The organism is Mycolicibacterium alvei, from assembly GCF_010727325.1.
Taxonomy (GTDB): Bacteria; Actinomycetota; Actinomycetes; order Mycobacteriales; family Mycobacteriaceae; genus Mycobacterium; species Mycobacterium alvei.
Window position 1 is genome coordinate 165781 of record NZ_AP022566.1, and the last position, 115343, is coordinate 281123.

The following is a 115343-nucleotide window of genomic DNA, read 5'->3' on the forward strand; positions in this document are numbered from 1 at the left end:
ACCACCAGGAGGCCGGCGATGAAAACGCGTCCGCCTGTCGAGGTGGCTGCCCACCATTCACGAACGTTGTAGAAGCGGTTTTCAGAGGAACTCACCCGGATCCTTCTTTCTGGCGGTTCGACACACGCGCCGCGGGTGGTGTCACCACCGCACGGCCCGGATTGACGATAGCCAAGTCCTTGTGCCGTCGGTGTTGAATTGCTGGCTGGGTCCCCTGGCCCACCGCGCGATGGAGGTCGTTGTTTTCTAGGCGAAGTTTGTGTTGGTCCCGAACGGGCCGCCGACGACGAGTCGGTCGTAGAGGTAGTGCGCGAAGACCGTTGCCAGCAGTAGCTGTGGATGGTTGGTGGGTCGTGAACACTGCAGCGTGTAGTCGTAAAACGTGACGCTGGTGTCGACGTACCTCCATTGTCTTTGCACTGTGGCAACCACACCACCTGACGTGTCGACGATCGGTTCGTTGATCGGGGCGAAACGCGCCCGCGGAGATACCGAAACCCGGGTTTGGCCAACGATTTGTTGCCCGGTGTCCAACGTTATGTCGATCGCCGATGAGCGGATTCGCTGCCAATAGTTGTTCGTCCGGCACAGCCGCCCGACGGGGCGATGGGACGCATCGCTGACATCAATATTGCCGCGTACTCCTGAGCCGCTGCCGCGGGTGAAGAAACCCAGGGCCATTTCGTGCTGGCTGAGTAACACATAGTGGCGGTTCGATATCGGGCGGATCTGCGCGATCTGCTGCCGATGCGCATTCTCGATCGAGCACGCAACGTCGATATCGGCACGCTGTGGCAGGGCCCGCACGTGGAGGATGCATTGGCCCAGTGGAAACCCTTGTCCCTCGGTGGACCCCGGCTGGCCAAGGTCGTGTTCGGCCGGGGTCTCGGGGCGCGGCGTTACGGTGGTGGTCCATTCGCGGCCATCGAAGTAGCGCAGTTGGTCCGGATTCCACGGGTCGGTGTGCCAGGCTGGTTGGTTTGCGGGGCTGTTGGGGCTGCTGATGGCACGCCTCCCTATTTCAGGTGAGCGAACAGACTTTTTGTGGCCAGGGCCGGTGGTCCGGAGCTGCCCTCGTCGCCGCGACGGCGTGGCAGTGCCGGTGGCTCATTCTCCCCCACCGGTGGGGCGGGTCGGGAGGTGTCATTGGCGCGACCTCAGGCTCACGGTGGGCCGAAGATCGCGAATCGCCATGCGTTGGTTTCCGGCCATGGGACGGGTTCGGCTGCCGTGGGGGCCCGATTTGCTGCTCGATCCGGATGGTCATGTGGATAGTGCGACGAGATCGAGTTTGGGCCTGCATTATCGTTCTGCTGAGAATTTGAGTGAGGGGCGGATATGGCTCAGTTGTTCCAGGCGTCGACGAAGGTCATCGAGGCGCGCGTCAACGGCAGCAGCATTCGGGCGTTGAGCGGGTCGATGGTGGCTTACGAGGGCAATGTGTCGTTCAAATCGGCCGGATTCGGTGGTGGATCGGGAGTCCTTGCCGGCCTCAAGCAGCGCGCCACGGGGGAGGCGTTGTCGCTGATGGAGTGCCAGGGCAATGGCCGGATCTTTCTGGCCGTCAATGCCCAGCACGTGTGCGTGATCGAGTTGAACAACGAGCAGCTGCGGGTCGAATCGCGGCAGCTGCTGGCGTTGGCCGGCAATCTGCAGACCGATGTGACGTTCGCCGGGTTGCGCGGCGCCAGCACGGGGCAGGGGTTGTTCACCACGGTGGTCTCCGGTGTTGGGCAGGTGGCGTTGTTGTCCGCGGGTGGGCCGCTGATCCATTTGGAAGTGTCACCGCAGTATCCGTTGGTGGTCGATCCGGACGCATTCGTGTGCGCCAAGGGCAATCTTCAGCAGTCGTTTGTCACGGACGTGTCGTGGCGCACCGTCGTCGGGCAGGGCAGCGGGGAGGCATTCTCGTTGCGCTGGGACGGTGTGGGTTTGGTGTCTATTCAGCCGGCAGAACGGTAGGCGTCGATCGATGGTGTTCACCAAGGTCAACTCGAAGGTCGTCAAGGTCAACGTGGGCCAGGCCGGCGGCGTCGTCGCCCGGACCGGTGCGATGTTGTTTTACACCGGTGATGTCGCCTTCTCTCCGCATCAAGTACCCGGGGCTGCTCAGATGGGTGGTGCGGGCGGGTTGATGCGCATGGCAGGGCGGATGATGCAGGGCGAACATGAGCGGACCATGCTCGCCCAGGGCTACGGCGACGTGCATTACGGATACGCCGGGCTGGAGGTCCACGTCGTCGATCTCGCCCCGGGTGCTGTACTGCGCGTGGAGGCTTCGCGCATGCTGGCCCACACTGCGGGGCTGCAGAGTTCGGTGGTCTCGGTGGCTGCGAGCTCCGGTGGCGGTGGTGGCGGCGGCATGATGGGGATGTTGCGCGGGGCCGCCACGGGCGCGTTGACCGGGCAAGGCATGTTCACCACCCAGTTGTCGGGCCAGGGTGGGGCGGTACTACTCGCCCATGGCGGGGTGCTGGAGTTGCAGGTCGGCGGGCCCGCGCCGGTCGTGGTCGATCCGCAGGCATTCGTGGCCGCTTACGGCAATGTGTCCACCGAGCTGAAGTCGGCGCTGAGTTGGCGTGATGCGGTGGGCCGCGGCTCCGGTGAGGCGATGCAATTGCATTGCGTGGGACAGGGTGTGGTGTACGTGCAGGCTTCGGAGGAGAAACTATGACCCAGCCGCTGAATCCGTCGACGCTGCCGGCTGATGACAATGTGCCCGGCAACAACTACGCGTTCAACATCGCCATGACCAAGCCGTGGTTCATGCGCAAGGGCGCCATGATCGCCTATTACGGGCAGGTCGAGTTCCGGGCGTTGACGCAGGGCCTGCAGGGTCATCTTCTGCATATGGTGGCTCAACAGTTTTCTGCGCCACTGTACTTGGGTGACTATGTGGTGGCCGAGGGCCACGGCAGCCTGGTGATTGGCGATCGCGGGTACGACATCAATGCCTACGATCTGGATGCCGGGAACCTGACGGTTCGTGCGGCGAATCTGCTGGCGTTCGAGCCGGGGCTGTCGATGAATCAGTCGATCGTTCCGGGGTTTGTCACGCTCATCGGGACCGGGAAGTTTCTGGCGTCATCCAATGGTCCGGTGATGTTCGTCGAACCGCCGGCGCGGGTGGATCCTGAAGCATTGGTCGGGTGGGCGGATTGCCCGTCGCCCAGCCATCACTTCGATCAGCGTTGGATCAGTGGCTTCATGGCCGCTGGGGCGGCGCGGATGGGGTTCAACTCCGGGGAAGAGCGCCAGTTCGACTTCACCGGTGCGGGAACGATTTTGGTGCAGTCCAGCGAGAAGGTGATGAGTGATTCGGCGATCGTGCGCACGATTGAATCACAGTTGCATGGCCTGACATTCTCTGGCTTGCAGCACCTGAATTCGGTGATTACCTCGCAGATGTCGGCCCAGCAGCGCTGAGCCGACCTCCGCGATTCGATTTCGGTTCGGTTGTCGAGCGGGGAGCTACTTTCGTCCGGCCTTCCAGCTCATCCCCCACTGGTATGCCCTGTCCAGGTCGGACTGGCTTCCGTTGATGTAGTTGACTTCCCGGTTGACGTGCAGCGCACCCTCGGCGTAGTAGACCTGGGCGATCGCGCAGATCCTGGCGCCGTTGACCGGTGAGTCCAGGCGGACCTCGATTGGCGGGCCCGAGGTGGGATACATGGTGACAACGCCGTCCACCGACGCCCAGTTCGCCGCGCCCGAGTAGATCATGGCGAAGATCAGGATGCGGCGGAAGCGATCTGGCTGAGCCAGGTTGATGCGCATCGTCTCGCCGGCGGCGTTGTTGCCGGAGCGGTCGTCACCGTCCAGAGCGATGAACGGCTTGGACTGCTCGGAACCGAAGCTGTTACCAAGGGCCTGCACGACGCCTTTGCTGCCGTCGGCTAGCTCATAGAGGCAGCCCAGATCCAGGTCGACGGCTTTGGAGCCGCCGAACAGGCTGCGCTTGCCGGCGTTCCAGTTCAGGTTGACCCGCATCACGCCTTGCTGCTCACCCTGTTTGGTCAGGCTGACCGTTGGCGAGGCCTTGGTCAGGCTGATCTTGGACAGGTTGACACCACCGGATGCCGGGGCTGCGGGAGTCGACTGCTGAGGACGTTTGCCGTAGTCGATAGCCATGGGATTCCTTTCAGACTGAAGGTTGGGCGTTTAGGTGGCCAGCGCCGGGGTTTGATCGTCCGTGTCCGTGTCCGTGCCGGTGGCTGGCTCGCCGGCGCGGCGGTTGCGGATGATGCTGGAAATGAAGGCCGCGGCGATGAGCACGACACCGATGAGGCCGGTGAAGATCTCGTCGACGTGCATACCCAGGGACACCAGCAGGACGACAGCGAGTGCGCCGATGGCCCAGTGCGCGCCGTGCTCCAGATAGACGTAGTCCGACAGGGTTCCCTTGCGCACCAGGAAGATGGTGATGGAGCGGACGAACATGGCTCCGATGAATCCCAGGCCCAGCGCGATGATGATCGGGTCGGTGGTGATGGCGAAGGCGCCGATGACTCCGTCGAAGGAGAACGAGGCGTCGAGCACTTCGAGGTAGAGGAACAGGAAGAACCCGGCCTTGCCGGCTTGCTTGGCCAGCTGGGATGGTTCGGATCCGGCGGTGCTGCCTTCTTCGACCTCATCGCCCTCCGTCTCGAACATGGAGCCCAGTCCGTCGACCACGATGTAGGTGATCAGGCCGAGGGATCCGGCGATGAGCACGGTGAGTTGATCCTGGGCGGGGGCCAGGACGTCGGAGGCGATCACCAGGGCGCCCAGGGCGACGACGACGGCGAGCTGATCGAGCTTGCCGGCCCGGCCGAGGGGACGTTCAAGCCAACTGAGCCAGGTGATTTCGCGTTCGCTGAAGATGAAGTTGAGGAACAGCATCAACAGGAACATGCCGCCGAACGCGGCGATCTGCGGGTGGGCGGCGGTCAGGGCCGTCTGGTAGCTCGGCGAGCCGTCGGCGAAGTGGGTCGCGCCGTCGGCTGGCGGGTTCAGTGCGATCTTGAGCGCGTGGGCCGGGTCGAGTCCGGCGGTGATCCACACGACGGCCAGCGGGAACACCAGCCGCATGCCGAACACTGCGATGAGGACACCGACGGTGAGGAACATCTTCTGCCAGAATTCGCTCATTCGTTGCAGCACAGTGGCGTTGATGACGGCGTTGTCGAAAGATAGTGATACCTCGAAGACGCCGAGGATGGCGGTAAGAATCAGGGCCTCGACACCGCCGTAGAGGAACGCCGCGATCAACGCCGCGACGGTCACCACCATCGAGAAACCGAATGTGCGAACTAGCATTTTGCCCCCAAGTTTTTTCTTTTGAGTAGGCGGTGGCCGCCGGCGCATGGCGCCGACGGCCACTTCCGATGAACGTGATGTGTTAGACGGACACGCCGTAGTCGCGGGCGATGCCGGCCAGGCCCGAGGCGTAGCCCTGGCCGATGGCGCGGAACTTCCACTCAGCACCGTTGCGGTAGAGCTCACCGAACACCATGGCCGTCTCGGTCGAGGCGTCCTCGGACAGGTCGTAGCGGGCGAGTTCCTTGCCGTTGGAGCGATCCACGACTCGGATGAACGCGTTCTGCACCTGGCCGAAGCTCTGCTGACGTCCGTCGGCGTCGTAGATCGACACCGGGAAGTAGATGTTGGTGATGTTGGGCGGGGTGGCCGCCAGGTCGACGTTGATGACTTCGTCGTCGCCTTCGCCCTCACCGGTGAGGTTGTCGCCGGTGTGCTCGATGGATCCCTCCGGCGAGCGCAGGTTGTTGAAGAAAACGAAGTGCTGATCCGAGAGAACCTTCTTGTCCTCACCGCACGCGATGGCGCTGGCGTCGAGGTCGAACTCAGTTCCGGTCGTGGTGCGGACATCCCATCCCAGGCCCACGGCGACCGCAGTCAGGTTCGGCGCCTCCTTGGTCAGCGATACGTTGCCGCCCTTGCTCAGACTGACACCCATTTACAAAACCTTTCATCAAATGGTTGAACCAAACGGCGAAGATCCGCGTGGTGGCTGTCCCACCATCCGGCGCGACGCTTCGTACCGTAATGCATATGATGCCGCCTCCGAGAGGGGTCCCAACACACTTTTTTCGGGCATTTGCGTAGACCGAAATTTGTGCGTTTTTGAGTCGGTGGTGGCCGGTACGATCCAGACGTGCCCAGTCGTTGGCTGCGGCGGTCCCGCAGTCACTCTGAGGACCGCCTACCCGCAGTCTCTCCCGAGCTGACCGGTGTGTTCCTTGAATTGGACCACCGGCAGTCAGCCGTGCAATCCGCAGTTCAAACACTTGTCTCACTCAAACCCAATTCGCCAATAGTGAGCGAGTGGGAATCTGTTCAACAGGGTTGCTATGCCGCCACAGCGGCCTATATTTCGGCCACCAGCCCCACCCGCCCCACCGGTCTCACAGACGCCGGCCCGCGGCCCACTGCCGCCGAGGTGCAGCGCCAACTCGATGAGGCCCGCTCGGCGCTGGAATCCTTCTACACCCGTCACCAACGCGCACTCGACAATGCCGTTGCTGCGGCCACGGCAGCAACGGCTCGGGCCACCACCTTGCTCGCCAACGCCCAGTCCATGCAGTCGCGGCTGGCCGGCGTCGACGGCCAGTGGCTGCAGTACCCGTCGGTGCAGACCGCCCACGACGCGATGCAGACCGCCACACGCGAACTGCAGTTGGCCCGAGAACGCGCCGACCTCGTCGCCACCCGCGATGCCGCCGAACGTCTCGATACTGCGATCACGACCCTGGCCGCAGCGCTCGACAGCGCACCAGGTGTGGCCGATCAAGCGCGACGGACCACGTCCTCGGTGCGCACCCGACTGGAAGCCGTGCGCACCCGCGCCGCCGACATCAAGGTGAACCTGTCGACACTGCTGAGGGAATTTCACGCGAACTGCTCAGCGGATCTGGTGGACAACGAACGCCTCAGCCGCGCTGATCTCGACAGCGCAGATGCGCTCCTGCAGCAGGCGGTTCTGGCCAGCAGGCAAGGGCGACCCGAGGCGGCGCTGGACTTGGCCAAGCAAGCACGCGCGGCCATCGCCGCAGCCGAGGACCTTGTGGATGCGCCGCTAGACCGCCTGGCACTGATGCGGGCACTGCGGGACAACCCCGGTGAGCGTGAACGGGCGGTGCGGTTTCGGTTGCGTGATGCGCAGCGGCTGGCCGTGGACCGCGGTGCAGTCGTCGAGTGGGGGTCTGCGCTGGATGCGCAGGTCGAACGTATTGATCGGATCGTTGGCGCACTCCAGGGGCGCCATCCGGACTATTGGGGGTATCACCTTGCACTGGAAGAAGTTTCCGAGTTCGTGGCGGGCATTGTGACGCGCATCCGTCAGCGATCAGCGCAGTGAGCGCCCTCAGCATGACCGGCCCTGCGCGGCTGGTCGAACATTTCCATCACCTCAGCGAAGCTGACCGCGCGCATCTGTTCTTCGCGGTCCCACAGCCGCTGGACTTGACTGCTGAGCGCGAGACGGTGGCCGCCGCGCTGGGTGCGACGCTCTACATGCCGGCTGATCGCGACGATCTGGCCGCCACCGTGGCTCGGCGCGCCGGCGAAGGTATCTGCTCAATGGTGCTCGATCTCGAAGATGCCATCGATGAGGCCAACGTGGAGGCCGCCGCGCTCAACGCGGTCAACGCGCTCGACGAGTTGGCCGCCGAAGGTCTGGCAGCGACCGCGATGGTGTTCGTACGGGTGCGCAGTGAGGCCTGCATCGAGCGGATCGTGGGGAAGCTGTCGGTGGGGGCCCAGGCCCTGGCCGGTTTCGTGGTTCCGAAGTTCTCGGCCGCCACCGGTGAACGGTATCTGCGCCAGATCGTCGAAGCGGCAGAGACGTTGGGCAAGCATCTGTACTGCATGCCGGTGCTGGAGTCACCGCAGATTCTCTACCGCGAGAGCCGTGATCATGAGCTCGCCGCGATCGCCGAGATTCTGAACCGCTACCGCGAGACCGTGTTGGCCGTGCGCGTCGGAGCGACTGACATGTGCGGGATGTATGGCATTCGGCGCGACCGCGACCACACCATCTACGACGTGAAGACGGTCGCCGACACGATTGCCGACATCGTCAACCGGTTGGCCCGCAACGACGGGACAGGGTTTGTGGTCACCGCCCCGGTGTGGGAGTACTTCGCCGATCACGAACGGCTGTTTCGCCCGCTGTTGCGCACCACCCCGTTCGCCGAGCATGACGCCGTGCGGTTTAGGTCCAGCCTGGTCAGCCGTGATCTCGATGGGCTGCTGCGTGAGATCAGCCTGGACCGGGTCAACGGGCTGCTTGGAAAGACGGTGATTCACCCGACGCACGTGGCTGCGGTGCACGCCTTGTCGGTGGTGACGCACGAGGAGTATCGCGACGCCACCGACGTGATGGCCGCGGCCGAGGGTGGGGTCCGCCGATCGGAGTATCGCAACAAGATGAATGAGCCGCGTCCGCACCGTATTTGGGCTGAGCAGGTGCTGCGTCGCGCCCGGGTGTTCGGTGTGGCCAACGAAGGTGTGACGTTCGTGGATTTCCTGACGGCGCTGGTCAGCCGATGACGATGACGTATCAGCCGTGGGCCACCGAACGATTCGGCCTGCAGATCCATCATCATGATGGCGCCGAGCTCGTGACCGATCTGGTGCTGCCGGGCCTTCGCCGCAATCCGCGCCGCGCGCACCTGCTCGTGTCCACGGTGTTGGGCAAGCACATCGCGGTGGCGCCGCACACGGTTATCGGCGCCGGCCGGCGCCTTGGCAGAGTGATCGCACAGCGCGGTGTAGGCGAGGTCGATGTGCTCGGGATGGCCGAGACAGCGACCAGCTTGGGCCACTGTGTGGCCGACGAACTCGACGCGGCGGTGTATCTGCACACCACCCGCCGCCCCGCAGATGAGCGGTCGATCTATGCACAGTTTCAGGAAGGGCATTCGCACGCCACTGATCACGCACTGCAACCCAGCGCTGCCGAGGTGTTCGACGGGCAGCGCACGCTGGTGCTCGTCGACGATGAGATCTCCACTGGCAAGACCGCGTTGGCCACTATCGAGGCGCTGCAGCGCGTCCTGCCGCGCCGGCGCTACGTCGTAGCTTCCCTGGTCGACGTCCGGTCGGCCGACGATCAGGCCCTGGTCGAGGATGCATGCTGCGCGCTGGGCACCCAGATCGAGTTCGTCAGTCTGGCCCAGGGGCACGTGAGCTTGCCTGCAGGGCTGGTCGATTCCGTGTGTGCATTGCAGGCACCGGTGCTCAACGAATCAGCCGTGACACCTGGGGTGGGCGCGGTGCGTGAGGTGACGCTGGGCTGGCCCGCGGAGGTTCCTGAAGGCGGCCGGCACGGATTCTTGCGCAGCGATCGACCTGGTTTTGACGCCGCGGTGACCGATTCGGCGCATGCGCTGGCCGGCGACCTCGATGCGGGGCGGCCGGTGTTGGTGGTGGGGCACGAGGAGTTGATGTATCTGCCGTTGCGGTTGGCTGAAGCACTCGGGCACAACGGATTTGATACTCGTTTTCAGTCCACCACCCGCTCGCCGGCCTATGTGTACGACGATGAGGGTTACCCGCTGCGGGCAGGCTGGACGTTCCGGGCCTGCGAGGCCGGCGACGAGGCACCTCGGTTCTTGTATAACGCTTGGCGCGCTTGCGATGACAGTCAGCCTGTGCAGCTGGTGCTGGTGATGGATGCGGTCGCTGCGGCCGGGGACCGTCACGTCGTTGAGGTGCTCGCCGCGGCGGGCTTCGAGGTCACCGTAGTGACCGTCGCGGGCCCTGACCTGCACACGCTGGCTTCCCACCGCGGGAGTCACCGATGACTACACCACTGCTGGGGCCGACCTTTGGTAGCTACGCAGCCGACGAGGTGAGTTGGCTGCTGACTGACCTGTCACACGTAGCGCTGGAAGCAGACACCGCGCAGCGGGAACGTGAGATCCAAAGCGGTCGGGCACATTATGCCGAGTCCCTGCCGGTCGAGTATCAGCCTGATCAGGCCTATCGGCGGCTGTTCGCCGAGGTGCTGGACCAGACCGCCGCACGGCTTGCCACCGCGGTGGGTGTGGTCACTGAGTTGGTGCTGGCCGAACGGGGCCGCGACATCGTGTTGGTGTCGCTGGCGCGGGCCGGCACCCCAATCGGCATCCTGATGCGGCGCTGGGCGATGCAGCGGCACGGGTTGGCGTTGCCGCACTACGCGGTGTCGATTGTGCGGGGGCGAGGTATCGACGCTGCGGCGTTGGACTTCCTTGCCACCCACCATGATCCGGCCACCGTGGTGTTCGTGGACGGCTGGACCGGTAAGGGCGCGATCACCCGCGAGCTGACCGCCGCCCTGGCCGCCTACGCCGAATCGTCGGGGGTGGTGTTCAATCCCGATCTGGCGGTGCTGGCCGACCCGGGCCACTGTGTGCGCACGTTCGGCACCCGCGACGACTTCCTGATCGCCTCGGCCTGCCTGAATTCCACGGTCTCAGGTCTGGTCTCGCGCACCGTCCTCAATCCGCGGCTGACCGGTCCCGACGATTTCCACGGCGCCAAGTTCTATCGGGAACTGCGCGCCGACGATCAGTCCGGCGCCTTCTTGGACGCGGTCACCGCGTGCTTCGGCGACGTCGGGGTGCAGGTCAAGGCACAGTTGGAAGCCTTGCAGGGCACCGATCGCACACCGACGTGGTCAGGGATGGCGACTGTGGCGCGAATCCAGCAGCAGTATGGAGTCGACACCAGCAATTTCGTCAAGCCTGGTATCGGTGAAACCACCCGAGTGTTGCTGCGTCGGTTGCCGTGGAAGATCGTGCTGCGCGATCCAGATGCTGACGAACATAGACACATTCGGCTGCTCGCCCAGTCCCGCGGCGTGCCCATCGTGACCGATCCGGAGTTGGCCTACGCCTGCGTCGGCCTGATCAAGGACATCTCTTCGTGACCGCTACTGCCCTCGTTTCCAGCGATCTGGACCGCACGCTGATCTATTCACGCCGGTTCCTCGATCCGGAGGCCGATGGCGCGGTGTGCGTGGAAACTCTTGACGGCGAGCAGATCTCCTTCATGACGGCGGGCGCGATCAATGCCCTGGAGCAGCTGGCTTCGCGGCAGGTCGTCGTCCCGGCCACCACCCGCACGGTCGCGCAGTACCAACGCATCGCGCTGCCCGGCGGGCCCTACCGGTTCGCAGTCACGAGCAACGGCGGCACCATCCTGGTCGACGGCCAGCCAGATCCGGTGTGGAGCGCGTCGGTGGCCGCGGCGGTGGCGGCCGGTGGCATCACACTCGAGGAGGTCCTGGGCGCCCTGCACGAGCGGATCAGCCAGACCTGGGTGCGCTCGGTCAAGACCGCCGAAGGCCTGTTCTGCTATCTGGTGGTCGATGAAGCTGCGATGCCGGCGGACTTCGTTTCGACCTGGCAAGCCTGGTGTGCGCCGCGGGGTTGGAAGGTGTCCCAACAGGGCCGCAAGGTCTACACCGTGCCGCGATCACTGTGCAAATCCCATGCCGTCGACGAGGTCCGACGGCGCCTGACGACCACCGGCGAGCTGGCGGCCGACGCCCCGGTACTCGCCGCCGGCGATGGCGCACTGGACGCCGAACTTCTGCTGGCGGCCGACGCCGCGATCCGCCCATCCCACGGCGAACTTCACGCCATGGGATGGCAGGCAGAAGGCCTCACGGTCACCACGGCGTGCGGGGCCACGGCCGCTGAGGAGATCTTGGCGTGGTTTCACGCCCGCGCAAGTGCTCAGAACGCACAGGCGTTCTGACGAGCTGTTCTACAGTGTGACGACTTCGACACGTACGAGGAAGGACCTGGTTTGACCACCCAACTGAGCAAAGGTCAGAACGGGCCGTTGACGGCAACGGATCTGGTGATATCGGTGCAGCTTTCGGCGCCGGCCGACTTGTCGGCGCTGTTGGTGACCGAGAACGGCAAGGTCCGCTCCGACGCTGACTTTGTGTTCTTCAACCAGCCCACCGGCCCGGGTGTGCGGTTGCAGCCCGGCGCCCAGGGCCAACCCGCCAGCCTCGGCGTGACGTTGGGGGCGGTGCCCGCCGATATTGCCCGGGTACGCGCGGTGATCACCCTGGATAACCCCAACACCACCTTCGGAGCGTCCGCGGCGCCGATGGCATGGGTCAGCGATACCGCCGGCCGCCCGCTCTACGAGTACCGCATCGACGGTCTGACAACCGAGTCGATCGTCATCGCGATTGAGCTGTATCGCCGCAACGGCGAGTGGAAGGTGCGTGCTGTCGGGCAGGGCTACGCCGGCGGCTTCGCCGCACTGGTGACCGATCACGGCGTGACTGTCGATGACGCGCCTGCCCCTGTGACGACACCTGCGCCGGCGTTCACTCCCCCACCGCCCCCGCCGCCTCCGGCCTACACTCCGCCGCCGCCCCCGCCGGCACCTGCCTACACTCCCCCGCCACCCCCGCCTGGGCCCACGTACGCGCCGCCGCCCCCGGCCGCAACAGCGCCTGCCCCGGCCGCCAATGGAGAGGTCAGCCTGGTCAAGGGCCGCACCGTCAACCTGTCCAAGGGCCAACGGGTTTCGCTGAAGAAAGATGGTGGGGTGGCGCTCACCCAGGTCCGGATGGGCTTGGGGTGGGATCCCATCAAGCAGCGGGGAATGTTCGGCAACCGCACCCCCGACATCGATCTGGACGCCTCGGCTGTGCTGTTTGCAGACGCTCAGCTCGTCGACGTGTGCTACTTCGGCCAACTGGCCTCCAAGGACGGATCGATCCGCCACACCGGTGACAACCTGACGGGCGAAGGCGAGGGCGACGACGAGGTGATCAACGTCGACCTCACCCGCATCCCGGCATACGTGACCACGGTGATGTTCATCGTCACCTCTTACAAGGGCCACACTTTCGACCAGCTGAGCAACGCGTTCTGCCGCCTCGTCGACGCTACGACCAACGCCGAGCTGGCGCGCTACACCCTGCAGGGCGCCAACATGCGGTACACCGCGATGGTGATGGCCAAGTTCTTCCGGGCCGGTAACGAATGGAAGCTGCAGGCCATCGGTGATGGCATGCAGGCCAAGCACCCCGGGGAAGCTGCACCGCAGCTGCCCCGCTTCCTGTAGGACATGACAGTGGACACGCTCGTGGCGGGCCAGAATTGCGCACTGTCACAACGCACTGTGCGATTCGAAGTCGACGGCCAAAACGGTGGAGTTGCCGCATTACTGCTCGATGAGCGCGGCCGCGCGACGACGCCCGATCACTTCGTGTCCACTGTCCATGTGGTGCGCCCGGCCGGTGTGACCCTGGCGCACACCGGCGCGGTCGACATCCGCATCGCCGCTCTCGATGACGAGGTCGCGCGGGTGTTGTGCATCGCTACCGACCCGCCCACGCACGCCGATCTGACGTGCCGGTTGACCGGTGAAGCCGACAACATCGTGTTTCCCATCGCGGCCCAGATTCATCCGGCCATGGTCTGTTTCGAGCTCTATCGGCGCGACGGGCGATGGAAGGTCCGCGCGGTCGGACAGGGCTACGGCGGCGGACTGCGCGAGCTGCTGGGCGCTCACCATCTCGATCTGCCCCTCACCGCGCAGCTTTCGGCTCCTGCCGTGCCGGCGGCGCCGCCGGCTCCTGCCGCGTCCGCGGCACCAGCGGCGGCGGGGGCCCTCTCAGCTGCCCCTGCGGCCTCACCCATGCACGCGCCGATACAGCCGCTCGGGGACAGCAACCCGCTCGAACGCCTCGCGATGATCCATGAAGACGCCGCGCGCATCACCGCGGCGCTGTTGACTGCCCGCAACTTCGCCGAGGATCGCCGCGACACCGAAATGTCGGCGGCCGTTGCAGATCCGGCCACCCGTAACACCATGGCATCGCAGGATGCGCTGGCCGCCGCTCAACGGCGCCACGACGAGCTCGTGGCCCGCGCTCAAGGTGACTATCAGCGCGACGCTGCCCATCTGATCGCCGAGTTGGCTGCGCTCGACGGTGAGCTCCCCACAGCTCTTGCCCCATGGGAAGCCCCGTCCTGGAACCAGGCGGTGCGTGCGCCGGGCAACGGGATCCGGGTGGGGACGGTCACGGTGTCTGACGTGGGTGCGCTCACCGTGCCGTTCTGCGTGTCAGCACCACTGCGTCGCCCGATTTGGCTGGACAGCACCGAGTCTTCGGCCGCCGCGCCCGTAGCGGCATCAGTGGTGCTGCGGCTGCTGGCCGCCGTGACTCATGCCGCTCCTACGCTCGACATCATCGATATTTCCGGTGGTCTGCAGCCACTGTGGCAGCCGTTGGCCGCACACATGCCCCGCCCGGTGGTGACCGCACCTTCTGAGGTCGTGGCACGGTTGCAGCACCTGATCGAGCAGGCCGACCTCGCGACGCTGCGCCGCCAGACCGGTGAGGCAACGCCTGCTGGTGGCGTGCTGGTCATCTCTGATTTCGGCTACGCGATGCCCGAGCAGACCTACTCCGCGGTAGTGCGTCTGATCAACATGGCCGAGGGCGCCAACGTGTCACTGGTGTTCACCGGTGACCCACAGTGGGACACACTGGCGCCCACGCCGATTCTTCGCGAGATCGCCGAACATTGCCTGCACCTTCCGGTTGACGCGTTCGGCGCCTCACTGTGCGATCCGTGGACCCACACTGCCTGGCAGTTCACGCCATGCGCCCTGCCGATCGATCAGCGGGTCGGTCAGATCAGCGCGGCATTGGCTCAGACGTTTCGCTGACCGCGACGAGTAATACCAACGGAGGAGGCGCTCATGGGGTTCGGGTTGAGCTTCAGGGTCGCTCCGGGCGTGCGGATCCGCGCGTCAAGTCGAGGGGTGCGGGCCAGTCTCGGTCCCCGCGCCGCGCGCATCCATCTCGGCGGCGGCCGCACCGCGATTTCCAGCGGTGCCGGACCGTTGACCGTGTTCACTACCGTCGGCGGAGCAGCAGCGCGCCCTCGCGGGGGTGGTCAGAGTCGCGCGAGCTTGGATGCTCTGCAGCGCCGTTCGGCCGCGGCCGCGGCACGCGAGGACGAGATCCGCGCCGTCATGGCGATCGAGCACTCGCTGCTCACTGCTCACCACGAGGAGTTCGAAGTGGCGACGCGGCCCGTTCTGCCGCAGCCCGCGCCGCCCGACGTCGACGCTCTGATCGAGGAACGCAAACAGCAAGCCCTGCAAGGGGTGTCGTTCTTTGACCGGGACGCGCGCCGCAATGCCACCCAGTGGGCCCAAGACACCGGCCGCCGCGACGCCGAGCAGCAGTGGCAGCAGAGCCTGGCACTGCACGCCGAGCAACAGCAGGCATTGGCTGAGCACTGGAACCGACTCATTGCCCACGACGCCGACGTCGTGCACGACGTCCTCGAGGATGCTTTCGAAGACAACCAGTCCCCCGCCGCCTGCCTGGACGTCGGCAAGGACCTCAGCAGTGCAGCCGGCATTCGCTTCGCGACGGTCTTGGTCTTGTTCGGTCCGGTCGATCAGATCCCTGAGCGTCAACCCGCCCTCACGGCGGCCGGCCAACCCACGTTACGCAAGCGCACCAAGACCGAGCGCAACGATTTCTACGTAAAGGCACTGGGGGCAACGGTGTTGGCCACGGTCAAGGAGGGCTTCGCCGTCACACCCAGTGTCAACGAATTCCGTCTCGTCGTGCTGCGCAAAGACCCGCAAGCCTCCAGCCCGGAAACGTATGTGGAATGGATCTATGCCGCACGCTTTCCGCGGCAGTGGACCATGTCGCTGCCGTGGCAGACTCTCGACACCGGCGAGGTGCTCTTGCAAGCCCCTGAGGCGCAGCTGCGCCGGCACGGCGCCGCAGGCAACGTGGTGGGCCTGCCATTGGACGACGAACCAGGCATGGCCGACATCGTCAATCAGGTGCGCGCGGCGCTGTAGCTCCCAGATCGGCTATCGCTGCGTCTCATACGCGATAGAACCGGCCGGTTCGAATCCCGCTGGGCAGCAGAGCATCCCAGGTCGATTGCTTCGCCGGCGGCTCGCGGTTAGCTCATCGCCGAGTCATCGGACATGCACATTTTCCATTCGCCGCCTTCCTTGCGGAAATGGACAGTGTCGGATTGGCCATCAGCTGTCACTGTGGCGGTGGCCTTGTCGCCGTCGACCTTGACATCGGTGATCTCAACCGAACCCGTGGGCTTCGTGGTGGGCTCGGGAACGTCGATGCCGAGCTCTTCGAGGACCTTTGGGTCGACGGCTTTCATGTATTTCTGGTCGGCGGCGCAGAAGAACTTTTTGGTCGCAGACAGCGAACCGTCGGTTTCGGCCATGTCTTTGAAGAGCCGTTCGATGGCGCGCTGGTCGCTGGACCCGCCGATGCCCCCGATGCCGCCGGTGAAGAACATGATGCCCACGACACCGAGGATGATCACGCCGCCGATAGCGGCGAGGAGCACGATGGGGCGCTTGCTGTTGGTCGGGGGTTGCGGGGGTGTCCCGTAGCCGTAGGGCGAGGGCGCACCATAGGGCGAAGGGCTTCCGTAAGGCTGCTGCGCACCGTAGGGCTGGGGCGCTCCGTACGGTTGCTGGCCGAAGGGCGGTTGCGTTCCGTACGGTTGCTGGCCGAAGGGCGGTTGCGTTCCGTAGGGTTGCTGGGCCCCGTACGGTTGCTGCCCACCGTATGGCTGCTGCGGCGCCCCGTACTGCTTCGGATCACCGGGTTGCTGTGGTGGCCATTGGCCCTGCGGTCCCTGCGGGAACGTCATGAAATCTCCTCGAAAAGTGCTGTGTTGATCAGCACCCTAGCGCCCTGGGCGCCTGCCAACCCGCACCAATCCCGCGATCGCCAACGCTGTTCGCGGCGCCCAGGAGCGCCGCCGCGGCTAACGGTGCGATCGGGCGTGGTCGGCGAGCACACCGGTGTCTGACGTCAGGGCGCAGTGTCCGCCCTGGCCAGGGTGTTTCTCGTCCCCCAAGTCGAGATTCGCAGCGGAGTGCGCGGCACGACAGGTTCGACCCGAAAATGCAGTCGCCGGCCGGGTTCAGAGGACCAGAATTGTCCCAAGGTCGCCGCAACACTGCAGGCCGCAGCCATGCCACCGACATCGGGCCGCAAGTCCAAACCAGGAAGAGGTCAGCCATGACGATTGGAATCGAAGAGTTCGTCCGCCGCGGGATCGCTGCCCAGGATGCTGCGGACCGGGCCGCTGGCCGGCCCACCGCTGCCGACCTTGACCGCGACTACGACATCGAGCGGCTGCGTGCGCGTCTGCAGACTGAGCTGACCGCGGCGCTCGGCGCCGTGGCGCAGGCGGCGCGCACCGTGGCGGAACTGAGTAGTGGCTCTGTCTATGACGTTGAGTTCTCCGAGAGCGACACAGGTAGGGACATCACGTATTTCATCGATTCGGCACGGCGCGGCCTTGTCGCGGCGCTTAGCCAGATCCCAGTCTGAACATCGACTTCTGAGCTGGCCATCCTCCGGTGCGGGTTGATGTGCCCTACTTCGAGGGTGCGGCAGGTCTGTGTGGATGCCCAGCGCCTCACCGACGTCTGCGGGCCCCGTGCGGCCGGTGACCCCTCAATCGGCTTGCCGTCGGTGTGCCGACGGCCGTCCATGCTGGTAGCCAGTCCGGCATTCACATGCACAATCAATCGCACTAATGTTCGATTCATGGGTGAGCTTCAGGCGATCGGGTACGGCGGGCAGCCGGTGCGCGATGTCTTTCGCCCGGTGCGTCCGGCTGAGCGTGTGTTGGTGGATTTGCGGGTGCTGTTTCCTCGGCAGCCGCATGCAACGGGCCGCTACCACCCGCACGGGCTGCAGATGACCAAGGTGGTCGAGGGTGAGCTGAGCTGCTGGGCGTTGTGTGAGCAAGGAGTTTGGTGGGGTCTAGTCACCTATCCGGTGGCCTTCGGCCCGCGGGTCAAGTCGGTGACGCACTGGGTGCCGGCGTGGACGCTGCAACCGGTTCGAGGCGCCGATGACGGCCGATAGGGAGTTCACATTGCCTGGGGTGTTCCACCGTGGTCTGACGGTGTCAGCCGTTCTCGTAAGACCCTTCGTCGGTGTAGTCGGTCACGTCGAGATTCCATGCTTGCCATGTGCCCGCCAGCAACATCAGCACGTGGTCCCGCTCGCAGTCCGGGCAGCGGAAGGCCGCGATGTTGGCTACCAGGTGTCGGCCGTTGTGCAGCCGGGCGCGGCCGATCGCCCGGGGTGCGTTGGCTGGGTCAGTCCAGATTCGTCCTAGGTTCATCCGGGGTGGGCGCGTACTGCGGCAGTGTTCGCACGGCTCGGGTTTCGGGGGCGGGCAGATGAAGATGTCAGCCGTGTCTGACCATTGGCCCCATTCAACGGGAAGCCCATCCCAGCGCGGCGGCAAGTCATGCTGACGTGGCCATAGGTCCAGTTCCAATGTTGCTACCGTTCTTCGCGTTTCGTGGACGTTGCCTTCTGTGGGAGGTGCCAGAAGGTTCACTACGCCTGGCTCGGGGCAGTGGCGCGTGTCTGCGAGCTGGTCAGAATTCGACGAGGGCGATGTGGCGGTCGTGACCGCTGGGGTGGTCGTCCCAGGTCCTGCCGTCGATCGTGCGGACAACTTGGTGCGCCTCGACGCGCCGGGTGCCCCACCAGTGCCCGGAGCTGATGTGCCACAGGTCATGGTCGGTGGCCCGGCGTCCTGTTTCGCGCTCGACGAAGGCGGTGGCGTCGTCGTCACCGGGCCGTTGGGTGGGTTCCCACCGGCCCCAGCCGGTGAAATTGAAAGCGATGCCGGCCGCGGTGGCGTGGTCGCGCAGAGTGCGGATCCAGTCGGGGTGCATCGGTCGACGGCCGCCGGCGGCGACGATCCAGTGCAAGACTTCGCCGGCCGGCAGGCGGTGTTGGTCGGGCGCCGTGGAGGGCGTCCACCTCTTCAGGGCCTCGGGCAGATCGATTGGCGTGGACAGTCCTTGGATGTTGAGCCAGCGCACAGTGGCGACGGTGTCGAGCAGTGTCGGGAGCGCAGCGTTGGCCTCGTCTTGAGTGCTGATGGTGGCGCCGAGCCAGACGTTGGGTAGAGGCCATTGCCACCGGGCGCCGGTCAGGATGTCTGGTTGGCGTTCCCTCACCAGTGTGCGCACCTCGGCGCGGAATTCGGTGCTGTTGACCACTGTGCGCATCCGTCGGTGGCGGGTCGTGCTCACCTTGTAGGCCAGCCGGGGGGTCAGTGCCATTTCGGTGAACACTCGGACGAGGTCGCGATCGCTGACGCGCCGGTGAAACAGGTCGTCGACTGATTCTGTGGGCCGGGTTGCGGGTGTGGTGTCGTTGGGCGCCATGGTGATTCAGTCTGCGTGGTGCGCAGTGCTCGGCGTCCGGATTTTGGAGGCCAATTAGCGTGGGTCGTGGAGGTGGCGACGGTAGTAGTCGCGATTGATCAGTTTGACCATCCCGAACATTGCGATGATGAGCACCACGAAGGCGCCGATGCCGATATAGATCAAGCTCGATGATGCGGTGCTGGGCCTGGCCAGGTAGAGGTCGTTGAGGTCAGCAGGGTTGGCACTGGCATCGGTGCAGTTGACCGTCAGCGGGCCTTTGTCGGTGGGCAATTCAGCCACGGCCCAGTACTTGGTGCTCGAACTTCGCGAGCCGCGGGAAATGGTGTTGTGGTCGCTGGGCGCCACCGACACCTTCTCGCCGTCGCGGGTGGCGGTGCAGTGGACATCGCTGGCCGACCTGCCGGCGAGGTCTCGATCTTTGACGTACACGGTGTAGTTGTCGGCGTTCGGGGTGACTTGAGCCCCGTTGGCGAAGTAGTGGCCGCCCATGCCGTCGTTGACCAGGTAGGCCATTCCGCCGCCGACGAGTGCCATGTAGCCGACGACGATGGCGATGAACACCGCGAGCATGCGGGGATTGGCACGGCCATAGTTCGGATCGTTCGAAGGAGGCGGGTACGGACTAGGTGTGCCCGCATACGGAGCGGGCTGTGTGTACGGGGTTGCGGCGGTGTAGCCGTAGGGCTGTTGGCCGTAGGGCTGCTGAGGCGGCTGGTACTGCTGCGGGTAGGGCCGCTGCGGGAACTGACCGTGGGCCGGCGGCCCGTATCCATGGCCGGGCGGGTAGGGATTGTGCACCTGCGTCCTCTTGTTCCAGTTGCCTCGTTGCGGTTTCTGCGATCCTAAGGCCTGTCCGACACTCGCCCGGACACCGAATTTCTGCTGACACGAGCCGTGCTACCGCAACGCTGATCTGCTCTTTCCTCGTCCCTCAAGCGATGTGGGGCCCGACCCACCCCTGTCAGACAGGAGTCGGATCCGGCAGGTCTTCGCCCGCCGTCTCCCCTGCCGACTCCTTGGCACCGGCAGCCGGTGGCGGTGTGGCGGCCGCCTTGCGCGCTTCCAGGTGGGGTTCGGTCGGTTCGTCGAAGAAGTGGCGGGTGTGGCGGCCCTGGGCTTTGGCGGTGTACATCGCGAGGTCGGCGTGGCGCAGCATTTCGGTGACGTCGCGCCGTTTGTCGAGGTCAGTGGCGACGATGCCGATGCTTGCGCTGATGCGCAGGGCGGCACCGGCCACCACCATCACCGCTCCGACCGATTCCAGGATTCGATCGGCGATGGCCTGCAGTTCGCGACGGCTGAGTTCGCCGGTCAGCAAGACGATGAACTCGTCGCCGCCGAGTCGTCCCACGATGTCAACGTCACGCACGGCGCCGCGCAGGCGTTGGGCGGTGATCCGGATCGCGTTGTCGCCTGCTTCATGGCCCAGGGAGTCGTTGATCTTCTTGAAATCGTCGAGGTCGATGAAGAGCACCGCCGCCGGCGACTCCCCCGCCTGTTGCAGCCTGGCGATCCGTTCTTCGATGTGTGTTCGGTTGGGCAGCTCGGTGAGGGGGTCGTGGGCGGCTTGGTAGGCCAATCGTTCTGTGGCTGAACGTTGTTCGGTGACGTCGCTGAAGGAGATGAGAATGGCCCGGTCGGCGGGGTCGAGCGGGTTGAGTAGTCGGCAGTTGACCGAGAGCCAGATGCGCTGGCGGTCTGGGATGTCTACTCCGATGATGTGGCCAGTGATTGGTTGGCCGGTGCGCAAGGTCTCGGTGATGAGAAATTGCGGGTTGGCGATCTGGTGGCCGTCGGTGTCATAGAGCGCGTAGCTGTGGGTCTTCTTGTTGAGGTTTCCGCGCAGGAGGTCGCCGGGGGTGATGCCCAGGATTCGGTGGGCGGCGGGGTTGGCTGTTTTCGGACGGCCGTGGCGGTCGACGACGATGACGCCTTCCTCCAGGGAGGAGACCACCGCCTGGAAGTGCTGTTCGGCGCGGCGCACCGCGGTCTGATCTGAGCACAGCAGGACAAATCCGTCTTCCATCGCTGCTGCAGACACGCGCATGAATAGGCGTGAGCCGTCACAGGCCCGATGGATGCTCAGCGTCATACCGCCGGCATTGAGGATGTCGCCGGGGTTGAGCGGCGCACCGACGAGGTCGCTGACCGGTCGCCCCAGGGCCTGCTCGGCCCGACATCGGTAGATGGCTTCAGCTGCCCGGTTCCAGCTGGTGACGATCCCTGAGCCGGTGGTGGCGATGATGGCATCAGAGGCGTGATCGACCAGCGCGGCTTGGTAGCGCAGGGTGGCCTGAGCGGCCTTGTGGGCGGTGACGTCTCGGAAGATCACCTGATAGGCGGGGGCGCCGTCCCAGGTTGTCAGGACTGAGACAGCTTCGACATCAAGGGTGGTGCCGTCAAAACGCAGCATCTTGGCTTCAGACGGTGCCGATACGTCACCCTCGTGCTGCAATGCGTGAATTCTGCTGAGCATCGGCCCGATCGAGTCCGGGTGGACGAAGCGGGTGATGTCGTAGCCGACCAAATGCTCTGCTGACTGCGCCGCCATCCAGCGAACACCGGCCGCATTGATATAGACCAGCTTGCCCTGCTGATGCACAACGATGGCGTCAGGGCAATGGTCGATTAGTTGTCGGAACCTGCGTTCGGCAGATTCATCGACGCGCTGACCCCCGTGTCCCACATTTCCCCTCGAACCGCCATAGCCGTTCCCCTACTGAGCCCATCGAAGCAGTGCAGACGATTTCGATCAAGACCAGCCATGTGGGCTGGTTGTTTCCGGCTCGCTGACGGTTAATCAGAGCGTGGCGGCCCACCCCTGGCGCCGCACGTGAGGAAAGGAACGCAGTGAATACCGATCTGACCTTTGTGGCAGGCATTGGAGCGGTTACCGGTTACGGCTGGGGCGCCGACGAGTTGTGGGCGGGGCTGCTCAGCAGCAAACCGGCCGCAACACTGGTCGCGGGCTACGCCGACGATGGGCAAGGAAGTGCGTGGCTGGCGCAGGTGCCGGCGGGCGGCGATCCTCAGGACGGGCCGACCCGGTCGGCGCGGGCGATGCGCGCCGCCGCGCGGGAAGCGATCACCGATGCCCGGCGGCGTGGATGGCGTCCCGGGCCACGCGTGGGCTTGTTGCATGCGGTGGTGCTTCCCGAAGTCGAGGAGTGGCGGCGGTTCTATGTTGAGGAGGGCGGGCAGCGGCGCGTGCGCGACTATTTGGCCCTCATGCCTTCCACGCCGGTGTCGATGCTGATGCAGGAGTTCGGGTTTCACGGCCCGGCGATGAATGTGTCGGCGATGTGTGCCTCGGGCAACGCCGGGCTGATCACCGCGAAGTTGTGGCTGGATGCCGGGGTGGTCGATGACGTGGTGTTCATCGCTACGGACTTGTCTCTGACCCCGGAGAATGTGGGGCATTTCGTGAAGTTGGGCGTGGCGGTGGTCGACACCGAGCCACTGGATGCGTGCCGGCCCTTCCAAGAGGGCAGCCGCGGGTTCTCTGTCGGCGAGGCATCGGTGGGCTTTGTGCTGTCCAAGCACGCTGACAGTCCCTATGTTTCCTTGCTCGGCGGCGCGATGACTCACGACGCGCACCACGTCACGTCGGTGGACCCGGCGCGCACGCAGGTTGATCAGTGTGTGAAGTTGGCGTTGTCCAATGCCGGGGTGACGGCGTCTGAGGTGCGCTATATGAACGCGCACGGTCCCGGGACTCAGCAGTGCGATACAGCCGAGGCAGGCGTTCTCGACGAGCTGTTGGAGGGGCGGCCGGAGATCTATTCGGTCAAACCGCTGACCGGTCATTGTCAGGGCGCTGCGGCCGCGGTCGAGGTCGCGGCCGCAGCGTTGGGATATGAGCGCGGTGTCGTGCCGGCCTCGCCGACTGTTGCTGCCGGTCACCGGCGCCTGGTGGACGGGCCGTCGGCCATGGCCGCTGGGTTGACGCTGAAAACGTCGCTGGGCATGGGCGGGCAGAACTCGGCTGTGGTGCTCGGCCCGGCGCCGTACCGTCCTGCGCAGCCGTTGCGGTCTTGCTGAGCGGGCCCTTGGAGTTCCGACACATCGCTGGATCAGCTGTTGAGTAGGGTCCGCGCTGCTCAGTTGATTCTGAGGCCCTGTTGATAGGTGCGCCAGGCGCCGCCGGCCCCTCGGGGGTGGCCGGCGGCGGTCCCGGTAGTTAGATGGGGTGCCGGCCGAGGCGCTCGAGTTCGGCGACCGCGGCGTCCACGTCGCGTTTGCGTACGCCGAACAGGGGGTTGAGGCCACCGCTGTCCTTCATCGGGTAGCCGGCCATCAGCGCGGCGGCGATGAATTCGCCATTGGTCACGTAGTGCTGGACGCTCTGCTCAGCGACGTGCTTGAGGTAGTAGCTGCTGCGCGTCGGTGTCTTGATCATGCCGATCGAGGACTGGAGCCAGAAGAGCACGCGAACCACGCTGACAAATCCCTCGCGAAGGTTCTGTCGGTGCCGTTCGAAGTCCGCCTGTTGTTGAGCCAGGGTGGTCCGGCGATCACGGCTGAGGCCTAGCCCGTTGGCGGATAGGCGGGGATTTTTCTCAAGAATCGACTCGAATTCTTTAGCGAGGCGGGCCATTTCAGCGTAGCTGCGGCCAGTCGCTTCTGAAGCGGCGCGCACGAGTTCCTTGTGCGATCGGTTGGTGGTCATGAGATAGTCCGTTCTGCCGCGACGCTTCCCACGTTCGTTCCACGGCTCTACTCGACAGCATCCAGAGCAACGGTGTGTGCGCGATTCCCAGAACCTTGTCCTCTGACGTCCTCGCCGACGTGGGCGGTGAGGACTCAGATCAGGCAGGCGCGGCTGCCCGGTCCTGATTCTACGCTGGGGGCCCGGAGGTCGCCTGGGTGAGCAACGTCTCGCGACGTCGCGTGGGCGCAGGAGCCCGAGACCATCTGTCGGCGCTGAATACCTCGGTGTGTGCAGGCACCTGGTGCTGCGAGGGCGCGCCCGCGTTCTGCTGGCCTGATGTACACCGAACCGCAATCCCGGCGACGTGGGCGACGTCCAGGATCAGATCCCCGATTCGGCAGGAGTTCGGGCGCAGACCCGAGACGATGCTGTATTTCTTTCTCAGCGACGTTCCTCTTACGGGAGCGTCACTAGTGAAGGGGCGCAGGGGTGAGGAACTGGATGACACGGCTCGCGGCGGTTGCAGCTGTGAGCTCGGTGGTGGGTACCGCAGCCGGGTGCGGGGAGGACGCAGGGCCGTCTGGGCACGCATCCGGCGGCCCGGCTGACTGGATTTCCGCGGCATGCAAGTACGTCCCCCCGGACGGCCCTGGACCGTTGATGTGTCACGGTCATGAAGATCCCACCAACGGTCCGTTGGCGTTCACCCCGCGGTTCACGATCTATCAGTACAAGTCGCTGGAGCAGATGCAGCAGGACAACACCCGCCGCGACGTGGGTTTCGGCTCGGCGCAGTGCGTCTCACGTGATCGCGGGGCGATGGTGTTCATTGCTGACGTTAGCGGGATGGGTGAGCGATCGGACGCGGTGCGAATAGCAGCCCAGGCCATGCAGCCCCTCGATCAGTTTGGCTGCACCATCACCGACGCGACTCCCTCCAACCGCCGCCCAAGCACTGTGCCTCCGAAGGCAGCCAATCCTCCGGTGACACCTCCCTCGGCCATACCCCCATCGCCGTCAGCGACGGCCCCCGCTGGGCGAGCGTTGCCCATCAACTCGTTCGGGTACGCCGCGGTTGCCACGAAAAGCGGCCTGACGACATGCATGATCGCCGCCGATTACGTGGGGTGTGAAAGCCGTGGCGGCAAATGGCCGGCGCTGGGAGTGAAGATCCTTCCCGACGGCTCCACCAGTTGGATCAACGGCAACCTCGGAGACATCAACCCGGTCTCGATCGACTACCAGGTCTACACCGCGCTGGGGTGGACGGTTACGGCCACCGCAGCCGGGACCCGCTTCAACAACGACCGCACCGGCCACGGAGCGTTCGTCAACGCCCAAGCCGTCACACCCTTCTAGACCATGTCGCCGGGTTCGCCGGTTCACCAAGGGGTGCCCGCGTCAGCGCTCTGCGCGCCCGTACCGCTTGATCCAGTTCCCGATGGGCATTCGAAAACTGCCCTTGTTCGTGGGGTCGTCGGCATAGGTGTAGAACACCTCTCCGCGCCGGACAGCGGTCACTTTCATCACGGCGAAGGGTTGCGTGCCATCGGGGAGCAGTCGACGGAAGCTTGAGTGGGTGAACTGCATTCCGCGCTTTGGCTGTAGCGATACAGGTTCGTCCGCTGCCATGCCGATCTCCTTGTCCCGGGCGTTCGTCACCTGATTGTGCACCTCCTCAGCGACGCTGCTTGGTCAAAAACGGCCGAAGATCGAGTGGGTACCTCACGGCCGCGAGGACGCGGCGCTCGCCGGTCTGCACTCCGGGCGCGGTACGCACTGATAAGGGGGCTTATCAGTTCCATCTTTGCATTGTCGCACTCCAGCGTTCGAAACTGGTTGCTATGACGACTGTTTCGAGTTGCAGGGAGGACCATTCGATGGTGGCAAACATCGAAGTACCACGGACCACCGATGCGGCACACGCTAGCTCTTGGAGTGATTTCAGTCGACCGGTCTGGGATTTCGCACAGGTGCTGCGCGCGGCTGATCTCATGCCGTCCGATGAGGATGAGTATTGGGGAAAACCGCACAAATGGGATCCTGAGCATCAGTTGTGGGACGCTGCGGGCTGCCCCTGTGAGCCGGACGGTGGCGAACCAATGTCGTTGGGGTGGCGCCGATTCCTGGATGCTGTGACCCAGCGCGAGGCGTCGCAGTGACCGGAAATGCAGCAGCTGCTGCGCAGTTTGAGGGGCAGATGTTCGAGTATCGCGGCGTGCGGTACACCATTTGCGAGACGGACGGGGTTGTGGATCTGTTGCCGGACGGCTCAGGGCTTTTGTTGGCACGTAACCGACGAGGGGATCTCGTCACCTTGGCCGTGGTCGCGCATGACGGTCGGATCGTGCGCGTCGCAACGAAGCGTGGACCTTGGGCTGACGTGGTGCCGGTCGATGACTAGCAGCTGCACTGTTCCATGATAGTGGTTGCGCAGCAGGGCATTCGGCGGATCTGGCGATACATCGCTTGGACCTGCGCGTGACGCAGTCCGGGCAAGGCCAGGGGCGTCCAGGTTGGTTTGCGACGGCTCATGCGGAGTCTCTGGCAAGGTCGGCGATGGGCTGAGCGATCCCAGATCCGCCCGTCCAGCGGCTGATGTCCATGACGATCCCTCGTTGGGGTGGGAATATGGCCGATGCCTGTTCCCGTCTTGCCGCACTTTAGGACATACGACTAGCCGGTCGAGGAGCCTGATAGCGCGTCGGTGGCCGAGATCTCCAGGCTTCTCTGTGTCGAGCCGATGCGAATTGGACGCCGGTGTCGATCCAACGAGTCGATGGTTCCCGTGAGTCCGTACTCCCGTCGCCCCGCGGCACCGCGGTGCAGGGCTTCCGCGGGTTCGGGCGGGCCGTCACTGTGACGGTTTGTTGGCGGTCGAGAGGATGCCCAGGATCAGGGCGAGGTGTTCGGGATCGGCGCGGGGAGGTTGGATTCGGGCGTCGTAGCCATTGGGATGGTTGAGGTTGATCCGCCGGCGGCCGCGAAGGCCTCCGTATTCTCCGTGAGTGAGCGCTTCCATGCCAGTGGAGAACAGTTCGGTGAAGCTGGTATTGGGATAGTCCTTACCCATGTAGCTGGAGGCGAAGCCGTCTTCGATTACGTATTCGTTTTTGGCGTAGCGGGTTTGAGGTAGCCCGGCAGTGCGACGGCGCAGGAACTCTTTGGTTGCGATGCTGATGTCGGGGTTGAAGTCCTCCATGCGGTGCCCGAGTTCATGGACCATCGATCGGGAGTCGGAGTAGGTGAGTTCGGCAACGGGCTCGGGGTCTCGATGTGTGGTGACCATGGTGCGGGTGCCGGTCACGTAGATGACTTGTTCGGGTGCGCCGTCGTGTGGGGATGGCCTGGTGGCAGTGCGGAGGGTGGCAGGTTCGCGGGGGCGCTCGCTGTTCCACAGGTCGATGAGCTCTTGTACGCGCGCGAGGGTTTCTGGGGTGTTGACCAGCACGGTGCGTTGCGCGGCGCGTCGATCGGTGTCGTCGGCGGGGTTTCCTTCGGCCATGGCGGCGGGGTTGGTGACGTAGGGCCAGCTGGCGAAGCGGCCCGTGGTTAGTGCGTCGCGTAGGTCGAATACCTGTTTGGTGGTGCGGCGGCGCTTCTGGCGTTGAGCGCGGCTGTAGTGGGCTCGGGCTTTTGAACGTTTGGCCACCATGGGGAGCAGACTGTTTGATCGCTCGACCATGTCGTCGGGGTATAGGGCTGTGGTGGCGGTGAGCATGGAGCGGTCGGAGCGGGTCATCTTGTCGTGGTTGGCTGGCGTGATTGTGACGGTGCCGAATGAGCGTTCCTGGCTGAGCAGTTGATAGTAGGTGTCTCGGATGATGTTGGTGCGCAGGGTATTGAGCTGCTCTTCGCGTTGTGCGATGTCGCGGTTGATGGTCGTTGCCGCGTTGAGGTAGGCGTATCGGGCGGCAGTGATGTCGGCCTGGTCCGCTGGCGGGTGCTGGTCGCGGATCCGGTAGAAGGCGTTTTCTGCTTCGATGCGGCGGCGGTTGAACTGCTCGACCTCGGCGGCGATGGACGCGTCGTCGAGGCCGTGGGCCTGGAGTGCGGCTTCGAGTTGGGGTTCGGCGCGGTCACGTAGAGCGGCTCCGTGGTCGAGCAATGCGTTGAGGTATTCGGCTCGGGTTTGTGGGTCCGTGGGATTGGTGCGCAGCGCGTTGAGCGCGCCGTCTGCGACGGCGCGCGTCGACAGATGGTTGTGATGCGGGTTGTCGTCGGTCGCCTGGTGCTCGGTGGACGCGACGGGGCCGGTGGGATCGAGGAGGTCGGTGCCCGCGGGCACGGACTGGGCGGTGCGCAGGGCGTAACGCAGGCGTTGGTAGGCGCGGCGACGATCGCCACGGGCGCATGGGCAGCGGCGGCCACCGTCTGTTTGGGATCGGCACATGGTGCGAAAGCTATGCTCACCTGTCTTTTCCTCGTCCCTTCCCCGGGCGTGTCGTGTCGTGGGTGTCGCCACCGGATGGCCCGCATTGAGGGTGAGCGATCAGAGATAGCCCGAGAATTGCCGGCCGGGGTGGGCCTGGCCGCATTACCGTGGAGTGCATGGGCAAGCCGGTCACGTTCACGTTTCGCACCGATTCGGGTGTGGTGGCGTATACGGCCAATGAGCGTCCCGTTGGCGGAGATGCGGGTTTTGTGGCCGGCGGTCTGCTCGGTGGAGACGAGCACCTTGTGGAGTGGGTGACGTTCATGCTGACCGAGCGTCAGGTCAGCAAGGTTCGAGTCGTTGAACCCAACGTCGACTTTGTGTTCACCGAAAGCCGGGATACTCCCGCCGATGTAGCAGCAGCGTTTCTCGCTGTCGGCGGCGGCCGCGGGGAGCTCTCCCCCGCCGGCTGGGACGTTCTACTGGATGCGCTGCCCGTGGCGGCACGCGCACCGCGCGACGATGCCGTCGTGTACTGATTGCCCAGCGTCATCTATCGCGCATTGTTTGCCTACGCTGTCGTGACAGCACGCTAATGCTAGTCTGCTGATTGCGGGCACTACCCATCCTTTCGGTTGACGCCAAACCTAAAGCGTCCGCAGACTGCCCCGGCCGCTGTGCGGTCCGGGGCGATGTCTTTTGTAGCCAGCGCTGCCTATCGCGGCCGGATGTACTGCCAGGTGTCCCCTACCCGCCGGCTCAGGTGAACTTGTACCCGCCGCCACGCAGGCCGGGTGAGTTTGAGGGCATAGGCGTTGGCGTACAGCGACTCTGGAAGACCGATCGCCTGGGCCTGAGCGAACGACTTGTGGTCGCGGGAGCGCAGCTCCTGCACGAACTCGCGGTGGGCGATGTCGATGGGAATCTGAGTGAACAGCCCGGCGGTGCGCGACCATAGTTTTGCGCTGGGAACGTCGGGCTGATAGCCCATTTGTCGTTGCAGGATCGCCAGGATTTCGCCGCGGCGCAGAATTCGGAACACGTGGGAATGTTCGATTTGCTGGCTGTGGCTCTTTGCCGATCGCAGTGTGGTGAGTGCGCCGGTTGACTCGACAGCCAGGATGCCAACGTGTTCGGCGGTACGTTCGGCAATCCGGACAGCGCGTGTGGGTGAAGCGACGACGTTGACGTATTCGAAGCATCGCGAGTACTCACTGAGTTGCAGGTCCAACCTGCCAAGGGTGTCGAGGTCTGTCTTGATCTCATGGGCGGTGGCGGTCGTTCCGACTGTTACGACGTCGGCGACGGCTTGGCCGGCCGCTAGTTCGAGTAGTGCGTTGACGGGGCGTGGGGGCTCAGTGGTGCTGGTTGCGTGGCGCAGCAGGGTGTTCTTGTAGACGTACTCGTTGCGGTAAGCGCGAGTGAGCGTTGCATAGCTGCTGTCGAATGCGGCCGATAGGGTGTCGCGTGGATCAGCTCCGTCGAGCACCGGGAGCAGCTGTTGTGGCAATACCGTTGCGCTTCTGGCCATTTGACGGATCGTTGCCGTGGAGAAGGCCTGCGCGAGCGTGTGCAGACCAACCGGAGTGGTCGAGCTTTGGCCGGTGCCGGCTCTGGTGGTCACTATCTGAGTGTGCCAATGCCAGCTGCGCTCAATGTCTGCGTTTTGCCGCTATTTTGGTCCGGCTGAGGGGAAAGTGCCCGCGGTCAAGTGATGGTCGCCGCGGGCACTTTCTGGTGTGGTTGGTCAGGGGAAGCGCTGGTAGCACTGCTCGGCATTGCCGGTGAGGCCGGATCGGAATGCCGCGATGCGGGTGAATCCGGCCGGCACCGTGTTGCCGTCCTTGTCGCTGGCCACCCAGCCGTTGGTGAGCAAGCCCGCGACGGCTTCGTCGAGGTCTCCTGCGGTGAGTTGGAAGGTGTTGCCCGAGGGCAGTTTGACCGGTTCGGACATGTCGCGGTTGGCCAGGCCGGTCATGCATGCCGTGCGAAGTGCAGCCGAGGCGCCGGTGAGGGACGCGCCGTGGGCGTGTTGCAGCGCCTGCATGTATCGGGAGGTGACGATCGACATTGCAGAGTTGTCGCCTTGCAGGAGAACGCCTTTGGACTCGTCTCCGGAGGCGCCGATCTCTTTAAGCGCTGAGAGGTCGACGGTGATGGTGTTGGTGGCTGGGCAGTAGTCGGCCGGAGATTTGGTGTCTTGGCCATCTGGGCACGGCGCCGCGTCGTAGGCCAGCTTCGGCGCGTTGGCCGGGGTGTAGATGGTGTTGAGCAGCTCCATCAGCGCGGTGAGGGTTTCTTCGTTGATCGGGGAGTTGGGCGATTGAAGGTTGCCTTTGTCGTCCTCCTGCAGGGCGATCGGCAGGTTCGCGCGGCGCTGGTCGATTTCGTCGAGGTTGATCTCGGTGCAGGCGCTGTTGCCAGTGGTGAACCCCATCTGGAAGGCGGTGACGCGGTCCAGAGCGGTGCCGTGACCGTCTTCGACGAGCTCGCTGTATTCCGGGGTGATGAGCGGGTCACGGATGGCGATGGCGGCGGCAAGGACGCGGTTGAGGCCATCGCCGGTGTTGATGGTGAACCGTTTCGAGTTGCCCTCGGCGACCCAGCGCATGTAGGAGCCGGCGAAGCAGTCGGCTTGCTGCTCAAACACGATGGTCGGCGTGCGCCGGTTGACCAGGCCGGCCATGCGCTGCACTGCGTGACCGTACTCGTGAGCCAGCAATGCGGGGATGCTCATCGTGCCGAAGTACTTCTGCCCGGTGGGCACCAGCGCGCCGCGGTCCCAGGCGATCATTCTTTCGCTGTGGCAGTAGAACGCGTTCGGGTTTTTGTACGGGCTCGACCCACACAGTTCGCGGGCGGCGGGGTCGGTTGAGTCGTAGGACACCAGGGTCTGGACTGGGCGAAATGCGCCGTCCAGGCCGTTGTAGGCCTGCTTCCAGAACTCCTCGACGTCATTGACCGACTGGAGTGCCAGTTTGTCTGCGTCACTGTTGTTGGTGTCGATGACGGTCCCTTCCGGTGCCGCCGCATCTCCGCGAAGTCCGCTGGGGCCGTCGGTGACGGGCATTCCGCCGACGCGGTCGGGGTCATAGAGTCCCGATACCGGTTCGCCCGCAACGACGTTGCCGGCGAATGTGCTGAACAGCAGGATCGCGGCGGTACCGATGACGACAATCACCACCAAGGTAGCGGCGAAGGCGCGCGCTGCGGCACCCAGCCGGCTCGGCCGCGGGTGGGCGGGCGTGGTGGAGGGTGTCTCCTGGTCGTTCTTCTTCTTGGCAGTTTTACGGCGAGACATGCGTGCAGGGCTCCGGTTTCAGCAGTGGGCAGCGTGTGACTGCAGGACAAGTTCGAGGGCGCCGACGGCGGTGTCGGAAATGGGCTGTTCGGCTTCGGCGGCGTTCACGCTGTCGACGGACACGCCAGCGGCGTAAGCGGTTTCGTCGACGGTGAGTTTGGTGCGGTGACGGAAGGCATAGAGACGCTGCCCGAGGGTGGGCCCGGGCGCGTGGGCGCACAGCAGCATCAGGTCGTGGTAGGCACGACGGACGTCGCTGAGGACGAGTACAGCTTCGACGCTGGTCGCGCGGTGATGGGCGGCGCGGGCACTGGTCTCACGCAACTTGCGCAAATCCTCTAGTAGTGGCGCGGCCGCGGCGGTGAACCCGGCCCTGGTCGGTGGCGGTAGTTCCCCGATGCGGGTGGTGATGTTGTCCAGCGCAATCTGGGCTGCCTCCACGGTGAGGGTGATCTGGTGTGCGGCCTCGCCGCACGAGTCCGCGCGACGGTGGTCATTGTCGTTGATTAGACCAGTGCGGATGCGATCTATGGTGCCCAACGGCCACTGGAGTCGCACTTCGAGTTTTGTGCGGGTGCTTTGCCGTGGCCAGGACCGTCCCCGTTCGAAGGCAACCAGGACACTCTGGCTGATCGTCTTGTCGTCGTTGAGATCACGTTGGGACAGCCCGAGTCGCTGGCGGCGCTCAGCGACGGCCTGGCCGGCGCGTCGACGCCCAGCGTCGTCGATGGAGCGGGCGAGTGGGCTGGACATCGTGGTCATCGCTGGGCTGCTCCTGGGCGCTTGGGGTGCATTGCATCCGCGCGGGCTGCACCATCGGTTCCGTTGCGTCAAACCATAGCAGTCGCAGCGTTAATGCGGCAACGGTGCTTCACTTTCGGCCGGTTTTGACGCCACCCTCAAGGCAGAACCGGTGCATTCCGAAGCGGTCAGGAGCGGATTCCCTGCCCGTAAACACGCCGTTTACCTGCACTTATCGTGCACGCCGCGTTGTCTGCGCCAACTTCACTCGAAGCCGCTGCACCTTTCTGTTGCATTGCTACGGTTTAGTGGGTTAAAGTCGTAGCACTTCCAGAACAGGAACTCCGAAGGGAACACCATGATCCGCACCACGACCGCCGCCACCCTGCTCGCCGGCGTTGCCGCCACCGTGCTTGCCACTGCCGCGCCGGCAGCCGCCGCGCCGGCAGCCCCGATCCCCACCTTCAACTACGGCACCAAGTCCGGGGAGGTCCTGCTCACCGCAGAACAGATCGGCGAGATCACCGATGCACCTGAGATGAGCGTGGTGGGCCGCAGCGACGACCTGATCGATGCGAAGAGCTCGATCAGCCCCAAGGAGTGCCTGAGCGCGTTCGAACCCGCCCGCGCGGAGTCCTTCTCTGATGCCGATCCCAAGTCGGTCACCATCGAGCAGCTCGCCGACGGCAAGCCGGGCAAGGCCCCCCATGTCGTGATCCAGGCCGTGATCGGGTTCAGCGACAAGAGCGAGCTCGGTGACCACATGCGTGCCACCGCGCGGAGCTGGAAATCGTGTGGCGGACAAACGGTCACCACGACCTCCAAGTCCGGCGATGAGGTCGAGTGGCAGCTCAGCGACCCGTCGACCAAGCAGGACGACACCATCCTGGTCATCTCGCAGCGCTCGGGGAAGGCCAACTGCGAGCGTGCCATTGCCGGCTACGGCGCCACGTTCATCGACGTCATGTCGTGCAGCTTCGAAGGCGGGCGCGCGACCGGTCAGGCCGAGGACATCGCTGCTCAGATCAGCGCCAACCTCGCCGACCAGAAGTGACTTTGACAGTCACATCTTCGTTCCCACTCCGATTACGCAGCAGAGGATTTGACCAATGATGGCCGCTGTCGACGGCACTGCTCGGCCGGGGGTTGGTGATGAGTTCTCCGACGCTGACGAGTTCACCATGCTGTCGCGCTACGCGCAGGCGTTGATCGCTGGATGCCATGAGGTCCTGTCCAGCACACCTGGTGATGCTCGGGCCAAAGCAGATCTTCGAGCACTTCTGGACGAGGGGCCGCCTCGTGGTCGGCCCCTCAGGGATCCCCGATGACAGGCGGGACTCGGCAGATGCGATTGTCCCCCAACCTTTCTCGCTGTTCGAAACGAGTAATCGACGTGCTACTGATTGCCATGCTTCTATCGGCTCTGGCCGAGGTGCCCATCAAGGATCTGCGGTTGGCCCTGGGCTTGTCGTTGCTCGCGTTGATCCTGCGTATCGCCATCGGCGTCCTGAAGGTGGTCGGTCAGCACCACGCTGAGAAAGAGGCGCCTGCACCACCCTTCTGCGACCCCGGTCCCTCGATCGGGCATCGGTGTCCGGCGATCTGATGCACCACCGCCTGAGCACCGCGAAGAAACCATCGGTCCGATCGGGCTGCATGCCGGCCCGCACGGGCCGCTCACGCCGAACCAGAAGCGGAGCGGCCTGCGCGGCTAGGCCGGGACCCCGTTCTGTTTGACCCATGACTGCAGGCCGGGCACGAGGTTTTCGACTACCACTCCCCCTGGTTGGCTGCTGAGCTCACGCAGCAGCTTGCGGGCGGTCGTCGCAAATTTCTTTTCGGCCCTGGCCCGGCACTCGGCCAGCAGGTGTTCTTTGTCCACGCCAAGTTTGACGGCCAGCGCGTTGGCCGTGGTGTCGATGCTTCGCACCCAGTCCTGCCCAGATGGATGCGCGTCGCCGTACCACAGGAGGCTGTCGAGTCCCGAAGCGATCGCATTGGTGGCCGCGCGTTCGGTCTTAAAGAGCTGTTTGCCGCTGGCCGGGTCGATGACCGCGGCCGCGGCCTTGGCTTGCGCCTTGTCGGCCTTCTCAGCGTCGCGCCGTTCGCGTTCGACATCGGCTGGCCGGCGAATCTCCCCGACTCGAGTGAGCGCCTCCACTGGCGCCGACGGGTAGCAGATCGTACAGGCGAGTTCTCCTGCTGCCCAGACGATTTCTTCTTCTGACTTTCCGCTGTAATCGGTCAGCCAGGCGTAGCGCGTCGACGCATAGCACGAACTACAGCGGGTAGAGCTATGGACATGGCCCCCGTTGTTTTGCACCAGGAACGCGCGGGTCCAGCCGCCGCGGCGTACATACTCGGCCTCCAGCGGTGCGATTCGGCCGGCCAGGTCTTGCGCCTTGGCGCGCTGCTGCTCGGCCTGCTCCTCGTAGAACTTGGCCTTCACGGGGTCGGGTCGCTGGTGTCGTCGGCCTTCGGCCGATTCCTGCGCCAGCTTGGCGAACTGCTCGGCGCGGCTGCGTACCACCGCCAGTTGGTAGCCCAGGTCGTTGAGCACAGCGTCGATCTCGGCGGGTGTCTTGGCTTGCAGCAGCAGCAGATCGGTCATCGGGGTCCTCCTACCCAAATAAATGGCTTGCCATTTAAACTAGCGCGAACGATTGAAAATGGCAAGCCGTTTATGTGAGAATCCAGAGCGTGGCAGAACAGAAAGGCTCAGACAGAGACCCGGCAATGACCGTTCGCATGCCAAAGGGCCTGAGAGAAGTTGCGCGCAAAGCGCTCTCGGCACGCGACCGGAAGTTGGGCGACTTTGTCGTCGCGTGCATGAATGCCTTACGCGAGAACCCCGACGACCTCCTGGAGAGACTCGCACCACACTGGCCAGAACCTAACCGCCGAGGCCGCCCACCGAAGCATCGCAGCTGACACTGCCCCTGCCCGACCTGGACGTTCCGCCCATTCATGGATCCAGTTGGTGCGGGCGCAACTTCCAAACGATTGACCCGTCCCCTGCTGCGTGACGGGGCCGCAATGAACGGCCGCCAGAACAGAGGCCACAGGCTCCACCCGCCACGCATGCGGCAGCATTTCAAACTGTTGCACTGCTACGGTTTGAGCGTTATAGTCCTAGCAACGCTTCGGTTACAGGATGGAATTGCTTCGATTACCGGGTCCCGTGGCGTAGCACGAGGAGCCTGGGTCCACCTGGCGCTTCAGCCCCACTGTCTTGCCAGAGAGGACACCATGGACACACGATTCCAGGCCGGCGCCGGCCACGGCGAAGAGGCCACCGTCCAGGTTCAACAGATGCCACGCCCTCAGGCCGCTCAGGCCGGATACTCCGCCTACCAGCACCCCTCGGCTGGCACACTGCCGCATTCGGCACCCGCTCCCCACCCTCCCCACCCGGGTGTCGCGCCCTGGCAACAGCCCACTGCGGGCGCCTGGAGCGCACCTGCACCTGGCAACGGATACCCGCAAGCTCCGGGTCAGCCGCCCGGGGGCCGCGGATCGGCCAAATGGTGGGGCGTGGCCATCGGGGTCCTGGTCCTGATCGTGGCAGTCCTGGTGGGCTGGATGGCGATCCCGTTCGGCAAGGACAAAGAGCCCAGCTCCCAGGATCAGACGCCGGCCCAGACTGCCGAGGATCCCGCGGCCGAGCCGGTGAAGGTGACCGCGTTGACCGGGTTGCTCTTGAGCCCGACCGAGGCCGCCTCGGCTATCGGTGTGCCGACCATGGGCCCCAGCAAGGACACCGGCTTGCGTGTGCTTGAACGGATGGGAGCGGGCTCGGCGATCGACCAGGAGTGCATGATCATGTGGCCCGGGTCGTTGGCAGGCTACGAGGGCAGCGGATACACCGCTGTCAGGCGCCAGTACCTGACGAGCCCGGAAAACGGCACCAAACTGGGCCAGACCGTGGTGTCATTCAACGACGCGGCCGCCGCTGAAAACTACATTGCTGCAGCCAAACCCAAGCTGAACAAGTGCGCCAACCGCAATGTCAACTACCGTCCCATCGACGAGCCGAACGCGCCGAACAGGTATTGGTCGGTCGGCGCAGTCAACGAATCCAACGGGGTCTTGAGCGTGTCCCAGGTCCAAGAAGGCGCCGACGGCTGGGTATGCCAGCGAGCGTTGGCGTCACGCAACAACATCGTGATCGACTTCTTCGTATGCGGTGACAACTTGGCGCCGTCGGTAGTGACCCCGGTCGCCGACAAGATCGGGGAAAAGGTACAGGCCGAGGAGTGAGGCGACCTGATCGGGCCTGCAGCGGGCACGCCTCCCAGCCGTGCAGCGAACTTTCGGCCTTCCTGATCGAGATGATCACCGAGCGAACAGAGGACCAGAGATGACCGGCCGCGGTGGATATGACCACTCCGAGGATTCCGAGCAGACCCTCCAGTACGGGCAGGTGTACCAGCAACACCCGAATTGGACGGCCCCGCCGTCGCCAGGGGCACCTCAGGCCCTATCCCAGCAGCAGACGCCGCGGTGGCAGGCGACGGCTACACCGTGGCCGCCGGCCTCCTCTCCTGCGGCGCCGCCGGCGCCCAGGCGCGGTGGTCGTGGCGCCTGGCTGGGAGCCGGCGCCGCCATCATCCTGGCTGTCGCCGCGGTGGCCATGGTGGTCATCCAGATGCGCGGCGACGACCAGTCAAACCCTGCAGCGCCCGCGGCGGCACCAAACTCGACTCCGGCCGGCGCCGACCAGCAGTCCACATCGGCCCCCGCGCCTGCTGCTGCGGCGGTCAGCTCGCAGGATCTACCCGCATTGCTGCCCAACGCGACCGAGCTGTCCGACATGCTCCTGCTGGGCACGCTGTCACTGGTCAACGACGCCGCTCTGCCCTATGGCGATACCAGCGACCAGGAAGATTGCGGCGGCGTCGCGGCGCCGGGACTGCACCAGGGATACGACGGGTCGGGCTACACGGCAATGCGGGTTCAAGACCTCTACGACGGAACACCGGACACCTTCTCCGTTTCGGTCAGCCAGGCCGTGGCGACCTTTCCCGATGACCAGAAGGCCCAGGAGTTCGTGCGCACGGAATCGGGCCGCTGGGCTCAGTGCAAGTACAAGGCGGTCACCTTGCGCTACCCGGGGGTTGCCGACAAGGTGTGGCAAATTCGCAATCCCAGTTTCACCAACGGCGTCCTCACCGTTTCGATGAGCGGTTTTCCTGGCGGTGGCTGCCAGCACACACTGACCTCTGCGCGCAACGTGGCCATCGACGTGCGGATCTGCACCGACAGAGGCAGCGCGCAGGCTCCACAATTGGCTGCCAAAATCGCCGAGCGGGTCCCTGCGGCCTAGTCGGCGGCACGGATCGAGATCGGGTGGTGTTCGATATCACCATGCTGGGATATGACCAGTCACGGGGGCACGGTAGTCGAGCACCCTGGCTACCTTTCACCGGGTCGGTACGTCCCGGGAGGGAGCAGGCCAGCCAGGCGCGGATGCATGCCGCGGCGCACGACCACATCAGTCTTGGTGAGCACTCTCACCACATTTTCAATGAAGTTCTAGGGGAAGGCTTTTCAACGCAATGAGCAAGCACGACGGCGACAACCAGCCAGAGGATATGACGGTCGATTGGCCAGCCCGCCAACGTGAGCAGACCCCGCCGACGGCCAGCCCAGACGAAGAACGCACCACCGTGCTGCGCAATACCCCACCCCCGCCCGCCGGCGGCTACTCATCACCCACCCCGCCTCCTCCCCCACCCTCGACCGGCTATGCGCCGCCCACTGCCCCGGCCGGCGGATACGGGAGCCCGGCAAGTGGCTACACGCCCCTGCCCCCCGCACCAGGGACTCCGACCGTGGCCGCTCCGGCGGCACCCTGGCAAAGCCCGCCCCCGCCCGCTACACCGGGGCAAGGGTGGCCCCCGGCTGGCCCCGGTGGCGGGTACCCACCGGCGCCCCCGACTGGCGGGTACCCAGGTGCTCCGGAGCCCTCCGGTCCGCGACGTGGCGGCATCCCCAAGCTCGGGATCGCGTTGGGCGCTGTCGCAGCGATCGCCATCCTGGCAATCGGCACGGTTGCGTTCCTGCGGATCAACGACGGCGAGTCCACGCCCAGTGACACCACGACGACGGCAGCCGCGGCCACCACCACCCCGGCAGGTGAGCAGTCGCCCACCTCGTCGCAGACCACCTCACCCACCGACACTCCTGCCCCCACCGGTGGCGCAGGCGCCGGCGGGTTGGTCGATCCGGCGAACCTGTCCAAGCTCTTGCTCACCGCTGACGTGGTCAGTACCCGAATGAGCAGCCCCGGAATGACGCCGGGCGATCTGTCGACCAAGCCCGTTTCCGGCGTGAGTGTGGATCCGCCGGGATGCACCGGCGTGTTCACCCCTGCCCATACCATGGTCTACGGCGGCGAGGCAGGGTTCGCCGCGCAAGCAGTTTTCGATCCCAACAAGGGGCCGCACACGGTGATTCAGGCGGTCGCGTCGTTCGAAACTGCCGAGCTGGCCAGGCAGTTCTTTGACCGCCAGGCCGACGATTGGGCCAAATGCAAATTCACGACGCTCACCATTTCAAGTCCGGAGAGCTCGGACACCAACACCGTCAAGACCAGCGCGGTCAACAACGACGAATCTGATCCTGATGCACCGATGCTGCAGACGTTGATGATTCAGGACGCACCCAAGAAGATGTGCGGGCGCAACATGACGGTTCGGGCCAATGTGGTGATCGATGTTCGAGCGTGCTCGGACAACCCCGGCAGCGCGGCGTTCACCATGGTGCGTGACATCGGAGAAAAGATCACCGGCAAGCGCTAACAAGCACCCCGATCCCAGCCGTGACCGGCAGCACGGCTGGGATCGGGTTCCCACCGACAGCCGAAACTGACTGGGCACTTGTGGCGCCACGGCCGGCATCCCTGCCACTGCGACTACGCCCACATTGCACGCTCAAGGCGATAGAGGACAGATTCCATGACAGGCAACAGCGGCTACGGATCGGAGCCGAGCGAAGACGCCACGGTGATACGCCCGCAGGTGCCCCGCCCGGGAGCCCCGACTCATGGGGCCGACTCGAGCGCACCCTGGGCCGGCGCCGGGCAGCCCACACCGCCGTGGCAACAGCCTGGTGGCACACCGGGGTGGCCTAGTGTCACTCCCCCACCACCTCCGCCAGCGCCGGCGCCACAGTCGCGGCGTAGCCCCGCCCTGTTGGTTGCCTGCGTGGCAGTCGCAGTCCTGGTGGCGGCCGCCGCGGTCCTGGTCTACAACCAGTTCAGCGGTTCGTCGACGAGCACCCCATCGACCGCTGAGCCCTCCGAGGGCGCACCAGCAGAGCCGACCCCCAGCTCCACCACCGCGGCCCCAAGCCCCGAGGAGCAGACCGTGAATCCCTCCACGATCAAGAATCTGCTGCTGAGCACCGACAAGCTCAACCACATGCTCTACACCCAGGGGCTGGCCGTTGCCGAGGAAGGTAATAACGCCGGCGATGACGCACAGCCGGCGAACTGCGTCGGCGTGTATGGGCCACTGGAAAAAGGGTCCTACGAGGGATCGGGCTACTCCGCCAGCATCGTTCAGGTCATTGAGCATGCCGATGGGCAGCCGCGTGAGCGCAAGGCCGTAATGCAAGGCGTGGCGGCATTTCCCGGAAGCGCCGGGGCCAAGCAGTTCTTCGACGCTGAGACAGCGCGATGGAATCAGTGTGCCCACTCGGACGTCTCCGTCGGCACAACCGCGGGCCAGACGTTGGTCATGCGGGTGTTCGGAGTGGAATCCGCCAAAGGCATGACCACGATCGAGTGGGTGCGCATGGGTGGGACCGGCTGGGGCTGTGGCCGCGGCTTACAGGTGCAGCGCAACGTGGTCATCGACGTACGGGTGTGCGACTACGCCGGATCTCCGCTGCGCATAGACGAACTCGTCGACGCGATCGCCAAGCGCGTGACTTCGAAGTAGTTGGCGCGGTCAGGCCGCCGTTACAGGTGGGTGACGCCGTTCAGCGGCCAGCCGCCTTCCTCGCGCCGGCTCGCCCATTCGATATGGTCGCGGACCCGTCGGGTGAGTTGATCTGAGGGCGTGACACGCAGGGTCTGCTTGTCGATGGTCAACACGCGAGTCGCGGGGCCACGGTCTGGGCGGCGGACAGCGAGAACCGTCAAGTGGTAGTCGACCGAGTGTTCGTCTTCCCGGGAACGCTGCAGCGTGATCTCCCACCGATATGGGTAGACCTGGCGGCCGGGCAACCGCTCGCCGTTGCGTTTGGCTTTCGAATATCGTTCGGTCACCGTGTTCATTGGCAAGCTCGACTGCATTGTCACGATTTTGGTGTCGGAGTCGATTATCAGGCTCGCCGCACCGAGGCCCCGTCCCATGTTCTCGTGCGGTGGCAGCCCTTCCTTGCAGATCCATCCGCCTTCGAACCTATGGACGTCAAACGGTACGCCCCAATAGATCTGGGACAAATAGGCTCTGACCTGTTCCTCGGTTTCAAGGTCAGGCATCGAGGGCTCCTCAAGGAGTTCGATCGGCAGGTTGACCAGCTGGGCGGGGCCGAATCGGTGCGTTAGCTGGCCATCGCTTCCCCCCGGGGCCTTCGTTGCCCTGGTCCAGCGATCACCAACCCGGGATGTTTGTCTGCGGGCTTGTCTTCGTTATACGTCTCGTGTTGCGTTGTGTGTGAATCTATTTGATCTGCCGGGCGAGGTCTGGAACCAGGTTCCCGTTCAAGAAATCAGTAGCCAAAACTCCCCCTGGTTCAGCCAACGCGGCGACGGTGTCTGGATTGTCAACGATCACCATTGTTCCGAGGTAGGACTTGAATTCGTTGGGCAAACCACCGAACCCACCACCACCTGCGGCGGCGTCGCTGCGAATCACGAGTAGTACATCGGTTTTGATCCTGAATACCGCGCTGGTCTCAGGCATTGGCCGAGTAGCGCCGGTATCGGTCGGCTTGCGGCGCAGGTCGTCGTTGTAGCGGAAGCCAAGGCCTTCGAGGTAGTCAGCGGCGTTTGAGGGAGTGAGCATCTCGGCGACACCGCCGTCCGAGACGGTCACTGCTTCAATTGATTTCCCATTAAATGCTGGGTTCTGGTTCTTCAAGTCGGTCTGCTGATCGCTCACCGACTTGATTTTCTCCTCAGCCGCGCCTTCTCGGCCCAGGATTCGTCCCACCCACTTTAGTTGGGTTTGCCAGTTCCATTCTCCGCTCTGGCTGGGGCGGGCGATGGTGGGGGCAATGGTCGAGAGCCGTTGATAGGTGGCGTCATCGATATCGCTGGTGGCGATGATGACGTCGGGCTTGGCGGCGGCGATCGCTGCGGTGTCGACGAAGCTGACCACGGTCGCGTTGCCGAGCTTGTCCTCCAGCCAGCTGGGCACCTTGCCGTTGGGCGCGGTGATCGCCACCGGTGTGAGGCCCAGTGCCAACACGGCATCGGCGTCGCCGGCTCCCAGGGCTGCCACCGCGCTCGGTGCCGCTTTGAGCTCGGTGGATCCGTGGGAATGGTCAAACGTTTGCGGTTGGTAGTCCGGTTGCCCACTGCCGGTCAGAAAGTAGGTCGTGGACGCAGCGACCAGCAGAATGACCGCGGCCGCAGCACCAATGATGCTCCACCGCTTCTTGTTGCTCCGACCTTTGGTTGGCGGTGCTGACCGGGCGGGTGGGGCGGGCGGCCCGGGGGCCACCCGTGCGTGCTGTCCTGCTGCGGGCGGTCCCGGGTACTGGCCAGCAACGGCAGTGCGGGCATGGGGGCCGCTGTCGAAATTGGTCGGGTAGGTCAAGGCGGCAGACCCTGTGGGTGGCCCCGGAGGGTAGGGCGGGGCCGCGTGCGAGGGGCCCGGCGGCTGCGATGAGGTCGACCACTGCTGGGTGCCGCTTGCCCGCGGTCGTTGTACGGGGGTGGTGGCCTCACCGTTGAGAGCTGCGGCGGCCGCCGCGGCCAGTTCGCTCGCGGTCCGGAAACGGGCCGAGGGGTCTTTGGCCATGGCGATCGCCACCACGGTGTCGAGTGCCGCCGGAAGGTGCGGTGCTTCGTCGGTGACTCGGGGCGGGGGCTTTGACAGGTGACCGGCAGCGACGGCGGCCATGCCTCCAGAAGCACTGGAAAACGGTGTCTTTCCGGTCAGCAGCCGAAACAATGAGCATCCCAGCGCATAGATGTCGGCGCGATGGTCCACGCCTTCGCCGCTGAGCGTTTCGGGGGCGGCGTAGGCCACCGAGGCCATCACCATCCCGGTTTGCGTCAACCCGACCGCTTCGTCGACGGCACGAGCAATGCCGAAGTCAGCCAGGAAAATTCGTTCGTCGTTCTCGGCGAGCAGGAAGTTGGCGGGCTTAACGTCGCGGTGCAAGATGTTGCGGCGGTGCGCGAAATCGAGGGCCTTGGCCACCTCGGTGATGATGTGCACCGCCCGGGCCGGGGTCATCTTCTTGTCGCGCAGTTCCTTGTCCGCATCGGTGCCGGCGACGTACTGCATCGCGATCCACAGTTGACCATCGTCGGTCTTGCCCCTGTCGTAGACCCCCACGATGTTGGGATGGTCGAGGGAGGCAGCCAGGTCGGCTTCCCGGAGGAATCGGGTACGGAACTGTTCGTCTTGGGACAGTTCAGCGCTGAGCACCTTGAGAGCGTCGCTGCGCGGAAGGGTGCGGTGCCTGGCCCGGTACACCGTGCCCATGCCACCGGCCCCGAGGACACTTTCGATGGTGTAGCCGGCGACCACCTCGCCGACGTTGAGAGCCATTGCCGCTCAATCCCTTTCTATTGCCTGGTCCGCATCATCGTCATTTCGCCAGTGCCATGAGGTACTGCGCGGCCAGCTGTTGGTGAGCGTCGCGCAACTGGGTGGCGTTGGACTCGATGGCGTAGCGCCCGGCGGCCGCTGTGCAGTAGAAGCTGCCCGACGGTATCTGCAAACAGCGTGACCCGGGCAGGTGCTCAACTGGGTCGGCGGGTCGGCTGACCGCGGCGGTCTCGTCGATGAACGCCGCCGCGATCCGGGTCGCCCCGGCATCATCTTTGGTCTGGTAGAGGGTGGTCATCCCTCGGACCATCGTGTCCATTCCAGTTTCGTTGAACAGCGGCGCCGAGGTCACCGGGTTGGACTGGAAGTGCAATGTTCCGTGTTGCCCGAAGGTGGCGTTTTGCACGATCGTGGCCGATTTGTCCGGCACCGGCAAGGTGCGCGCCAGCAGGCCAGTCGGATCCCTCGGGAGGTCAGCGAACTTTTCGGGGTCGGTGGGCTGGAACTGATCGATCAGCGGAGCCTGCAGATCTAATGTCTTGGCGATCAATTCGAGGGCGGGGTCCAGCCCGTCGGTGGATTCGGCCTGTTGCAGCAACACGTAGGGTCCGTGCGCAGTGACCCCCTGCGCCACCGACCAGCGTCGGTCCGAATCCGTGTCGACGAAAACGTGGCTGACACCCGACGTTTCAGGATGGCGTGGGATTGCCGTGGTCTCGATCGGTGGGGTGGCGACCTTGGACTCCAGTGCTGCGCGCGCCAACACCTCGGCTGCAGCATTCGCTGCTTCCGGTGTGCGGTACCGCAATACGGAGTTGATGACGATCTTGCTGCCGTGGACAGAGCGGGCAGTGACAAAACCGTTGACGAAGTCCGGTCCGCCGATGGCTTGCACGATTTCGCTGGAGAAGGTGTTCTTCAGCGGCTGCGCGTTCCGAAGGACCATGGCGCCGAAGCCGTAGCCCTCGATCAGGGCGGGGTCGACCTCCCAGGGGCCAGTGACGAAGTCGGCCATCCGCTGACCTTCGATGATCGCCCCGTTGACCCCTGAGGTGCCCAGCGGTGGGCGTGGCTTAGTTGGGTAATTGCCCACGTCAAGCAGCGCTGGATCAGCAGCCCCGGCTGCCGGTGCCCCGGTCTCCTTGGACGCCGACCCGTCGACCACACTGTTGCATCCCGCGGTGACAATCACCGCGCACAGCGCCATGACAAACGCCCGTGGTGCTGACGCACCACGCCCCCGTAACCCTCGAATCCTGCGCAGCATCCCCGCAAAAGTACCGCCTCGACCAGGATTCACAACAGCGAAGTACCCACATTTGGGTACATTCTGTGATTATGCGCAGCAAAGAGGCCGAAGCTGCGTTGGCGATCCGGGCGGCTGACCAGTGGGGATTGTTTACCACCGGACAAGCGCGCCGCCTCGGTCTCACGCAGAAACGCCTCACCCAACTCACCGCGGCCGGCCGGATCAGTCATGCCGAGGCGCGCGGGGTGTACCGGTTCGCCGGCACCCCGACTGAAGCGACCCACGAAGCGCTGCGCGTGCATTGGTTGGCGCTCAACGCCAGCAGATTTGCTTCCGAACGCGTGCAATCTCTGCGCGATGGAACACCCGATGCGGTGGTATCGCACATGTCGGCGGCCGCGGTCGTCTATCAACTGGCCCGGGCCAAGTCCCCACTGCTCGACTACACGGTGGCCGCGCCCAGACGCACCACGATCCAGTACGTCCAGCTGCACACCGCCACCGCTGCCGTCGAATGGGATTGCGTCGACGGGCTGCCGGTGACCACTGTCACCCGCACCATCGTCGACCTGTTTCAAACCGGCACCGCCACCACCGTTCTGGGCGGCATCATCACCACCGCCCTGCAGCGCGCCATGGCCGATGTCCGCGCCATCAGCCAGGCCCTCGACCCGTTGACCGACGGCGCCGGCCGCGACACGGTGATGGCGGCACTGACCGCGGCGGGCGCGCCTGACACTCTTGCCGAAGGCAATCGACTGTTGTTCAGCGGGCGGCGATGAACCGGCCGTTCGTGTGTTCCGACGAGTTGACGTGTGACCAACCCCCGAAAGGACCCAGTCCATGGTGACCCCTGCGCCCCGATCCTCGGCCGCACCGTTGACGGTATGGCTGGGCTCGAAGATGTACACCTTCGCGCCCGGCCGTGAAGTGACGATCGGACGAAGCGAGCAGGCCGACATTCGCGTTGAGGCCCCTGGGAAGCAGGCCATCTCACGCATCCACGCCGTGCTGAGCGCTCAGGGCCCGGAGTGGGTCGTCATCGACAAGAGCAGAAACGGGATCTACCTCAACGGTGGAACGCGGGCGGCGAACGTGGTGGTCAACGACGACACGGCGGTGGCACTCGGCGCACCCGAAGGGCCCCGCCTGACGTTTCGGGTGACCAGCCAGCAGATTCCGGCCGCCCGGTCGGTGCCGCCACCGCCACCGCCACCGGCGCGGCCTACCGGACCTGCCGCGCCAGCACGGGGCCCGCAACAGCCCGGGCCGGCGCCGCTGGCCGGCGGACCGCGACCGCCTCAGCCTCCCGGGCCGCCCCACGGTGGACCACAAGTGGGCCCGCCGCCGCGCGCACCCATGCCCTCCGCCGCGCCGCAGTCGCCGCCGGGATATCCGGCTGCTCCACCGCCGACGCACGCACCGATGGCGCCCCGGCCAACAGGTGGTCCTGTTCCTCATGCCGGGTATGCGACACCGCCGCGGCCGCCGGCGCCGTCGTACGACCAGGTCCCGGCCGCGCACCGCACCGTTCAGCCGGAACCTGAACCGGATCTGGTGGGCCGTCTGACCGGAGTGGTCAAGAAGGCATTGCCGGCGCGCCCGGCTACGGCTGCCCCTCCAGGGGCGCGCACCGTCGGCCGTTCGGCCAGCAGCGATGTCGTGGTCGACGACGCGCTGGCATCGCGCGTCCATGCGTTCCTGGTACAAGGACCCGCGGGCATCGAGATCCGCGATAACGCTTCGAGCAACGGCATTTTCGTCAACGGCAACCGCGTCGCCGGGGCCCTGCTCGCACCTGGCGATGTGGTCACGATCGGCAACACCGACCTCAGTTTTACCGGCGCCACGCTGGTTCCGCGCCAAGCCAGCCCACAAACCGGTGGTCTGCAGGCCTCCCAGATCGGGTTGAACATCGACGGGCATCAGCTGCTCAGCAACGTGTCGATCGCGGCACGGCCGGGCACCCTCACCGCGGTGATCGGACCGTCGGGGGCAGGTAAGTCAACGTTCAGCAGAATTCTGTCTGGCGCCAACGTGCCCAGCTCCGGCGTGGTGACCTTCGACGGACACAACGTGCATGCCGAATATGCCTCGTTGCGTTCGCGTATCGGCATGGTGCCGCAAGACGACGTCGTGCATCGCCAGCTCACTGTGCAGCGGGCGTTGAGCTACGCCGCCGAACTGAGGCTTCCGCCAGACACCAGCCGCAAGGATCGGCGCGCGGTCGTTGATCGTGTTCTTTCTGAGCTGGAGCTCACCGAGCATCGCGACAAGCGCGTCGACACATTGTCTGGTGGGCAGCGAAAACGAGTGTCCGTTGCCATGGAGTTGCTGACCGGGCCTTCGCTGCTGATCCTCGACGAGCCCACCTCGGGTCTCGATAAAGCCCTAGACCGACAGGTGATGGCGATGCTGCGGCGGCTGGCCGACGCGGGCCGCGTGGTCATCGTTGTCACTCACTCGCTGGATTACCTCGATGTCTGCGATGAGATTTTGCTGCTGGCACCGGGTGGCAAGACCGCGTACTACGGGCCCCCGGCGGCGATCGCTCGAACGATGGGGACCGGCAACTCCTCGACCATTGGCCCCAACGACTGGGCTGACATCTACACGTGGGTCGCCAACGATCCTGATGGGGCGCACCGGTTCTATCTGTCGAAGAACCCCGCGGCCAACCAGCCACCGCCACCAGCTGCCCCGCCAGGGCCGCTGGGCGAGCCGGCGCACACCAGCCGGCTACGCCAGATTCTGACGCTGGCCCGTCGCCAGGTGCGCCTGATCTTTGCCGACCGCGGCTATTTCGTGTTCCTGGCGGTGTTGCCATTCATCCTGGGCGCGCTGTCCTTGGCGGTGCCCGGCGATGTCGGGTTGGGCAAGGCCGACGTCGGAGGTGATGCCCCCAGCGAGCCGAATCAGTTGCTGATCTTGCTCAACATCGCCGCGGTGTTCATGGGCACCGCGCTGACGATCCGTGACCTGGTCGGCGAGCGTCCGATCTTCCGTCGGGAGCAGGCCGTCGGGCTGTTCGCCGGCACCTACATGACCGCCAAGATCGTCATCTACAGCGTCGCTGCGGCACTGCAAGTCGCAGTCTTGACCGCCATCGTGGTGGCCGGCAAGGGCGGACCCACCCAAGGTGCGGTACTGCTGGGCAATCCGGTCGCCGAGCTCTACGTGTCACTGGCACTGACCGCGATCGTCTCGGCCATCGTCGGGTTGGCGTTGTCGTCGCTGGCACGCACCAACGAGTGGATCCTGCCAATGTTGGTCGTGATGATCATGCTGGCGATCGTGTTCTCCGGCGGCATGATTCCGGTGACCGGACGCGTGGGACTCGACCAGGCGTCGTGGCTGCTACCCGCCCGGTGGGGTTTTGCCGCGTCAGCATCGACCATCGACCTGTTGGCAGTGGCCCCGCTGATGACCTCCGATGACGTTCTGTGGCGCCACCAACCGATGTGGTGGCTGCTCGACATGGGCATGCTGCTGGTCCTCGGCTTGGCCGCGATCGCGGTGGTCCGGTGGCGGCTGCGGCTGCCGGCGCACACCGGCGCGGCCGGCAGCGGGCAAAGCGGGATGCCCGGATGGGTCATCGGGGGCGGTGCGCTGCTGCTGATCGCGGCTCTGATCGCCGGACTGACCGTGGTGACCCGCGACAGCGGCACCCGTAGCGCCAGCCCCATGGCCGGCGCACCTGCCCAAGGCCCGGCACCAGATCAGAAGCCGGTCGACGCCGCCGCGTTGCCGGGGCTGCTGCTGGCCGCAGGCGAGGTCGCCGATGTGATGGGGGTCCCGGGACTTTCGTCGGCGACACCGGTCACGGTGGGCAAACCGCGCGCCAATACCGCCACTCCTGCCGAGTGCACCGGCGTCGTCGATCCGGCCAACCAGGTCACCTACCGTGACGCGAATTTCACCGGATTGGCCGGGCAGCTGCTGACCGATACCAGTGATCCGAAGACCACGGTGGAGCAGTTCGTCGTCAGCTTCGTCAACGCCGAGGACGCCGCACGCTTCCACGATGCCCAGAACACCGCGTGGATGAGCTGCGCGTCCACCACGGTGACGTTGACAGTGGGCTCGGAGCCGGCTCGCGAGATCGCCGTAGGAGCCCTGGAGTCCCCCGAGGGCCAGATCGCAGTAGAGCTCAAGGAGACCGACCGGGTCTGCCAGCGGTCACTGTCCAGTGACTCCAACGTCGTCATCGACGTCAAGACCTGCACGGCCGCCGGCGGCCAGCAAGCCCAAGCCATCGCATCCAAGATCGCCGAGCGCATCGGCTAGCCGGAGGTGCTGCGGTTCGGGGACTCATCTATAGCACCTCGTTCCCGGATTGCATTGCACCAAATCCAGCGAAAACTGGTGCACTTGATCCCTGCCAGTGTTAGCTACGCTAAGCGGGAAGTTGAGCGCACCAAGCAGTACGCCCACAGCACCATCATTGCTGTGAACCAACAGAAGGGGAAATATATGAAGGTCGGGATCCGTGCCGCCGTAGCGGCAACCGTTGCGGCAGCGCTGATGCTCACAGCATGTGGGACCGATTCCAAGGAATCCGGTCCCGCCGGTGAGGGCAGCGGCGGCGACGCTGCCGCGCTGGTGCAGCAATCTGCCGACGCGATGAAGCAGGTCACCGGCCTGCACCTGGAACTCACCGCCGAAGGCAAGGTTCCCAACCTCAAGGTGTCCAAGGTCGTTGGCGACATCTCGACCAAGCCCGCACCGGTGGCCACCGGATCGGCCAACGTCGAGGTCAGCCGCGACAACACCGTCGACGCCAAGCTCATTTTCGTTGACGGACACCTGTACTCCGACGTGGCAGAGCCCGGCGTGTGGACCGACTACGGCGAGGGCAGCGCCGCCCTTTACAACCCGACGCGACTGCTGGACCCGAACATGGGCCTGGCCACCTTGCTGTCGAATCTGAAAGACACCAAGAACGAAGGCACCGAAGACGTCGGCGGGGTCAAGGCCACCAAGGTCACCGGTACCTCCACATCCAAGGACGTCCTCGTGCTGGCCGGCTCCAACGTGGCACCCGAAAAGTCGGTGGACCTGCCGGTGACCGTCTGGATCGCCAACGACGACCCGCACCGCCTGCTCAAGGCGCAGATGAACGCCACCGACGACGCGACGGTGACGCTGACGCTGTCTGACTTCAACAAGCAGGTCACCGCAACCAAGCCCGTCTAGCCGTCCCCTACCCACATTCTTCGGGCCGCCATCACCGGCCCTCCAGAAAGGAATCCATCATGAAGGTCAATGTTCGTCGCCACGGCGCCGCGGTCGCTGTCGCCGGTGTGACCGTGTCAGCAGCCATCGTCGGTACGCCGGCAGCCAACGCCGCCCTGTACTACGGATCCATCGCCTACGCCCCCAACGGCTCCTACGGCCGAGCATGGGACTACCCCACTCGCGAGGACGCCATCACCAACGCGATCTACGCGTGCGGCTGGACCTCATGCAAGACGCTGACCACATTCACCGAATGCGGTGCAGTGGCCGAGAACTCCGAGCGCTTCCAGGGCGGTTCTGGCCGCACCCTCATCGAGGCCCAGAACGCCGCCCTCGCCCAGCTGCGCGGCGGCGGTGGCTGGATCGCCACCTGGGCATGCAATTAGCCTCTGAGTAACACCTTGAGGGGTACGCGCCGGGCGGGCCAGCATAGGTCCCGCCCGGCGCGGTCTTTTTGGCAGCGCCGCCAGGGCGCTTCCTCCACGGGGTTCACGACAGCGCTGTCCGACGACCTGAAAGGTTCGAGATGTCCTCTGCCAATGGCGATCAGCCAGCCGACTCGACCAACGACCCCACCCCACCACAACCGCAGGCCGCTACTCCGTCGCAAGGAGGTCGGCGCCGTGCCCCCGAACTCAATACTGCCGCCGACCAAACGCTTGTCATGCCGATGCTGGGTCCCCTTGCCGACAGCACCGCCGCCAGAGCCACTACCGAACCGCCGGCCGACAACGATCGATTATTCACCGAGCCGAACGGCTGGCCCTCCCGCATCAATGACAGTGACTCACTGTGGCAATCCCACCTATTCCCGCCGATGCCCAGTCCCGGACTGATGCCCTCGGCCGAGGACTACGAGATCACCCCGACCAGCCGGCATGCCAGCGGGCAGTATCTGCAACCCGCCGCACCAGCCCAACCGCAGGGCCCGCCAGCACCCGCACTACCGCCGCCACCACAGCAGCAGCCCACCGTCGGTGTCAACGACGGTGTTCTGCCCAGTGTCGTGCTAGCGACTCCGCCGCGTGCCGTCCTACCTCCGACGCAGGGATGGCGCCGGGTCCTGCACTCAGTGGCCAAGATCAACCTCGGCCCCTCCCGAGATGAGCTGCACGAACGTGATCTTCACGCGCGAATTCGTCGCGCGGCGCGCGACTCCTACCAGATCGGTGTCCTGGGCCTCAAAGGCGGCGCCGGCCGGACCGCGGTGACGATCGCGCTCGGATCGCTCCTCAGCCACGTTCGAGGTGACCGGATCCTCAGCGTCGATGCCGACCCGCACGCCGGAAATCTCGGCGATCGCACACCGCGCCAATCCGAGGCGACCGTTTCTGAGCTGCTGTCGGATCCCGAATTGGTGCGTTACAACGCAATTCGCAGCTACACGCAGATGAACACCGCGAACTTGGAGGTATTGGCCTCCCCGGACTACAGCCGGATGGCCCGGCCTTTCAACGGAAAAGACTGGCATCGCACCGTTGAGGCGGCCGCTCCCTACTACAACCTGATCCTCTCCGACTGCGGGAATAGCTTTTTCGACGACACCACGCAGGCTGTACTGGCCTCCGGAGCCAGCGTCGTGGTGGTTGCCAATGCGTCGTTTGACGGTGTGAAGCAAGCCGCGAGTGCACTCGAATGGTTGCGCAATAACAACTTTCAGGACGTACTCGGTCGCGCGTGCCTGGTGATCAACCACGTCACCCGGGACAAGCCGAATGTCGACTTGGACGTTGTCATTGACCAGTTCGGCCGTCACCTGTCACCACACCGGGTGATCGAGTTGCCGTGGGATAGACACATCGCCCACGATCCTGAGATTCGGCTGGAATCGCTCGGACGTACCTACCGGCGCAGGATCACCGAACTCGCCGCCGCCTTGTCCGACGACTTCAGCATCCGCCACGAGCCCAGACACTGAGAAACCGCGGGCCTGACCCGGCCCACCCGGGTCGGACCCGCCGGCGGGAGGCTCAGCCGGGCGCCTGCGTGCACAAAGTGCCGCGCGCAGCGCCGAGTGCCGCCGACGCCTGATCCGGTGAAGCACCGTATTGCGCTGCCGCCGCGTTGATCACGGCCTGGGCGGACTGCCCCGTGTACAGGCCGCGGCACATTTGGCGGCCAGCAAGCAGCCTTTGGTCATCGTCTCCCGGGAAAACGCCTCTGGTGGCATTGAGGTAGTTGATCTCGTCGGAAGTCAGCGGGATCGGCCAGGCCGCGGCGGGGCCAGCCGCAGCCCCCAACACCGCTCCGCAGGCCAGCGCCGCGGCGCCGACGATCCGCGCGCATCGAGTTGCTGTAGTCATCGCTTCCCCCTTGTGAGACTGCGCCTGGTCGGCGCATTCGTGTTGTCCGGCTTGGACGGTCAACGTTCACTCTAGTTCCAGGCGCGCGCCCTCTTGTGCACCAGTTTTTGCTGCCGCGAACCCAGACCTGGACACGGCGGGGCGGCCAGGTTCGCGGCCTGGGCCGGATATGGATTGCTCTCGCTCGATTTGTTCAGCGGCGCGGCCCGGCCAGCGCCGAGACGAGGTACTCGATGGCGGCGATGTGACGCTCGGCCAGTGCCGCATCGGCTTCGGCCGCGGCGATCACTTCTGGGGTGACCGCGGCTGCAGCCGCGGTTTCGTCGACGCTGAGGTTGGCCCTGTGGCGGGCGGCAAAAAGACGTTGCCCCAGGGTGGCGTTGGGCGCATCGGCGGCCCGCAGCATGAGTTCCCGGTAAGCGTGCCGGATTTGGCTGAGAACCAGCACGACGTTGGGTGCACCGGTGGTGCTCTTCGCCGCCTTGGCGGCGACCGTTTCCAGCTTGCGCAAGTCGGCAAGGATGCTTGCGGCCCGGTAGTTGAAGTCTGGGTCGGCAGCGTCTGGTAGGTCTGCGATGGTCGAATTGATGGTGCTGAGGGCGACTTCGACCGCCTCTGCCATGAACCTGGCTTCGATCGTCGTTGTCCCGCCGGTCATTTCTGCCCGGTCCGGCTCATCCTCCACATGGTCTCTAAGCCGCTCAATTGTGCCGGGCGGCCACTGCAAAACCTTCTCGAGCCGCGCCCTCGTGGCTGCCCGGGGCCAGCTCCTGCCCTTCTCGAAGGCGATCAGTGCGCCGGCATTGATGATTTTGTCTTGAGCCAGGCTGCGTTGCGAGATGCGCAGCTGTTCGCGTCGAGCGGCGACGGCGGCGCCGGCGCGGGTGATGTTGGCGGTGTCTTCTGCGGCGCGCTCGGATGTTTCCTCGGCGCCATCGCCCAGATCGTCGACGTCGTCGCCGACGTCGGCATCGGTCGCATCGGTGACGCTGAATCTGACGGCGATGCCCTCTTCTGGGTGGCCCAAGTAAACCGTCAGCCCGTCGGTGATGTCGAGCGTCGATCGGCGTTGGCCATTGACGAACACGCCGTTGGAACTCTGGTCTATCCCTGTCCAGCGTCCGTGGTGTTCTTCGATCCGCAGGTGTGATTTGGAGATACCCGCGTGCGGGATTTGGACTTGCGCCGGATACTCGCGGCCGATCACCACCGGCCCACCGACGGCTGGAAATGGATACGCTTCCGCGCCGACGTGAATCGTCAGCGTCGACCGGTGGTCCGCCGTGGACAGGGCGCCGTGATCCGGGCGCGCGTTCTCCATGCTGAGATACTCCTTTACCGTTGCATCTGCTACACATGCTACGGCAACGCCTGCCAGCGCTTCGTCGAAACTTTGCCCAATTCTTCTCCGCGGCCCAGTCTGCCGTTTGCATGCATTGCCTGCGGATATTCGCTGGCTCGTTGCGGATTCAACCGATCTGCGCGCCATTCGCGCGTCCCACACCGACAGCCAAACTGCAGCACATTGACAGCAAGTAGTAGCACTTGCGCAGCGTAGGGAGTCGACTAGCTGGGCGCCGGGCGCGGCTGTCGATTTGGGCCCTGGGCCTCGATAGACTTCGGATGTGGCCGATGGCAAAGCTCGCCGCGAGCAGAACCTCATCCCCGGGGGGAAGTCTCTCGGGGGCGACGGTAGCCACTCGCCAGCGCTCAAGACGAGCGTGCCTGAGTCGGTGAAGGAAGATTTCAGCGCGCGAGCGCGCGCGCAGGGGTCAAGTCCGGCGAAGTTGCTTCGCAAGCTGGTCTATGACTACCTCGCTCAGCCACAGGACTAGATCGCGGTCACTTCGGAATTTGTTTCCATGAACAGGCCGCACGAAAAGGTAGCCGCCGTATAGCGGACCGGGTTCTTGGCGACCAGAAGATGTTGGTGACGGACATGGATGGTGGAGCCCCACCACGGCGGAGCAAGCCAACCTAACCCTCGTTCACTCGGGTCTGCTGCACGATCAGGTGACAGTTTCGGTCACGCGGCCTGACTGGCCGGTGCGGTCATAATCGCTTCGAATTCGATCGGGGTCAACCGCCCGAGTCCGGCTTGGCGCCGGCGCCGATGGTAGGTCCGTTCGATCCAAGTGACGATCGCGATCCTCAACTCTTCTCGTGTGCTCCACCGGCGGCGATCGAGCACGTTCTTCTGGAGCAGGGCGAAGAAGCTCTCCATGGCCGCATTGTCGCCGGCCGCCCCGACGCGGCCCATCGATCCGACCATCTCGTAGCGGCCGAGGGCGTGCACGAATTTCCTTGACCTGAACTGAGATCCGCGATCGGAATGCAGAATGCAACCGGCCACATCACCGCGGCGTGCCACCGCACTACTGAGCGCTGCGGTGGCCAGCCGGGACTTCATCCGAGAGTCGATCGAGTACCCGACGATGCGGTTGGAGTACACGTCCTTGATCGCACAGAGATAGAGCTTGCCCTCATCGGTGCGATGCTCAGTGATATCTGTGAGCCACAGCTGATTTGAACCACCAGCGGTGAAGTCGCGCTCGACAAGATCATCGTGCACCGGCGGACCCACTTTTCCGTTCTTACCGCGCTTTTTGCCGAAGACGCTCCACCACTTATTGTCCGCGCAGATCCGCCAGGCGGTGCGCTCGGCCATCGGCTCACCGGCATCACGGGCCTCCTCGACCAGGTAGCGGTACCCGAACTCTGGATCCTCGCCGTGGGCGTCGAACAGCGCGTTGGCGCGGTAGGCCTCGACGACCTCCGCGTCGGTGATGGGATTGGCCCGCCAGCGGTAATAGGGCTGGCGGGCGAGCTTGAGTACCCGGCACGTCACCGCCACGGGAATCCCGTCAGCGGCGAGCTCACCTACGAGCGGGTAGAGCCTTTTCCCGGCAGATTGGCCTGCGACAGGTACGCCGCGGCCCGGCGCAAGACCTCATTTTCCTGCTCCAACAACTTAATCCGACGCCGCGCATCCCGTAGCTCACCGGACTCGCCGGTGCTCTTACCAGGCTTGGTGCCCTCGTCGATGTCGGCTTGGCGCATCCACTTGTGCAGGGTCATCGGGTGGACTCCGAAATCGGTGGCGATCTGCTCGATCGTCACACCGTCGTCGCGGTTGCGGGCAATGCGGACGACGTCGTCGCGGAACTCACGGGGATAGGGCCTGGGCACAAGGACATCCTTCCAGCTCGCCCAGCACGGGCAAGCCAACTCAGATGTCACCTATTCGTGCAGCAGACCCAACTGTCAGATTTGCGGCAACCACACGGATCAGCCACCGCCACTCCAGAGGCGTCAACTCATCGCTGGCTTGGATGCGGCGTTGCTCTTTGAGCCATTGCCGGTAACCGGCTTCAATCGTGCTACTGCTGTGGATAGTGTTCATGCCGCTAGATCATCCACTGCGGGTACGACATTCGTATCAACGGTGGCAAGTGACCAAGGCTTCACGCTGCGGAGTCCTCCTCGAACTCGGGTTCGGCGTTGGCCGCCCAGCAGGTGTCGCACACTGGTACCGGGATGGGTAGCTTGGTGCGCAGGGTGCCCGGGGTGCATTGGCAGTTCACGCAGTGGCCGGTGACGGTGCTCATGGCCAGCTCCACACCGAGGTCCGGGACGATCGACGCCGGCCGCTCGTCGGCCGCGGACCGTTCCTCGAGGATGGTCTCGGCCCAGCGGCCCAACGCGGTGGCCAGCGCCTGGCCGGGGAACCTGCGGGCAGCGGCCCTCGCCGCCGCCACCAGCGCCGTCTTGGGGTTGGTGATCGTCCCGAACCGGACCGCCGCCGCCTGTAACGCGTGGTCGCGTTGATCGGCTGTGGTGGCCTCGGTGACCTCGGCGAGCGACCGCTCCACGGCCTGGTCGCTGCGGGTCCGCTCCGCCGCCGCAGCGCGGGCGTCCCAGGCCTGCTGCAGCGGCGCCAAGCGTGGTCCGGAGCCGATTTGGTTCTTGGCTAGGCGCCACATGGCTAGGTGCAGTGGCGATTTCACCCCTCCGGGCAGGGGTGCGGCCAGGATCGCGACGACCTGGCCGGGGCGCCAGCCGCGGCCCAGCTGGCGGCGAATCAGACCGCCGAGACGCCACCGGGTGCGGGTCCCGAGGCCCTGGTAGGCCTCGGGCAGGGCCGCGAACACCTCGCGGACCTCGTCGGGATGAATTTCTACCCCCGTCGGTCGAGAGTCGCTTGTGGCCTGGGTGTCGGTGCTGCGGGGGGTAGGGGGGTAATTGGCCTTTGGCCTATAAGAGGAAGGGGCTTCAGAAAGGTGACGGATTCAGCGCTCGCGGGCACGATGACACGGCCGGTTTCGTCGCGTTGGAGTACTTCGATGTCGTCGACGAAGCGGCGGTGGATGGCCACCAGAGCCCGGTTTCCGCGGCCGCGGGCCGGGATGTAGTCGACGAGCTCGTCGGCGGCCAGAGAGGCCAGCGCACGCCCAATCGTCTTGTCGCAGTACCGGCGTCCGCCGGCCTCCACGATCAGATCAGCCAACTGATACAGCCGCACCGCGTCATCAGTGATCCGGCTGTGCCGGCCCGGCAGCAGCTCCAGCACGGCGGCCAGCACCGCTTTGCGGGCCCCACGCAGGCCCATACCGGCCGCGTGCGCCTGCACCCGCGACACCACCCGCCGAGCATCGGACTTCAACACCCGCGGCCGATCCTGGCAAATACCACGCCGAGCCCGCGCAGCGGCGGATCGGTACCGTGCATTTGTGCAGCTAGTATGCCTATTCGGCGGACCAGCTGCGACCGAATTCTGTCCGACTTCAGGGTAGGAAGTAGCCTCAGAAGTACCTGGCAAAGGTATTTCTCCTCGTGAATCGGGGAGCTGAGATGCGAATGGCCTTCGATCTCGTGCTGGCAGGTCTCAGGGCTGGCACCCTGGACGACCGCAATTGGTGAGTGGCCCCCTCACGGGGGTTCTCTCACATCGCGCACGCGCTCCCGATGAAGTTGTTCTCAGATCTCGCGATCGAGCAGGTGTTGTGTGTCGCCACGCTCCTTTCGATCCGGTGTGACCAGATGGGCCTCGTCGCCGCAGAGCTGTGCGATCGAGGACGATGACGACCGCGCCGGCGGGCAGGTCTCAGCACGGCGGCCAGCAGGCCGGGCGCACGCGACAGCGGCGGTCAGCGGAGTGCGCATGACCTGCAGGTAGTGGTGTGTTCCGCGCGCGCAGAGACTCGCGTCGGCGGTATCGCCGCGGCGCACGGGCGCGGCGGAGTGCTCCAGACGCGGGCATGAAGTATCGTGAGACCTGTCATTGGGACAGTCCCTTCTTGGGGCAATGTGCGCGAGCACAACCAACCGAGCTGAGACCTCGGTTTACAAAGGCCCTCGGTTGCCGCCGGGGGCCTTTGTCGTGTGGTTCGCTATTTGAGAGTGCTTAAGCGGCTGGGTAATTCAGCCGGTCCTCGCGGTGTGTGCGATCCGCGGTGAGTCGAGGTGCAGCGATGAGACGCTGCGTGAGTACGCCACTGAGCGGCGACGTCGGGGCGTGGACACCTCCTGCCTGGTATGGATGGTTACCAAGGGGATGTTCGCACGAAAAACGCGGGTACCCGCGCCGACACGCGGCGCGAGTACCCGCGCAAATTGTGAGTGCTGTGACTTATGAGGCGGCGGCGGCCTCGACTTGAGGGGCCACAAATTCAGCCAGGATGTACTGCTGAATATTCGAGTAGCCGGCCTCGGCGGCCTTGCGCATCATCACCTTCTCTTCGATGTCGAGCAGGCTGAGCTTGCACTGCCGGTTGCGCTGCCGAGTCTCTGACCCGCTGCGCTTCTTGCGGCGTGGCTGCGTGCCGGAATTCACCATCCTCACTGCGATCGTGTCGTCCATGCTCACTGTCTGCACTGGCTCTACCTCGCTAAATGTCTGGTAAGTGAACGTTCTCGACGATCGTAGAACGCCGTCGTGCGCAACGCGGGTACCCGCGTGGGCGTGTCGCCCGAAAAGAAGACATGCCTGTCCACAATTGCAACATTTTCGCAGTCCAGAGGTGCCTCGGTGCGCGCTGGCGGCGCGATAAGATGGCGGCGACCACCTCGGCAGTGCGAAGGATCACTATGGGCATCGAGAATCGGCCGCAACGCGGCCGGCCCAAGATCAGCGCCCGAGAAGCTGCCCGCATCCTGCAGCGCGACGTGCGCACGGTCCGGCGCATGATCGAAGACGGCGATATCGCTGGCGGTGCGACCGAGGGGCCCAAACAAAAACGCTGGTGGGTGTATGTCGACCAACTCCCCCAGTCTGCGCAGCACGCCGCGGCGAGCGGCGATCATGACTCGACGAGCTCAGCGCGTGCCACCATCGAGGCGCTTCGTGCTGAAAACCTTGATCTGCGCATCCAACTCAGCGCAGCGAACGAGACGAACCAGCTCTTGCTGGCCGCCCAGGCCAACATGCTCGACGCTGTCGAGCAGTATCGCCAATCAGCCGCCGAGACCGTGGGTGCTGCCGATGGCTACCGCCAGGCCGCAGAAGGTTACCGGGACGCGGCCGACCGCTACGGCCGGGCGACCGCGGGATTTCAGAACAGCGCCGAGCAGCTGATGGCGGTCGTCGACCGATACCGCGACGCACTGACGCAGTACACCGCGCCGGCGCACCCTGCCGACATCACCCGATAGGACCAACACGTCAGCGCCGATCCTTGGCCGAGTCTGACGACCTTAGATTGCCAGCGGGGTGTCTTTGAGCAGTTCCTTGCTGACGTTGATGATGTTGGTGACGGTGCCCCGATTGAGCCCCGTCCGCTCGGAAATGGCATGGGGCACATAACCGGCCTTGTGCATGTCCAGTATCCGGCAGACGTGTTTGACCGACTGTTTCGTGCGACCGCTCTCGACGAGCGTGCGGGCGAACTCAGTGAAGTCGTAGCCGGAAGCCTCGATGTCATCACTGACGGTTAGATGACGGTGCGCAGGGCGAGCGTGCGCGATGACGTTGTCGGCGCCGGTGCGTCGCTCCGGTTCCCAGGATGCCTCGGCCGGCTCATCGTCGACCGCGTCCTGCTGCCAAGTGGAAGGAGTCAAATGGCGTGCCGCCGGGGCGGTCTGCTCCTCACGCTGAGCCTGGGGAAGGCTCGCCGAGAGGACCTGAGTGGCAGGCGTCTTAGTAAGAGGTACCCGGGTCTCGGGTTCGTCGCTGGACGCTTCCAGCTCTGGGCGATCTGCGGCGAGGGCACCGACGCGGTCGATCTGCACCTGATGCGGCTGCTTATCCCCCTCAGGCTCCTCATCGTCTCTACTTCGGTGGGTCAGTGACCACAGCCCGAGCGTAGAGACGGCGATCGACGCGTCGATGATGACCGGCCACAACCATGCTGGCCGCATCCCGAGAATCATCGCCAGCTCCCTGAGCGAGTAGAACATCAGCCAGAACGCGGCAAGCCCCAAGAACACCGTTACGAAGACTGAGAGAACGAACTGGGGACCATACCGGCGGGCCCTGATCTGCAGAATCACCGAATGGGTAGCTGCCACGAAGACAACTGGGGCAACGATATGCGCTATCGCTGATCCCACCATGATCTCCGGCGGCGCAGTCATTTTCGCGTGATAGATCTGAGCGGCTGCAGAGCCCAGGGTCGCGAAGACCTGCCATCCTTGCTGGAACTTGATGGCTTTCCGGCGGTATGTCTCGTCGGCCATGTGCCCGCGGCCCTTTCTGAAGGCGCCAAGTCTAAGGCGCGGGGGTGGCGGCGGCGAAGGAGGTTTTCGGGCCGCCAGGTGGCCCCCCGCGTGATTCGACTCTAACGGGCGATGATGTTGTCCTGAGCCAGTTTTCAGGCCAGTTTTAGCGCGATGCAGATCCCATCAGGCGGGCGTGCACAGAGCGGACCGCGGCCTTCATGTCCTCGCCGGTGATGACCTGCAATTCCTCGATTGTCAGCTCCTCGGGATCGAGCACCTCGGCCTGGCGCCGATCGCGGGCCAGCTCACCGGCTTCCACGATCTGGCGCGCGTAGCGGCCGTTGCCGGCCAGATCCAGCCCAGGCTTTCCGTTGATCTGCTGACCTGCGAGATGCCCAGCTGCGGTCAGTAGTTCGTCTCTGGCCTCTTTGGTGAGGATCGAATCACTGTCGACTGCAATGACTTCAGCAATCTGCACGATCTCTTCTGGTGTGTAGGAGTCGAATTCGATGCGCACAGAGAAGCGCGACGGAAGTCCGTCGTTGGTTTCGAGGGCGCGATCGATGTCAGTCGGGTACCCGGCGATGATGACAACCAAGCGGTGGCGCTCGTTCTCCATTCGCGCCAACAGGGTGTCGACGGCTTCCTTGCCGAACGGATCGGCTCGGCCGTCGCGGTCCTGGACGACCGTGTAGAACTCGTCGATGAACAGCACGCCGTCCAGTGCGCGATCGACAAGGCGGGAAGTCTTTGTGGCGCTTTGACCTTCGTACTCTGCGCACAGATCGGCACGGCCGTTGGCCACGACGACTTTCGGTTCTGGGATCACACCCAAACCGGCCAGGTTCAAGGCAACGATGTGAGCGATGGTCGTCTTGCCGGTACCGGGCGGACCGGAGAAGATCATGTGCCTCGAACCCTGCTTGGCCTTGAGGCCCTTGGCGGCTCGAACAGCCGCCATCTGGACGGAGGCGCGGTAATCGGCGATTTGCTCCTTGACGCCTTCCAGGCCGATCTGACGCTGCAGCTGGGCGGTCGCGTCAGCGAGCAGTTCCTTGCGGATGATCGGTCCGCCACCTTCTTGGGCCTCGTCTTGCCACGGGTTCGAACGCTCGGCGATCCGCTCGCGGGTCGTAACAGGCAGTCGAACGGTGGGATCTTTGCGTGCCGCTTCGACTTTGGGCGAAGGGAAGTTTGCGTGTAGCCATTCGAGTTTGGCCATGGCTTCTTCTTCGCGTCCGGTCGCTCGGTAAACCATCGCGAGGTACCAGGCTCCGTGCTGGGCGCACGGGATCTTGGAGTGTTCAGCTTGCAGCGCGTTGATGAGCCTGCGTTCAGCTTCAGCGAACAAGCCCAGATGGGTGGCTGCGGCGCCATGCAGGACTTCGGCGCACTGCGCGTAAATCGGTTCTCTCCAAGCATGTTCGTTGAGAGCCTCGATCACCTTGTCCCATCGGGTGCCGGTGGCGTAAATGACTGCACGGACCCAGGCGATGAGATCGCTGGGTTGGTTGTCTGCGAGCACTTCAAGTGCGTCGTCGTAGGCTTTGGCGTTGATCGCCTCAGACAGGGCGTAGCCGGCGGAGAGCACGGCCGGAGAAATGACGGGTGCGCTGAGGTTGGCGAACTCGCCTCCGATCGGGACCCATGCCTGCAGGGATACCACGGACAGATCAGCGGCGTCGGCGAGCACACCGAAGTTGCGTCGTGAAAACCAGGCGCGGAAAAGGGTGGTGCGGTCATAGTCGCCACGGCTGATTCGTCCTATCCAGGCATCGCAGGCGGACTCGTCAGTGTTGGTGATCGCGGCGAATTGGTCGAGGGCGAGTTGAGGATTCTCCGCGCCGGCTGCGGCTGCGTAGGCGCTGGCTAGGTAGTCGAGATCGCTGATGTTGGCGGTCATGCCTCGTCCAGTTCGTCGTCGTGGGCGGTGTTGGGCATCCATGTGCCCGAGGGGAGAAACGTGGTGAGCTCGGATAGTGCCCGGCTGAGATTGTCGAGGGTGCCTGCGGTGAAGGACGCGTAGAGGGTGCTGTTGATGTTCTTCGGAATGGAGACGATGCGTCCGATGGGGCTATCCAGGACGCCGGCAGCAACCTCCGGGCGGCTCACGGTGCCGCCGTCGAGGCGTTCGGTCATGACGATCTCCACCCAGGAGTCAGGGCTGCGCACCGCGTTGAGCAGGGTAGCCGCTGATCGTGGGTCAGCGCCGAATCGGATGAGGTCATCGGGCGCCTGGACGGCGGAGATCTCGGAAGACGGTCCCATCACCGGTGAAGTGATGGCCGCGGGAGCCACTGTGCCGATGATGGTTTCCAGCATGCCGGCCAACCCTACTCGGCTGGAGATTCGTTGCAGCACGACCTTATAGCCGCCTTCACCGCCGCGAACGACGATCACATGTTCGGAGCCGTGACGGCAAATCGCGAACCGGGTCATGGACCCTTCACCGGCTGTGCGGAACCATCGGCCCTCCAGGGTGCGTTCCGCGCGGGTGGCGGTCTGGATCATGGCCGCGACCCCAGGGTGCACGGCACCTGTGTGGTCAAGGATCTCCTGTGCGGTCAGTGACTCCGCGACCGCCGCCCACACTTGGGCCCGCACATCGAGGTGAAAGATGTTGTTCTGGATACCTAGGGCGACGGGAAAGTCGTTGGTAACACCGAATTTGTCGGCGAGTACCAGGAGCCCGTCGAGGGTCAGGTCCACGGCCGTGGTGAGCGGTTCAGTGTTGTGCGAGCCAACCAGCATCTGACAGGTCCTTGATGTCTGTGGGGGGGTGAAGCGAAGGTATCAGCGCACAGAAAGGGGTTCATCTTCTGTGCCGATTGGATGGTTCAGGGAAGCAGAGACAGAAGCAGCCCGGTCGCGCACGGGGAATATGGCGACCGGGCTGACATCTGCGGGGCCGGCGTTTAGCCGGAGAACTGGCTCTGGACGAACGACTCGGTTGTCTGCATCTCGTCGGCCGCGTTGTGCAGCGACTTGGCGAGCGAGACCAGCGCCTGATTGGTTTCCGCAGCGCGGGTGTCCCACCGATTCTGCAGTTCGAGGTAGGCCGAGTTGGCGGATCCGCCCCAGAGTTCGGCGAGTCGCGCAAGCGTGGCCTTGCCTTCGGCGTGCAGGCCGTCGATCATCGCGCTCTGGGAGGTGATACCGCTCGCGGCAGCATGAACTGCCGGGAAATTCCATACCTGACCGCCGGGTGCTCCAGCCATGTTTGTGGTCCTTTCTGAAGAGGTGTGGCTGTGGGGTTAGGGTCAGCGCGCCGGGAAGGCGTTGTTGACCAGGTGGGAACCGTCGGAGTCAGTGTCGCCGTAGCGCAGACCCGAGGAGTGGATGCGCTCCGAGATCGAGGTCAGTTCCACGATCTCGGCGTTGGCGGCCTCGCTGTAACGGGCAGCCGACGCCTGGGCGGCGGTGCCGGTCTGACCCTGCAGGGTGGGCACGAGCGAGTCGGCCTCGGCCTCGATGGCCCGCAGGCGACCCTGGAGTTCACCGGAGATTCGGTCGTAATCCGAAGCGGCGGCGGCCATGCCCTCTTCGTCTGTATGCATCGGTTGGCTCATATCGATGTGTCCCTTCTCGTTGTGGGCTTCCCCCCGGTTAGCGCCGGAGAAGCTGGTGAGGCGTAGTGCGCATGTGGTTGTTGAGTTTTACTGATCGTATCGGTGTATTTGGAGGCGATTTCGCAGTTTTTTGACCAACTAGCTCCCATCACCAGTCGTCGATGTCATCGACGTCGTCGTCGAACATCAAGGGGCCGGGTGCAACGAGCTCCTCGACGGTTCCCCCCGAGGATTTCTGGCCGTGAGTGCCGGCCATCGGCGCCATTCCCATTGGCGCAGCGCCTGCGCGCATAGCAGAGGGGTTGGCCGCAGCCGACGGGCTGGAGGTCACCGGTGCGGTGGTCGTAGCCGCGGGCGGAGCGGTGACCGTGGCCAAAAGCGGTGTGCGCGTCGGTGCCCCGCCGCTTCCGGGAACTGATCCGCCGGTGAGCATGCCGCCGCCGACTGGGGCGCCAGTGCCCCCGGCGAGCGGGTGGTTGGACTCGGGCTGGGTGTCGAACAGTCCCACCTGAGACACGTCGGCGCCCGTGGAGTCCTTACCGAATCCCCCCGAAAACATCTGGGTGAATTGCTGCATCGGCGACATCAGCTGCTGCGGTAGCTGCATGGCCTGCTGAGGTGCCTGCATCAGCTGCTGGGGCGCCTGGGTAGCCTGCGAGATGAGCTGAGTGGCCATCTGAGGCCCCATTTGAGCAGCCTGGGCGGCCTGCTCGGGCGACTGCTGAGCGGCCTGCTGGGTGACTTGTTGGGCTGCTTGCTCACTCGCCAGCTGCGCCATATTCGCACCGAACTCGCCCTTGCGCTCGGCATCGCCACCGTAGGCGGCCGCTCCGGCCGCCTGCATACGCACCGTGGACATCACCGACTGGGCCGTGTTCAACGCCAAGGTCATGTTGCGGCCGGCAGCCTCGGGCGTGCCCGTCAAGCTGAGCAGTCCCGCGTTGGACACGGACGTCAGCCCCGCACCCGGCATCGCGATCGGCATAGGCGGTATCACCGTGCTGAGCGAGGCGACATTGGCAGCGGTGTCGGCCATGTAGCCCAACATTGCGTTGCCAGCCTGCTGGGTCATCCGCACGAAATAGTCGAACTCCTTGACCCCGATCGGCACAGTGTTGATGCCAAGGAAGTTTGTGGAGTACAGCACCGCGCGGGTGACGTGGTTGGCGGCGATGTCGGGCAGCTGAGGAACCGCGGCGAAAGCAGCCTCATAGGCGCCGGCCTGCATTGTGGCCGCGGCTCCGCGGGCAGCGGCGATGACAGCGGCGGTAGAGAGCCAGACGGGCATTTTGGCTGCTGCAGCGGCCGAACGGAACGATGCCAGGCCCTCCCATTGCGAGGCTGTCTCGCTGATTGCTGAGGCCATTACCGATGCCTGCGTGGCAAAGTTGGCGGCCTGGACTTCGTAGGCCGCTGCGGCCTCCAGCATCGGTGCGGCCTGTGGCCCCGCCTGCAATCTGCCTGTGGTGACCTCCGGCGGCGAGGCGAACCAGTCGACTACTGCCATGCCCGGACGCTCACACCGTGGTGGCGACCGCGGCGTCGGTCCCCGTGTAGGCGCCGGCAGATTCGATGAGCGCACCGCCCCAGAGGCCGATGTGCATCTGCGCAAAGGCATTGACCGCATTGAGAGCCGCAGTCTGAGTGTTGAAACCCATGGCCGCCAGGGCGCTGATCTCATCGAGGCCGGCTGGGATGATCGTCGTCGCCGGAATCAGTGTCGCGGTGGTCTGCGAGACACCTTGACTGGCGTTCTCAATCATCCGCGTACCCGACTGCATCAGGCCTTCTTCGTCGACTCGCAGCATCATGGTTAGCAACCCCCATTTCGGTTTAGCGCGCCGCAGATATTGCGGGATTCACGCATTGTGGTCCAGAGTATGAACGGATTCGTGTTTGCGCAATTCACAGAGCAAACTTCCTTTCACTTAGTTGGCGACTTTGAGGGACGACGGCGACCGCCCGGGGGACGGGGTCAAAGAATGCAGCAACTGACCCAGTCGAGACAGCCTCTGCGCTGCGACAACAGCATTCGAGGCTAGTGATTCGCGCATCGCAGGCGAAGCGGTCCTGGCGAGTGCGACCGGGTCAGAACGCAGCACCGTAGCAATGGCTTCAGCGAGCTCGCTGGAATTCGCTGAAGCTCCCGAGCTTGACTCCCCCGCCGCGGGTTCATCATCTGGTGGCGAGTGACTCCCGCCCACGTCCTCGGTGTCTTCGGAATCCGTGTCTGCGTTCGCTGCCCGAGGGGCGGCGATTGTCGATCGTTCGTCGTCAGCGTCGACGTCCTCCGGAGTTGAGATAGCCCAGGGCGGACCCTCGTCGCCAGTCGAGTCGGACCACGGCGGTCCGGCGACCTCTGCACTGGAGGTCTCTTCCTTGGTCGGTGTGAAGTTCGATGACTGTTCAGGGATCTCTGTCGGCACCAAATTGCCAAGCGCTGGCACGTCAGCGGCCGGCGTGGCACCGGCTGGCGGTTGTGCCACGAGCCGGTCGATCAATTCCCGCAGCGCAGTGGTTTGTTCACTGCTTTCCGTGAGATCGGCCAGCACCGCGGGGGCCTGGTCCACGACAGCCTGCGCGCCGGCCAGCCCAAGCCGAGCCACATCCGCCGACGTGACCGGAATCTGAGTGCCCGGCAATGCCAGTTCCTGTAGCGGCAGGATCAGGCCAGTGATCCCCTGCTGGTAGCGACGCGCGTACGACCCCGCCACACCCAGATGGTCCTGCACGAAGCCAGTGAACGTGGTGTAGGGCGCGCCAGCGTGGTCGGAAAGGTGACGCCAGTCTTCATCCCGGTAGATCTCGGCCAGCGTCCGGAACATCGTCGAGACTGACGAGGTGAGTGCCGCTGCGCGTCGTTGGGCGCGCTCAGCCGGAAGTTCCACTTCCCCGGCCGGGCGAAAAGCTAGGTCGCTCATGACTGCACCGCCGTCGCACGCTGCGCGATCGCGGCCGCCAGGTCGTTGGAGGCAGCTGCGCCAACCAACTCGCTGATGCGGGCCCGGGCCTTGGCGTCTCGCCAGGCAGTGGTGATGATGTCTGCCAGCGAGCCAGTGATTACGCCGAGATCCGCGTGGGCGCTGAGCCGGGTGCGACGCCGGGTCACGCTGTCTGGCAACAGGATCAGCAAGTTGACAGTGACACTGCCCGAGCTCAGTGCCGCCGGCCCACTGCGGTAGGTCGCCATGACGCGCTGACTGATCAGCACGCGTGACACCGGATCGGTGAACTCTCCAACGGGTACGACCTGCAGGTCGCCATCGCGGGCACTGGCGGCATCGCGCTCCTGGCGTTGGATGTACTCCTGCGAAGCCAAGTCGAGGCCGGCGAGGTAAATCTCCTGCAACTCAGCGCGTTCAGACTCTGTGGAGGCCAACTCGAACCGTCGGTAAGTCTCGGCCGCGCCGTCTGGAGTTGCGGCGTACTCCACGGCGGCCGCCCTCTCCTGGCGGCGGGCTTCTGCCAGAGCCCGACGAACGTCGATGAGCTCCTTGAGCTGCTGCGCACGCAGCGCGTCACGGTCAGACAAGGCGCGGTTCTGGCTGGAGGTATCGATGCTCATTGCTGCTCGCGTTCGTTTGCGTCGGTAACACCGAGGGCCGCGTCCGCGGCGGCCTCGGCCTCTTCTTCAGTGGATCCAGTGAAAACGTGGACAACACTGGGATCCTCAGGGTCGGTGACCTCGATCGACCAGCGTTGGCCGGCGGCGTTGGACGGGTCGTGTGCGTTGGTCATGATGTGATCCGATCGAGGATGCGCTTGCTCGCTGCGACCACCGCTTCTGCGGTGCCACGAACCTTGTCCTTGTCGCCGTGGGCCCAGCCATCGATGTAGGCAAACGAGCTGGGGCCCGGTGAGAGCCCGTAACGCCGGCCGACCACGTAGGCCACGCTCTCTGCTTCGACTTCCATGCGAGGCCTCTGACCGCCAGCTCGGGTGTGATAGTCGCTGGTGTTGCCCATGTGACCCAACTCGATGTGGGCGAGTTCGTGGGCCAACACCTGCGCCTGGTGGGCGTCGCTGTACCGATTGCTGATCACGACCACCTTGTTGACGCCGTCTGTGTAGCCTTCGGCCGCGTCGGGGCCGAGGTCGCGACGTTCGACGCGGTACCCGTGTCCGACGACCTGGGCTTCCAGATCGCTGTGCATACGTGGCGGCGCCACGCCGCTGTCGCGGCTGTAGGACACGACCGGCGGCTCCGGCAACGGATTGCCGGAAGTCTGCGACACGTCGAAGACAGGCACCGATTTGAAGCCGATGACCACCCGCTCGTCTTCGCCTGATCCGTCGTCCTTCGTGCGCTTCTTGATCATGGGTGCAAGCACCCAGATGGCCTTCTCGCCCTTGTTGACGTCGCGGCCGAGTTCCTTCCACTTGTTGAAGCCGGCCACTCGTGTCGCATCGGGCTTCTGCATCGCGATCAGCAGCTGGTTGTTGAGGCTGTAGTTGTGGAACCGTTCGGTGAACTCCAGCCATTGAGCCCAGTTCTGGGCAGTGCCCAGATTGTCGATGGCCGTGTCGATTTCGGAGCGGATGTCTTCCAGTCGTGTGGTCTTGTCAGCGAAGCTCACCGCCGACGCAGTGGCCTGATCAGGCATACCGTCAAATGCGTTGGGAGCCTGCGACTCGCCTCCGCCCACGCCTGCTTGGTCGAGCCGCTGCAGCAGGTCGGTTTCCTCACGTTCGAGGGTGGCAACCAAGGACGATGCGCGGGCGAGCTGCACGCGGGTGTCCCCAGAGCATCGGCGTGGACCACCGACCTCGGTGCGGGAACGGCACATTGCAGGCCTCCTGTGCTGTCAAAGAGGGACGCGCTACTGGCTATAGCGCTGAATCTACTGGACTGCAGAGGGGGTACCGCGCACGTTTTTTGCCGACTTTGACCCCGGGGTGGATCGGCGATAATGCGCACGTCAGTGCGGGTAGGGGTCAGTCGCAACAGGGATTTGGCCGCCGGCGCCCGGAGTGTGGGAAGCGTCGGCGGCCAGAGCCCCAGCCTGCTGTGGGCAGGCCGCTGTATTGGGTCAGAACACGAGGTTGCGCACGAGGTCGTAGACACCAGCGACCCAGAACAACAGCGGCACGATGGCCGCGATGGTCAGGCCGTCAAAGCGCTCGAGAGTCTTCTTGGTTATCGGGCTGATCCGCTTGACGTCGCGGGTCGCGGCGATCCCGACGATGACTGTTGTGGTCACGGCGAGCAATCCCGCGGTGACAGCCGGCGTATCGGCGGGGTGCCAGGCGATGAGTTTGGCGGCGCAGCCGATCGCGATGGCCGCTGAGGCTGTAAGCAGCGCCCAGGCGCACCGGCGGTTGGCGTAGAACCGCGACCTCAAAGCAGAGGTCACTGCGCACAACGCGGCCACGATGGAGCTGTGCCAGAGGAAGTGGCCTGACTGGAAAGTCATGACCGCTCCGAGCGCCAATGTCGCTGAGCCGACCCACACGAACCCGGTGAGCAGCTGCTGAGCCAACGCTGAGCGCTCCACGAGCCGCGCCGAGGACGACGGCACCGATTCAAGGATGGCCCGCCACGATTGCCTACCGGGGTCGTTGGCGGCCTCTGCCGCCGAGTCGATAACGGGATCGAGCAGGTCATCGACATCGACCGGCTCACCGGCAGCAGGTATCGGAGGCAAGGTGAACCGGGCGAACAGCACGGTGAGCTTGGCTGCCGAGGTGATCAGGAACAAACCAAGGGCGATCACTGCAGGCCAGATCCATTGATGCCACCCATAACCCATCGACAGGGCGATGAGGGTGGCGACGAGGCCACCGGTGGCCACCGTCGTCGTCACCGTGTGCCGGCGCAAGGGACCCCCGCGCAGAAACAGCGCGCACGCGAACAGGGCGAAACCCGCCCCGGCCAGGTTGGGCGCACCCAGCCACGTTGCGTCGCGAGCAAGCGGGACGGTCAGTGCCGCGCCGGTGGCAGCCAGAATCGTCGTAGCCACGAAAAGGCTTTCGGCCGTGTGGACTTGGTCGTAGCGGCGCCACAGGTGCATTCCGGCGGCGCCGAGCGCTACGGCAAGCACCAAGACGGCTGGCCCCCACCACAGGCGCTGACCCGGGTTCGCAGACCAGCCGACCACCGCCGCAGCAGCGACTCCCGCTCCGACCACGGGGATCAGGCCGTTGACCCATTTTGTGACGTCTGCGCGATTGAAGGCCGTGTTCGGGTTGAGCACGGCCACACCGTCGATGACGTCTTCCACCAGTGGCCGGTAGCGCTCGGTGTGCGAGACAGATACCAGCTGGACCAGAGCGCCGTCGACAATCCCGGCCGAGTTGAGGTTATGGGCGCGCTCGATGGGCGGTGCACCCACGGGAGCCAAGGTCCACACGCTGTCACCGTCGAAATCGAAGCCGATGTCGGCGCCGCGGTGCACCGAAGAGACGAAGTCGACGACGTCGGCGATCCACTCCTTGATCGGCACCTCGGACTGAACCGTGACGTCGGTGGTTTTCGTACCGGTGATCAACGAGATGTTGGTCGTGAGTGCGGTGATCGAGCTGGTCATGATCTCGGTGCTCTCCCTCAGCGGTGAGACGGTTCAAAGATGGTGTCAGGCCGGCGATACGGGCCGACGCTCTTATCGGGCCGGCGCGGCTTGTCGAAGTTGTCCGACAGGCGGGCAGCGACTTCGGTGATCCGACGAAGCACCGTGCGGTTGACCAATCTCAAGTTGATCTCGGTGCCCTGATCGATGTGAGGATCAAAAGGCATCTCGAAGACACGGTCCTCCCCCACAACTTTGGCGAATTGCGCTTTGACTTCATCGATATCGGCCGACTCACGTCCCCGCTTGGTGTGGTTAATGACAACCACAGCGCGCGCGATCAGACCCGGGTGGCCCTTGGCCCGGATCCAGTCGAGGGTTTCGCCGGCCTTCTTGGCGCCGTCGATCGAAGTATCGGCGACGATCACCAAACCCCACACCGATTCCAAGATGGCTTGGGCAGCGCTGCCGAACAGCCCGGTTCCGCAGTCAGCGATCAGGATCGGGTAGTACGGCGAGACGATCGCGGTGGTCGTCTGCCAGTCCGCACCACTGAATTCCCGCTTGGCATCGACGTAGTCCTGGGCAGCCAGCACCTCTAGGTTGGCCTCATTCATCGACGTGTGAGCGCGAACAGAGTTGTAGGAGTTCAGTTCCCTACCTGCGGCCACCAATTGAGCCAGCGAATGTTCCGATTCCTTGCGGGAGCGATCAACGAGGTTTCCTGAGTCCGGGTTGGCATCGATGGCCAGCACCGGATTGGCCCGCACCTTAGCCAGAACCGATCCAAGCAGCACAGTGATTGCTGTCTTACCCACTCCCCCTTTAAGACTCATCACTGCGACCTCGTAGGTCGAGTTGGCGGCGGCGGCATGCGGGTCGGTAACGATCTTGCGGATCTTGGCGTGCAGCTCGCGCTCATAGGTCTCGTCAGGCGACAAGCCCAGGTTGATCCGGGTAAGCAGCATAAGCCAACGGCGCCAACCCTTCTCGGGTGGCAGCTTGGCCATCGCGCGCACGGCGACGTGGGACATGGATTCGGCAGCACGGGACGGGACCACGCTGGCGTTCACCGCGCGGGGCTGCTGATACTGGTAGGCCTGTTGGGCCGGAGGGTTCGGCATCTGGACCTGCGGTGCCGAAGGGAACGGCGGAGCCGGCACTGCCTCTTGCCGCGGAGGAGCCGCCGATACGGCCGGGGGCCGGCTCACGGTGGGCATGGAGATCTGTTGGGTCGTCTCATGCACACCGTTGCTGCTGTAGCCCGGCACCTGTGCAGTCTGAGTGGGTCGGTTCTGCCAGAGATTCGAATGCGTCGGCATGGTCATGCTGCCGTCGCCCGGCGGCTGTTCCTGGGGCGCTGGGATCGGAGGCGGAGCCGGAACCTGGGGCGGAGCGACAGAGGGCGCCGCCGAATCGGGGCCATCGACGATGGCGTCGATGGCCGGTCGAGGATAGGCCCCGGGAGTGTTATCGGACATGGAAACTCCTATTCGTCGGCACCGTAATGCCTTTCAAATGACGGTAGCGGACTTCAGGTGGGCTCTGATGCGCAAATTTTGGCCAGTACTACTGCGGGCGGGATCATGTCAGCGTCGCCACTTCCTCCCGAGGTCGAATCCAGGTGATCGGCATCCGGCCCCGCTCGGTCACGATCTCGCGGTCGTTGAACTGCACAATGTGGCTGGAGCGGTGAGTTACCAACCACGTGCGCGCCCGACTCGGCCATTCCAGGTATGCGTCCTGGCCGAAACTGGCTCCCACTCGCTCAGCGACGGCACGCCAAGCCGGATCGGCAGGTAGCCGGATGATCGCACCACAGGCCGCAGCACGCACGATCACCTGCACCGTAACCATCGGGTCAGCGATGTGCAGCACAGAGTCGACCGTATCCAGTGGCAGGTAGACATGGGATTCGCTGTGAGCGGGGTTCTCGGCGTTGCCTGGCACGACACCTACGAGAAGTCCCGCCGAGCCGATAGGAATGTCCCAGTGGGTGTCGGTGACCGGGGTCTGTCCGCTCAGGCCCGCGATCTGGCTTCCCCGCAGACGTGTCCAGCCCACGGGATTGAGCTTCATCCGGCCGACCGTGGACAGGGCCACCACCGAACGCGGCGGCTGGCCCACCGCGAGCCGGGTCCGCGTCACCGTCCGGTCAGCACGTACCGACCACCACTGGTCGGGCCCCCCTGGGGCGGAAAACACCGTGGTGTAGTCGTCGCGGCCGTGGATGTCTGACCAGTTCTCCTTCTCGACCTTGCCGGGATCGGTGAGCTGATCGTAGATACGGAAGTCCGACGACACCCGGGCCTCGACACCGTGGCGCGACAGTTCCTCAGCGAGGCGGGTGGCGGCCGAGACCGCGGCTGCAGCCACACCGGGGATTCCGCTGCCGCGCCACTTCGCTGGCTGCAGGGCCGTCTTGGGGTCGAGTCGCACAACCAGGAATGTGCGTCGCACAGCCGGGCACGGATCGTTGGCGATCATCTGCTCGTAGAGCTGGTGGACCGTGCGGGGGGCTTTGCGGGCGACCCGCCAGCCGGCGGAGACCACGTCGACGGTGACGGGGACGTCCAGCTTGGCGATGGTGTCGGCAATGAGCTTGGTGGAGACCGTATCGTCGTGAAGCGTCCGCCCGGAGTTCAGAACGATGCTGAACGTGAACGGCCGCGGATGCAGGGCGATGAGAGCAGTGAGGGTATCGCCCTCCCACCGGACGGCGACATCTTCGCCTGGCATGGCCAGCGCGCCCCGATCAGCGCGAGAAATCACGGGCAACTGGTGGCGACGGCCCCTGATGTTGATCAACAACCTGAGCCACTCCGTGAACAGGCGGCTATCGAAGGCGAAGGTGGCCAGCATGATCACCAGCACCGCGCCGGCCAGTCGGGCCCACCACGGCCAGGGCATCAGGGCCAGGCCCACGATGAGCGTCGCCGCAACGATCACATGCGGGGTGGATTGCTTGATGGAGAAACGCCCGATCATCGTGAACCCACCGCCCGTCGGATCAGCCACACCGCGGCGGCGACGACCGCGCTGCCCGCTACGACCAGCAGGACCAACGTATTGGGCCCGCGATCAGGGACATATGGCGGCGGTGGCGGCGGGATCTGTTTGGTCGGGAACGTCGGCACCTGCGGCCCAAGCGGTACATCCCAGGTGAGTGCGGCCAGTGCGTCGACAGGACCGTATCCCACGGTGTTGTCGCGGCCCGCGCCTGGATGTCGGGCGGTGCGCAGGATGCGGTCCATCACCTGGTTGGCGGTCCAGTCGGGGTACTTCGCGCGCACGAGCGCAGCGACACCGGCGACGTAAGCACTGGAAAATGAGGTCCCGTTGATGTCGACCGGCCCTTCGTCGCCCGGTCGAGCATTGACCGGGGCGTTGTTGAACAGGGCGACTGAGCGTTCTCCCGGGGCCGCGGCCGCGACCCATGGCCCGCTCATGGAGAAGTCGGCGGGCTTGCCGCTTTCAGTGATGGCGCCCACGGACAAGACCAGGGGGCTGTACCAGGCGGGGCTGACCACGGTCTTGACGTTGCCCCAGCCGAACGGGTCGTCGGGCTTGTCTGCACTCGGCGGCGGGTTCTGGACACAGCTGCCACCCAGACCCCCTTCGTTCTGATTGCCGGCCGAGGCAACCACGACTGCGTCCTTGTCGACAACGGCATAGCGCACCGCGGCGCCGAGCGTGTTCTGGTCGATGCGCTCGGTGGCCTTGATGCATGCCGTCAGGGAGATGTTGATGACGCGAGCCCCGAGATTGGCGGCGTGCACGATCGCGCGGGCCAAGGTACGGATCGATCCAGCTGCCTCAGACTGGTTGGGGTCGTTGGGATCTCTCTGGGCGCTTGTCGGTGAGAATGCCTTGGAAGTGTGTCGGATGGAGACGATGCGGGCCTCGGGCGCGACACCGACAAACGCGTCTTCGGGCGCGGGTCGACCGGCGATCAACGATGCCACGAGACTGCCATGGGCATCACAGTCCGACAGCCCGTTGCCATCGGGGGTTATGTAGTCCCCGCCAGGTTCGGCCGGGACCCGAGGAGAGCCGTTGACGCCGGTATCGATCACGGCCACCAGGACGTCCTTGCCGGTAGACCACTTATGAGCCTCGCCGAGTTGCAGATAGCGCTGCGACCACTGTGCGTCGTTGAACACCGCGCCTTCGGTGGCGAAGGCAGCCATGCACGCCTTGCGCTGCTCCAGAGGTTGCTCCGGGCCCGTCGTATCGGGAGGCACTGCTGCCGGATCGATCACCGGCGGCGCGATCGCCGCTGCTGGCGGCGCAGTGAGCATCGTCAATGAGACCGTGGCCGCCAGGGCCAGGCCGCGAAGTGTCCAGTTAGTGCTCATAGCCTGGTCCCACCACACCTTCAGGAGTTAGTACATAGTCGGCCTGGTCCCACAAATCGGTTCCAGGAGTGAGGATTTGAGTCAGCTCCACGTCCACCATCTCTTCCATGTACTGGCCGTAGATGAGGGGTTCGAGGATCTGGAGCGCCGAGCCGATGTCACCGGATCGAACGAGACGGTCCAGCGCCTCGATATCGCGCTCGTGGACGCTGAGGATGACCTCCACCTCGCGACCGGATTCTGCTTGTAGCCCGCCGGTAAGCGTATTGAACTCGACACGAACAAGCAGGGTGACGCCCACGCCGATCGAGTAAATGATCCGCTCGATTCGATCCCGTTCGGCCCGGCTGCGCCGGCCGCGGCCAGCCAGCCACGACAACGTCTTTCGCACCGAGAGCCCGAAGGCATCGGCTGTGCGTTGAATGCCACCCAGCCGCCACACCGCAGTTGCGCGGTTGACCGCAGCTACACCCGACGGCGGGACACCGTGACGATTCCAGTCGCGCAGCGTACGCGCGGCACGGCCCGTCGCCTGGGCCACCAGGTTGCGGATCTCGTGAGCTTCCCCCCGGTCGCGAGCGGTGGACAGCAAGTGGCTGTATCCCGCGGCGCGCATCGGACGGTTGGGTCTCGGCTCGTCGTCGCCGGCGGCCGCGGCGCCCAGCGGAGTCAGGAATCCCCCATCCCCCGACGTCATTTCGGTTGTCCTGTGCGGGTGGTTCGGGTCAGCTTGCGCCAGGTCTCGACCGTGTGGGGTAGCTCCTCTTTGACTCGGTACTTGCCGTTGGCCGTCGAGGGGTCGGTGAGAAAGGAGCTGTCGGCTCGCGCGGGCAGACGGTAGATCCAGGCGTCGGCTACGCCGGCAACCGGGAGCAGCCCGTTGTAATCGCGCTGGATCTTGGCTTGGTAGCGCAAGCCTCGCGCCCGCACGTCGGCGCGAATGCAGCCCGACCAAACCAGCTGGCTGTGCACTGTTTTGGCCGAGTACTGCGAGGACACGTGGCTGTAGTAGCGCGCGTAGATCTCTTTGAACAGTCGGTCCAGAGACGGATCGCCATCGGCCTCGGCGATCGCGTCGCGGATCTTCTTGGCCCAGGCGCCCAGCTTGACGCTGGTTTGCGGCCACACGTAGGCCTCGCCGATCTCCAGATCAGAGCTGTCCATGCCGTGGCCGCCGTCAGCGGTGGGCTCAAGCATCTGCTTGATGGTGCGTGTGCAGGCCCAATCGGTGACCGGCTCATCGACACGTTGGGCCGGATGCACTTTGAACGACTCGGGAAGATTCAGATAGCTCAAGGCGGGGAACGTAACGAGGGCGACGGCCACCGGCGGATTCTTTTCAGCCCAGTCGATGTCTTCGGCGTTGGGAAAGTGTTCGGGTGCGCCCACCCCCAGCGGCGTAGTCCCCATCGCGGCCAGAACGGCCCGCCGCTGGTCGGTGACGACGAGTTTCCCTCCGCGCACGGGCTTTTCGGCTGCCCAGTTGGTAACGGGCTCCAGGCGCGTCGGCGTGAGCTGAGCCTCGGTGAGCGGCCACTGCCCCTCGGGGGGAAGAGGATTCCAGGTCTGCTCGGCGATGCGTGCGCCCAGCTGAGCCGCCGGTCCCGCGGCTTCGATACCCAGATGGTCGTTGATCCAGCGGACACGGTGGATGATCTCGCGCACCGGGTCGTCAGTGACCAGGTTGTCGATGACGCCGCGATTGCCGTCGGTGATCATGCCCAGGCGGGCGGCGATGACCTCGGCGATCACCTCGTCGCGGCGGGCCCACGAGCGGCACACGCGGAAGCGGTAGGCACGTTTTTCAACGATCGCGTTGGAGTCGAGGACTTTGTAGGCGTCCAGCACGGAGTCGTGGACCGCTTCTGCGGTCGCCTTGACATCCTCGGGGTTGTCCAGCCACCCGTACCGTTGCGCCAGTTCGGCCCCCAGCAGCCAAAAGACAGGGGCGTGCGCGCCCCGCTTGGTGAGCCATTGGGTGAGTTTGACGACGTCGGTAACAGTTTGGGGGGACTTTTCGACGATCACTTCGCCGTCGGGGCCGATAACGCAGTCGTCGAGGACGAAGACGTGGGCTTGCTTGGCCACCAATTTCCCCTACCCGTAGCTGTATGTACCCCCATATTCTATGGGGGAACGAAGGGCCCATGATGCACATTCTTCCCATACTTTTCATGGGTATGATGAGGGAGGGTTCAGCAACTGCGGAAGGGTTAGGTGATGGCGCTATCGATCGGGCTGTCGTGCGCGACTGAGCCGACGTGCCAACGGAATTCACGCCCGCGTTGACCTCGACCCCAGATCGACAGACGACCACCGCGCCCACCGAAAGCCACGGCGGCCGGCGGATGACCGGTGCGCAGCTGCGCGTCCAACGGGAGTTCCTAGGCTTCAGCAGAGCCCAGCTGTCGGAAGTCCTCGGTATCACCGCCGGAGTGATCGCTGACTGGGAAGACGGTCGCGACCCTACGCCGTACCACCTTCCTGAACGCATCGCAGCGATTGTGACCTTCACGGAGAACTACCTGAAGGAGCTCGTCGCCGAACACGTCGGCCCAGGCGTCGTGATTACCTATCGGACAGATGCGGGCTACGCCAAGCATCACCCAAACCCGGCCTACACCGCGTCGTGGCATCGCAGGGTGTGCGGACGCTTACTTGAACGAAACGCCGCCCTGGTGATTGAGTTCTACGACTCGGCAAAGTGAACCCGGTCTGGCGCCGGCGGGATCACCCCTGGATCAATTAGGCCTTCGGGGCAGAATCAGGCAGATAGTGCTTGGCCATCAAGAGCCGGACTTCATCCTTCACCTTGGCGTCGCGTAGGACGCGCTGCAGGTCCATCTCTATGACCAAGTCCTCGTCGAGATCCAACGTGATGCGTTTGGTCGGCTCGTCCCGTTCGAGCGGGTACACGCCCGGGCTTACGTCAGGTGACGTTTTGTAGTGACGCTCAAGCTCAATGCGCGCCACAGCCACGATCGGGGTTCTGGTGCGGATCGACTGGATCTTCATCGCCTTGTGCAAGTCCAAGCCCACATCGAGCGTGAATTTCACCAGCTTCTTGGCCCCGACATCGTCGGGAGCCTCCGGTTGCGCCGAATTGGGGCGCGGAGCCGGCGTCTCGCCTTTGGAGGTCATAGGCGCATTCACCTATCCCCCTTGCGACAGTTGGAAGGCCCTCGGAACCACAACAATGATGGTACCCACTTTTGACCCGTAAACCCGCGATTCCGTACACCCGTTTTACCGCAGTGCCGCAGTGCCGCAGTGCCGCAGTACCGCTGCACCGCTGCACCGCGACGCCGTACCCCCGTCATACCGCGATACCGTTGCGCTGTGGAGCCGTGATACCGCAAAACCGTAGAACCGCACTACCGAGGAACCGTAGTCCCGTCATACAGTAGTGCAGTAGGACCGTGTGCCCGTATTGCCGCAGGCCCGTACTCCCGAATAGCCGTAATCCCTTAGTGCCGTACACCCGCTGAGCCGTACTCCCGTAATACCGTACGGCTGTACTGGCCAGGGTGAATCCCGTTAGCGTATGCCGGACAAACTCCGGCTTTCGGCAGTAAACCGCTCGCTGACCCCACACGGTCGAAGCGCTGCGTCGACGCAAGACGGAGAGCCCTGTCAGAAGAACATGGCTCCCCCAGGCAAGCCCTGCCAGACCCGACTTCTACCCGCCGGCCACTCCAGGGCCAACAAGACCCATCGCGACATCGGGCCGCGGCCCAACCAGCGGCACTCAGCCCTCCGGCCTCTGCACTGGCTTCTTGCCACGCTTGGCTTTCGCCGGCAGCAAATGGTGTTCGAGCACCCGGGCAATGAACTCAGAGAACGCATCGACCTTGACGGCTGCCATCCGTCCCTCAATCCACTCGCGCTGCGGGGCACTGAAGGAGATCCGCGCCTCAGTCAGAGGCGTTGACGACTTGGCACGCGTTGTCGACGACGGCATCAACCATGGGTCCGCGCTCTCAGAGACCTTGAACAGATCCGCCAACACATCATCAGGCGACTTCTGTTGGTCGGCCGCTTCCTTCGCGATCTGGGCGAATGCGTCCTGAACAATCTGCGCGTAGTCCTTGACCTTGAGCCGCTTTGTGGTCGTGAGCTGCTTATAGGCCTCGGCAGTCAGGTACACCGACGACGCGGATGCTCCTCTGCCCGCAGTCCCGGTGCGCGGTCGCCGCGGCCGAACAACGGTCCGAGTGCTACCAGCACCACCGCCGTTGTCCGCAGCTGCAGTTTCGTCTCCCCCCGGGGAGGCGGACTCCAGGTTGTCGGCAGGCACCGCGGGAGTGCTTTCAGCAGGATCTGCCGGCGGGATCGGCTCTGAAGGGGGAGGTGTCGTCTGGGCTGGCTGCGCCGCGGCTGCGGCACGAGCAGGCGTATCGAGCAAACCCTGCAGCCTGCTCCCCCGCCCCGACGCGGGGGCCCCGCCGAACGCGCCGGCCAAGTTCTTATGGTTCGCATTCCCGTTCGAGGCCATTTCAGATCTCCTCCCCCGCTGCCGCGTCTTCGCTGATCAATTCGTTCATCCTCATGAGCACCTCTGCTGCAAGGTTCTCGTAGTCCTCGGCCAACCCCTTACTGGTCCCAGCCCCGGTGCCCACCACATCGTCACTGAGCTTCTGGCCTGATCGCAGAGCTGCAAGTTTCCTACTCTTGGCATCGGTGCTCGCCGACTCCAGCTCGTGGGCCAAAAGCCCGTGGCGGCGAGAATCCTGCATCGCCGAATCCGAGTGACGAATGATGGCGTCGAAGACGGGCGAGACACCACCAAGAATCCGCTCGACCGTGTCCCGCGCGCGGGCTGCAACCCGTGTGGCCTGACTTCCGATGCCAAACCTCACCACGCCGCCAAGGCTCAACCAGGGGTTGTCCAGCTTCGCCGGCCCGAACAGATCCGCAATTGTCGACAACCCGTCGATGCTCGCGTCGTCAGCCTTGACCGGAATGACCACCATGCCGGCCACCCGCAACACCGCTTCGAGCGCAGTGATATCAACCGGTGGGGCGTCGATCAGGATCAGGTCATAGGATCGACCCAGGCCGATGATCTCCCGCTGGATGGCATCGGCGAGGCTCTCCTTGGAGTTCGCCGCGAAGTACTTGTAGATGCGCTCCAGTCCCCCACCGCCAGCGATCAGATCAACGTTGGGCCGCACCTCGGTGTACAGCGGCGGTGGCGCACTCGGGGACTTCAACAGCAAGGCCGCTGCATGCTGTTCACCATTAGCGTCGATCACATCCTTGATCGACTCGTACTCATCGACCGGCAGGCCGTAGTCGCGAGCGCAGTTGCCCTGTGGATCCAGCTCAAGCACCAGCACCCGATAGCCGGCCTGGCCGTAGAGGCCGGCCAGGTTCGCCGTGGCGCTGGTCTTCCCGACTCCGCCCTTGCCGTTTGCGAACGCGATCACCCGGAACGGCGATGGCACCACTGAGGCCAACGCGTGGACTGGTGCAGTCAACTCCGTCATCATTCCTTACCCTCCCAAGGGTATTTACGCCCGGTAACGCGCGTCGGATGTCGCGCCATATCGCGCGTCATTCCCCGCATGTCCACGGGCGCAACGTCACGCGCGATTAGCGCTGATACTAGCGCACCACACCGAGCGTTGCATCACGCGTTGCATCACGCGTTGGTAACGCCTTGCGGCTCGCGGTATATACCGCACCACGCACCGCTCCATGAAGCGCGCACTATCGCGCCCCGCACGGTGCGCATATCAGCGCTGAATTCGGGGCGGTTGTGAGCGCGACATATACCGCGGTGCAGTCGCCCATCAGTACGCGTGGCCATCCGCCCACTAGGGCGCGTCTGATCACGCGTGCTAGTACGCCTATTGAAAGGCGGCATATGACGCGGGCGCGTACGCGTTGCGACGCGCCAATACATGGGCGTACCTGAAGGCGTGCACCAGCGCGCACTCGTACGCGTGCTACAGCGCGTATGACGGGCGCAGCAGCTAGCCCGCCAAACCGCGTGGCATTGGGCTCTGGTACTCGCGCGCTCAACCGCGCGGCATCCGCGTGGCCCAACACGTGGGAGTCCGCGCAGGCCCGTGCGCGACCCAACGCGCCCCGTCGGGCGCAGTGCAGGGCGCGAGGTATCACGCGCAAGTATGCGTTATGCAGAGCACGATTCGTAGCGCGACCATCCACCCGATACGACACGCGCAAGGAACGCGGCACCAAGCGCGCCATACCCGCGTTACCAGGCATTTTCGGGAGCAGGATGGGGTTTCTCTGGGTGTCGGATGCGACGCCGACAATAGCCTGGAGGACAGGTCGAACACTATGCGCCGGACCTGCATCTTCATGCGATGTGCTTCCTTGCATCAAATCACCTCCTGGGCTGCTCTGGCTCGGTTCATCACTAGTTGATTGCGCCCCGCACAGTACATGAGAGAGGCCCGCCAGTGCCTGGGTGCCACACCCCACGAGAGATGCCGCTATTGGCGCAGGCGGGGAGCTTAATGTGGCTCGCGATGATTCGCGAAGTGCGTAGACACGCCTCTGCATGTATCACTGGACGCGGTTAGCACCCGCATCAAATGCCTCTGCACCCGCTTCGGCGGCGTGCCTAAATGTCATCGCGGTGGAGTTCATCGCAAACGTGTCTGGTGCGCTAATAAGTGCAGCCGGCATAGCCACCGCAGAGATGCGCAGCACGATGACGATCAATAGAGACCGCTGGTGTGCGGTGACGATTGGGCTACCAAGGCCCACTCGCCACCGCTCTTGGCCCGACGTCTCGATTCCGTTTCCGCCGGACCGATCAACGGGGCCAGCCCTCAACATCGTTGGACCCACGAAGGTGCCGTCAGCGGGGGAGTGGGGCTCCATATCCGCTCGCCTTGCATTGGCGAGTACGCCATCGAGCATTCCCGGATGAGAGCGCGATACGGACTGCTTGTAACCAGAATGTGCCGAACGCGAGGCGCCGTCTTGAAGGGCGGCCCGGTCTCATGCGCGGCGGCCAGACGCCCTCGCCGGAGACCGGAAGGGAGCGTCGACCTGGGGAAACGCCAGCCCGCCGAGAAGCGACTATCAGCGTGAGTCCCAGAATGGCTCCCCAGTGCGCTTCTCTAGGCACATACGTCGTCTCAGGCACCGTCTATCCAGGCCGCTCCTGTTTGTGCGTCTGTGGCCTGACTGGGATGTATTCCCAGGTGGGAACAGCCACGGCCTCAGCGCTCGTGCGAACTCGGGGGAGTGGCAACTGGCCAATGGCACTTTGGCGGTCAGCTCTGCGTCTCTGATTGCCGACGAGGGAAGACGCTCGATACCCCTGGACGCACAACGAGGCTCAAACCCTGGTCTCGGCAACGTTCTACACTCCGAGGTCGTCGGCCGAGCGCGCCCTTACGTCAGAAGGCCCACGCGGAGCGGCTACAAGCTCGCGATGAGAGGCCAATTCGGGCCGTGGCGGGGCCGCGCGCGCCGACGTCTCAACTAGCGGGCTGTTCCGCTGGGCCACCATTGTGCGTGCCCGTTCGAACATCGGGTGGGGCGATCGTTTCCAGAAGACTCGGGAACGCAACCGCGTGAAATCGCCCACGCGACAGTGCTCGGTCGGTCAATGATGTTCAGGGAACGCCAACTGACTCTGGACAGGCTGCGATGACGAGCTCCGAGTTCATAGATGATCGGGCCGCGGTGCTTGACCGTATCGTCCGTGCGCGGTCCGGAATCGTCGTTGACCTCGGCGCCGGTCGATATCGTCAAGCGCTTGATGCCGGTTGGCAGATGCTCGAGTTTCTTGGTGATTGGCGCGACCGGCGGTCGGGATGGCCGGGTGCCGATCCGGCCGAGCCCTACAGTCCCGCCGAGATGCCGCTGGTCGTCCAAGAGATCGGGCTGCTCAGCGACTTGCTGTTCGCCGCAATGGGAGAAGGGGACAGCAACCGGGTGATCGGGCTTCTCCTCGAACGTTTGGTCGCCAGCGCAGACCATGTGAAGCGCAGCGGATGGGTCCACCAAGCGGCAGGTGCTGCGATGGGCTTCGAAATCACGGTCTGTCAGCACAATCTCCCGACAGTAGATCCGCTGGGACGCTGCTTCCGCACGCCATGCCCACCGTGATCGATGTTGGGGCGTACGAATCCACGGTGCTCAAACCCGCCGTGTTCCTGATAGCTGCACTGGCGGCGGCGGACTATGCCGATTACGTATGCCGAATCGCCTGCTCAACTCCCGGGCCCCGCATGCCTGTCAACAAGTGGCTGGAAGCGTTCCGAAAGCGGATCGGTACGACCAGCGTAGTAATCAAAGATGCCGCAGCCGGCTCTACACGCTCCGACGACGAACGGGCTGCAGATCACGCCCTGTACGTGCAGGAAAGTGACCGCCAGTTCGAGTTGATGCTGGTCTGCGGCTCGATTGGTCTAGCTGCGTGGAGCCAGCTGTTTGTCTCGTCGGAGAACACGCCGGCAAACCGCTTGTCCGGCCTCACGCTGGGGCTGTTGTTCGCTGGTTCGGCGTGCCTACTTGCTGCACCGTTGATCTGGCGTCGTAAGGGTGCATATCTGACCGCGGTGGGGAGAGGCGCGGCTCTACGCCTCGGATTCTCACTCATCGTGGTATCCCTGGCGGCCGTGGTCATCGATCTCCACATACAGTTCTTTGCGGGGATCGCGGTGCTCGTGGCGTACGGAATTGTCGCTCGTGAGATCTACAAGACCGCCACCGATATCGGCATGCAGCGCACCGCGGTTCGCAAGCTGCCGCCTTGAGGCCCCTTCATCGTTACTGGTTTGAACAGTCCGTGATGATTTTTTGAGGCGTCTGCAGCGTTTCAAGCTTTGGCTGTCGTTGCGGGCGGCAGTCGCTCTTATTCGACCGCACAGAAGCCTCACACGCCGCCAGCGGATTCATCCGTGGATCGACGTTCCTCCTGCCCCCACTTGGCGCACCATCGGTCAATTACGGCCTGGGCCTGCTCGGCGGTGATCTCTTCGTGATCGTCGTCGTTGTGTCCCAGGAAGTACCGGCGTAGGTACTCCGTGGGATGCCACTGCATGTTCCGTCCAAACGCCTCGTCGATCGGCATTGGGCTGGTGTGAATGCGCCGGACGATTCCCGCTGGATCGTCGCGAGTGCTGCCTGCCGCTAATACTGCGTAGTAGGTGGTCTCTGGCTCGATCAGGCCAAGTTCGGCGTGGTCGATGAAGACGACAGACTCGGGGTGACCAGCTGGATGTACCCGCAGTGTCAATGTCGGATTGGGTGTGTCATCAAGGATCACGACGTAGTCCGTGCCTGCCCGTAGCAGATTCACCGGGACCCCTGCGTCATTTGTCGGCAGCTCGGTCAGTAGTACAGCCATACGGCCCGTTAGGCCAGTCTGGTCGTAGCGAATCGGTGCCGGGTTGGGCATTCAGAAAGCCTCTGTTCGTACAAGCCTGTGAAAAACGGAGTCTAGCCAGGTAGTCGCTACGGGTTCGGGGTGCTCGCGTCAGAATCGTCACCGTGACGATGAGCCGATATGTGCGCGTTGTAGGCGTAGGCCACTGCGGCCGGTAGCCGACCGACGGGGGAGACGTGATAGCCGTTGGCTTTCGCCCACGTGCGTGCGGCGGCGGGGTCGCTCACTGCGGGGACGGTGGAGCTGTAGGGCCCGCGTTTCCAGGGGCCTTTGACGCGGCGGGCGCACTTGATCCATTTGGCCAAATCGTGGCGCAGCCTTTCGGCGTTGGCGTCGCAGAGATCGATTGTGTACTCGATGCCGTCGAGGACGATCTCGTGGGATTTGACTACGCCGGGGGAGGCGGGGTCGCAGTCGTCGACGAGTGTTACCGACGTCTTCTTGGCCACGGCCCAGCCTTCCTCATAGCTGTCACCGGTACGTCATTCCGCCGGCGGATCGAAACCGGCCTGTATTAGCTCCAGGCCGTCCGCTGTGCGGTAGAGCCCTTGGCCCTTGGGCCGCTTCATCACCGAGAATTCGCGGCCGCTCGGGAAGTCCACCTTGTCGCCGGAGAGCAGGATGGTGGAGGATCCCATGCCGTACGCCGAGCTGATGAGCCCGCGCGACAGGAGTCCGTTGGCGAACTTCATGTGGCAGCCGGCGATGAGGTGGAAGCCGACGTCGGTCGCCGAGCTGATGTAGGGCAGCAGTTCGGACATCGCGCTATTGGTGTGCGAATGCGCCTGGGTCATTGCGTGGAAGTCGTCGATGACCAGGACGACGTCATAGCCCTCCCACCACGAACGTTCTTTGAGTTGCTCGGCGGTCAATGAGGCCGGCGGGCGCCGGGTGTTGAGAAGTCCGGCCAGCAGGTTGCTGGGGTCGACCTGCATCGGATCATTGGCATCGAGGGGCCCTGACCGCACTTTGGAGCGCTCGACATCGTTGGGATTGCGCAGATACATGTTGGGCACCATGTAGGACTCCGGGATCAGCTCCAGAAGTTTGCCGCGGTAGTCCACGACGATGAACGCGACCTGCTTTTCGCTGTTGCGTTGCAGAATCCCGCGGACCACGGCGCGCAGCGCCGAGGTCTTACCGGAACGGGAGTCGCCGAAGACCAGCAGGTGAGGATAGTTGGCCAGGTCTGCGACCGCTGGCTGCATCGTCTGCTCAAGTAGACCGACCGGGATGGTCCAGCGGTCCTTGTAGCTGTCCTGTGGGGTGGCCAGCGGCTTCATCCGCAGCAGGTCGGCCACCGGAACTCGATCTGGGAGTGTCCGGACGGGTGGTGCGGACTGGTGCCCTTGCCACTGTTGGGTGATCACCTCGCGGGTCTGGGCGTACGTCTCGGCGATCCCGGCCATCGTGCTCGCACCATCGAGGCGGGGTGCAGCGATCATGATGTGCAGGTATTCGGTGGACATGCACCGGCCGGCACGTTTCGGCACCGATTTGAGTGCTTTGCGATTGTCATTGAGGACGGTGTCGTCGGGGCTGGCGGGGTGAAACTCCACCTTGAGTCCGAGCAGGTCTCGCACACGGGAGCGCAGATCAGACCATCGGGTCGTGGTGATCACCACATGGATCCCGAAACCGGGACCAGTAGTGGCCAGCGTGATGATCTGCTCGACGAGCTTTTCGTTGTCCGGATTGCCGTAAAAGGTGCTCCAACCATCGATCACGAGCACCGCATCGCCGAATGGGTCCTGTGAGACAGGGTGGTTGGGGTCATTGCGCATTTGGCGGTAGTGCGCCATGCCGGCGATGCGGTGCTGAGTGAAGTACGCGCGGCGCCGGTCGAGAAGGGTGATGAGTTCGGCGATGGTGCGTCGAACCTTGGCTTCCTCGAGTTCGGTGGCTACACCGCCGACGTGTGGCAGATCCTCGAGTTGCACGAGTTGGTTGCTGGAGTAGTCCAGGCAGTAGAACTGCAGGTCACGGGGGGAGTGTGTGCATGCTCCCGAGAGGATCATCGTTTGGACGAATGTGCTTTTCCCGAGGAGTGTCGCTCCACCGATCGCGGCGTTGGAGGTCGTTCCGTCGAGGGTGATGGTCCAGACCGTCTGACTGTGCCTGCGCGGGTTGTCGATGATGCCCATCGGGATGCGCATGTGCGCCGGATGATTGAGCGCGCGGTCCTGGCTGAGAAGGCGGTCCAGCGCCATTGGGGCGACCAGGGGCGGCAGCCACATCTTGTAGGCACGTGGGCCGTCCCACTTGCCCTCAGTGAGCTGCATCATGACGCGGTCACGGACGCTGAGCGCGGCTGGCGGTGTGGCCAGCGGCGCGGGCCGTGGCCGGGGAGCGGGGGAGGGTGCGGGGTGGGACATGGGCAAGGCTTCCTGTGGGTAGACGGGTTAGCCGCGGAACGCTGTGACGGGATGGACCCGGGGTGCGGCGGGGCCGCGCGGGGCCGGGTTGTCGGCGCGGGGATGGTCGGTGGCCTCGTAGGGCAGGTCGGTGCGGGCGCCGGCGAATTTCACGGGGTCTTCGCTGAGGTTGAACCGGATGTAGCCGACGCCGGGTTCGTTGTTGCTGATGTAGGCGGCTTCAGGGGTGTCGATGACTCGCTTGGATTCGTGGGTGCTGGCGGTGCGCATGGCGATTCGGTAGGTCAGGTTGGGCTCGATTTTTTGGAGGTTGACGTTCTCCAGGGCCTGGGTTGCCAGCAGCAGGTGGATTCTGAGACCGCGGCCCTTGGCCACAATCGTTTGGAAGAGGTTGTTGAACTCGGGGTGGATCTTGAGCATTTCGGCGAACTCGTCGAGCACGATGAACAGCGCTGGCATCGGAGTCAGGTCAACGCCGCTTTCACGGAGCCGTTCGTAGGTCTTGACGTCCGGCACCGCCTGGCGCAACGCCTCTGCAGTTTCTTTCAGAATCCGTTCTCGACGCTCGACCTCGCCGTAGACCACGTCCTCCATGCGCTCAACGAGGTCGGATTCCGTTTCGAGGTTGGTGATGACGGCGGTGGTGTGCGGCTCGCGTTCCATTCCCTGGAATGCTGTGCCGCCCTTGAAGTCTGCGAGCATCAGGTTGAGTTGGGCGGGGGAGTGGGTGGCGATCGCCGAGAGCAGCATGGTTTTGAGGAACTCAGATTTTCCTGAACCTGTGGTTCCGATCAGCATGCCGTGGGGTCCGTTTCCGGCGTCGGCACCTTCTTTGATGTCCAGGTAGCAGACCTCGCCGGTCTTCTGGTTGTGTCCAACGGGGAAGCGCAGCCTGTCCTGGTGGGAGTCGGGGATCGGTGTGAGCCAGCGATCGGGCGTGATTTCTTCGATGGTGTCGGCGCCGAGCATGGTGTGCCAGCGCGTGTCGCTGCGGGTGACCGTCCGGGTGGGGCCAACGACCTGGTTCACCTGCATCGTCCAGCCGGCCAGGCGGCGGGCGAAAACTCTGGCATCAGAGGAGGACAACTCGTCGGCAGTGCCGACGAGTTGCCAGCGGCGGGTAGCGCTGGTTCCGCCTGAGTTGGGTTCGCGGTTGTAGACCTCACCGTTGTCGTCGACCCGGATCTGGTAATTGGCTCTGGTTTGTCCCAAGGTGATGTAGGTGACGCCGGCGCGGCCTTCGCGGGGATAGGTCGTTTGGCCGGTCAGATTGAGGATGAGGTGGTACGGCCCTGCTGGCGTCGTGCCCGCAGCGTGAGGGGACCGTGCAGCGAGGTCGGCGATGTGCCGGTCGTCGTTGGGGAAGATCAGGCGACGGGGACCTGAGGGGCCCTGCAACGTCGGATGGTGGGTATGTGGCAGCCACTTGATCCAGGACCAGTCGGGGTCCTCCGGGTTGTCGGTAAGCACCCTTATCTGCAGGTCTTCGGGTGAATGGAACGCTGCTAGGTGGCACACCATGGCCCGCAGCAGGCCGGTGGCGCGTGCTGGGTCCCCGCCGAGGCTGACTGTGGCATGGCTCTTGAGGTTGACGGCTTTGGGGCAGTCCTGGATCAGGCCGTGGGCGCGGATGAACTTGATCAACCACATGTGTGCGACCGGCTCCAGGTATGGCTGCGGCGCGGACGAGGGCCCGACCAAGGAGTCAACCGGAGTGTTGGCGCCGTCGGTGGACAGGCTGGTCGGCTGCAGAAGTTTGTCGTCGGCGGGAACGGTGCCGGTACCGATGCGTGCCGCACAGAACAGGTCGTGTTTGGGCTGGCGTGACCATTGGCGCGTCCCACCGACGAGTCCGACCAGATCGTCGGGATTCGGCGCGTGGTACGCCCAGTAGCTGACCTGTTGGTCTGCTGATTTGGCCACTCTGGGACGAAGATCGGTGAGGTAGCGCAGGAACACCTTGCGATCGGCGTTGAGCTCGGGCGCCGATTTTGACTGCGAGCCCATGTTGGACATCATCGAGACGCCCATCATGATGAACATCATCGGCATCATCAGCATGACCGGGCTGAACTGGCGCACGCCGGTGACGATCATCAGGCCGATCATGCCGACGATGGCGACGATCATCACCGCGGGCAGATACTTCTTCCACCCCTGGGCTTCAATCTCTTCGCCGAGTTCGGGTGGGCTGGCCGGGTTGATCTCGCCGGAGACAGAGGCCGGGCCTCGCTTGAATGTCGGGGTGAACTTTCGCGCGGTCATTTCGTTCCTGGCTGTCCGTTGGAGGGGATCGCTCTGGGCATCGGATCGGGGGGCAGCGTGTCGTGTTCGAGCAGGGCCGCCTGCTTGTTCAAGTCCGGACCGGATGCAAGCAGTCGAATTGCCTCCCATGGAGCTGGCTGCGGATTCGACAAGCCCAGGTGCGAGGCCGTGTCTTTTTCGGTGAGGCCGAATCGGACCCCGGCAGGGCTGATGTAGAACTGGCTTTCACCCTTGTTGGTGGGGCTGATGGTTTGGACGAACCGGCCCCCGGTCAGGTACACGGTGACTTCGCTGGTGATCTGCTCGATACCTGAGGACCGCTGATCGGCGGGAACCGGCACCTGCTTGCCGCTGAGAATCCGGATGCTTGGCGGCGTGGCGTCGGCTGACGATTTCGTCCACGCCCAGCACAGCACCGGTGCTGCAGAGCGGTCGACGAGCGTGACCGGCGTCAGAGGCGACTTGTACTCGCGCTCGGGGATGGAGGCGATGCGGTCGGGCGTCACCGTCGGGGGGTTGACGAAGCCGTAGGCGTTGGTGTTGCGCAGCGCGGCGGCGGTGACCTGGTTGACCTTGGCCAGTCCGTCCGCCAGCACGAGGTAGGTCTGTCGATCGGCGTTGGTCGAGTCGGCGATGACGGTACCGATCCGGATGCCAGGATCCAGGTCAAATCGGTTGGGTTCACCAGCGGACTGGATGAACGGCAACGCGAAGGCGTCGGCCGCGGGCAGCGAGTTGTAGAGCGCCTCCGACAGCGGGACGGTGGTGATCGCCGAGGGGGGCAGGCCGATGGCGGCGGTGATGGCTGTATTGGTCATGTCAATGGCATGGCGGCCGGAGGAATCGACCAGATACGTGGCATCGCGGTAGGTGACCAGTGCGGAGTTGTTGTCGCCCAGGGGATGGATGGCGTCCGACAGCGCCGGCTCGTTGGCAATGACAGACACCGCGACGCTGGGGCGCGTCGTCTCAGGCTTGGAAACCGTGTCGCAGACGGTCCAGTTGCCGGTGCTGGTCTGCTCGACCGGGGTGCTCCACGGGGCACCTGGAATGCCGGCAGTCTGCCCGCGGCGGAAGCGGTTGAGCTCGGCCGCCTTTACACGGCGGGGATTGTCGGCCTTGCCGACGATCAGACGGGCCGAGGTGAGGTTGTACACCGGCCGAAGCATGTTGGTGGTGTGTTCCAAAACGAACACCTCACTGGTGGCCGAATCGGTGAGCAGCTCATTGCCTTGAACTGTGCCCTGCGGCTTGAGCCAGGCCATGATTCCCGCGCCGATGCAGATGACCAGAGACAGAGCGATTCCGCCGCCGAGCGCGCGGCTGTAGAAGCGGCCTGGGTCGTCCCACATCGCGGTGTTGCCGCGCACGATGGCGTGTTCAAGGCGACGAAGCAGGAAGCGCCAGCCCGAGACCTGCACCTTGGTGGTCAGTCTCATTGAGGGCGGGTGCTGCACGGACACCACGTTGGCGCCTCGGTCTGTGTCGGGGCTGGGGCTGGGGTGGGTCATGAGCGGCTAGTGGGTGCGCGCCGGGTTCGAGGGATCGTCGTCGAGGCCGTAGTGCTGGGCGATCTGCTCTTCGACGTCGGCTTCGGTCGGGAATTGCTGCACCTTGAAGATGTAGCGCCGGCAGTCGTCCTCGTTGTCGCCATCGGCCACGGAGTTGCGGACCATGTCCTCGGCTTTGACCGCTCGGCTGCGTTCCCGAGAGAACTTGGCCGCCGCCAGAATGGCTTCACCCAGGTCATCCTCAGTCAGGCTCATCGCGGCAGGTTCCACCGCAATGTCGACCGCCACCCCTTGATACGTGGAGGTGACCGCGATGGTGCGGGCAGGGTTCTGGAACGTAAAGAGTCGGCCGCTATTGCCGGGCGAACTGCCTTCGAGGCTGGTCATGTCCCGATCCTAACTGACCAGTTCGGCCCCTTGAGCACCAATTTTCGCCGAATTGTCAAGGATGCTGTATCCGCCATTCTGATCACGGCAAATGCAGATTTTTCGGCTATTCCTCATGCGGGATAGCTCGACATGGACAGCGCCCTTTGTGATGCGTTTTTCAGGGGTGATTCGCTGCAGGTGACCGACGAGTTCGTCCATGGTCAGGCCGTCATAGGTGGTGATGATCTGGGCGATCTGACGTTGTTTTGGCGGAAGACCAAAGAACGTTTTTTCGCGCACTCGTTCGAATATCTCTGGGGAGGTACTGAACAACTGCTTCATCGGGATTTTTCGGACACCGACGACCAGCTGACCGTCGTGGGTATAACGGGCAACGTGGCGCGTCGTCCTGGCCCACTGCCGAGGCACCGAGGAGCAAAATTGATGGGCCTGCAATTCCAGTGCCCGGCTGGTTGCCTCGGGCAATTTCGCATGGCTCACCGTGGACAAGTTCAGGATGACGAGCTGGTCGTCTTGGTGAATGCCCACTGCGACCCATGGAGTGGGGTTTACCCGCTTGGGGTTCCAACGTGCTGCCGCGGTGAGGTTCCAGTCCGGCAGAGCCCCGACGATCGTCAGCTGAGCCGACCGGGGATCCAGCAGGGCGTAGTAGCCGTCCTGGAGTTCGGCCAGCGGACTGGGTGCCCCATCGGCAAGAAAGCGCTCGTAGGGTCCGTCACCAGCGGTCATTGCTCGCTGCCGGCGTTGCCGTCGGGAGGGTCGGCAGCGCTACCGGTGCCGAGACCGCCGATGGTGGGGCGCCCTCATACCGGGCGACCATCTCCTCCACCTTTCTTTGGGCGATGTCGAGCTCGCGGGTGTGCTCGGCTTCGATGGCATCAGCAGACTCCTGAGCGAGAGCATTGGCATTGGCCAGAGCCTCAGCGAGCCGCTTGTTGAAGGCTGCCGCCCCGATTGTCCGCGTGCCCGGCGCAATCCAGACACCCGTCAACCACCGGAAGTGGTTGACGGTTACTGCGACAGTCTTGGTGCTGTCCGTGGCGGTGGTCGAGTTGGTGTTCTGCGCCTCGATCAACCGGTCGTACAGGGCCATCGCATGGTTGATCAGGTCCATCGTCTCCGTGACGCGGGGATGCTGCGGAAATTGCTGCTCGGTCACCGGGCTAATCCTCCTTGGCTTCCGGTGGTGGCTCCTGCCCGATCTTGCCGCCCAGGAAGGCAGAGGTATTCGGACGTTCCTCGACGTACACCGGTTCGTCGGGGTTGAGGTCGTTGTCTCGCTGCTTGTCCGATCCGTTCCCACGATTGCCGGCGTGCGGCATCATGCCCATCGGCATGCCAGCGCCGATAGCCGACGCCGACGGCGCGGGGCCGGTCGGCACAGCCGATGGGGCGCTGGTCAGCGGTGCGGCGGTCGACGGTAGTCCGGGGGTCGCTGCCGGCGTCGGCGCGCCGCCACCGCCCCCGCCACCAGGTGCTCCGCCGCCGGGGCCACCACCCATCGGTTCGAAGGCCGCCGGCTCTACCGGCGGATCGGTGGGTGGGGTCATCGGTGGGGTCATCGGTGGGGTTGGGGTCTGCGGCATCGAGGGCATCTGCGGCATTTGCGGCATGCCCTGCCCACCGCTGCTGGGCATCTGCGCGGCCTGTCCCAAGCCCTGGGTCAGTCCCTGCATCAGCGGCATCATCGCGGGCATTGCCTGAGGTGACCCATCCGCCAAGGGATCGCTTTGAGCGGCCGGGTCGGTGACCGCCGCCTCGTCAGGCTTCGGCGGAGGATCGGACAGGTCCGAGGCAGAGGTGTCCATCGACTTGATCGACGGCGCCGTGCGGGGATCCTTTTCTTTGTCGTGCGGCCCGGAGCCATTGGGGTCGGGGCGGGGACTGCCGGCGGTGTCGTCTCCCGGCTTCTTTGACGGGTCCTCATCGGGGCGGCGCTTGCTGTCGTCAGGCTGCGGCTTGGGCTTTTCCTGCGGCTTGGGTCCCGGGTTCGGATTGACCGGACTCGGTGCCGGCGGCACGACCGCCTCGGGCACGGTGGCATTGGTGGCGTAGGAAGTCATCACTGTGGAGGACTTCGTCTGCGCATCGCTCAGCTGCTTCTGGTAGTTGGCGGCCTCAGGCTGGTTGCCGGCGGCCACGGCGTTGGCGTAGTTGCGGCGCAGCGTCTGTATTTGAGTGGGCGTGGGGTGCTCAGCGATCACCTGCTGATGCGCCGAGACCACCTGGTCTGCGTAGGTGGCGGCGTCGCGGTGCGTCTGAGCGGCCGTCTTGAACCACGCAGCGAACGGGACCAGGCGCCCGATCGCTGCGGTAGAAGCATCGCCAGACCACTCGGCCTGAATGTTGGTGATGGCGTTATTGACCGTTGAGGCATAGCTGTCGATGGTCGTGGCCTGTGTACGCCAGGTCTGCGCCATCGTGGTGATTGATGCACCTTGATCACCGCTGTGCAGGCTAGCGGCAGCAACGTCGACCATCTCTGGCACCGCCGTCGGCGCAGGCGGGTGCGGCAACAGAACCGGCTCAGGCGGATGCGGCGGAACTGGCGGCGGTGGGACCACTGCCGCTGGCTCGGCGGGCGCTGGCACATTGTGGCCCTGCGCGGTGTAGAGGGCAGCTTTGGCCCGGGCCACCCCGTGGCTGGCCCTGGCGTCGGTCTGCTCGTAGTGCGAGGCTACGGACGTATAAGTGGCTGCGGCCCTCAGCGCGAGCAGCTGAGCGTGAGCCATCAGTTGGGACAGGTTGGCGCCCAACGCATTCAGCTGTTCACTGGCAGCCACCGAAACTGGATGAACAGAGGCCGGCGCTACAGGTGCCGACGCCGACGGCGTGATCGTTCCCAGCGTCGACCCCGTCGCGCGTAGCACAGCTGGATTGACTCGAACTTCGCTCATTGTGAGTCCTCACCCCCTCGTGGAAAAAATCATATGCCCAGAACCGTGGACCGAATTGCACGAGATTCTTCGTCGTCAGTGCGGGTGGAGCGCTCTGCGCTGGCGGTGGATGCGCGGCTGGCCAATTCGTAGCTGGCGATCAACTCCTCGGTACGTTGGCGCACCTGGGCGCCATGGCGCCGCAGCGCCTCGACCACGGGGTACGCGACCAGACCGAACCGCTTGAGCAACAGCTCATAGCGCTGCGGGTTGTCGTACTGGTCGATCCATTCCTTGAGGCGGGCGGCATGTTCAGCGTTGGCCGTCGAGTTCACAGCCAGCTGAGCGGGGTCAACGTGGAAGTCGCTCATGGTGGGTTCTCCTTGTCTGTGGTTAGGCGATGCGTCGTACTTGAGCGTCGGAAGGCATCGGGCTGACCTTGACTCTTTGGCCGAAGTCAGGGGCATGGACCACGCGACCGTCGCCGAGCGCGACACCCACGTGGGCTGGGCCGCCGCTCTTGAAATTCGAGTACACGGCGTCGCCGGCCTGGGCGGCCGATGCGGAGACAGGGTCGCCATAGCCGATCTGCTGGGTGGTGACGCGGGGCAGCAACACGCCGGCACCTTCGTAGGCGGAGTACTGCAACAGGCCTGAACAATCGAAGCCGCCGCCAGTGGGGCCGCCGATGTCCCCGCCACCCCACACATAGGGCAGACCCACCTGTTTGAGCGCGACTTCGGCGATCTTGCGACCTCGCTCAGATCCGGGCCCGACGGCGCCGCCTGGAGACCCGCCCAAAGCCCCGGATGGTGAGTTGCCGGGGGAAAGGGGGTGGGTGACCTCTTTGGGGATGGTCAGTCCGGACAGCACGCTGGACAGCGGGGAGAGTGCCTGCATGGGGGCGCCGAGCATCTGCGGCATCGCGCCCATGGGAGCGGCCATCGGTGCAGCCATCGACGGCAGCGCGGACATGAGCGGGTTTGCGCCGCCCATCGTGGGAAGTCGGCCTTGGGCGTTGCGCACGGTGTTGGCGCCGTCTTGGGTGCGCACGCGGTCGAGCTGGGCCATGCGGGCGGCGACCTCAGGATCCGACGAGGCGCTGGCCAGGCGGGATTTGTTGACCTTGTAGTCGTCCTTGATGTCGGTCATGTTTTTCTTGCCGTCTTGCACGACCTGGCCGGTGGCGTCGACACGTTGTTTGGTGTCGTCGTCGGAGTTGGCGAATGCGGTGGCCGCAGAGTTCAGCGTGTTCTGCCGGTTGTCGAGGGCTTGAGCTGCAGGAGATTGCCAGCTGGCCGGTGTCTCGATCGAGGGCATGGTGCGCACCATCGGCGCGGCCGACCCGCCCGGGCGCGGCGAGGCGCCGAACAGGTCGTCCATCGCGTTCAAAAACGGCTCGGCACTCATCAGTAGCCCTTCGGGGGGCGGGTCGGGTCGGCCTGCTGCACACGAGCGGCGAAGTTCGAGCCGTCGGCCGCTACGCCGTAGCGATCTTGCACATAGTTGATCACCGCGGCGGCCTGAGCGATCGGGTCGCGCAGGGAGGTGGAGGTGCCTGGCTCATGGTGAGCAGCGAACGTGGTGCGGATCATCTGGAACGCGCCCTCGGACGGGTTTCCATTGCGCGCGTTGATGTCCCAGTCGTTGACCGCGTTGATGTTGAACTTCGATTCGCGGTCCGCAATGGTCATCAGACCTGATGACCAGTACTGGCGGGCCCGCGGATCGGTGATGCCCTTGATGTCGAGGGCCTTCTTGATCGCGTTGCGGATACCCGCAGGCCCCGACCCAGCCGGACCCGACGGGCCGCTGTCCGCCGGCGCCCCGGATGGTGAGTTGCCGGGGGAAAGGGGGTGGGTGACCTCTTTGGGGATGGTCAGTCCGGACAGCACGCTGGACAGCGGGGAGAGTGCCTGCATGGGGGCGCCGAGCATCTGCGGCATCGCGCCCATGGGAGCGGCCATCGGTGCAGCCATCGACGGCAGCGCGGACATGAGCGGGTTTGCGCCGCCCATCGTGGGAAGTCGGCCTTGGGCGTTGCGCACGGTGTTGGCGCCGTCTTGGGTGCGCACGCGGTCGAGCTGGGCCATGCGGGCGGCGACCTCAGGATCCGACGAGGCGCTGGCCAGGCGGGATTTGTTGACCTTGTAGTCGTCCTTGATGTCGGTCATGTTTTTCTTGCCGTCTTGCACGACCTGGCCGGTGGCGTCGACACGTTGTTTGGTGTCGTCGTCGGAGTTGGCGAATGCGGTGGCCGCAGAGTTCAGCGTGTTCTGCCGGTTGTCGAGGGCTTGAGCTGCAGGAGATTGCCAGCTGGCCGGTGTCTCGATCGAGGGCATGGTGCGCACCATCGGCGCGGCCGACCCGCCCGGGCGCGGCGAGGCGCCGAACAGGTCGTCCATCGCGTTCAAAAACGGCTCCGCACTCATCAGTGGTGTGCTCTCTAGGAACTGGCCTCGACGGGGACCGGCGTCTCAGGCGCCACATGGCTGACCGGCTGCGCTGTGGTAGCGGACTGGCCCCGAGTCGGGCGGAAGAATGCGTTGAACACTCCAGAGCTGAGCATCGCGTTGAGATCGGCGAGCTTGCCGCTGCTGTCGATCACCTTGCCATTGCCCCACACAAGAAGGTCGCGGGGCGGGTCGTCCCACCGGGCGATATCGCCGGGTTTGATGTCGCTCGAAGAAACGAGTTCGCCCGGATCGGCGCCATCGGCCGGCAAGTTGATTCCGGCCGCCGCGTAGCTCGACGCGGCCTGATTGGCAGCGCCCGGATTCTGCATCGCGTGGCGCAAAGCCGCGGCCGCGGTTTCGTCAGGTGCCGTGGTCTTCTCACCGTCAGGGGACACCACTTCCTTGAGCGCGGGATTGTCCGGCTGTGGAGATAGCGGATTCTCCGGCTTGGCCGGATCCCCGGGATGTGCCGGGTCCGTGGGGGTTTGGTTGCCGGCCGGATGAGTTTCAAGCGGGTTCGACACCGGAGCAGGGCCCGGGCCAGCGCCCTCGTTGCCCGGGTTCGCCAGAGGATTGGCTGTAGCCGGAGTGGGACCGGCCGAGCCGGAGTCCATCGCCAGAGGATTGGCCGGCGCCGGTCCGGCCGGCGCGCCGCCGCCGCCGCCAAGCGCGGAAAAGGGATTCATGCCACCGCCCATCGCGGGCATGCCCGGCATACCGCCACCGAGAGCGCCTAGAGGATTCATCCCCCCCAACCCAGGCAGACCGCCGGCGAGGCCGCGATTGGCAGCGTCAGTGCCACCAATGGTGTCGCGTAGTTGCTGTAGGCCGTTGCGCACCGCGTTGTCGGTATTGGCCTGGGTTTCGGGGGTCGCACCGCCGTCGGGACTGTTGTTGCGGCCAGCGACCGTTTTCAACTCTTCGAGGATCTGGTCCAGCTTGGTGCGTCCCTCCGCTGAGTTGGCCTCGGCCTGATCCTGGGTGTTCTCACCATTTTTCGCCTGACCGTCCACCTCCTTGCCGTTCTCAGTGTTCTTCTTGTTGCGGTCCTGCTCGGCGTCGGTGCTCGACCCCGCGTTTATCGGCGGGGCAACAGGAGGCTGGGGCGGCTTGTCGGCTTTCTCACCGTCTCCGAGCATGTCGCGGCCCCAGTCGAATAGCTCGGCGATGCAGCCACCGAGACCGACACCGAGCAAGATCGGAATGAGCGGAAGTGGCATGGTATCGAGCGCCTTTCGCGGTTGGGGCGATGCGGGCCGCTCAGGGCGGCACAGCCTCGTTGCTGGTCAGCTAAGTCTAGAAATCTCAGGAGCTGCCCCGTCTGGATTCTTGGCACCATTCCGGTGTCCCCCAGCGTTTCCGGGAGCGTGCTTTTTCTGCAGGTGGTAGAGCCGACGGCGCCGCTGCAGGCCCAGCTCCCCGAGCTCCTCGGCCGACCACCCGGACGCCAGCGCGGCCTGATAGGCCGAACGCTGAGTATTGATCAGGTCAACGATCGCCTGCTCGGCGTCAACGACAAGCTTGTCCGCGTCGATCAGCGCGGTGAGCTTGGCCGCCTTGCGATCCAAGAGCCTCTTCACGTCGGCGGGACGGGTCATCCAATGTCCTTTCCAAGCTGAATTTCGGTGGGAGACACGGTGTTCAGGAAGCACCGTGGAACTGCATCGATGTGGGGTCGATGACTTTGGAGATGGTGTCGCGGCGCAGGTTTCGACGGTCGTTGTAGTCCTCTGACAGAGGATCGAGGTCGGGGCGTTCGCTGGCTGAAACCAGCGGAGCGTTGACAATCTGATCCCACCGGTCGATCTCGGCCGCGTCGGGCATGTCGAACAGCGCCCGCGAGTACAGCCTCGAGCCAGGCCGCAGCGAGTGCAGGCAGGCAAGATCGGATTCCGATGCCGCGCTGGCTGGGTCGGGGGTGTAAAACCCCTGGTACTGGATGAAGCCCTGGGGTCCCTTGATCAGCGCTCGTCCTGGCCACTGCGCGGGAATGGTCGAGCCGACATCGAAGTTGTCCCAGAAGTTCTGGCTCGTGGTGCCATCGACCGGCCCCACCTGGATCTTCAGCGGTGCGTTGTGCTTGAACTCGGCGTCGAAGTAATTGGCGGTGGCCCGCTGCAGCACGCTCAGGATGTGGATCTTGACGCTACGGGCCTCGCGGTAGAGCGCACCCATGGATGTCACCGATGGGGGCGTGGATGGAAGGTTGGCCTCAGCGTCGGCCTTGCGGAATTCCGGCCAGATTTCGTTGCGCAGCTTCTCGCTGAACACCGCGTACTCGTCGAGGATGAACAGGACCGGCACGCCGGCGTCGGGGGCGCCCTTGGCCGATTTGCCTCCCGTCTTGCGCTGGTTCATCAGCTCCTCGACGTAGGAGATCGCCCGCAGGCACGAGTAGGTGTCCTGGGCCACCAAATGCACGTTGGGCCAGTCGCGGAAGCCGTCGTATTCCTTGTCGGCCTTGAAGTCCGCGATGATCACGCAGATGCCGGCCAGGGCCGCGCCGGCGATGATGGTGTGCACGGCCGAGGACTTGCCCGCACCGGTAGATCCGACCACCACCCCGTGCGGCAAGCCCTTTCCGACCAGGCGCCAGGTGACACGGTCGCCGAACTCGTCGACGCCTAGGGGCAGGGCGATCTGCGGGTAGTGCTGAATGACCTCGGGACGGCTGAGGAAGCGCTGCGCGGTGTCAGGCTCGTTGTAGATTTTGGCCTTGAATACCGATAGGCGCACCGCGCAGATGCGTTCGACGGATTGCCAGTCGAAAACCCATGAGCCGGGCCCCGGGTCGAGCCGCTCTCGCACGACATCTTCGATGCGGCGTTTGCGTTGGCCCAGGGCCAGATCGTTGGCGGTTTCGGTGTCGTACTTGACGGTGAACGAGGTCACCGTCCCCGCGTCATTGGTGTCCCACTCGGCGATGCGCGATCGTGTGGTGAACGCCTTGGCGGTCAACAGGATGTCTTTGAGATTCTTCAGCGCCGGCGGATCAGGCTGGACGACTTGGCGGCTGGCCTCGATCGAGGTCCCCTTCGAGCTGACAGTCCACGTCCCTGAAAGGGTCTCAGACAGCACCGAACGCACCCGCGGGGCCACATCTGAGGGAATCAGCTTGGCGGGCAGGCTTGTTGAGGCACCGGTGGCGGAGTTGTCCGTGTCGAACTGCATGCTGAGCTGCCCACTCCAATCCGGTCCCAGCACGGTGCGCAGGCGTTCGCGCGTGAGGTCGGTGAGCTCACGGCGCGGATAGGTCCGGGTGAGATGTTCAAGGGCAGACCACCACACACCACCGGCAACCACCAACCAGACCACTACCCACCAGGGTCGTGCGAGCAGAAAGCACCCGGTCACAGCAGCAGTGGATGCAGCAACTGAGCCAAGAGCCAGCCCCGCGTACCGGTTGGCGTAGCGAAACTTCTCGCTGAAGGCGATGCTAAGCAACAGTGCGCTGGTCACCCCAGCAACCAACGCCGCGACCTTCGCCGCGGCGAGCAGCTGGTCAACGGTCATACCCGCACCAGCTGGCCGGCCACCTGCGTGTAGGCGTCCTGAGTGCGAAGCACGACGTCGCGGGCATCGCTGATGCTTGCGCGGATCTGCTGCGTCACCGCTGCGCGGCCCTCCGGCCCGGGAGGGGTACGTCGAATGGCCAGCTCCAGTTGTGTGGTGATGGCGTGCATGTCACCGCGCGCCTGAGCTTGGACGACATGTCCTTGGGTGACGGCCTTTTCGGTGTTCTCGTCTTTCTCGCGCACAGCGCCCTCTTTGGCTTCGGTCTTCTCGGCCGCGTCGCGGTAGGCGTCGGGACCCGCGCCCTGGGAGTTCTTGACCGGCGACTCCGCCGGAGGTGGCGGCGGTGCCGACTGGGCGGGGGCCGCAGGCGGGTGTCCCGCCTGGCCCAGCAGCGCGATCAGGCTGGACAGCAGCGGCCCGGCCAGGCCCATCGCCGTCGACGGGAGCGACATCGCCATCGACGGCAGCATCATCGCGGCGCTGATTCCGGGTTGGACCAGGGCGGCGATGAGTTCACCGATCGGGAATCCGGGCTCGGTGGTCGTGTAGGTCTCGGGGTCCTCTGTGGTGTCACCGTCGCCTTCTGCGGGGCCCGATTCTTTACCGTCGGTGGCGTTCTCACTGTCGGACGGGTTGCCCTCGGTGGACGCTTGGTCGCCACCATCAGCGGTTTTCTCGTCCCGTTCATCCTTGCTGGTTGCGCCGTCGGGCGCCGCTTCGGGCTTGGCAGCGTCCGCCTGCTGCTTGTTATCAGGGTTGGCTTGCGCAGCGGTCGCTGTGGCAGTGTTCGATTCGACCGCCGGGTTGGTCGATGCAGCGGCCGGGTTGCCGGGACGCGGCTCCGGGGTGAAAGAGGTTGTCACGCTGTGCGTTCCTTACTGTCGGCGGGACGAATGACGACGATGTTGCCGGTGGGTATCGGGCCGGGGCGCAGGGCGGGATCGCTGGGGGTGCGACCGTCGAGGTTGACGGTGGAGGCCACCGTGGCGTTGTCCAGGGCGATCGCCACCTGGTGAGGCCCAGCGGTGCCGTAGTCGAAGAACACCAGATCGCCCTGGGTTACCGCGGCCGGGGCCACCCGCCGTCCAGACCACAACAGGTCGGTCAATTCCGCTCCGGGTGTGCCCAGCGTCTCGGCCACCAGCCGCCAAACCGGTTGAGGCGGTGAGGTACCCAACGAGCGGACAGCGACCTCATGCACCAGGGTCGAGGCTTCGGTGGGCTCCACGTCCAGCGCCGGTGGCGTGAGCAGCTGGGTTCGTTGATCCGGCGGCAACGTGTCGATGACTGCTTCGCAGCGGGCCAGGTAGTCCTTGTCCATATCGGTGGCGCTAGTGGCAGTTGAGCGTGGCGGTGCCGGCGCTGTGCTGAGGGCGGCCCCTGTCGGCGCGGCAGCCGAAGGGTCGGCAAGCCAGTCGGCCACCGCCTGCCTGTCGAGGTCGCGCCAATTGTCCAGGCTGTACAGCGTGTCGAGGGTATCGGTGGCCCGCCGTCCGGTAGCTGATGCCAGAGCGGGGCGAGATGAGGTGGCGTCGACGGCCTGGGGCCCGGCGAGCTCGGCGATCGTGGATGCCGGTGTTTGAGCAACTCCCAGGGCGGTGGTGCAGCCGGTGGCGCCGGACTGGGCGACATTGGTCGAGGTGAGGCCGGCGGCGAAGGCGGCGGTGATGAACCCTGCACCAACCGGTGCCGCGATCGCGACGCAGAGCATTACTCGCGCGGCGCTCATGCTGAGCCCGTCGGAGGCCGGTGATCGCGAACCGTGGCAGCTGAACGAGCAGCAATATCGGTGGCGTCAGCCGAGATCGGCGGTGCGGGGGGACGCGGTTGGGGCGTGCGCGTCGGCGCCGCCTGCGACGTGCGGGGGGCTGCGGGGGAGGCCTTGGGGGAGCGGGCAGGTGCTGCGGGGGCCTGCTGCGGCGCCTGCGGCGAGGCGGCGGGGCGAGCGGCGCTGGCCGTGCGCGCAGCGTCGTTGTGGGTGTTGCTCACCGGCTGAGGGGCCTGCGCGTGCGTGCGCGGGGCCGGCTCCACGAGGCCGCGGCTGGCGGAGACCTTCGCCGGCGCCGGAAGCTGTTGGGGCGACGCGTGTCCGGCGGTGGAACCGGCTGGGGTTCTCCCGGTGCCCGGGGTGGGCTTGGCCACCGCGCTCGCGGCCCGTGACGCACGTGCGGTCGGGGTGCTCGGTGCGTGCGTCGACGCGGATCGCGCTGGGGACGCCGCCAGCTGAGGACTGGCCCCGTTGGTGCGGCCGGCCTTGGCGGCCGAAGACGCCGCTCGGGCACCGGCGAGCGCCAGCGGCGAGATTCCGGGGGCTACGGCGCCCAGTGCCTTGGTAGCGATGACCTGGCGAGCCAGGTTCTTGGCCGGTTGCACCGTGGAGGCCAGGGGAGCGGGCCCCTGGCTATTGGTGACGCGAGCCGCGATTTGGTGTCGGGAGTTGCGCAGGTTGGCGGCGAATCTGCGGGCGCCCAGCACGATTCCGACCATGGCCAAGGCGGTGATTACGGAGGCTTCGGCCCCGGATCCGGTCAGCAGTGCCATGCCAGCGGTGAAGGACGCCGCGACGATGAATATGAGGACGTCGAGGCCAATCGATGCCGACCCGAGTCCGATGGCTAATGCGTTGCGGACGTACAGGTTTTGCACAGCGGCGCCCGCAGGTACCAGGAAGGTCAGCGGCTTGACTGCCGAGGCGTGCATCACGGTGCTGAAGCCGGTGGTCAGCATCCGCACCATCAGGGCGATAGAGAACGCCGCAAAGACGGCGATGCAGCCGATGGCGAAGAAGCCGTCGTAGACCGGGTTGAGCGGCATCATCGCGTAGTCGTGCAGCGCTTGACCGCCCGGGCAGGCATATGCGGCGTCTTTCACCGCGTCCTGGTTGCCGCTGAGGATTTTGGAGCTCCAGGAGTCGCCACATCCGAGGGAGTCGAGGTCGTGGCCGAAGTTCCAGCGTTGGGTGGGTTCGCGGACCAGCTTGTCGGCCAGGATCGTTGACAGCGAGCTGCCACTCGGAGTGTCGGCGGCGGCTGCCCCGACCTCTGTGCCCACATCCCGACCGAGGCCCAGCGCATGGCCGGCCAGGCGCACGGGGGACACCATGGCGACAGCCACCATGAACAGGACCACGGCCAGCCCGAGGTGATAGAGGGTGCGGTGGTTGGCCTGGCGCATCCAGTTGACTCCGGCGATGGCTGCCAGGACCCCGATGGCCATCAGCAAGACGCCGGCGGCGCCGAGGCGGTTGGTGATGGTGTCGGAGACCTGCTCCAGCAGGTTGACGAACGGGCTCAGCCAGTCGAATGAGGACACCAGGTTCAGCAGCATCAGGGAGAACCAGGCGATGGCCTTGTAGAGACCGAACATGATGTCGACGAAGACCGACTGTCCCCATGGCAGGGGGTTGGTGAGGCTGCCGCGGTTGAAGGACAGGACGTAGGCCGAGATCGGCACGCCATGTGAGTCGACGGGTTGCAACGAGGAGAAGTCCATTAGCTTGCCGCCCTGAAGGTGGTGTTTGCTGCGGTCCGAATGGTCGCCGAAGTGGACTGGAACATCCGGACGTGGCTGATCTGGCCGAAGAAGTTCACGATGAAGTCCCCACTTCCGAACCGGGAGGTGAGGTCGTCGACGAAATGCGGGTTGTCATCGGGGTGCATGCCGCCCCAGGTGAGGTTGTCGATCGCCGCCTGCTCTTTGTCGATGCGTCCGACGAGGAAGATGCCGATGAGTTTGAGGGACTCCATGTCGTAGTCAGCCAGGCCCAGGTGAGAGCCAAGGAGCATCGAGACGCCGTGCTTGCGCGAATCGTGGTTGAGAAGTTCCAGCATCTCGCGGCCGACGGGTTTGGAGGTGATGTGGTAGGCCTCGTCGAAATTGATCACGCAGTGCTTGGGCGAGTTGAAGTAGTGCTCGCGCATCGCCAAACCGGTGAGCTCGTAGGCGCTTTCGATGTACAGCTCTTCTGGACGTAGCCGCTTGAACAGGTGCTCGTTGTAGATCTTCTCCGGCGTTGCGGCGGGCAGCCCGTAGGTCTGCAGGCAGATCGCCGGAGCGCTGTAATCCAAAGGGGGAAGGCTTGGATCCATCAGCGCCCGGGCGAATTCGTAGCTGCCCCAGGCCTTCAGGTGGCGGCCGACACGTCGGGCGGCTTCGTCTTCGGCACTGTTGCCCTTTACCGCGTAGAGGTAGTCGGCCAGACGCGCTTGGCTGGTGATCTCTTCGGCAGTGATGTTGTCGGGGGCCAGGGCCTCGGTCAGGGCCAGTGCTTCGTCGGAGCCGACTTCGAATTTCAGCAGGGGCACCAACGCGGACAGTGAGTGGCGCGAGGCCAGGCGTGGATTGTTGCGGAAGGTCTGCAGGGGATCGATCCCGTATCTCGGGTTGAGCAGGTCGACGATGACGTGGCCGGGGATCTGGCGCATGAAGGTGGCCCACTCGCCCTTTTCGGTGCGGTCATAGGCCCAGATCAGATCTCCCAGGGCCGCGGCGTCCTCTGAGAATGCCTTCATGAACGTCGATTTGCCGCTGCCGAGACCGCCGGCCAAGGCGACGCTGCTCGGTACGTCGTGGGCCAGCAGTAGGTGCGGGTCTAGCCGGAACAGGTCCGAGAAGCCGCTGTCTTCGCAGCGCCCTCGGATCGGTCCGGTGGGCGTCCCCACCGAGGACGTGGTGAATGGCACCAGCTCGGCGAATTCGGTGATGGTGGTCTCGTCGGCGAGTAAGCGGATCCGGTCGGTGGTGGGTGTCCCGGGCATCATGGCCGCCCACATTTCGGCCTGCAGGCCGGCGATCCGTTCGAATGTGATCTCCATGTGGGCGAACACCTCGGTCAGGAAGGTGACGCCGCGTTCGAGATCGGTGTAGCTGCGCGCACCCAGCGCGAACAGCACGACGAAACCGACGGAGTCGGAATTGGTCTCGATGACCTTCGCGGTGTACTCGGTGACAAGTCTGTCGGCGGTGTCGTTTTCGTCGTGCAGCTGAGTTTCCAGGGCCGTCTCGTAGCGGTTGGAGTCGATCTTCTTGGCGGCTTCGGTGTTCTCCGCGGCGACCTGGCGTCGCGACTTGTGCCACGTGCGAATCGCCCAGTCGACGTGCAGTCCCGTTCGAGCCAGGACCGAGAAGATCTCGGTTCCGCCGGGGAATTCCATGCGCTTGTCGGGAAAGTTGACCTTCAGCACCGCTTGGTAGGACGGCGCGCCGCCTTTGGGGGTGATCTTGATGATCGGGGGACGGTCGTGTGCGGTGAAGCCGTCGATGTCGTCCTCTTTGGCGCCGTCGTCGAAGAGCGCTGGGGCGAAGACAGCAGTGTCACCGTTGAGCTCTGGGCGGGGCATGAGCAGTACTCCGCGGTGAATCGACGAGGACCACAGCCAGCTCATGTCCTCGGGCTCTGCGGGGATCAATTCCCACGACCTTGGGATTTCTTCGAGCAGCTTGGCCCGGTTGCGGTGGGCGAGTTCACGGGTTTTGCCGACCGGCACGGAGACTCGCAGGATCTGCTCTTTGGGCCAGAAGAAGGCGTCGTCGGCGAGTTCTTGGATCCGCTGGGTGGTGATCTCGGAAAACCACTCGACATCGTCGGGGTCACGGCCGTTGAGGCTCTTGGCGGTGATTGAGCGCGCCGTCTCAGGGGTGAGCGTCCCGCAGTAGAGCGCGTTGCGCTTGCTGAGCACCTTGAATAGCTGGTCATGATCGTGTCCGACCAGCTTTTTCTCGCGCGTCGACTTCGAGCCGTACTGGCGCGGTTGGACGAGGTAGTCGGCCCAGTAGCCGCTACTCGTGTAGCGCAGGTTGCCGTCGACGATGCTGCGGGTGGCCAGGATGGCCTCTTGTTCGCTCATCGGCTCACTCCGACACTGCCGCCGGCAACGAAGGATGCCGGTGGGGTGACGTTGTGGGAGTCGACATACACCGGGCCGCGACTCCATTGGTTGCGCTTGGCGTGCATCTTCACGCCCATCGGCGGCCAGGTCGACATGCCGCGGACGTAGCCGACTGCGGTTGCGGTAGCCATCAGGATCAGGCCGGCCACGATGATCGCCAGCAGCAGCAGACGAAGGCCGGCGGCGGCGCCGGCAAGGAGCACGCTGAGGGCTGCAGATCCGCCGATCAGCATGACCGGTCCCTCACGTTTGACGTTGTAGGGCCCCATGAGGATGCGGCCGCCGCGCATGCCTCGGCCGATGACGCGCTCCACATGTCGAATGCGGGTATAGACCTGCACAGTCAGAATCCGAACTGGCTCAACGCCGCGCCGCCGAAGCGGATGATCGCGTAGATGCTGGGGGTCAGGAATACCGCTGTCAGCGCGCCGCCCATCAGGAGGGTCTTCCACGCGTCGATCGACATCGAGTCTTGCGAATTCTTGACCGCCCGCATGGTGTTGTTGGCAGTGACGCAGCCGATGCCGATGCCGACGATAAAGAAGACGAGGCCGAGGATGGCGAATCCGAGATTCTGAATGTTGGCGGGCGTGTTCATTGTGTGGAGTTCCTTTCAAGAATTAGTTATCGGTCTTGTGCGGGGGCATGAGTTTGAGGCTGTCAACGAGCCATTGGCCATTGTCGGCGGTCAATGACAACGTGTATGACAGTTGTTGCGGGTAGCGCGCTTGTGCGCTGACACTGACGGTGACGGTGAGTTTTCCTGTCGGCTTTGCCGGGACGCTGCCGTTGGTGGTTATTGAGTTTACTTTGATGCTCGTATACGGCGCGGTTAGCCACGGTTCGAATGCGTCGGGTTTTGCGAACCGTTGAGGGTCCCCGTCGCCTGAAAGCCAGGCGCGGAGAAAGCCTATTGCTGTCTTCGCAGTGTCATTGTCTTCGGGAATGTCCTGTTGCGCCTCTACCGCAATGGGGCTGCCGTAGGAATTGCCGGGAAATGGCGCGGGTGTCCCAATCGTTGAGCACTGGTACTTGTCATTGGCATCTTTGGCCAGCTGGACGAACTGCAGCCAGTTCTGGGTGTCGACAGCTGTGGTGACCGCGGTGGTGGTCAGCCACGCTCCGTCGCCTTGGTCGCCGGCAGGCGCAGGAGACGCGGCGATGATGGTGGACGCTTTTTTGGGGAACTCGATCTGGGAGACATCGAAGTAGCTGGCCGCCGGGGACGTGTCGTCAGAAGAGGAGCGCAGGAACGCGGTCACGACGTTTCGCCCGCACTGCTGGGCGGCCAGGCTTTGCGGTGAGTTCGTTTCCTGCTGGGCCGGCGTGCACGCGCTTGAGCACGCGTTGAGCATGCCAATGAGAGCTGCGGGGTAGATGACCCAGGGGACGAGCTTGCGGGCGGCGGCTTTTCGTCGATACGTACGCCAGGGATCACGGCTTGCCATGCCCAAAACGCTAATGAGCGACGGAGGGGCTTCGTCGTTGATATTGGCACCAATTGGCCGTCCCCCGGCGACGCGTGCGGACGCGCAGACGGTGCGCGAAGCACCCTCCATACGTCGACAATGCGGTGCGCGATTGTAGACGCTAGCTAACGTTTCGATTTACTTTTTCATGCCCAGTATTTTGCAGCTTTTCGTTGTGAAACATTCCTAGCATGCGCCTGCTCAAATTCGGTCTTTTCTTCACGGTGCGACGGTTACGAGGTGGTGTAATTTCGCGTTCATGCCTCCCCGTAACGCCGACTCACCGTGGTTCCGATTCCCCGCAGTGCTGCGATCCCGGCGTCCCGTCAACCCGATATCCCGCCCCCCCGGCGAACCGTCACGTTTTTGTAATAGCCGGCGACCTGGGCAGATCTGCCGACCGCACGCATTCGTGCAGCTAGCCGCACTTACAACGCACCGGGCACGCCCTTACAAAACCTCGCGCCCGACGGGAAACATCGAGGCCAGGCCCATTACAGCAGTCATTTCTGAGCGCCGAACGGTTCAGACAAGGAGTCGATGTGGATATCAGTGAGATGTACGGGATCGGAGGCGGGCGGACCGCTCCTGTCGAGCCCGACGGGGCTCCCAGTGATCCGGCGGAATCTAGTGCCGCAGAGGAGCCTGGTGCCTCTGGTGACCCTGGCGATGGGGCATCGGAAATAGATGCGGCTGATGCTAATGAGCAAACGTCGGATACGCCGGTTGTCGCTAAGCCAACCCGCGCCGCCGTCCGCGAAATTCATCGCCTATTGGCCACCGGACAACACCCCGTCGATACCGCGACTCCTTTTTCGGCCGGTGCAAGCCATGCTCTCGACGTGGAACCCGAAAGGCCCAGCGAGCGGTCCACGAAGGCGGGTCTGAGAGGACTTTTCGGGGCGCTCTTTGGCAGTGGCCGCTCGGTCGATCACGACCAGGACGTTGACGATCAACCGGGCGAGCTGGATGAGGCCGGCGCGAAGTCCAGTTCCAAGCCAGCCAAGGATGGTGCAGGGGACTCTGACTCCGGCGGAGACGCCAAGAGCGGATGGCCCTTGCCTGTGGCGCCGCGACACCTGGCGGTGGGAGGAGTTTTTGCTGTCGTGGTGTTGATCGCGGCGATGATGGTCGGGCGCGGCGGCCAACCCGAGGAATCGTTGCCGTCGGCATCCGCGCCGTCGAAGGCCGCTGTGGCAGCGCCGGGTAAGGCCCAGCATGACGCCCCGATCACGATCCGACGCGATGACGTATCGGCGGTGTGCGGTCCCGGGTCCAGTCATCCATTCGATGCATTTGGCGGAAAAGATCGCGCCTGGAAGTGCCTTGCGCCTTATAACGGCGTCGGGCAGGTATTGACAATTAAATTGTCAGATGGCCCCTTCGTCATCACGTCTATTCGTGTCGTTCCCGGCTATGACGCCGCCGATAAAGATGGATCGGATTTGTGGCTCAAGAATCGCCAGGTTGCTAAAGCAACGTGGCGGTTTGACGGTGCTTCTCCTGTTCCCCAGGTATTTGATGGCACCCATGCCCAACAGTCAGTTGCGGTGCCCAATGCTGTCGCTCGTGTGATTACGATGACAATTAACAAGACTGACGCTCCGACGGCGGCGCCGACGGGCAAAACGTCAACAGCGCAGGTGCCTGGACTGTCACCGCAACTCCCGAAATGGCTCGATCCTTCGGCAACGCCACTGTCACCAACCGGTGACAGTCCTGTCGAGAACGGTGGCGGTGAAGAGCCGACAGCGTTCGCGGTGTCGTCAATTGAAATTGTCGGACATGTGCCATGAGGCACCCGTCAGCGCCACTATCCTGATAACCAACACCACGTGTCGACACGTGCCGACACCGCAAGGAGGATCGACGAAATGACGAACCCCACGCCTGAGCCTGACCTGCCGGTCCCGGCGCCCAAGCCGTTCAATCCGAGTGACTGGGGCCCCTATCCGCCCTACATCCCGGAATCGCAGGTGGACCTGAGCCACCTGCCCGAGTCAGCACTCGACGGGATTCACGGCACCCGGCCCCAGGACGACATCGTCTTGTGGAAGCCGACGCCGGAAAACCCGCTGCCGCCGTACTGGATGAACGACTACACCGAGATGTCCCCGGGTGTGTGGCGCCGGCTGACCAAAGAGGACTACGAGAAGATGCCGCCCGGGCAGACGCGGCCAATGTCTGGATCCGGAGACGACCTCAAGGTCGACACCGCCGAGCTGCGCCAGGCCGCCGAGAAACACAACGAACGTGGCCAAGCCTGGCGCAACGTCGCGGCCAACCCTCCCAACGACCCTGACGCGCTGGCAGCCTCATGGGGTCCGATCGCCCACCCGGCGACCGAGTCACTGCGGGCATCCAACGCCCAACGAGCGCAATCGGCGTCCTCGATCGGCAACGAGCACGAGGACCTGGCCGGCAAGTTGCGGGTCGCCGCCGCGGCGTATGACCGCACCGATGAGAGCAGCGCTCAGGCGGTTACCAGCGCTGGCGACGCCACCATCCGGCCGGCCGGGGTGATCAGTAACCCCGACCCGGTCCTGCAAAAAGACCTGCCGGGCGCCGGCAGCACCAACCCCGGACCGCGGATCCCCGCATCCGTCATCAGCCCCACGCCGCGAGGTCTCTGACGACAGCAGCAGTTTGATCACTGTGGGTGGCACCGGTACCCGGTGCCACCCACAGTTCATTTAGGCGCAGCGCTTTTGCGACGAGCCTGAAATCTGGTGCACGTGCTGGCCCCCGGGGCGCGCGGGCGCGGGAGCTGATTGGGAATGTGCTCGTCGGACCGGCGGATTCAAGTCGGATCTGCGCGCATGTGGTACCCGATGAGCACGAAAGCGGCGATGCGCGTCTTATCCGGTGGCGTCGCCAATTTCGTTGAGCAGCTCTTTGCGCAGCGCATTGACTTCCATGAGCGCCTGCAGTGCTTCGCGGGTGAAACTCTGCTCGACGAGCAGAGTCAGCTTGCCTTCGGTCTCTTCCAGCATGGTGATCAACGAGGCAGCCAGTTGTGGCTGGCCCGGGAGGTCAGTGCGGACCTGCGACACCGCGTGAATGATCGACCGTGCCAGATCCACCGAGATTTCGCCGGCCGAAGGCGGATCGTCGGCGAACAGTGCGGGATCCTCACCGGACAGAATCCGCGTGATCGCACCCGGCTTCCACTTCAGGGACTCTTCTAGTCGCACGATCGACTTAGCTTGAGGCGGGCCTTGGCGGCCGTTCTCCACCAGTGATATCGAGACTGGGCTAAGTCCAGATTTAGCCGCGAGTTGTTCCTGGGTTAAGTCCAACTGGTGGCGACGCATGCGGATCGCCCGGCCCAGGCTCTTGGTGTCGACCACTGGTTCCGACGTGGGGGGCAGCTGGCGGGCATAGCTGTCCGGATCGCCGCCGGCTAGAACATGGGATATCGCACCCGAGTCCCAGACCAATGCCGATTCAAGCCGTTGACGTGTGGCTTCGCGCGGCGGGCCCTGGCTTCCAGTCTCCAGATTCGATATCGAAACGGGGTTCATCGACGCCCGTTCCGCGAGTTCGGTCTGGGTGAGGCGTAACTGCTTACGCCGGTCGCGGATGAACTGGCCCAGGCGCTTAGACGGCGACTCGGCCGGCATCGTCGGACCAGTTGTCACCCGCTGAGTATATGCAGCGCTGAACACGGTTAAGGCCTACCTAGGTTTCTTCACTTTCAACTTGTGCTTGACGCGTTACCAGACCGGGCTTAGGCTAAGGCCACAATTTAAGTCAAGTTTGTGGAGGACTTAGTTACAGTTTCGTCTTAGGTCTAAGACTTCACACCGAGCCCGAGGATGGTGGCCCTCATGCCGGAGATGATCAGCGAGTACCAGATGAGCCTGGATTTCGACCAGGACGACGACTTCGCCGAACTCGACGCGCTAGACGAAGACTTCTGCGAAGTCGAACCCCAGGTGGATCCTGATGACACTGCGTCGCACAAACGTGCCCGGGTCATTCCGATCCGCGGCAATGGGCAGTTCGACCTCAGGAGCACAGACGACAGGACTCCCTGCCAGTCCGATCCCGACGCATGGTTTCCCGATCTGCATGCAGACCGCACCGACGGGGAGTCTGATCCTGACCCCGAGCAGCTCAGCCTCGAACGGCGCCGCATCCAGCGCACCGCGGCCTTGTGCGACACCTGCTTTTTCCGGGTGAACTGCGCCATCAATGCGTTGGAGGCCGGAGACGAAAACGGGATCTTCGCCGGAGTGCTCCTTGATCACACCCCGGCGCGGCTGAAGAAGGCCCAGGCCCGGCTGGCCGAGGTCGTCGCGGCCGACATCATCGACAACGAGCGGGTACCCCAGCGCCTGGCCGACATTCTGGAAGACCGCGCCGATATCGCCAAAGTCATCACCGAGGCGGCTGAGCGGATCCGCATGGACCGGATTCGGGTGCAGTCACGCAGGGCAGCGCGCCGCACACGTCGAACAAGGTCGGCCTAATGCACGCCGGCGACGCTGGTCCGGCTCCCCTTGAGCCCCAGCACATCCCCGCCTTCAGTGACGACGATCAGCCCGACTCGACTATCCGGACTGCCTACTGGGACGGTGTCGCCCTCATCGAGGCCGGGTGGACACTTCGAGGGCTCGACTACGACCCAGCATTCGGGATCAACGTAGCCGCCGAATCTCCGAACCACCGCATGGTGATTGCCACGTGCAACACCGCCGGAGGATTCGCCGATGAGACGCAACGGTGCGGTGCCGGACAACTGCAACAGCAGTTCACCGAGAATCTCGCCGCGGCGGTCGGGTGCCATGAGCACACCGATGCGCTGACGCGGCTCGACCAGCTGCGACTCCTATTGCAGGCCTACGCAGGGCCCACGGTGCGACCCGAACTACGTGGCCACGACGTGCCCGGGATCGCGCACTGCGCGCAACCACGTCGCGCCATGCGCGCCTGCTTCTGGCTGCTGTGCACCCTGGAATGCGGATACCACTGGAAGCTGAGCAACATCGGCGAAGACGTCGCCCACGGTGGCTTCATCGCAGACATCCCCGATGAACCCCTGGCGATCTATCCCCGCGGAATGCGACCAGACGGCTCCGACGCCGGACTACTCGCGCATACCCTCGCGGCGCTGACCAGCGCTGAGATGGCCCGGATGGTGCACCTGCACGAATGGCACCGGTCTTTCAGTGGCCACGGCAGCGCACTTCAATCATGACCGTCAGCGACAACGACTCACCCACAGGACTCCCCGAGCGCCTGCTCGACGTACTTGCCAGTGGGCGGGCCATGACCACATCGGAAATCCGCGACTGCGTCCAGGGCCCATCGTCGGGCGCTCGTCCTGTGGTTCACGAAGACGTTTACGGCGCGCTGATCCGGATGGAATCGCGAGGTCTCGTACAGCGTGCCCGTGTCGCGGGACGGCGGAAAGTGTACTGGCGCAACACCGTTGGTGGAGGCCAGAAACCGTCGGTGGTTGGCGTGCTGTTGCGCGCCCAACAGTTGGCCACCGTGCAGTGGTCACCGCGTCAGTTCGACATCGAGGAGTGCCTACTCCGAGCGTGGATTGCCTGCGGAATGCCGGGTGACCTCAACACCATCGTCGCGCGCGTCGCTGCATCGCTGCCCGGCGGTGACCTCGACGCCTTCAACCGCGCACCTGAGCGCACCAGATCGGATGTGGCGGCACTGTTTGCCGCCTCAGTTCAACCCCTCATCGGAGGTGTGGCATGAGCAGCACAGCAGTCGACACCGCATCGCTTCAACTTCCCCGCGGTGTGCAAGTCCATCCGTATCGCGAAGGCCTGCGCGTGCAATGCGCCGGCTGGTACGTCGACGTCTGCGGCAGCGTGGTTGTCCCGCCGCGGTATACCGCCGTTGCCGGAATGGACATGACCGGCCTATTTGCCTGCCTCACGGTGGCAAACCGGCTTGCCACCAAAGGCCTGCGCAGCAGCGCACCGACTGAACCGGCCCGGCGGCCAACGCCGCGCGGTCGGGTGATGCCCGCTGATGACCCCAACGAAGACCTCACCACCGACACGGCCGTCGACAAGATCCTCATGCAGGCAGCCGACGTCGTCGAAACCCGGTGGCATATCTACGACTTCGACCTCTACCAATGCCTTCGATGCGCCTGGAACAGCGCAGAACAGGCAGTGCCCTGGACGTCGCTGACAGCACGAATCCGCGCCGTCGTCGACGACGGTGACATTCTGCGCTACAACGACGGACTGCTTGCCCTGGACAGCCTCACGGCCGCTCGGGCGCACGCGGCAGCCCTGGTGCGCGCTGCGGCCCACCCCACACACGTGAGCACGGCGGCATGAACCGCATGCAAGTGCCACTCAACGACGCGCGCGCAGTGCTTCGCTCTCGACGTCGACGTCGCGGTTGCCGTTACTCCGACAGAGGAGACGGCCCATGACGTTTGGCGCGTTGCATCACCCATGGGCGCTGCTGCGACCCTCACCCGCCCCTGGCCGGCTGATCATCGATCCGAGCCGCCCCGCGCTGGGGTGGGTACTGAGCAGCTCGCACTGCGCCGGATCCACCCTGCGGCGCTGCGTGACCTTCGCTCGTCGATGGGGATACGGGTCGGTCAACATCGTCGGCCTCCACAGTTCAACGCTTACCGGCGATCCCGGCAGCCGCGCAGCCAGCCTGGGCCAGGACGCCCCACTCGACGAGATGGTCGCAGCGTGCGACTTGATCGTGCTGGCCTGGGGCGCCGATGTCGACCCGTGCCGTGCACGACACGTCACCGCAACCCTGTGGAGCCAGTGCACGAGCCGTGGCGGATCGCTAGGCGTCCTGGGCTGGACCCACAACGGCCAGCCGAGCCAGCCCCAAGATGTCGCCCCGGCCACGGTCCCTGAATGCTTCACAACCCCACCGTGTCCCGAACAACACGAGTGGTGGGCCACCCACGAAGCCGACGACTCGAACTGGAGCCAGCTTCTCAGCGTCCCCTAGAGCCACGCAGCTGGTTTCGCCAGCGCGCCAACCCCATTCACACCGATGACAAGGAGATGACCACCCAGGACAACGCATCCGTGCCTGTTCCAACACCGCACGGACACAACTTCACATAGGGCAGCGCAAACGCCAACCCCCAGAGGGGGAAGGGTTTTGAAGAAGAAGCGATACGCCCGGAGCCATCACCTCCGGGCCTGAGCGAAGCATCACCATCGCTCTTACCGCTGCCCTCGATAACGGAGGGCTTTTACCGTGGAAGGTAGCTCTCAGAGTACTTCATGCTCTGAATACCAGGCAAGTAATTCACCACGAACCTGCACGACACGCCGCGCGACATGCGGACAAAACGCCGAAGATCCCCATGGCCGAGCGTCGACACTGCCGTCGCTGGCTGCCGCGCGGGCTCGGCGTGGTATTTGCCAGGATCGGCCGCGGGTGTTGAAGTCCGATGCTCGGCGGGTGGTGTCGCGGGTGCAGGCGCACGCGGCCGGTATGGGCCTGCGTGGGGCCCGCAAAGCGGTGCTGGCCGCCGTGCTGGAGCTGCTGCCGGGCCGGCACAGCCGGATCACTGATGACGCGGTGCGGCTGTATCAGTTGGCTGATCTGATCGTGGAGGCCGGCGGACGCCGGTACTGCGACAAGACGATTGGGCGTGCGCTGGCCTCTCTGGCCGCCGACGAGCTCGTCGACTACATCCCGGCCCGCGGCCGCGGAAACCGGGCTCTGGTGGCCATCCACCGCCGCTTCGTCGACGACATCGAAGTACTCCAACGCGACGAAACCGGCCGTGTCATCGTGCCCGCGAGCGCTGAATCCGTCACCTTTTCTGAAGCCCCTTCCTCTTATAGGCCAAAGGCCAATTACCCCCCTACCCCCCGCAGCACCGACACCCAGGCCACAAGCGACTCTCGACCGACGGGGGTAGAAATTCATCCCGACGAGGTCCGCGAGGTGTTCGCGGCCCTGCCCGAGGCCTACCAGGGCCTCGGGACCCGCACCCGGTGGCGTCTCGGCGGTCTGATTCGCCGCCAGCTGGGCCGCGGCTGGCGCCCCGGCCAGGTCGTCGCGATCCTGGCCGCACCCCTGCCCGGAGGGGTGAAATCGCCACTGCACCTGGCCATGTGGCGGCTGGCCAAGAACCAAATCGGCTCCGGACCACGGCTGGCGCCGCTGCAGCAGGCCTGGGACATGGCCGCCGCCGAGGCCGCTCGAACCCGCAGTGAGCTGGCCGTCGAGGAATCCCTGTCCAGCGTCACTGCGGCTACCACGCCCGACCAGCGTGACCACGCACTGCGCGCCGCCGCCGTGCAATTCGGCACCATCACCGATCCCCGAGCCGCACTGGTCGCCGCAGCCCGCGCCGCGACCCGCCGATACCCCAGCCACAGCCAGGCCACAGCTCTGCAGCACTGGGCGAACAGCATCCTCGAGGATCACCGCGCCACCGCACCCGAACCCACGATTCCAGCTGCATCGAATCTTGGTGTGGAGCTGGCCATGAGCACCGTTACCGGCCACTGCGTGAACTGCCAATGCACCCCCGGCACCATTCGCACCGAACTACCCATCCCGGTACCAGTGTGCGACACCTGCTGGGCGGCCAACGCCGAACCCGAGTTCGAGGAGGACTACGCAGCGTGACCATCACTGGATCGCCGCGGGCGGTCGAAACCACGAACAATCATGAATCGACCGTCGACTACGACAACCGGCAGCCGCCGCAGGACATGGCGGCCGAGCAGGCGGTCCTGGGCGGCATGCTGTTGAGCAAGGATGCGATCGCCGATGTCCTGGAGCGGTTGCGTCCCGGCGACTTCTACCGGCCGGCGCACCAGAACGTCTACGACGCGATCCTGGACCTCTACGGCCGGGGTGAGCCCGCCGATGCCGTCACCGTGGCAGCCGAACTCGATCGCCGCGGCCTGCTTCGTCGCATCGGCGGTGCGCCGTATCTGCACACGCTGATCTCCACCGTGCCCACCGCGGCCAATGCCGGTTTCTACGCAGGCATCGTGGCCGAGAAGGCGCTGTTGCGCCGGTTGGTGGAGGCGGGCACCCGGGTGGTCCAGTACGGCTACGCCGGAGCCGACGGCGCCGATGTCACGGACGTCGTCGATCGGGCGCAGGCCGAGATCTACGACGTGACCGAGCGACGCGCTTCCGAGGACTTCGTCGCGCTCGAAGACCTGCTGCAGCCCACCATGGACGAGCTCGACGCGATCGCGTCCGGCGGAGTGAGCAAGGGCGTACCCACCGGATTCTTCGAACTCGACGAACTCACCAACGGTCTGCACGCCGGCCAGATGATCGTCGTCGCTGCGCGA

The 115343-nt window shown here is 64.7% G+C and carries 109 protein-coding genes and 4 pseudogenes (2 of these 113 only partly in view); 43 read left to right on the forward strand and 70 right to left on the reverse strand.

All coding sequences use genetic code 11. The features are described from left to right. From G6N44_RS28385 to G6N44_RS29940, 3 genes and pseudogenes are all read right to left on the reverse strand, one after another. Positions 1-95: the 5' portion of a hypothetical protein gene (locus tag G6N44_RS28385; protein ID WP_088305701.1), read on the reverse strand. The gene continues 175 nt to the left of window position 1, outside the view; the window shows 95 of its 270 coding nt (coding positions 1-95); it begins with the start codon at positions 93-95; its stop codon lies beyond the left edge, outside the window. Positions 96-246: 151 nt separating this feature from the next. Continuing rightward, positions 247-807, reverse strand: a complete 561-nt coding sequence (locus G6N44_RS28390) for a DUF2510 domain-containing protein (RefSeq protein WP_235683150.1) — start codon at positions 805-807, stop codon at positions 247-249. Positions 808-888: 81 nt separating this feature from the next. Beyond that, a pseudogene (locus G6N44_RS29940) lies at positions 889-1020 on the reverse strand (DUF2510 domain-containing protein); the annotation flags it as partial. A gap of 318 nt (positions 1021-1338) precedes the next feature. On the opposite strand from G6N44_RS29940, the gene G6N44_RS28395 reads away from it, so the two are divergent. From G6N44_RS28395 to G6N44_RS28405, 3 genes are read left to right on the forward strand one after another with little or no spacing between them, the layout of a single operon-like run. Further along, positions 1339-1962, forward strand: a complete 624-nt coding sequence (locus tag G6N44_RS28395; RefSeq protein WP_088305702.1) for an AIM24 family protein — start codon at positions 1339-1341, stop codon at positions 1960-1962. A 10-nt stretch (positions 1963-1972) separates the two neighbouring features. Beyond that, positions 1973-2674, forward strand: a complete 702-nt coding sequence (locus G6N44_RS28400) for an AIM24 family protein (RefSeq protein ID WP_088305703.1) — start codon at positions 1973-1975, stop codon at positions 2672-2674. Next, the gene (locus G6N44_RS28405; protein WP_088305704.1) at positions 2671-3426 is read left to right on the forward strand and encodes an AIM24 family protein; all 756 of its coding nucleotides are present in this window, start codon (positions 2671-2673) and stop codon (positions 3424-3426) included. The genes G6N44_RS28400 and G6N44_RS28405 overlap by 4 nt, the downstream gene beginning before the upstream one ends. A gap of 45 nt (positions 3427-3471) precedes the next feature. Here G6N44_RS28405 and G6N44_RS28410 read toward each other — a convergent pair whose 3' ends face one another. From G6N44_RS28410 to G6N44_RS28420, 3 genes are all read right to left on the reverse strand, one after another. Then, complete coding sequence (locus G6N44_RS28410; RefSeq protein WP_088305705.1) at positions 3472-4131, reverse strand: TerD family protein; 660 nt, start codon at positions 4129-4131, stop codon at positions 3472-3474. Between the two features lie 30 nt (positions 4132-4161). Beyond that, positions 4162-5298 (reverse strand): DUF475 domain-containing protein, encoded by a 1137-nt coding sequence (locus tag G6N44_RS28415; protein ID WP_088305706.1) that lies wholly within the window; start codon positions 5296-5298, stop codon positions 4162-4164. Positions 5299-5380: 82 nt separating this feature from the next. Next, positions 5381-5956 carry a TerD family protein gene (locus tag G6N44_RS28420; protein WP_064915375.1) on the reverse strand — a complete coding sequence of 192 codons (576 nt, stop codon included), beginning with the start codon at positions 5954-5956 and terminating at the stop codon, positions 5381-5383. Positions 5957-6316: 360 nt separating this feature from the next. On the opposite strand from G6N44_RS28420, the gene G6N44_RS28425 reads away from it, so the two are divergent. The 8 genes from G6N44_RS28425 to G6N44_RS28460 are packed head-to-tail and all read left to right on the forward strand — an operon-like array spanning position 6317 to position 15858. Then, on the forward strand, positions 6317-7357 hold the full coding sequence (locus tag G6N44_RS28425; protein ID WP_081285407.1) for a hypothetical protein: 1041 nt from the start codon (positions 6317-6319) through the stop codon (positions 7355-7357). 11 nt (positions 7358-7368) lie between these two features. Next, positions 7369-8550, forward strand: a complete 1182-nt coding sequence (locus tag G6N44_RS28430; RefSeq protein ID WP_088305717.1) for an HpcH/HpaI aldolase/citrate lyase family protein — start codon at positions 7369-7371, stop codon at positions 8548-8550. Then, a complete protein-coding gene (locus G6N44_RS28435; RefSeq protein WP_064915372.1) occupies positions 8547-9806 on the forward strand; it encodes a phosphoribosyltransferase family protein in 1260 nt (419 codons plus the stop codon). The genes G6N44_RS28430 and G6N44_RS28435 overlap by 4 nt, the downstream gene beginning before the upstream one ends. After that, positions 9803-10915: a cysteine protease StiP family protein gene (locus G6N44_RS28440; protein ID WP_163670644.1), complete on the forward strand. Its 1113-nt coding sequence runs from the start codon at positions 9803-9805 to the stop codon at positions 10913-10915. The genes G6N44_RS28435 and G6N44_RS28440 overlap by 4 nt, the downstream gene beginning before the upstream one ends. Next, complete coding sequence (locus tag G6N44_RS28445) at positions 10912-11748, forward strand: HAD family hydrolase (protein WP_064915370.1); 837 nt, start codon at positions 10912-10914, stop codon at positions 11746-11748. The genes G6N44_RS28440 and G6N44_RS28445 overlap by 4 nt, the downstream gene beginning before the upstream one ends. A 51-nt stretch (positions 11749-11799) precedes the next feature. Then, the gene (locus tag G6N44_RS28450) at positions 11800-13083 is read left to right on the forward strand and encodes a TerD family protein (protein ID WP_163670646.1); all 1284 of its coding nucleotides are present in this window, start codon (positions 11800-11802) and stop codon (positions 13081-13083) included. Between the two features lie 3 nt (positions 13084-13086). Further along, positions 13087-14697 (forward strand): TerD family protein, encoded by a 1611-nt coding sequence (locus G6N44_RS28455; RefSeq protein ID WP_064915068.1) that lies wholly within the window; start codon positions 13087-13089, stop codon positions 14695-14697. 33 nt (positions 14698-14730) lie between these two features. After that, the gene (locus G6N44_RS28460) at positions 14731-15858 is read left to right on the forward strand and encodes a DUF4236 domain-containing protein (RefSeq protein WP_131813199.1); all 1128 of its coding nucleotides are present in this window, start codon (positions 14731-14733) and stop codon (positions 15856-15858) included. Between the two features lie 107 nt (positions 15859-15965). Here G6N44_RS28460 and G6N44_RS28465 read toward each other — a convergent pair whose 3' ends face one another. Further along, positions 15966-16685 carry an Rv0361 family membrane protein gene (locus G6N44_RS28465; protein WP_064915066.1) on the reverse strand — a complete coding sequence of 240 codons (720 nt, stop codon included), beginning with the start codon at positions 16683-16685 and terminating at the stop codon, positions 15966-15968. A gap of 374 nt (positions 16686-17059) precedes the next feature. Here G6N44_RS28465 and G6N44_RS28470 point away from each other — a divergent pair, with 374 nt between their 5' ends. Both G6N44_RS28470 and G6N44_RS28475 read left to right on the forward strand, forming a co-directional pair. Beyond that, complete coding sequence (locus G6N44_RS28470) at positions 17060-17374, forward strand: hypothetical protein (protein WP_064915070.1); 315 nt, start codon at positions 17060-17062, stop codon at positions 17372-17374. A gap of 219 nt (positions 17375-17593) precedes the next feature. Then, positions 17594-17917 (forward strand): hypothetical protein, encoded by a 324-nt coding sequence (locus tag G6N44_RS28475; protein WP_064915065.1) that lies wholly within the window; start codon positions 17594-17596, stop codon positions 17915-17917. Positions 17918-17960: 43 nt separating this feature from the next. Here the strand turns inward: G6N44_RS28475 and G6N44_RS29795 are convergent, their stop codons facing one another. The 4 genes from G6N44_RS29795 to G6N44_RS28495 form a co-directional block, all read right to left on the reverse strand. Then, positions 17961-18179, reverse strand: a complete 219-nt coding sequence (locus G6N44_RS29795) for a hypothetical protein (RefSeq protein ID WP_308213863.1) — start codon at positions 18177-18179, stop codon at positions 17961-17963. Positions 18180-18441: 262 nt separating this feature from the next. Next, positions 18442-19242 (reverse strand): DUF5131 family protein, encoded by an 801-nt coding sequence (locus G6N44_RS28485; protein ID WP_064915063.1) that lies wholly within the window; start codon positions 19240-19242, stop codon positions 18442-18444. Between the two features lie 54 nt (positions 19243-19296). Further along, positions 19297-20043, reverse strand: coding sequence for a hypothetical protein (locus G6N44_RS28490; protein ID WP_131813198.1), 747 nt, complete (start codon positions 20041-20043; stop codon positions 19297-19299). Positions 20044-20206: 163 nt separating this feature from the next. Further along, on the reverse strand, positions 20207-21931 hold the full coding sequence (locus tag G6N44_RS28495) for a sensor domain-containing protein (protein WP_074412549.1): 1725 nt from the start codon (positions 21929-21931) through the stop codon (positions 20207-20209). Between the two features lie 164 nt (positions 21932-22095). On the opposite strand from G6N44_RS28495, the gene G6N44_RS28500 reads away from it, so the two are divergent. Further along, the gene (locus tag G6N44_RS28500; RefSeq protein ID WP_088305260.1) at positions 22096-23286 is read left to right on the forward strand and encodes a beta-ketoacyl synthase N-terminal-like domain-containing protein; all 1191 of its coding nucleotides are present in this window, start codon (positions 22096-22098) and stop codon (positions 23284-23286) included. A 139-nt stretch (positions 23287-23425) separates the two neighbouring features. Here G6N44_RS28500 and G6N44_RS28505 read toward each other — a convergent pair whose 3' ends face one another. Further along, entirely contained in the window at positions 23426-23914 is a 489-nt protein-coding gene (locus G6N44_RS28505; RefSeq protein WP_088305259.1) for a hypothetical protein, read from the reverse strand. A gap of 642 nt (positions 23915-24556) precedes the next feature. On the opposite strand from G6N44_RS28505, the gene G6N44_RS28510 reads away from it, so the two are divergent. After that, complete coding sequence (locus tag G6N44_RS28510) at positions 24557-25255, forward strand: hypothetical protein (RefSeq protein WP_081285420.1); 699 nt, start codon at positions 24557-24559, stop codon at positions 25253-25255. A gap of 42 nt (positions 25256-25297) precedes the next feature. On the opposite strand, the gene G6N44_RS28515 is transcribed toward G6N44_RS28510, so the two are convergent. Next, positions 25298-25558, reverse strand: a complete 261-nt coding sequence (locus tag G6N44_RS28515; RefSeq protein ID WP_234790496.1) for a hypothetical protein — start codon at positions 25556-25558, stop codon at positions 25298-25300. Between the two features lie 496 nt (positions 25559-26054). Here G6N44_RS28515 and G6N44_RS28520 point away from each other — a divergent pair, with 496 nt between their 5' ends. Then, on the forward strand, positions 26055-26300 hold the full coding sequence (locus G6N44_RS28520) for a hypothetical protein (protein WP_064915433.1): 246 nt from the start codon (positions 26055-26057) through the stop codon (positions 26298-26300). A 450-nt stretch (positions 26301-26750) separates the two neighbouring features. Here G6N44_RS28520 and G6N44_RS28525 read toward each other — a convergent pair whose 3' ends face one another. After that, positions 26751-28289 (reverse strand): hypothetical protein, encoded by a 1539-nt coding sequence (locus G6N44_RS28525; RefSeq protein WP_064915432.1) that lies wholly within the window; start codon positions 28287-28289, stop codon positions 26751-26753. 158 nt (positions 28290-28447) lie between these two features. Here G6N44_RS28525 and G6N44_RS28530 point away from each other — a divergent pair, with 158 nt between their 5' ends. Next, positions 28448-28810, forward strand: coding sequence for a hypothetical protein (locus G6N44_RS28530; RefSeq protein ID WP_064915431.1), 363 nt, complete (start codon positions 28448-28450; stop codon positions 28808-28810). A gap of 176 nt (positions 28811-28986) precedes the next feature. Here G6N44_RS28530 and G6N44_RS28535 read toward each other — a convergent pair whose 3' ends face one another. From G6N44_RS28535 to G6N44_RS28545, 3 genes are all read right to left on the reverse strand, one after another. Further along, on the reverse strand, positions 28987-29895 hold the full coding sequence (locus G6N44_RS28535) for a sce7726 family protein (RefSeq protein ID WP_064915430.1): 909 nt from the start codon (positions 29893-29895) through the stop codon (positions 28987-28989). 123 nt (positions 29896-30018) lie between these two features. Further along, entirely contained in the window at positions 30019-31572 is a 1554-nt protein-coding gene (locus tag G6N44_RS28540) for a neutral zinc metallopeptidase (RefSeq protein ID WP_081285419.1), read from the reverse strand. An 18-nt stretch (positions 31573-31590) separates the two neighbouring features. Beyond that, positions 31591-32334: a helix-turn-helix domain-containing protein gene (locus tag G6N44_RS28545; RefSeq protein ID WP_081285418.1), complete on the reverse strand. Its 744-nt coding sequence runs from the start codon at positions 32332-32334 to the stop codon at positions 31591-31593. A gap of 337 nt (positions 32335-32671) precedes the next feature. Between G6N44_RS28545 and G6N44_RS28550 the strand changes: the two genes are divergently transcribed. Continuing rightward, positions 32672-33367, forward strand: coding sequence for a sensor domain-containing protein (locus G6N44_RS28550; RefSeq protein WP_064915429.1), 696 nt, complete (start codon positions 32672-32674; stop codon positions 33365-33367). Between the two features lie 354 nt (positions 33368-33721). Beyond that, positions 33722-33919 (forward strand): hypothetical protein, encoded by a 198-nt coding sequence (locus tag G6N44_RS28555; RefSeq protein ID WP_064915428.1) that lies wholly within the window; start codon positions 33722-33724, stop codon positions 33917-33919. A 105-nt stretch (positions 33920-34024) separates the two neighbouring features. Here G6N44_RS28555 and G6N44_RS28560 read toward each other — a convergent pair whose 3' ends face one another. Beyond that, complete coding sequence (locus G6N44_RS28560) at positions 34025-34924, reverse strand: hypothetical protein (protein ID WP_064915427.1); 900 nt, start codon at positions 34922-34924, stop codon at positions 34025-34027. A 638-nt stretch (positions 34925-35562) separates the two neighbouring features. Between G6N44_RS28560 and G6N44_RS28565 the strand changes: the two genes are divergently transcribed. The 4 genes from G6N44_RS28565 to G6N44_RS28580 all read left to right on the forward strand — a co-directional run bounded on the left by G6N44_RS28565 (position 35563) and on the right by G6N44_RS28580 (position 40259). Then, complete coding sequence (locus tag G6N44_RS28565; protein ID WP_081285417.1) at positions 35563-36573, forward strand: sensor domain-containing protein; 1011 nt, start codon at positions 35563-35565, stop codon at positions 36571-36573. 100 nt (positions 36574-36673) lie between these two features. After that, positions 36674-37639 carry a sensor domain-containing protein gene (locus G6N44_RS28570; protein WP_064915425.1) on the forward strand — a complete coding sequence of 322 codons (966 nt, stop codon included), beginning with the start codon at positions 36674-36676 and terminating at the stop codon, positions 37637-37639. 232 nt (positions 37640-37871) lie between these two features. Further along, positions 37872-39116 carry a sensor domain-containing protein gene (locus G6N44_RS29750; RefSeq protein ID WP_163670648.1) on the forward strand — a complete coding sequence of 415 codons (1245 nt, stop codon included), beginning with the start codon at positions 37872-37874 and terminating at the stop codon, positions 39114-39116. A gap of 405 nt (positions 39117-39521) precedes the next feature. Further along, positions 39522-40259: a sensor domain-containing protein gene (locus G6N44_RS28580; protein ID WP_064915326.1), complete on the forward strand. Its 738-nt coding sequence runs from the start codon at positions 39522-39524 to the stop codon at positions 40257-40259. 20 nt (positions 40260-40279) lie between these two features. On the opposite strand, the gene G6N44_RS28585 is transcribed toward G6N44_RS28580, so the two are convergent. From G6N44_RS28585 to G6N44_RS28595, 3 genes are all read right to left on the reverse strand, one after another. After that, complete coding sequence (locus G6N44_RS28585; protein ID WP_131813257.1) at positions 40280-40804, reverse strand: SUKH-4 family immunity protein; 525 nt, start codon at positions 40802-40804, stop codon at positions 40280-40282. Positions 40805-40985: 181 nt separating this feature from the next. After that, the gene (locus tag G6N44_RS28590) at positions 40986-43049 is read right to left on the reverse strand and encodes a serine/threonine-protein kinase (protein ID WP_163670650.1); all 2064 of its coding nucleotides are present in this window, start codon (positions 43047-43049) and stop codon (positions 40986-40988) included. Positions 43050-43089: 40 nt separating this feature from the next. After that, positions 43090-44241 carry a DUF7373 family lipoprotein gene (locus tag G6N44_RS28595; RefSeq protein ID WP_131813242.1) on the reverse strand — a complete coding sequence of 384 codons (1152 nt, stop codon included), beginning with the start codon at positions 44239-44241 and terminating at the stop codon, positions 43090-43092. Between the two features lie 146 nt (positions 44242-44387). Between G6N44_RS28595 and G6N44_RS28600 the strand changes: the two genes are divergently transcribed. From G6N44_RS28600 to G6N44_RS28620, 7 genes and pseudogenes are all read left to right on the forward strand, one after another. After that, entirely contained in the window at positions 44388-45080 is a 693-nt protein-coding gene (locus G6N44_RS28600) for a type IV toxin-antitoxin system AbiEi family antitoxin domain-containing protein (protein WP_074412559.1), read from the forward strand. A 121-nt stretch (positions 45081-45201) separates the two neighbouring features. Continuing rightward, positions 45202-45411, forward strand: a pseudogene (locus G6N44_RS29945) (FHA domain-containing protein); the annotation flags it as partial. Between the two features lie 282 nt (positions 45412-45693). Beyond that, a pseudogene (locus G6N44_RS29950) lies at positions 45694-47838 on the forward strand (ATP-binding cassette domain-containing protein); the annotation flags it as partial. A 201-nt stretch (positions 47839-48039) separates the two neighbouring features. Next, positions 48040-48585 (forward strand): annotated as a pseudogene (locus G6N44_RS29955) (sensor domain-containing protein); the annotation flags it as partial. A 186-nt stretch (positions 48586-48771) separates the two neighbouring features. After that, a complete protein-coding gene (locus G6N44_RS28610; protein WP_064915274.1) occupies positions 48772-49494 on the forward strand; it encodes an LppX_LprAFG lipoprotein in 723 nt (240 codons plus the stop codon). Between the two features lie 59 nt (positions 49495-49553). Further along, positions 49554-49922, forward strand: coding sequence for a DUF4189 domain-containing protein (locus tag G6N44_RS28615; RefSeq protein ID WP_064915275.1), 369 nt, complete (start codon positions 49554-49556; stop codon positions 49920-49922). A gap of 140 nt (positions 49923-50062) precedes the next feature. Continuing rightward, a complete protein-coding gene (locus G6N44_RS28620; RefSeq protein WP_081285398.1) occupies positions 50063-51454 on the forward strand; it encodes a MinD/ParA family ATP-binding protein in 1392 nt (463 codons plus the stop codon). A 52-nt stretch (positions 51455-51506) separates the two neighbouring features. On the opposite strand, the gene G6N44_RS28625 is transcribed toward G6N44_RS28620, so the two are convergent. The 6 genes from G6N44_RS28625 to G6N44_RS28650 all read right to left on the reverse strand — a co-directional run bounded on the left by G6N44_RS28625 (position 51507) and on the right by G6N44_RS28650 (position 57699). Continuing rightward, positions 51507-51839: a DUF732 domain-containing protein gene (locus G6N44_RS28625; RefSeq protein WP_064915277.1), complete on the reverse strand. Its 333-nt coding sequence runs from the start codon at positions 51837-51839 to the stop codon at positions 51507-51509. 193 nt (positions 51840-52032) lie between these two features. Then, positions 52033-53160, reverse strand: coding sequence for an FHA domain-containing protein (locus tag G6N44_RS28630; protein WP_163670655.1), 1128 nt, complete (start codon positions 53158-53160; stop codon positions 52033-52035). A 705-nt stretch (positions 53161-53865) separates the two neighbouring features. After that, a protein-coding gene (locus G6N44_RS28635; RefSeq protein ID WP_163670657.1) for an IS3 family transposase occupies positions 53866-55028 on the reverse strand; the annotation gives its coding sequence in 2 pieces (ribosomal slippage) (positions 53866-54741 and positions 54744-55028; 1161 coding nt in all). A gap of 275 nt (positions 55029-55303) precedes the next feature. Then, a complete protein-coding gene (locus G6N44_RS28640) occupies positions 55304-55990 on the reverse strand; it encodes a hypothetical protein (RefSeq protein WP_163670660.1) in 687 nt (228 codons plus the stop codon). A gap of 26 nt (positions 55991-56016) precedes the next feature. Beyond that, on the reverse strand, positions 56017-56505 hold the full coding sequence (locus G6N44_RS28645; protein WP_163670662.1) for a hypothetical protein: 489 nt from the start codon (positions 56503-56505) through the stop codon (positions 56017-56019). 963 nt (positions 56506-57468) lie between these two features. Next, complete coding sequence (locus G6N44_RS28650) at positions 57469-57699, reverse strand: hypothetical protein (RefSeq protein ID WP_163670664.1); 231 nt, start codon at positions 57697-57699, stop codon at positions 57469-57471. 227 nt (positions 57700-57926) lie between these two features. Between G6N44_RS28650 and G6N44_RS28655 the strand changes: the two genes are divergently transcribed. After that, on the forward strand, positions 57927-58490 hold the full coding sequence (locus tag G6N44_RS28655; protein WP_064915403.1) for a hypothetical protein: 564 nt from the start codon (positions 57927-57929) through the stop codon (positions 58488-58490). A gap of 42 nt (positions 58491-58532) precedes the next feature. Here G6N44_RS28655 and G6N44_RS28660 read toward each other — a convergent pair whose 3' ends face one another. From G6N44_RS28660 to G6N44_RS28740, 17 genes are all read right to left on the reverse strand, one after another. Beyond that, on the reverse strand, positions 58533-59513 hold the full coding sequence (locus tag G6N44_RS28660; protein WP_064915404.1) for a DUF2637 domain-containing protein: 981 nt from the start codon (positions 59511-59513) through the stop codon (positions 58533-58535). Positions 59514-59658: 145 nt separating this feature from the next. Next, positions 59659-61398 (reverse strand): type VII secretion AAA-ATPase EccA, encoded by a 1740-nt coding sequence (gene eccA / locus G6N44_RS28665; protein ID WP_064915405.1) that lies wholly within the window; start codon positions 61396-61398, stop codon positions 59659-59661. Beyond that, positions 61395-62246, reverse strand: coding sequence for an ESX secretion-associated protein EspG (locus tag G6N44_RS28670; RefSeq protein ID WP_064915406.1), 852 nt, complete (start codon positions 62244-62246; stop codon positions 61395-61397). Before G6N44_RS28670 ends, eccA begins: the two co-directional genes overlap by 4 nt. A gap of 164 nt (positions 62247-62410) precedes the next feature. Beyond that, positions 62411-62713, reverse strand: coding sequence for a WXG100 family type VII secretion target (locus tag G6N44_RS28675; protein WP_064915407.1), 303 nt, complete (start codon positions 62711-62713; stop codon positions 62411-62413). Positions 62714-62755: 42 nt separating this feature from the next. After that, the gene (locus G6N44_RS28680; RefSeq protein WP_081285416.1) at positions 62756-63052 is read right to left on the reverse strand and encodes a WXG100 family type VII secretion target; all 297 of its coding nucleotides are present in this window, start codon (positions 63050-63052) and stop codon (positions 62756-62758) included. Between the two features lie 160 nt (positions 63053-63212). After that, positions 63213-64571 (reverse strand): PPE domain-containing protein, encoded by a 1359-nt coding sequence (locus G6N44_RS28685; protein WP_064915409.1) that lies wholly within the window; start codon positions 64569-64571, stop codon positions 63213-63215. 10 nt (positions 64572-64581) lie between these two features. Continuing rightward, positions 64582-64875: a PE family protein gene (locus tag G6N44_RS28690; protein WP_064915410.1), complete on the reverse strand. Its 294-nt coding sequence runs from the start codon at positions 64873-64875 to the stop codon at positions 64582-64584. Between the two features lie 117 nt (positions 64876-64992). Next, complete coding sequence (locus G6N44_RS28695; protein ID WP_163670666.1) at positions 64993-65889, reverse strand: hypothetical protein; 897 nt, start codon at positions 65887-65889, stop codon at positions 64993-64995. A gap of 92 nt (positions 65890-65981) precedes the next feature. Further along, positions 65982-66629, reverse strand: a complete 648-nt coding sequence (locus G6N44_RS28700) for a hypothetical protein (RefSeq protein ID WP_081285414.1) — start codon at positions 66627-66629, stop codon at positions 65982-65984. After that, positions 66626-66802: a hypothetical protein gene (locus G6N44_RS28705; protein WP_163670668.1), complete on the reverse strand. Its 177-nt coding sequence runs from the start codon at positions 66800-66802 to the stop codon at positions 66626-66628. The genes G6N44_RS28700 and G6N44_RS28705 overlap by 4 nt, the downstream gene beginning before the upstream one ends. Beyond that, the gene (locus G6N44_RS28710) at positions 66799-67794 is read right to left on the reverse strand and encodes an ArdC-like ssDNA-binding domain-containing protein (protein WP_235683151.1); all 996 of its coding nucleotides are present in this window, start codon (positions 67792-67794) and stop codon (positions 66799-66801) included. The genes G6N44_RS28705 and G6N44_RS28710 overlap by 4 nt, the downstream gene beginning before the upstream one ends. 300 nt (positions 67795-68094) lie before the next feature. Continuing rightward, positions 68095-69591: a type VII secretion integral membrane protein EccD gene (eccD, locus tag G6N44_RS28715; RefSeq protein ID WP_064915413.1), complete on the reverse strand. Its 1497-nt coding sequence runs from the start codon at positions 69589-69591 to the stop codon at positions 68095-68097. A gap of 17 nt (positions 69592-69608) precedes the next feature. Then, positions 69609-70580: a MinD/ParA family ATP-binding protein gene (locus tag G6N44_RS28720; RefSeq protein WP_163670670.1), complete on the reverse strand. Its 972-nt coding sequence runs from the start codon at positions 70578-70580 to the stop codon at positions 69609-69611. 574 nt (positions 70581-71154) lie between these two features. Continuing rightward, a complete protein-coding gene (eccE, locus tag G6N44_RS28725; RefSeq protein WP_064915423.1) occupies positions 71155-72558 on the reverse strand; it encodes a type VII secretion protein EccE in 1404 nt (467 codons plus the stop codon). Then, positions 72555-73928, reverse strand: coding sequence for a type VII secretion-associated serine protease mycosin (gene mycP, locus G6N44_RS28730; RefSeq protein WP_064915415.1), 1374 nt, complete (start codon positions 73926-73928; stop codon positions 72555-72557). Before mycP ends, eccE begins: the two co-directional genes overlap by 4 nt. Further along, positions 73918-74625: a hypothetical protein gene (locus G6N44_RS28735; RefSeq protein WP_064915416.1), complete on the reverse strand. Its 708-nt coding sequence runs from the start codon at positions 74623-74625 to the stop codon at positions 73918-73920. The genes mycP and G6N44_RS28735 overlap by 11 nt, the downstream gene beginning before the upstream one ends. Then, positions 74622-76016 (reverse strand): hypothetical protein, encoded by a 1395-nt coding sequence (locus tag G6N44_RS28740; protein ID WP_131813264.1) that lies wholly within the window; start codon positions 76014-76016, stop codon positions 74622-74624. Before G6N44_RS28740 ends, G6N44_RS28735 begins: the two co-directional genes overlap by 4 nt. 173 nt (positions 76017-76189) lie before the next feature. Here G6N44_RS28740 and G6N44_RS28745 point away from each other — a divergent pair, with 173 nt between their 5' ends. After that, positions 76190-76636 carry a helix-turn-helix domain-containing protein gene (locus G6N44_RS28745; RefSeq protein ID WP_064915418.1) on the forward strand — a complete coding sequence of 149 codons (447 nt, stop codon included), beginning with the start codon at positions 76190-76192 and terminating at the stop codon, positions 76634-76636. A gap of 37 nt (positions 76637-76673) precedes the next feature. On the opposite strand, the gene G6N44_RS28750 is transcribed toward G6N44_RS28745, so the two are convergent. The 3 genes from G6N44_RS28750 to G6N44_RS28760 form a co-directional block, all read right to left on the reverse strand. Next, positions 76674-77069, reverse strand: coding sequence for a hypothetical protein (locus tag G6N44_RS28750; RefSeq protein WP_064915419.1), 396 nt, complete (start codon positions 77067-77069; stop codon positions 76674-76676). Between the two features lie 607 nt (positions 77070-77676). Continuing rightward, positions 77677-78075 (reverse strand): hypothetical protein, encoded by a 399-nt coding sequence (locus G6N44_RS28755; RefSeq protein WP_064915420.1) that lies wholly within the window; start codon positions 78073-78075, stop codon positions 77677-77679. A gap of 349 nt (positions 78076-78424) precedes the next feature. Then, positions 78425-79408, reverse strand: coding sequence for a ParA family protein (locus G6N44_RS28760; RefSeq protein WP_163670672.1), 984 nt, complete (start codon positions 79406-79408; stop codon positions 78425-78427). A gap of 2155 nt (positions 79409-81563) precedes the next feature. On the opposite strand from G6N44_RS28760, the gene G6N44_RS28765 reads away from it, so the two are divergent. Both G6N44_RS28765 and G6N44_RS28770 read left to right on the forward strand, forming a co-directional pair. Continuing rightward, positions 81564-82025: a hypothetical protein gene (locus tag G6N44_RS28765; RefSeq protein ID WP_064915516.1), complete on the forward strand. Its 462-nt coding sequence runs from the start codon at positions 81564-81566 to the stop codon at positions 82023-82025. Then, positions 82013-82675 (forward strand): hypothetical protein, encoded by a 663-nt coding sequence (locus G6N44_RS28770; RefSeq protein ID WP_064915515.1) that lies wholly within the window; start codon positions 82013-82015, stop codon positions 82673-82675. Before G6N44_RS28765 ends, G6N44_RS28770 begins: the two co-directional genes overlap by 13 nt. A gap of 119 nt (positions 82676-82794) precedes the next feature. Here G6N44_RS28770 and G6N44_RS28775 read toward each other — a convergent pair whose 3' ends face one another. The 22 genes from G6N44_RS28775 to G6N44_RS28880 form a co-directional block, all read right to left on the reverse strand. Further along, entirely contained in the window at positions 82795-83319 is a 525-nt protein-coding gene (locus tag G6N44_RS28775; RefSeq protein ID WP_425561216.1) for a DUF7161 family protein, read from the reverse strand. Positions 83320-83375: 56 nt separating this feature from the next. After that, complete coding sequence (locus tag G6N44_RS28780) at positions 83376-83756, reverse strand: histone-like nucleoid-structuring protein Lsr2 (RefSeq protein WP_064915513.1); 381 nt, start codon at positions 83754-83756, stop codon at positions 83376-83378. 33 nt (positions 83757-83789) lie between these two features. Further along, positions 83790-85682 (reverse strand): type VII secretion protein EccCb, encoded by a 1893-nt coding sequence (eccCb, locus tag G6N44_RS28785; RefSeq protein WP_163670674.1) that lies wholly within the window; start codon positions 85680-85682, stop codon positions 83790-83792. A gap of 27 nt (positions 85683-85709) precedes the next feature. Beyond that, the gene (gene eccCa / locus G6N44_RS28790; protein ID WP_163670676.1) at positions 85710-87947 is read right to left on the reverse strand and encodes a type VII secretion protein EccCa; all 2238 of its coding nucleotides are present in this window, start codon (positions 87945-87947) and stop codon (positions 85710-85712) included. Further along, entirely contained in the window at positions 87944-89386 is a 1443-nt protein-coding gene (gene eccB / locus G6N44_RS28795) for a type VII secretion protein EccB (RefSeq protein ID WP_064915510.1), read from the reverse strand. Before eccB ends, eccCa begins: the two co-directional genes overlap by 4 nt. A 78-nt stretch (positions 89387-89464) precedes the next feature. Then, the gene (locus tag G6N44_RS28800) at positions 89465-89845 is read right to left on the reverse strand and encodes a hypothetical protein (RefSeq protein ID WP_064915508.1); all 381 of its coding nucleotides are present in this window, start codon (positions 89843-89845) and stop codon (positions 89465-89467) included. 9 nt (positions 89846-89854) lie between these two features. After that, the gene (locus G6N44_RS28805; RefSeq protein WP_064915507.1) at positions 89855-90577 is read right to left on the reverse strand and encodes a hypothetical protein; all 723 of its coding nucleotides are present in this window, start codon (positions 90575-90577) and stop codon (positions 89855-89857) included. Continuing rightward, entirely contained in the window at positions 90564-91007 is a 444-nt protein-coding gene (locus G6N44_RS28810; RefSeq protein ID WP_064915506.1) for a hypothetical protein, read from the reverse strand. The genes G6N44_RS28805 and G6N44_RS28810 overlap by 14 nt, the downstream gene beginning before the upstream one ends. Positions 91008-91011: 4 nt before the next feature. Then, positions 91012-92745: a WXG100 family type VII secretion target gene (locus tag G6N44_RS28815; protein ID WP_081285424.1), complete on the reverse strand. Its 1734-nt coding sequence runs from the start codon at positions 92743-92745 to the stop codon at positions 91012-91014. A 29-nt stretch (positions 92746-92774) separates the two neighbouring features. Further along, positions 92775-93095, reverse strand: a complete 321-nt coding sequence (locus G6N44_RS28820) for a hypothetical protein (protein ID WP_064915504.1) — start codon at positions 93093-93095, stop codon at positions 92775-92777. A 22-nt stretch (positions 93096-93117) separates the two neighbouring features. Next, positions 93118-94134 carry a C40 family peptidase gene (locus G6N44_RS28825; protein ID WP_064915503.1) on the reverse strand — a complete coding sequence of 339 codons (1017 nt, stop codon included), beginning with the start codon at positions 94132-94134 and terminating at the stop codon, positions 93118-93120. After that, a complete protein-coding gene (locus G6N44_RS28830) occupies positions 94134-95156 on the reverse strand; it encodes a transglycosylase SLT domain-containing protein (RefSeq protein ID WP_234790507.1) in 1023 nt (340 codons plus the stop codon). The genes G6N44_RS28825 and G6N44_RS28830 overlap by 1 nt, the downstream gene beginning before the upstream one ends. Before the next feature lie 14 nt (positions 95157-95170). Further along, positions 95171-96400 carry a hypothetical protein gene (locus tag G6N44_RS28835; RefSeq protein ID WP_064915501.1) on the reverse strand — a complete coding sequence of 410 codons (1230 nt, stop codon included), beginning with the start codon at positions 96398-96400 and terminating at the stop codon, positions 95171-95173. A gap of 66 nt (positions 96401-96466) precedes the next feature. Continuing rightward, positions 96467-96778 (reverse strand): hypothetical protein, encoded by a 312-nt coding sequence (locus G6N44_RS28840; protein WP_163670678.1) that lies wholly within the window; start codon positions 96776-96778, stop codon positions 96467-96469. Positions 96779-96821: 43 nt separating this feature from the next. Next, positions 96822-98693 carry an FtsK/SpoIIIE domain-containing protein gene (locus G6N44_RS28845; protein WP_064915499.1) on the reverse strand — a complete coding sequence of 624 codons (1872 nt, stop codon included), beginning with the start codon at positions 98691-98693 and terminating at the stop codon, positions 96822-96824. Beyond that, positions 98690-99559: a hypothetical protein gene (locus G6N44_RS28850; protein WP_163670680.1), complete on the reverse strand. Its 870-nt coding sequence runs from the start codon at positions 99557-99559 to the stop codon at positions 98690-98692. The genes G6N44_RS28845 and G6N44_RS28850 overlap by 4 nt, the downstream gene beginning before the upstream one ends. Next, positions 99556-100425 (reverse strand): hypothetical protein, encoded by an 870-nt coding sequence (locus G6N44_RS28855; protein WP_131813272.1) that lies wholly within the window; start codon positions 100423-100425, stop codon positions 99556-99558. Before G6N44_RS28855 ends, G6N44_RS28850 begins: the two co-directional genes overlap by 4 nt. Beyond that, on the reverse strand, positions 100422-102188 hold the full coding sequence (locus tag G6N44_RS28860) for a hypothetical protein (protein WP_064915496.1): 1767 nt from the start codon (positions 102186-102188) through the stop codon (positions 100422-100424). The genes G6N44_RS28855 and G6N44_RS28860 overlap by 4 nt, the downstream gene beginning before the upstream one ends. Beyond that, the gene (locus tag G6N44_RS28865) at positions 102188-104542 is read right to left on the reverse strand and encodes an ATP-binding protein (RefSeq protein ID WP_064915495.1); all 2355 of its coding nucleotides are present in this window, start codon (positions 104540-104542) and stop codon (positions 102188-102190) included. The genes G6N44_RS28860 and G6N44_RS28865 overlap by 1 nt, the downstream gene beginning before the upstream one ends. Continuing rightward, positions 104539-104925, reverse strand: a complete 387-nt coding sequence (locus tag G6N44_RS28870; protein ID WP_131813271.1) for a hypothetical protein — start codon at positions 104923-104925, stop codon at positions 104539-104541. Before G6N44_RS28870 ends, G6N44_RS28865 begins: the two co-directional genes overlap by 4 nt. Positions 104926-104927: 2 nt before the next feature. After that, positions 104928-105182: a hypothetical protein gene (locus G6N44_RS28875; protein ID WP_064915493.1), complete on the reverse strand. Its 255-nt coding sequence runs from the start codon at positions 105180-105182 to the stop codon at positions 104928-104930. Between the two features lie 22 nt (positions 105183-105204). Further along, on the reverse strand, positions 105205-106032 hold the full coding sequence (locus G6N44_RS28880) for a conjugal transfer protein (RefSeq protein ID WP_163670682.1): 828 nt from the start codon (positions 106030-106032) through the stop codon (positions 105205-105207). Positions 106033-106595: 563 nt separating this feature from the next. Here G6N44_RS28880 and G6N44_RS28885 point away from each other — a divergent pair. Both G6N44_RS28885 and G6N44_RS28890 read left to right on the forward strand, forming a co-directional pair. Then, complete coding sequence (locus G6N44_RS28885) at positions 106596-107849, forward strand: hypothetical protein (RefSeq protein ID WP_131813270.1); 1254 nt, start codon at positions 106596-106598, stop codon at positions 107847-107849. 78 nt (positions 107850-107927) lie between these two features. Further along, positions 107928-108686: an ESX-1 secretion-associated protein gene (locus tag G6N44_RS28890; protein WP_064915490.1), complete on the forward strand. Its 759-nt coding sequence runs from the start codon at positions 107928-107930 to the stop codon at positions 108684-108686. 225 nt (positions 108687-108911) lie between these two features. Here the strand turns inward: G6N44_RS28890 and G6N44_RS28895 are convergent, their stop codons facing one another. Next, positions 108912-109676 (reverse strand): helix-turn-helix domain-containing protein, encoded by a 765-nt coding sequence (locus G6N44_RS28895; protein WP_074412575.1) that lies wholly within the window; start codon positions 109674-109676, stop codon positions 108912-108914. Between the two features lie 207 nt (positions 109677-109883). On the opposite strand from G6N44_RS28895, the gene G6N44_RS28900 reads away from it, so the two are divergent. From G6N44_RS28900 to dnaB, 7 genes are all read left to right on the forward strand, one after another. Next, the gene (locus tag G6N44_RS28900; protein ID WP_157923401.1) at positions 109884-110528 is read left to right on the forward strand and encodes a WhiB family transcriptional regulator; all 645 of its coding nucleotides are present in this window, start codon (positions 109884-109886) and stop codon (positions 110526-110528) included. Continuing rightward, positions 110528-111256 (forward strand): hypothetical protein, encoded by a 729-nt coding sequence (locus G6N44_RS28905; protein WP_064915487.1) that lies wholly within the window; start codon positions 110528-110530, stop codon positions 111254-111256. Before G6N44_RS28900 ends, G6N44_RS28905 begins: the two co-directional genes overlap by 1 nt. Beyond that, on the forward strand, positions 111253-111774 hold the full coding sequence (locus tag G6N44_RS28910; protein ID WP_064915486.1) for a hypothetical protein: 522 nt from the start codon (positions 111253-111255) through the stop codon (positions 111772-111774). Before G6N44_RS28905 ends, G6N44_RS28910 begins: the two co-directional genes overlap by 4 nt. Further along, positions 111771-112370: a hypothetical protein gene (locus G6N44_RS28915; RefSeq protein ID WP_064915485.1), complete on the forward strand. Its 600-nt coding sequence runs from the start codon at positions 111771-111773 to the stop codon at positions 112368-112370. Before G6N44_RS28910 ends, G6N44_RS28915 begins: the two co-directional genes overlap by 4 nt. A 94-nt stretch (positions 112371-112464) precedes the next feature. After that, positions 112465-113016, forward strand: a complete 552-nt coding sequence (locus G6N44_RS28920; protein ID WP_163670684.1) for a DUF1643 domain-containing protein — start codon at positions 112465-112467, stop codon at positions 113014-113016. 438 nt (positions 113017-113454) lie between these two features. Further along, positions 113455-114660, forward strand: a complete 1206-nt coding sequence (locus G6N44_RS28925; RefSeq protein ID WP_163670686.1) for a hypothetical protein — start codon at positions 113455-113457, stop codon at positions 114658-114660. A gap of 2 nt (positions 114661-114662) precedes the next feature. Continuing rightward, positions 114663-115343 carry the start of a replicative DNA helicase gene (gene dnaB / locus G6N44_RS28930; RefSeq protein WP_064915390.1) on the forward strand. It continues 1089 nt past the right edge of the window, so the window shows 681 of its 1770 coding nt (coding positions 1-681); it begins with the start codon at positions 114663-114665; its stop codon lies off the right edge, out of view.

Coding starts and splice junctions, on each gene's coding strand:
- G6N44_RS28695 (WP_163670666.1), bottom strand. CDS start 65,889: ATGTTCCGGACGCTGGCCGAGATCTACCGGGATGAAGACTGGCGTCAC.
- G6N44_RS28400 (WP_088305703.1), top strand. CDS start 1,973: ATGGTGTTCACCAAGGTCAACTCGAAGGTCGTCAAGGTCAACGTGGGC.
- G6N44_RS28655 (WP_064915403.1), top strand. CDS start 57,927: ATGGGCATCGAGAATCGGCCGCAACGCGGCCGGCCCAAGATCAGCGCC.
- G6N44_RS28825 (WP_064915503.1), bottom strand. CDS start 94,134: ATGAGTGCCGAGCCGTTTTTGAACGCGATGGACGACCTGTTCGGCGCC.
- G6N44_RS28705 (WP_163670668.1), bottom strand. CDS start 66,802: ATGACCAACGCACACGACCCGTCCAACGCCGCCGGCCAACGCTGGTCG.
- mycP (WP_064915415.1), bottom strand. CDS start 73,928: ATGAGCACTAACTGGACACTTCGCGGCCTGGCCCTGGCGGCCACGGTC.
- G6N44_RS28750 (WP_064915419.1), bottom strand. CDS start 77,069: ATGACCTCCAAAGGCGAGACGCCGGCTCCGCGCCCCAATTCGGCGCAA.
- G6N44_RS28860 (WP_064915496.1), bottom strand. CDS start 102,188: ATGGACTTCTCCTCGTTGCAACCCGTCGACTCACATGGCGTGCCGATC.
- G6N44_RS28530 (WP_064915431.1), top strand. CDS start 28,448: ATGGGCAAGCCGGTCACGTTCACGTTTCGCACCGATTCGGGTGTGGTG.
- G6N44_RS28865 (WP_064915495.1), bottom strand. CDS start 104,542: ATGAGCGAACAAGAGGCCATCCTGGCCACCCGCAGCATCGTCGACGGC.
- G6N44_RS28830 (WP_234790507.1), bottom strand. CDS start 95,156: ATGAGTGCGGAGCCGTTTTTGAACGCGATGGACGACCTGTTCGGCGCC.
- G6N44_RS28905 (WP_064915487.1), top strand. CDS start 110,528: ATGCACGCCGGCGACGCTGGTCCGGCTCCCCTTGAGCCCCAGCACATC.
- G6N44_RS28690 (WP_064915410.1), bottom strand. CDS start 64,875: ATGATGCTGCGAGTCGACGAAGAAGGCCTGATGCAGTCGGGTACGCGG.
- G6N44_RS28555 (WP_064915428.1), top strand. CDS start 33,722: ATGCTTCTATCGGCTCTGGCCGAGGTGCCCATCAAGGATCTGCGGTTG.
- G6N44_RS28435 (WP_064915372.1), top strand. CDS start 8,547: ATGACGATGACGTATCAGCCGTGGGCCACCGAACGATTCGGCCTGCAG.
- G6N44_RS28835 (WP_064915501.1), bottom strand. CDS start 96,400: ATGCCACTTCCGCTCATTCCGATCTTGCTCGGTGTCGGTCTCGGTGGC.
- G6N44_RS28775 (WP_425561216.1), bottom strand. CDS start 83,319: ATGCCCAACCCGGCACCGATTCGCTACGACCAGACTGGCCTAACGGGC.
- G6N44_RS28765 (WP_064915516.1), top strand. CDS start 81,564: ATGACGAGCTCCGAGTTCATAGATGATCGGGCCGCGGTGCTTGACCGT.
- G6N44_RS28510 (WP_081285420.1), top strand. CDS start 24,557: ATGTGTCACGGTCATGAAGATCCCACCAACGGTCCGTTGGCGTTCACC.
- G6N44_RS28475 (WP_064915065.1), top strand. CDS start 17,594: ATGGGTGAGCTTCAGGCGATCGGGTACGGCGGGCAGCCGGTGCGCGAT.
- G6N44_RS28620 (WP_081285398.1), top strand. CDS start 50,063: ATGTCCTCTGCCAATGGCGATCAGCCAGCCGACTCGACCAACGACCCC.
- G6N44_RS28670 (WP_064915406.1), bottom strand. CDS start 62,246: ATGCTGGTTGGCTCGCACAACACTGAACCGCTCACCACGGCCGTGGAC.
- G6N44_RS28550 (WP_064915429.1), top strand. CDS start 32,672: ATGATCCGCACCACGACCGCCGCCACCCTGCTCGCCGGCGTTGCCGCC.
- G6N44_RS29750 (WP_163670648.1), top strand. CDS start 37,872: ATGAGCAAGCACGACGGCGACAACCAGCCAGAGGATATGACGGTCGAT.
- G6N44_RS28630 (WP_163670655.1), bottom strand. CDS start 53,160: ATGGAGAACGCGCGCCCGGATCACGGCGCCCTGTCCACGGCGGACCAC.
- eccA (WP_064915405.1), bottom strand. CDS start 61,398: ATGACCGCCAACATCAGCGATCTCGACTACCTAGCCAGCGCCTACGCA.
- G6N44_RS28430 (WP_088305717.1), top strand. CDS start 7,369: ATGACCGGCCCTGCGCGGCTGGTCGAACATTTCCATCACCTCAGCGAA.
- G6N44_RS28525 (WP_064915432.1), bottom strand. CDS start 28,289: ATGTGCCGATCCCAAACAGACGGTGGCCGCCGCTGCCCATGCGCCCGT.
- G6N44_RS28565 (WP_081285417.1), top strand. CDS start 35,563: ATGGACACACGATTCCAGGCCGGCGCCGGCCACGGCGAAGAGGCCACC.
- G6N44_RS28675 (WP_064915407.1), bottom strand. CDS start 62,713: ATGGCTGGAGCACCCGGCGGTCAGGTATGGAATTTCCCGGCAGTTCAT.
- G6N44_RS28615 (WP_064915275.1), top strand. CDS start 49,554: ATGAAGGTCAATGTTCGTCGCCACGGCGCCGCGGTCGCTGTCGCCGGT.
- G6N44_RS28845 (WP_064915499.1), bottom strand. CDS start 98,693: ATGACCGTTGACCAGCTGCTCGCCGCGGCGAAGGTCGCGGCGTTGGTT.
- G6N44_RS28915 (WP_064915485.1), top strand. CDS start 111,771: ATGAGCAGCACAGCAGTCGACACCGCATCGCTTCAACTTCCCCGCGGT.
- G6N44_RS28610 (WP_064915274.1), top strand. CDS start 48,772: ATGAAGGTCGGGATCCGTGCCGCCGTAGCGGCAACCGTTGCGGCAGCG.
- G6N44_RS28895 (WP_074412575.1), bottom strand. CDS start 109,676: ATGCCGGCCGAGTCGCCGTCTAAGCGCCTGGGCCAGTTCATCCGCGAC.
- G6N44_RS28920 (WP_163670684.1), top strand. CDS start 112,465: ATGACGTTTGGCGCGTTGCATCACCCATGGGCGCTGCTGCGACCCTCA.
- G6N44_RS28805 (WP_064915507.1), bottom strand. CDS start 90,577: ATGACCGCTGGTGACGGACCCTACGAGCGCTTTCTTGCCGATGGGGCA.
- G6N44_RS28465 (WP_064915066.1), bottom strand. CDS start 16,685: ATGACGTTCCCGCAGGGACCGCAGGGCCAATGGCCACCACAGCAACCC.
- G6N44_RS28735 (WP_064915416.1), bottom strand. CDS start 74,625: ATGACGTCGGGGGATGGGGGATTCCTGACTCCGCTGGGCGCCGCGGCC.
- eccE (WP_064915423.1), bottom strand. CDS start 72,558: ATGATCGGGCGTTTCTCCATCAAGCAATCCACCCCGCATGTGATCGTT.
- G6N44_RS28600 (WP_074412559.1), top strand. CDS start 44,388: ATGCGCAGCAAAGAGGCCGAAGCTGCGTTGGCGATCCGGGCGGCTGAC.
- G6N44_RS28900 (WP_157923401.1), top strand. CDS start 109,884: ATGCCGGAGATGATCAGCGAGTACCAGATGAGCCTGGATTTCGACCAG.
- G6N44_RS28855 (WP_131813272.1), bottom strand. CDS start 100,425: ATGAGCGCCGCGCGAGTAATGCTCTGCGTCGCGATCGCGGCACCGGTT.
- G6N44_RS28820 (WP_064915504.1), bottom strand. CDS start 93,095: ATGAGCGACTTCCACGTTGACCCCGCTCAGCTGGCTGTGAACTCGACG.
- G6N44_RS28875 (WP_064915493.1), bottom strand. CDS start 105,182: ATGAACACGCCCGCCAACATTCAGAATCTCGGATTCGCCATCCTCGGC.
- G6N44_RS28770 (WP_064915515.1), top strand. CDS start 82,013: ATGCCCACCGTGATCGATGTTGGGGCGTACGAATCCACGGTGCTCAAA.
- G6N44_RS28625 (WP_064915277.1), bottom strand. CDS start 51,839: ATGACTACAGCAACTCGATGCGCGCGGATCGTCGGCGCCGCGGCGCTG.
- G6N44_RS28460 (WP_131813199.1), top strand. CDS start 14,731: ATGGGGTTCGGGTTGAGCTTCAGGGTCGCTCCGGGCGTGCGGATCCGC.
- G6N44_RS28395 (WP_088305702.1), top strand. CDS start 1,339: ATGGCTCAGTTGTTCCAGGCGTCGACGAAGGTCATCGAGGCGCGCGTC.
- eccCa (WP_163670676.1), bottom strand. CDS start 87,947: ATGACCGCGCGAAAGTTCACCCCGACATTCAAGCGAGGCCCGGCCTCT.
- G6N44_RS28815 (WP_081285424.1), bottom strand. CDS start 92,745: ATGAGCGAAGTTCGAGTCAATCCAGCTGTGCTACGCGCGACGGGGTCG.
- eccB (WP_064915510.1), bottom strand. CDS start 89,386: ATGAGACTGACCACCAAGGTGCAGGTCTCGGGCTGGCGCTTCCTGCTT.
- eccCb (WP_163670674.1), bottom strand. CDS start 85,682: ATGTCCCACCCCGCACCCTCCCCCGCTCCCCGGCCACGGCCCGCGCCG.
- G6N44_RS28590 (WP_163670650.1), bottom strand. CDS start 43,049: ATGGCTCTCAACGTCGGCGAGGTGGTCGCCGGCTACACCATCGAAAGT.
- G6N44_RS28680 (WP_081285416.1), bottom strand. CDS start 63,052: ATGCATACAGACGAAGAGGGCATGGCCGCCGCCGCTTCGGATTACGAC.
- G6N44_RS28840 (WP_163670678.1), bottom strand. CDS start 96,778: ATGACCCGTCCCGCCGACGTGAAGAGGCTCTTGGATCGCAAGGCGGCC.
- G6N44_RS28505 (WP_088305259.1), bottom strand. CDS start 23,914: ATGACCACCAACCGATCGCACAAGGAACTCGTGCGCGCCGCTTCAGAA.
- G6N44_RS28540 (WP_081285419.1), bottom strand. CDS start 31,572: ATGTCTCGCCGTAAAACTGCCAAGAAGAAGAACGACCAGGAGACACCC.
- G6N44_RS28415 (WP_088305706.1), bottom strand. CDS start 5,298: ATGCTAGTTCGCACATTCGGTTTCTCGATGGTGGTGACCGTCGCGGCG.
- G6N44_RS28405 (WP_088305704.1), top strand. CDS start 2,671: ATGACCCAGCCGCTGAATCCGTCGACGCTGCCGGCTGATGACAATGTG.
- G6N44_RS28650 (WP_163670664.1), bottom strand. CDS start 57,699: ATGGACGACACGATCGCAGTGAGGATGGTGAATTCCGGCACGCAGCCA.
- G6N44_RS28485 (WP_064915063.1), bottom strand. CDS start 19,242: ATGGCGCCCAACGACACCACACCCGCAACCCGGCCCACAGAATCAGTC.
- G6N44_RS28420 (WP_064915375.1), bottom strand. CDS start 5,956: ATGGGTGTCAGTCTGAGCAAGGGCGGCAACGTATCGCTGACCAAGGAG.
- G6N44_RS28880 (WP_163670682.1), bottom strand. CDS start 106,032: ATGGCAAGCCGTGATCCCTGGCGTACGTATCGACGAAAAGCCGCCGCC.
- G6N44_RS28455 (WP_064915068.1), top strand. CDS start 13,087: ATGACAGTGGACACGCTCGTGGCGGGCCAGAATTGCGCACTGTCACAA.
- G6N44_RS28800 (WP_064915508.1), bottom strand. CDS start 89,845: ATGACCAGCCTCGAAGGCAGTTCGCCCGGCAATAGCGGCCGACTCTTT.
- G6N44_RS28570 (WP_064915425.1), top strand. CDS start 36,674: ATGACCGGCCGCGGTGGATATGACCACTCCGAGGATTCCGAGCAGACC.
- G6N44_RS28720 (WP_163670670.1), bottom strand. CDS start 70,580: ATGGCCAAGCTGCCACCCGAGAAGGGTTGGCGCCGTTGGCTTATGCTG.
- G6N44_RS28890 (WP_064915490.1), top strand. CDS start 107,928: ATGACGAACCCCACGCCTGAGCCTGACCTGCCGGTCCCGGCGCCCAAG.
- eccD (WP_064915413.1), bottom strand. CDS start 69,591: ATGACCAGCTCGATCACCGCACTCACGACCAACATCTCGTTGATCACC.
- G6N44_RS28700 (WP_081285414.1), bottom strand. CDS start 66,629: ATGAGCATCGATACCTCCAGCCAGAACCGCGCCTTGTCTGACCGTGAC.
- G6N44_RS28560 (WP_064915427.1), bottom strand. CDS start 34,924: ATGACCGATCTGCTGCTGCTGCAAGCCAAGACACCCGCCGAGATCGAC.
- G6N44_RS28545 (WP_081285418.1), bottom strand. CDS start 32,334: ATGACCACGATGTCCAGCCCACTCGCCCGCTCCATCGACGACGCTGGG.
- G6N44_RS28585 (WP_131813257.1), bottom strand. CDS start 40,804: ATGCCTGACCTTGAAACCGAGGAACAGGTCAGAGCCTATTTGTCCCAG.
- G6N44_RS28440 (WP_163670644.1), top strand. CDS start 9,803: ATGACTACACCACTGCTGGGGCCGACCTTTGGTAGCTACGCAGCCGAC.
- G6N44_RS28910 (WP_064915486.1), top strand. CDS start 111,253: ATGACCGTCAGCGACAACGACTCACCCACAGGACTCCCCGAGCGCCTG.
- G6N44_RS28685 (WP_064915409.1), bottom strand. CDS start 64,571: ATGGCAGTAGTCGACTGGTTCGCCTCGCCGCCGGAGGTCACCACAGGC.
- G6N44_RS28660 (WP_064915404.1), bottom strand. CDS start 59,513: ATGGCCGACGAGACATACCGCCGGAAAGCCATCAAGTTCCAGCAAGGA.
- G6N44_RS29795 (WP_308213863.1), bottom strand. CDS start 18,179: ATGAACCTAGGACGAATCTGGACTGACCCAGCCAACGCACCCCGGGCG.
- G6N44_RS28410 (WP_088305705.1), bottom strand. CDS start 4,131: ATGGCTATCGACTACGGCAAACGTCCTCAGCAGTCGACTCCCGCAGCC.
- G6N44_RS28470 (WP_064915070.1), top strand. CDS start 17,060: ATGACGATTGGAATCGAAGAGTTCGTCCGCCGCGGGATCGCTGCCCAG.